Annotated in this window: 113 protein-coding genes and 1 pseudogene (2 of these 114 only partly in view); 56 read left to right on the plus strand and 58 right to left on the minus strand. The window is 65.2% G+C overall.

Features of this window, described 5'->3' with window-relative positions:
- Positions 1 to 220 carry the beginning of an NAD(P)/FAD-dependent oxidoreductase gene (locus U0S50_RS02270; RefSeq protein ID WP_322307114.1) on the minus strand. 1,385 nt of this gene lie to the left of the window's left edge, so the window shows 220 of its 1,605 coding nt (coding positions 1-220); the start codon lies at positions 218 to 220; the stop codon falls past the left edge of the window.
- Complete coding sequence (locus U0S50_RS02275; RefSeq protein ID WP_322307115.1) at positions 220 to 1,383, minus strand: aromatic ring-hydroxylating dioxygenase subunit alpha; 1,164 nt, start codon at positions 1,381 to 1,383, stop codon at positions 220 to 222. The genes U0S50_RS02270 and U0S50_RS02275 overlap by 1 nt, the downstream gene beginning before the upstream one ends.
- Before the next feature lie 33 nt (positions 1,384 to 1,416).
- Here U0S50_RS02275 and U0S50_RS02280 point away from each other — a divergent pair, with 33 nt between their 5' ends.
- A complete protein-coding gene (locus tag U0S50_RS02280; protein ID WP_322307116.1) occupies positions 1,417 to 2,013 on the plus strand; it encodes a TetR family transcriptional regulator C-terminal domain-containing protein in 597 nt (198 codons plus the stop codon).
- Positions 2,014 to 2,038: 25 nt separating this feature from the next.
- Here U0S50_RS02280 and U0S50_RS02285 read toward each other — a convergent pair whose 3' ends face one another.
- The 4 genes from U0S50_RS02285 to ffh form a co-directional block, all read right to left on the minus strand.
- Entirely contained in the window at positions 2,039 to 3,412 is a 1,374-nt protein-coding gene (locus U0S50_RS02285; RefSeq protein ID WP_322307117.1) for a M20/M25/M40 family metallo-hydrolase, read from the minus strand.
- Between the two features lie 107 nt (positions 3,413 to 3,519).
- Positions 3,520 to 4,014, minus strand: coding sequence for a ribosome maturation factor RimM (gene rimM, locus U0S50_RS02290; RefSeq protein ID WP_322307118.1), 495 nt, complete (start codon positions 4,012 to 4,014; stop codon positions 3,520 to 3,522).
- 4 nt (positions 4,015 to 4,018) lie between these two features.
- On the minus strand, positions 4,019 to 4,552 hold the full coding sequence (gene rpsP, locus U0S50_RS02295) for a 30S ribosomal protein S16 (RefSeq protein WP_322307119.1): 534 nt from the start codon (positions 4,550 to 4,552) through the stop codon (positions 4,019 to 4,021).
- A 37-nt stretch (positions 4,553 to 4,589) separates the two neighbouring features.
- Positions 4,590 to 6,044 (minus strand): signal recognition particle protein, encoded by a 1,455-nt coding sequence (gene ffh, locus U0S50_RS02300; protein WP_322307120.1) that lies wholly within the window; start codon positions 6,042 to 6,044, stop codon positions 4,590 to 4,592.
- 280 nt (positions 6,045 to 6,324) lie between these two features.
- Between ffh and U0S50_RS02305 the strand changes: the two genes are divergently transcribed.
- From U0S50_RS02305 to U0S50_RS02330, 6 genes are all read left to right on the plus strand, one after another.
- On the plus strand, positions 6,325 to 7,974 hold the full coding sequence (locus U0S50_RS02305) for a putative bifunctional diguanylate cyclase/phosphodiesterase (RefSeq protein WP_416194943.1): 1,650 nt from the start codon (positions 6,325 to 6,327) through the stop codon (positions 7,972 to 7,974).
- A 100-nt stretch (positions 7,975 to 8,074) separates the two neighbouring features.
- Positions 8,075 to 8,881, plus strand: a complete 807-nt coding sequence (gene dapF / locus U0S50_RS02310) for a diaminopimelate epimerase (RefSeq protein WP_322307122.1) — start codon at positions 8,075 to 8,077, stop codon at positions 8,879 to 8,881.
- Positions 8,878 to 10,125 carry a MiaB/RimO family radical SAM methylthiotransferase gene (locus U0S50_RS02315; protein WP_322307123.1) on the plus strand — a complete coding sequence of 416 codons (1,248 nt, stop codon included), beginning with the start codon at positions 8,878 to 8,880 and terminating at the stop codon, positions 10,123 to 10,125. Before dapF ends, U0S50_RS02315 begins: the two co-directional genes overlap by 4 nt.
- A complete protein-coding gene (gene ftsY, locus U0S50_RS02320; RefSeq protein ID WP_322307124.1) occupies positions 10,122 to 11,048 on the plus strand; it encodes a signal recognition particle-docking protein FtsY in 927 nt (308 codons plus the stop codon). The genes U0S50_RS02315 and ftsY overlap by 4 nt, the downstream gene beginning before the upstream one ends.
- Entirely contained in the window at positions 11,045 to 11,722 is a 678-nt protein-coding gene (locus U0S50_RS02325) for an inner membrane-spanning protein YciB (protein ID WP_322307125.1), read from the plus strand. The genes ftsY and U0S50_RS02325 overlap by 4 nt, the downstream gene beginning before the upstream one ends.
- 78 nt (positions 11,723 to 11,800) lie before the next feature.
- Positions 11,801 to 12,379, plus strand: coding sequence for a urate hydroxylase PuuD (locus U0S50_RS02330; protein ID WP_322307126.1), 579 nt, complete (start codon positions 11,801 to 11,803; stop codon positions 12,377 to 12,379).
- A gap of 44 nt (positions 12,380 to 12,423) precedes the next feature.
- Here the strand turns inward: U0S50_RS02330 and U0S50_RS02335 are convergent, their stop codons facing one another.
- The 5 genes from U0S50_RS02335 to U0S50_RS02355 all read right to left on the minus strand — a co-directional run bounded on the left by U0S50_RS02335 (position 12,424) and on the right by U0S50_RS02355 (position 18,409).
- The gene (locus tag U0S50_RS02335; protein WP_322307127.1) at positions 12,424 to 12,978 is read right to left on the minus strand and encodes a gamma carbonic anhydrase family protein; all 555 of its coding nucleotides are present in this window, start codon (positions 12,976 to 12,978) and stop codon (positions 12,424 to 12,426) included.
- Positions 12,975 to 15,242 (minus strand): fused MFS/spermidine synthase, encoded by a 2,268-nt coding sequence (locus U0S50_RS02340; RefSeq protein ID WP_322307128.1) that lies wholly within the window; start codon positions 15,240 to 15,242, stop codon positions 12,975 to 12,977. Before U0S50_RS02340 ends, U0S50_RS02335 begins: the two co-directional genes overlap by 4 nt.
- Positions 15,239 to 15,781: a GNAT family N-acetyltransferase gene (locus tag U0S50_RS02345; RefSeq protein ID WP_322307129.1), complete on the minus strand. Its 543-nt coding sequence runs from the start codon at positions 15,779 to 15,781 to the stop codon at positions 15,239 to 15,241. Before U0S50_RS02345 ends, U0S50_RS02340 begins: the two co-directional genes overlap by 4 nt.
- Complete coding sequence (gene hemB / locus U0S50_RS02350; protein WP_322307130.1) at positions 15,778 to 16,776, minus strand: porphobilinogen synthase; 999 nt, start codon at positions 16,774 to 16,776, stop codon at positions 15,778 to 15,780. Before hemB ends, U0S50_RS02345 begins: the two co-directional genes overlap by 4 nt.
- Before the next feature lie 88 nt (positions 16,777 to 16,864).
- Positions 16,865 to 18,409: a M23 family metallopeptidase gene (locus U0S50_RS02355; protein ID WP_322307131.1), complete on the minus strand. Its 1,545-nt coding sequence runs from the start codon at positions 18,407 to 18,409 to the stop codon at positions 16,865 to 16,867.
- A gap of 273 nt (positions 18,410 to 18,682) precedes the next feature.
- Between U0S50_RS02355 and U0S50_RS02360 the strand changes: the two genes are divergently transcribed.
- The 4 genes from U0S50_RS02360 to fdxA are packed head-to-tail and all read left to right on the plus strand — an operon-like array spanning position 18,683 to position 22,332.
- Positions 18,683 to 21,511, plus strand: a complete 2,829-nt coding sequence (locus tag U0S50_RS02360) for a helicase-related protein (RefSeq protein WP_322307289.1) — start codon at positions 18,683 to 18,685, stop codon at positions 21,509 to 21,511.
- Positions 21,508 to 21,807, plus strand: coding sequence for an RNA-binding S4 domain-containing protein (locus U0S50_RS02365; RefSeq protein ID WP_322307132.1), 300 nt, complete (start codon positions 21,508 to 21,510; stop codon positions 21,805 to 21,807). The genes U0S50_RS02360 and U0S50_RS02365 overlap by 4 nt, the downstream gene beginning before the upstream one ends.
- Before the next feature lie 54 nt (positions 21,808 to 21,861).
- Positions 21,862 to 21,987, plus strand: coding sequence for a hypothetical protein (locus U0S50_RS02370; RefSeq protein WP_322307133.1), 126 nt, complete (start codon positions 21,862 to 21,864; stop codon positions 21,985 to 21,987).
- Between the two features lie 6 nt (positions 21,988 to 21,993).
- The gene (gene fdxA / locus U0S50_RS02375) at positions 21,994 to 22,332 is read left to right on the plus strand and encodes a ferredoxin FdxA (RefSeq protein WP_322307134.1); all 339 of its coding nucleotides are present in this window, start codon (positions 21,994 to 21,996) and stop codon (positions 22,330 to 22,332) included.
- Between the two features lie 42 nt (positions 22,333 to 22,374).
- On the opposite strand, the gene U0S50_RS02380 is transcribed toward fdxA, so the two are convergent.
- On the minus strand, positions 22,375 to 23,868 hold the full coding sequence (locus U0S50_RS02380; protein ID WP_322307135.1) for a cell envelope integrity protein TolA: 1,494 nt from the start codon (positions 23,866 to 23,868) through the stop codon (positions 22,375 to 22,377).
- A 320-nt stretch (positions 23,869 to 24,188) separates the two neighbouring features.
- Here U0S50_RS02380 and U0S50_RS02385 point away from each other — a divergent pair, with 320 nt between their 5' ends.
- The 3 genes from U0S50_RS02385 (at position 24,189) to U0S50_RS02395 (ending at position 29,783) form a co-directional block, all read left to right on the plus strand.
- On the plus strand, positions 24,189 to 24,839 hold the full coding sequence (locus U0S50_RS02385; RefSeq protein ID WP_322307136.1) for an ATP-dependent Clp protease proteolytic subunit: 651 nt from the start codon (positions 24,189 to 24,191) through the stop codon (positions 24,837 to 24,839).
- Positions 24,840 to 25,032: 193 nt separating this feature from the next.
- Positions 25,033 to 26,301, plus strand: coding sequence for an ATP-dependent Clp protease ATP-binding subunit ClpX (gene clpX / locus U0S50_RS02390; protein WP_322307137.1), 1,269 nt, complete (start codon positions 25,033 to 25,035; stop codon positions 26,299 to 26,301).
- 284 nt (positions 26,302 to 26,585) lie between these two features.
- Positions 26,586 to 29,783, plus strand: a complete 3,198-nt coding sequence (locus tag U0S50_RS02395; RefSeq protein ID WP_322307138.1) for a TonB-dependent receptor — start codon at positions 26,586 to 26,588, stop codon at positions 29,781 to 29,783.
- Between the two features lie 110 nt (positions 29,784 to 29,893).
- Here the strand turns inward: U0S50_RS02395 and U0S50_RS02400 are convergent, their stop codons facing one another.
- The 10 genes from U0S50_RS02400 to U0S50_RS02445 form a co-directional block, all read right to left on the minus strand.
- Complete coding sequence (locus U0S50_RS02400; protein WP_322307139.1) at positions 29,894 to 30,304, minus strand: SufE family protein; 411 nt, start codon at positions 30,302 to 30,304, stop codon at positions 29,894 to 29,896.
- A gap of 197 nt (positions 30,305 to 30,501) precedes the next feature.
- Entirely contained in the window at positions 30,502 to 30,756 is a 255-nt protein-coding gene (locus tag U0S50_RS02405) for a hypothetical protein (RefSeq protein ID WP_322307140.1), read from the minus strand.
- A gap of 23 nt (positions 30,757 to 30,779) precedes the next feature.
- Positions 30,780 to 31,040: a hypothetical protein gene (locus U0S50_RS02410; RefSeq protein WP_322307141.1), complete on the minus strand. Its 261-nt coding sequence runs from the start codon at positions 31,038 to 31,040 to the stop codon at positions 30,780 to 30,782.
- A 24-nt stretch (positions 31,041 to 31,064) separates the two neighbouring features.
- Positions 31,065 to 31,340 (minus strand): hypothetical protein, encoded by a 276-nt coding sequence (locus tag U0S50_RS02415; protein ID WP_322307142.1) that lies wholly within the window; start codon positions 31,338 to 31,340, stop codon positions 31,065 to 31,067.
- Between the two features lie 11 nt (positions 31,341 to 31,351).
- Positions 31,352 to 31,663 (minus strand): hypothetical protein, encoded by a 312-nt coding sequence (locus tag U0S50_RS02420; RefSeq protein WP_322307290.1) that lies wholly within the window; start codon positions 31,661 to 31,663, stop codon positions 31,352 to 31,354.
- Positions 31,664 to 31,689: 26 nt separating this feature from the next.
- Positions 31,690 to 31,989 (minus strand): hypothetical protein, encoded by a 300-nt coding sequence (locus U0S50_RS02425; RefSeq protein WP_322307143.1) that lies wholly within the window; start codon positions 31,987 to 31,989, stop codon positions 31,690 to 31,692.
- 42 nt (positions 31,990 to 32,031) lie between these two features.
- On the minus strand, positions 32,032 to 32,412 hold the full coding sequence (pspC, locus tag U0S50_RS02430) for an envelope stress response membrane protein PspC (RefSeq protein WP_322307144.1): 381 nt from the start codon (positions 32,410 to 32,412) through the stop codon (positions 32,032 to 32,034).
- A 1-nt stretch (position 32,413) separates the two neighbouring features.
- Complete coding sequence (pspB, locus tag U0S50_RS02435) at positions 32,414 to 32,686, minus strand: envelope stress response membrane protein PspB (protein WP_322307145.1); 273 nt, start codon at positions 32,684 to 32,686, stop codon at positions 32,414 to 32,416.
- A gap of 12 nt (positions 32,687 to 32,698) precedes the next feature.
- Entirely contained in the window at positions 32,699 to 33,361 is a 663-nt protein-coding gene (gene pspA, locus U0S50_RS02440) for a phage shock protein PspA (RefSeq protein ID WP_322307146.1), read from the minus strand.
- Between the two features lie 98 nt (positions 33,362 to 33,459).
- A complete protein-coding gene (locus U0S50_RS02445; protein ID WP_322307147.1) occupies positions 33,460 to 33,627 on the minus strand; it encodes a hypothetical protein in 168 nt (55 codons plus the stop codon).
- A 175-nt stretch (positions 33,628 to 33,802) separates the two neighbouring features.
- Here U0S50_RS02445 and pspF point away from each other — a divergent pair, with 175 nt between their 5' ends.
- Positions 33,803 to 34,843, plus strand: a complete 1,041-nt coding sequence (gene pspF / locus U0S50_RS02450; protein WP_322307148.1) for a phage shock protein operon transcriptional activator — start codon at positions 33,803 to 33,805, stop codon at positions 34,841 to 34,843.
- Positions 34,844 to 34,873: 30 nt separating this feature from the next.
- Here the strand turns inward: pspF and U0S50_RS02455 are convergent, their stop codons facing one another.
- Positions 34,874 to 35,389, minus strand: coding sequence for a hypothetical protein (locus tag U0S50_RS02455; protein ID WP_322307149.1), 516 nt, complete (start codon positions 35,387 to 35,389; stop codon positions 34,874 to 34,876).
- Positions 35,390 to 35,716: 327 nt separating this feature from the next.
- Between U0S50_RS02455 and rplU the strand changes: the two genes are divergently transcribed.
- From rplU to U0S50_RS02470, 3 genes are all read left to right on the plus strand, one after another.
- Positions 35,717 to 36,172, plus strand: a complete 456-nt coding sequence (gene rplU / locus U0S50_RS02460) for a 50S ribosomal protein L21 (protein ID WP_322307150.1) — start codon at positions 35,717 to 35,719, stop codon at positions 36,170 to 36,172.
- Between the two features lie 49 nt (positions 36,173 to 36,221).
- On the plus strand, positions 36,222 to 36,491 hold the full coding sequence (gene rpmA / locus U0S50_RS02465) for a 50S ribosomal protein L27 (protein ID WP_322307151.1): 270 nt from the start codon (positions 36,222 to 36,224) through the stop codon (positions 36,489 to 36,491).
- Between the two features lie 239 nt (positions 36,492 to 36,730).
- Entirely contained in the window at positions 36,731 to 37,345 is a 615-nt protein-coding gene (locus tag U0S50_RS02470) for a GNAT family N-acetyltransferase (protein WP_322307291.1), read from the plus strand.
- Positions 37,346 to 37,382: 37 nt separating this feature from the next.
- On the opposite strand, the gene U0S50_RS02475 is transcribed toward U0S50_RS02470, so the two are convergent.
- On the minus strand, positions 37,383 to 37,988 hold the full coding sequence (locus U0S50_RS02475) for a DUF937 domain-containing protein (protein WP_322307152.1): 606 nt from the start codon (positions 37,986 to 37,988) through the stop codon (positions 37,383 to 37,385).
- A gap of 171 nt (positions 37,989 to 38,159) precedes the next feature.
- Here U0S50_RS02475 and U0S50_RS02480 point away from each other — a divergent pair, with 171 nt between their 5' ends.
- Both U0S50_RS02480 and U0S50_RS02485 read left to right on the plus strand, forming a co-directional pair.
- Positions 38,160 to 38,567 carry a DUF3597 domain-containing protein gene (locus U0S50_RS02480; protein WP_322307153.1) on the plus strand — a complete coding sequence of 136 codons (408 nt, stop codon included), beginning with the start codon at positions 38,160 to 38,162 and terminating at the stop codon, positions 38,565 to 38,567.
- A gap of 252 nt (positions 38,568 to 38,819) precedes the next feature.
- Positions 38,820 to 40,649, plus strand: coding sequence for a DUF885 domain-containing protein (locus U0S50_RS02485; RefSeq protein WP_322307292.1), 1,830 nt, complete (start codon positions 38,820 to 38,822; stop codon positions 40,647 to 40,649).
- Positions 40,650 to 40,726: 77 nt separating this feature from the next.
- Here U0S50_RS02485 and U0S50_RS02490 read toward each other — a convergent pair whose 3' ends face one another.
- The 3 genes from U0S50_RS02490 to U0S50_RS02500 form a co-directional block, all read right to left on the minus strand.
- Complete coding sequence (locus U0S50_RS02490) at positions 40,727 to 41,974, minus strand: hypothetical protein (RefSeq protein ID WP_322307154.1); 1,248 nt, start codon at positions 41,972 to 41,974, stop codon at positions 40,727 to 40,729.
- A gap of 82 nt (positions 41,975 to 42,056) precedes the next feature.
- Positions 42,057 to 42,524, minus strand: a complete 468-nt coding sequence (locus U0S50_RS02495; RefSeq protein WP_322307155.1) for a hypothetical protein — start codon at positions 42,522 to 42,524, stop codon at positions 42,057 to 42,059.
- Positions 42,525 to 42,571: 47 nt separating this feature from the next.
- Positions 42,572 to 44,173, minus strand: a complete 1,602-nt coding sequence (locus U0S50_RS02500) for a phosphoenolpyruvate carboxykinase (RefSeq protein WP_322307156.1) — start codon at positions 44,171 to 44,173, stop codon at positions 42,572 to 42,574.
- Positions 44,174 to 44,442: 269 nt separating this feature from the next.
- Here U0S50_RS02500 and U0S50_RS02505 point away from each other — a divergent pair, with 269 nt between their 5' ends.
- From U0S50_RS02505 to U0S50_RS02540, 8 genes are all read left to right on the plus strand, one after another.
- Entirely contained in the window at positions 44,443 to 45,153 is a 711-nt protein-coding gene (locus U0S50_RS02505) for a response regulator transcription factor (RefSeq protein WP_322307157.1), read from the plus strand.
- The gene (locus tag U0S50_RS02510; protein WP_322307158.1) at positions 45,146 to 46,768 is read left to right on the plus strand and encodes a sensor histidine kinase; all 1,623 of its coding nucleotides are present in this window, start codon (positions 45,146 to 45,148) and stop codon (positions 46,766 to 46,768) included. Before U0S50_RS02505 ends, U0S50_RS02510 begins: the two co-directional genes overlap by 8 nt.
- 73 nt (positions 46,769 to 46,841) lie before the next feature.
- Positions 46,842 to 47,291 (plus strand): serine kinase, encoded by a 450-nt coding sequence (locus U0S50_RS02515; protein WP_322307159.1) that lies wholly within the window; start codon positions 46,842 to 46,844, stop codon positions 47,289 to 47,291.
- A complete protein-coding gene (rapZ, locus tag U0S50_RS02520) occupies positions 47,288 to 48,226 on the plus strand; it encodes an RNase adapter RapZ (RefSeq protein WP_322307160.1) in 939 nt (312 codons plus the stop codon). Before U0S50_RS02515 ends, rapZ begins: the two co-directional genes overlap by 4 nt.
- A 38-nt stretch (positions 48,227 to 48,264) precedes the next feature.
- Complete coding sequence (locus U0S50_RS02525) at positions 48,265 to 48,669, plus strand: PTS sugar transporter subunit IIA (protein ID WP_322307293.1); 405 nt, start codon at positions 48,265 to 48,267, stop codon at positions 48,667 to 48,669.
- The gene (locus tag U0S50_RS02530) at positions 48,666 to 48,944 is read left to right on the plus strand and encodes an HPr family phosphocarrier protein (protein WP_322307161.1); all 279 of its coding nucleotides are present in this window, start codon (positions 48,666 to 48,668) and stop codon (positions 48,942 to 48,944) included. Before U0S50_RS02525 ends, U0S50_RS02530 begins: the two co-directional genes overlap by 4 nt.
- 89 nt (positions 48,945 to 49,033) lie before the next feature.
- On the plus strand, positions 49,034 to 49,849 hold the full coding sequence (locus tag U0S50_RS02535; protein WP_322307162.1) for an RNA methyltransferase: 816 nt from the start codon (positions 49,034 to 49,036) through the stop codon (positions 49,847 to 49,849).
- Between the two features lie 86 nt (positions 49,850 to 49,935).
- A complete protein-coding gene (locus tag U0S50_RS02540; RefSeq protein WP_322307163.1) occupies positions 49,936 to 50,664 on the plus strand; it encodes an META domain-containing protein in 729 nt (242 codons plus the stop codon).
- Between the two features lie 65 nt (positions 50,665 to 50,729).
- Here U0S50_RS02540 and U0S50_RS02545 read toward each other — a convergent pair whose 3' ends face one another.
- The 3 genes from U0S50_RS02545 to U0S50_RS02555 form a co-directional block, all read right to left on the minus strand.
- Positions 50,730 to 52,082 carry a DNA recombination protein RmuC gene (locus U0S50_RS02545; RefSeq protein ID WP_322307164.1) on the minus strand — a complete coding sequence of 451 codons (1,353 nt, stop codon included), beginning with the start codon at positions 52,080 to 52,082 and terminating at the stop codon, positions 50,730 to 50,732.
- Between the two features lie 101 nt (positions 52,083 to 52,183).
- Entirely contained in the window at positions 52,184 to 52,678 is a 495-nt protein-coding gene (locus U0S50_RS02550; protein ID WP_322307165.1) for a vgr related protein, read from the minus strand.
- Between the two features lie 6 nt (positions 52,679 to 52,684).
- Positions 52,685 to 53,200: a copper chaperone PCu(A)C gene (locus U0S50_RS02555; RefSeq protein WP_322307166.1), complete on the minus strand. Its 516-nt coding sequence runs from the start codon at positions 53,198 to 53,200 to the stop codon at positions 52,685 to 52,687.
- A 165-nt stretch (positions 53,201 to 53,365) separates the two neighbouring features.
- Between U0S50_RS02555 and dnaK the strand changes: the two genes are divergently transcribed.
- Positions 53,366 to 55,270 (plus strand): molecular chaperone DnaK, encoded by a 1,905-nt coding sequence (gene dnaK, locus U0S50_RS02560; protein WP_322307167.1) that lies wholly within the window; start codon positions 53,366 to 53,368, stop codon positions 55,268 to 55,270.
- 118 nt (positions 55,271 to 55,388) lie between these two features.
- Positions 55,389 to 56,525 carry a molecular chaperone DnaJ gene (gene dnaJ, locus U0S50_RS02565; protein WP_322307168.1) on the plus strand — a complete coding sequence of 379 codons (1,137 nt, stop codon included), beginning with the start codon at positions 55,389 to 55,391 and terminating at the stop codon, positions 56,523 to 56,525.
- 54 nt (positions 56,526 to 56,579) lie between these two features.
- Here dnaJ and U0S50_RS02570 read toward each other — a convergent pair whose 3' ends face one another.
- Positions 56,580 to 58,898: a patatin-like protein gene (locus tag U0S50_RS02570; RefSeq protein WP_322307294.1), complete on the minus strand. Its 2,319-nt coding sequence runs from the start codon at positions 58,896 to 58,898 to the stop codon at positions 56,580 to 56,582.
- Between the two features lie 128 nt (positions 58,899 to 59,026).
- Between U0S50_RS02570 and U0S50_RS02575 the strand changes: the two genes are divergently transcribed.
- The 4 genes from U0S50_RS02575 to U0S50_RS02590 all read left to right on the plus strand — a co-directional run bounded on the left by U0S50_RS02575 (position 59,027) and on the right by U0S50_RS02590 (position 66,208).
- On the plus strand, positions 59,027 to 61,231 hold the full coding sequence (locus tag U0S50_RS02575; protein WP_322307169.1) for a TonB-dependent receptor: 2,205 nt from the start codon (positions 59,027 to 59,029) through the stop codon (positions 61,229 to 61,231).
- Between the two features lie 3 nt (positions 61,232 to 61,234).
- A complete protein-coding gene (locus tag U0S50_RS02580) occupies positions 61,235 to 62,326 on the plus strand; it encodes a PepSY-associated TM helix domain-containing protein (RefSeq protein WP_322307170.1) in 1,092 nt (363 codons plus the stop codon).
- Positions 62,327 to 62,430: 104 nt separating this feature from the next.
- Positions 62,431 to 64,599, plus strand: coding sequence for a primosomal protein N' (locus U0S50_RS02585; protein WP_322307171.1), 2,169 nt, complete (start codon positions 62,431 to 62,433; stop codon positions 64,597 to 64,599).
- Positions 64,600 to 64,702: 103 nt separating this feature from the next.
- Positions 64,703 to 66,208, plus strand: a complete 1,506-nt coding sequence (locus tag U0S50_RS02590; RefSeq protein ID WP_322307172.1) for a hypothetical protein — start codon at positions 64,703 to 64,705, stop codon at positions 66,206 to 66,208.
- 10 nt (positions 66,209 to 66,218) lie between these two features.
- Here the strand turns inward: U0S50_RS02590 and U0S50_RS02595 are convergent, their stop codons facing one another.
- From U0S50_RS02595 to U0S50_RS02605, 3 genes are read right to left on the minus strand one after another with little or no spacing between them, the layout of a single operon-like run.
- Positions 66,219 to 66,977: an isocitrate lyase/phosphoenolpyruvate mutase family protein gene (locus tag U0S50_RS02595; RefSeq protein ID WP_322307173.1), complete on the minus strand. Its 759-nt coding sequence runs from the start codon at positions 66,975 to 66,977 to the stop codon at positions 66,219 to 66,221.
- Between the two features lie 33 nt (positions 66,978 to 67,010).
- A complete protein-coding gene (gene ada, locus U0S50_RS02600; RefSeq protein WP_322307174.1) occupies positions 67,011 to 68,072 on the minus strand; it encodes a bifunctional DNA-binding transcriptional regulator/O6-methylguanine-DNA methyltransferase Ada in 1,062 nt (353 codons plus the stop codon).
- On the minus strand, positions 68,069 to 68,539 hold the full coding sequence (locus U0S50_RS02605; protein WP_322307175.1) for a DUF1203 domain-containing protein: 471 nt from the start codon (positions 68,537 to 68,539) through the stop codon (positions 68,069 to 68,071). The genes ada and U0S50_RS02605 overlap by 4 nt, the downstream gene beginning before the upstream one ends.
- 395 nt (positions 68,540 to 68,934) lie before the next feature.
- Between U0S50_RS02605 and U0S50_RS02610 the strand changes: the two genes are divergently transcribed.
- Positions 68,935 to 70,467, plus strand: coding sequence for a serine protease (locus U0S50_RS02610; protein WP_322307176.1), 1,533 nt, complete (start codon positions 68,935 to 68,937; stop codon positions 70,465 to 70,467).
- Between the two features lie 42 nt (positions 70,468 to 70,509).
- Here the strand turns inward: U0S50_RS02610 and U0S50_RS02615 are convergent, their stop codons facing one another.
- The 3 genes from U0S50_RS02615 to U0S50_RS02625 all read right to left on the minus strand — a co-directional run bounded on the left by U0S50_RS02615 (position 70,510) and on the right by U0S50_RS02625 (position 72,709).
- A complete protein-coding gene (locus U0S50_RS02615) occupies positions 70,510 to 71,058 on the minus strand; it encodes a putative immunity protein (RefSeq protein WP_322307177.1) in 549 nt (182 codons plus the stop codon).
- A gap of 103 nt (positions 71,059 to 71,161) precedes the next feature.
- Positions 71,162 to 71,968 carry an alpha/beta hydrolase gene (locus tag U0S50_RS02620; RefSeq protein WP_322307178.1) on the minus strand — a complete coding sequence of 269 codons (807 nt, stop codon included), beginning with the start codon at positions 71,966 to 71,968 and terminating at the stop codon, positions 71,162 to 71,164.
- A 63-nt stretch (positions 71,969 to 72,031) separates the two neighbouring features.
- Positions 72,032 to 72,709 (minus strand): dienelactone hydrolase family protein, encoded by a 678-nt coding sequence (locus tag U0S50_RS02625; RefSeq protein ID WP_322307179.1) that lies wholly within the window; start codon positions 72,707 to 72,709, stop codon positions 72,032 to 72,034.
- Positions 72,710 to 72,912: 203 nt separating this feature from the next.
- On the opposite strand from U0S50_RS02625, the gene U0S50_RS02630 reads away from it, so the two are divergent.
- From U0S50_RS02630 to U0S50_RS02650, 5 genes are read left to right on the plus strand one after another with little or no spacing between them, the layout of a single operon-like run.
- The gene (locus U0S50_RS02630) at positions 72,913 to 73,479 is read left to right on the plus strand and encodes a F0F1 ATP synthase subunit delta (RefSeq protein WP_322307180.1); all 567 of its coding nucleotides are present in this window, start codon (positions 72,913 to 72,915) and stop codon (positions 73,477 to 73,479) included.
- Between the two features lie 3 nt (positions 73,480 to 73,482).
- Positions 73,483 to 75,012, plus strand: a complete 1,530-nt coding sequence (atpA, locus tag U0S50_RS02635) for a F0F1 ATP synthase subunit alpha (protein WP_322307181.1) — start codon at positions 73,483 to 73,485, stop codon at positions 75,010 to 75,012.
- A gap of 57 nt (positions 75,013 to 75,069) precedes the next feature.
- Positions 75,070 to 75,945, plus strand: coding sequence for a F0F1 ATP synthase subunit gamma (locus U0S50_RS02640; protein ID WP_322307182.1), 876 nt, complete (start codon positions 75,070 to 75,072; stop codon positions 75,943 to 75,945).
- Positions 75,946 to 75,969: 24 nt separating this feature from the next.
- A complete protein-coding gene (gene atpD, locus U0S50_RS02645) occupies positions 75,970 to 77,499 on the plus strand; it encodes a F0F1 ATP synthase subunit beta (protein WP_322307183.1) in 1,530 nt (509 codons plus the stop codon).
- A 47-nt stretch (positions 77,500 to 77,546) separates the two neighbouring features.
- Positions 77,547 to 77,807 (plus strand): ATP synthase F1 subunit epsilon, encoded by a 261-nt coding sequence (locus tag U0S50_RS02650; protein WP_322307184.1) that lies wholly within the window; start codon positions 77,547 to 77,549, stop codon positions 77,805 to 77,807.
- 49 nt (positions 77,808 to 77,856) lie between these two features.
- On the opposite strand, the gene U0S50_RS02655 is transcribed toward U0S50_RS02650, so the two are convergent.
- Positions 77,857 to 78,348, minus strand: coding sequence for a DUF6265 family protein (locus U0S50_RS02655; protein ID WP_322307185.1), 492 nt, complete (start codon positions 78,346 to 78,348; stop codon positions 77,857 to 77,859).
- A gap of 144 nt (positions 78,349 to 78,492) precedes the next feature.
- Here U0S50_RS02655 and U0S50_RS02660 point away from each other — a divergent pair, with 144 nt between their 5' ends.
- Entirely contained in the window at positions 78,493 to 79,998 is a 1,506-nt protein-coding gene (locus tag U0S50_RS02660) for a CpaF family protein (protein WP_322307186.1), read from the plus strand.
- Positions 79,999 to 80,056: 58 nt separating this feature from the next.
- On the opposite strand, the gene U0S50_RS02665 is transcribed toward U0S50_RS02660, so the two are convergent.
- Positions 80,057 to 80,248, minus strand: a complete 192-nt coding sequence (locus tag U0S50_RS02665; RefSeq protein ID WP_322307187.1) for a hypothetical protein — start codon at positions 80,246 to 80,248, stop codon at positions 80,057 to 80,059.
- A gap of 80 nt (positions 80,249 to 80,328) precedes the next feature.
- Between U0S50_RS02665 and U0S50_RS02670 the strand changes: the two genes are divergently transcribed.
- The gene (locus tag U0S50_RS02670) at positions 80,329 to 81,162 is read left to right on the plus strand and encodes a class I SAM-dependent methyltransferase (RefSeq protein ID WP_322307188.1); all 834 of its coding nucleotides are present in this window, start codon (positions 80,329 to 80,331) and stop codon (positions 81,160 to 81,162) included.
- Positions 81,156 to 81,926, plus strand: a complete 771-nt coding sequence (aat, locus tag U0S50_RS02675; RefSeq protein WP_322307295.1) for a leucyl/phenylalanyl-tRNA--protein transferase — start codon at positions 81,156 to 81,158, stop codon at positions 81,924 to 81,926. Before U0S50_RS02670 ends, aat begins: the two co-directional genes overlap by 7 nt.
- Positions 81,927 to 81,961: 35 nt before the next feature.
- Here the strand turns inward: aat and U0S50_RS02680 are convergent.
- The 4 genes and pseudogenes from U0S50_RS02680 to U0S50_RS02695 all read right to left on the minus strand — a co-directional run.
- Positions 81,962 to 82,336: pseudogene (locus U0S50_RS02680) on the minus strand (DUF2155 domain-containing protein); the annotation flags it as partial.
- A gap of 38 nt (positions 82,337 to 82,374) precedes the next feature.
- Entirely contained in the window at positions 82,375 to 82,761 is a 387-nt protein-coding gene (locus tag U0S50_RS02685) for an NADH:ubiquinone oxidoreductase subunit NDUFA12 (RefSeq protein ID WP_322307189.1), read from the minus strand.
- Between the two features lie 63 nt (positions 82,762 to 82,824).
- Entirely contained in the window at positions 82,825 to 83,298 is a 474-nt protein-coding gene (locus tag U0S50_RS02690; protein ID WP_322307190.1) for a DUF192 domain-containing protein, read from the minus strand.
- A 78-nt stretch (positions 83,299 to 83,376) separates the two neighbouring features.
- A complete protein-coding gene (locus tag U0S50_RS02695; protein WP_322307191.1) occupies positions 83,377 to 83,940 on the minus strand; it encodes a RecX family transcriptional regulator in 564 nt (187 codons plus the stop codon).
- A gap of 181 nt (positions 83,941 to 84,121) precedes the next feature.
- On the opposite strand from U0S50_RS02695, the gene U0S50_RS02700 reads away from it, so the two are divergent.
- From U0S50_RS02700 to U0S50_RS02710, 3 genes are all read left to right on the plus strand, one after another.
- Complete coding sequence (locus tag U0S50_RS02700) at positions 84,122 to 85,873, plus strand: fatty acyl-AMP ligase (RefSeq protein WP_322307192.1); 1,752 nt, start codon at positions 84,122 to 84,124, stop codon at positions 85,871 to 85,873.
- A 121-nt stretch (positions 85,874 to 85,994) separates the two neighbouring features.
- Positions 85,995 to 88,349: a putative bifunctional diguanylate cyclase/phosphodiesterase gene (locus U0S50_RS02705; protein ID WP_322307193.1), complete on the plus strand. Its 2,355-nt coding sequence runs from the start codon at positions 85,995 to 85,997 to the stop codon at positions 88,347 to 88,349.
- A 199-nt stretch (positions 88,350 to 88,548) separates the two neighbouring features.
- A complete protein-coding gene (locus U0S50_RS02710) occupies positions 88,549 to 89,127 on the plus strand; it encodes a CHAP domain-containing protein (protein WP_322307194.1) in 579 nt (192 codons plus the stop codon).
- A gap of 123 nt (positions 89,128 to 89,250) precedes the next feature.
- Here U0S50_RS02710 and U0S50_RS02715 read toward each other — a convergent pair whose 3' ends face one another.
- From U0S50_RS02715 to U0S50_RS02725, 3 genes are all read right to left on the minus strand, one after another.
- A complete protein-coding gene (locus U0S50_RS02715; protein ID WP_322307195.1) occupies positions 89,251 to 89,529 on the minus strand; it encodes a DUF3297 family protein in 279 nt (92 codons plus the stop codon).
- Between the two features lie 87 nt (positions 89,530 to 89,616).
- A complete protein-coding gene (locus U0S50_RS02720; protein WP_322307196.1) occupies positions 89,617 to 90,063 on the minus strand; it encodes a hemerythrin domain-containing protein in 447 nt (148 codons plus the stop codon).
- A 113-nt stretch (positions 90,064 to 90,176) separates the two neighbouring features.
- The gene (locus tag U0S50_RS02725; RefSeq protein WP_322307197.1) at positions 90,177 to 90,719 is read right to left on the minus strand and encodes a pseudouridine synthase; all 543 of its coding nucleotides are present in this window, start codon (positions 90,717 to 90,719) and stop codon (positions 90,177 to 90,179) included.
- Between the two features lie 242 nt (positions 90,720 to 90,961).
- Here U0S50_RS02725 and U0S50_RS02730 point away from each other — a divergent pair, with 242 nt between their 5' ends.
- Together U0S50_RS02730 and U0S50_RS02735 are read left to right on the plus strand one after the other, a co-directional pair.
- Positions 90,962 to 91,660, plus strand: a complete 699-nt coding sequence (locus U0S50_RS02730) for a hypothetical protein (RefSeq protein WP_322307198.1) — start codon at positions 90,962 to 90,964, stop codon at positions 91,658 to 91,660.
- 14 nt (positions 91,661 to 91,674) lie between these two features.
- Positions 91,675 to 92,382: a hypothetical protein gene (locus U0S50_RS02735; protein ID WP_322307199.1), complete on the plus strand. Its 708-nt coding sequence runs from the start codon at positions 91,675 to 91,677 to the stop codon at positions 92,380 to 92,382.
- 57 nt (positions 92,383 to 92,439) lie between these two features.
- Here U0S50_RS02735 and typA read toward each other — a convergent pair whose 3' ends face one another.
- A complete protein-coding gene (typA, locus tag U0S50_RS02740; protein WP_322307200.1) occupies positions 92,440 to 94,272 on the minus strand; it encodes a translational GTPase TypA in 1,833 nt (610 codons plus the stop codon).
- A gap of 206 nt (positions 94,273 to 94,478) precedes the next feature.
- On the opposite strand from typA, the gene U0S50_RS02745 reads away from it, so the two are divergent.
- The gene (locus U0S50_RS02745) at positions 94,479 to 95,864 is read left to right on the plus strand and encodes a cytochrome ubiquinol oxidase subunit I (RefSeq protein WP_322307201.1); all 1,386 of its coding nucleotides are present in this window, start codon (positions 94,479 to 94,481) and stop codon (positions 95,862 to 95,864) included.
- Positions 95,861 to 96,868 carry a cytochrome d ubiquinol oxidase subunit II gene (locus tag U0S50_RS02750; protein WP_322307202.1) on the plus strand — a complete coding sequence of 336 codons (1,008 nt, stop codon included), beginning with the start codon at positions 95,861 to 95,863 and terminating at the stop codon, positions 96,866 to 96,868. Before U0S50_RS02745 ends, U0S50_RS02750 begins: the two co-directional genes overlap by 4 nt.
- 27 nt (positions 96,869 to 96,895) lie before the next feature.
- Here the strand turns inward: U0S50_RS02750 and U0S50_RS02755 are convergent, their stop codons facing one another.
- Positions 96,896 to 97,552, minus strand: coding sequence for a 5'-methylthioadenosine/S-adenosylhomocysteine nucleosidase (locus U0S50_RS02755; protein WP_322307203.1), 657 nt, complete (start codon positions 97,550 to 97,552; stop codon positions 96,896 to 96,898).
- Positions 97,553 to 97,663: 111 nt separating this feature from the next.
- On the opposite strand from U0S50_RS02755, the gene U0S50_RS02760 reads away from it, so the two are divergent.
- The 5 genes from U0S50_RS02760 to U0S50_RS02780 all read left to right on the plus strand — a co-directional run bounded on the left by U0S50_RS02760 (position 97,664) and on the right by U0S50_RS02780 (position 101,878).
- Positions 97,664 to 98,095: a thioredoxin family protein gene (locus U0S50_RS02760; protein ID WP_322307204.1), complete on the plus strand. Its 432-nt coding sequence runs from the start codon at positions 97,664 to 97,666 to the stop codon at positions 98,093 to 98,095.
- 25 nt (positions 98,096 to 98,120) lie between these two features.
- The gene (locus tag U0S50_RS02765) at positions 98,121 to 98,855 is read left to right on the plus strand and encodes a cytochrome c biogenesis CcdA family protein (RefSeq protein ID WP_322307205.1); all 735 of its coding nucleotides are present in this window, start codon (positions 98,121 to 98,123) and stop codon (positions 98,853 to 98,855) included.
- Between the two features lie 55 nt (positions 98,856 to 98,910).
- The gene (locus U0S50_RS02770) at positions 98,911 to 99,870 is read left to right on the plus strand and encodes a bile acid:sodium symporter family protein (RefSeq protein WP_322307206.1); all 960 of its coding nucleotides are present in this window, start codon (positions 98,911 to 98,913) and stop codon (positions 99,868 to 99,870) included.
- A gap of 73 nt (positions 99,871 to 99,943) precedes the next feature.
- On the plus strand, positions 99,944 to 101,155 hold the full coding sequence (locus tag U0S50_RS02775) for a toxic anion resistance protein (RefSeq protein ID WP_322307207.1): 1,212 nt from the start codon (positions 99,944 to 99,946) through the stop codon (positions 101,153 to 101,155).
- 9 nt (positions 101,156 to 101,164) lie between these two features.
- Positions 101,165 to 101,878, plus strand: coding sequence for a hypothetical protein (locus U0S50_RS02780; protein WP_322307208.1), 714 nt, complete (start codon positions 101,165 to 101,167; stop codon positions 101,876 to 101,878).
- 290 nt (positions 101,879 to 102,168) lie between these two features.
- Here U0S50_RS02780 and U0S50_RS02785 read toward each other — a convergent pair whose 3' ends face one another.
- The 6 genes from U0S50_RS02785 to U0S50_RS02810 all read right to left on the minus strand — a co-directional run bounded on the left by U0S50_RS02785 (position 102,169) and on the right by U0S50_RS02810 (position 107,574).
- Positions 102,169 to 103,239 carry a type I restriction endonuclease gene (locus tag U0S50_RS02785; RefSeq protein ID WP_322307209.1) on the minus strand — a complete coding sequence of 357 codons (1,071 nt, stop codon included), beginning with the start codon at positions 103,237 to 103,239 and terminating at the stop codon, positions 102,169 to 102,171.
- 325 nt (positions 103,240 to 103,564) lie between these two features.
- Complete coding sequence (locus U0S50_RS02790; protein ID WP_322307210.1) at positions 103,565 to 105,379, minus strand: ABC transporter ATP-binding protein/permease; 1,815 nt, start codon at positions 105,377 to 105,379, stop codon at positions 103,565 to 103,567.
- Positions 105,380 to 105,465: 86 nt separating this feature from the next.
- On the minus strand, positions 105,466 to 105,618 hold the full coding sequence (locus tag U0S50_RS02795) for a hypothetical protein (protein ID WP_322307211.1): 153 nt from the start codon (positions 105,616 to 105,618) through the stop codon (positions 105,466 to 105,468).
- Between the two features lie 103 nt (positions 105,619 to 105,721).
- Positions 105,722 to 106,300, minus strand: a complete 579-nt coding sequence (locus tag U0S50_RS02800; RefSeq protein WP_416194944.1) for an LptA/OstA family protein — start codon at positions 106,298 to 106,300, stop codon at positions 105,722 to 105,724.
- Complete coding sequence (gene lptC, locus U0S50_RS02805) at positions 106,297 to 106,935, minus strand: LPS export ABC transporter periplasmic protein LptC (protein ID WP_322307212.1); 639 nt, start codon at positions 106,933 to 106,935, stop codon at positions 106,297 to 106,299. The genes U0S50_RS02800 and lptC overlap by 4 nt, the downstream gene beginning before the upstream one ends.
- Before the next feature lie 21 nt (positions 106,936 to 106,956).
- Entirely contained in the window at positions 106,957 to 107,574 is a 618-nt protein-coding gene (locus tag U0S50_RS02810; protein ID WP_322307213.1) for a ribonuclease D, read from the minus strand.
- 274 nt (positions 107,575 to 107,848) lie between these two features.
- Here U0S50_RS02810 and U0S50_RS02815 point away from each other — a divergent pair, with 274 nt between their 5' ends.
- On the plus strand, positions 107,849 to 108,622 hold the full coding sequence (locus U0S50_RS02815; protein ID WP_322307214.1) for a cold-shock protein: 774 nt from the start codon (positions 107,849 to 107,851) through the stop codon (positions 108,620 to 108,622).
- Between the two features lie 73 nt (positions 108,623 to 108,695).
- Here U0S50_RS02815 and U0S50_RS02820 read toward each other — a convergent pair whose 3' ends face one another.
- The 4 genes from U0S50_RS02820 to U0S50_RS02835 form a co-directional block, all read right to left on the minus strand.
- A complete protein-coding gene (locus U0S50_RS02820) occupies positions 108,696 to 109,157 on the minus strand; it encodes a DNA starvation/stationary phase protection protein (protein WP_322307215.1) in 462 nt (153 codons plus the stop codon).
- 109 nt (positions 109,158 to 109,266) lie between these two features.
- Entirely contained in the window at positions 109,267 to 109,839 is a 573-nt protein-coding gene (locus U0S50_RS02825) for a hypothetical protein (RefSeq protein WP_322307216.1), read from the minus strand.
- Positions 109,840 to 109,872: 33 nt separating this feature from the next.
- Complete coding sequence (locus tag U0S50_RS02830; protein WP_322307217.1) at positions 109,873 to 110,205, minus strand: hypothetical protein; 333 nt, start codon at positions 110,203 to 110,205, stop codon at positions 109,873 to 109,875.
- Between the two features lie 62 nt (positions 110,206 to 110,267).
- Positions 110,268 to 110,630, minus strand: the 3' portion of a protein-coding gene (locus U0S50_RS02835; protein WP_322307218.1) for a GGDEF domain-containing protein. It continues 282 nt past the right edge of the window; only the last 363 of its 645 coding nucleotides appear in the window; the start codon falls outside the window, past its right edge; it ends in the stop codon at positions 110,268 to 110,270.

Here is a 110,630-nt window from a genome sequence, read left to right on the forward strand (position 1 = left end):
GCCGCATGTCGGCGATGACCTTGGGCTGGAGCAGACTGACCGTGTAGCTGGCGACCGAGTTGCGGAAACCCGGCGCAAATTCCTCGGTCACGGCGGCGCCGCCGACGACATCGCGCGCCTCGACAATCCGCACCTTCAGCCCCGCACGCGCGAGATAAAAGGCGCAGACAAGCCCGTTGTGACCGGCCCCGATGATCAGCGCGTCATAGTTTTTTGTCATTATCGGCTCCATCCCGCCCCGGGGGCGTTCTCCATCCGTGCTTCGGGGATGATCGCGCGCATCCGGGCACAGAAATGCTTGAGGCAGACCTCCTTGTCGGAGAGCGGCCCCATCGAAAAGCTTTGCGACTGCATCCCCTGCTGCACCCGGTTGATCAGCGCGGTATCCTCTGCATTGACCTGGCGGTTGATGCGCCAGTTGAGATAGCGCGCCGCCCGCATCTCGCGCCGCGCATCGGGCAGGACATAGGAGATTTCACGGATCAGACAGCTGGTCGGGCCGGTCGGCAGCCACTGCATGAAATCGACCTGATCGGGATAGATGTCGAAAGCGACATTCGGCCACAGCTTGAAATAGAGCCAGTGGCGCTGGCGATCGGCGGGCAGATGCGGAACCGGTGGCAAGAGGCGCTGGTACAGGCGTTCGGACCAGTTCGCCGACGGCCGGTCGGCCAGATCGCCCCACATGCGGTCGACCCGGTCCTGCGCCTCGACGCCATAGCTTTTTCCGAACAGGCGGGTGAGCCCGGGATGGGCGACGGGAATGTGCAGGCCGTCCGAATAATTGTCGCCGACATTTTTCCAGTTCACATCGCGGGGGCGCAGCGTGACGCGGCCGAGCGCGCCGAGCTGTTCGAAACGATAGGGTTCGATCATCGCTTCATAGGGCGCCATCATCGCCGCGACCGACGGGCCGCCATCATCGTCCAGTCGCACGAACCAGAAACCGCGCCAATTTTCGGCCTCGACCGGCACAAGCCCGGCGCGCCCCTTGTCGAGGGTCGGATAGCTTGCCGAATCGGGGACGCCCGACAGCCGGCCGTCGAGTTCATAGGTCCACGCATGATAGGGGCAGACGAGCTTTTTCGCGCAGCCCGCCGCCCCATCGACCAGACGCGAACCGCGGTGGCGACAGACATTGGTGAAGGCCCGCACGGCCCCGTCGCCGCCACGCACCAGAATGACGCTTTCGCCGACATAATCGATGCTGTGCCAGTCGCCGGGGTTCGCAATGTCGCTGTCGTGGCAGACGACCTGCCAGCTGGGGCGAAAGATGCGGGCGACCTCGGCCGCGTAAAAATCGGGGTCGCTGTAGGTCCAGGCCGGGAGCGACCAGCCGTCGAGCGGATCGCGATGCGAATCGGAAAGGGCTGCGGTTGCCATATCTCGCTCCTTGTTATACGATCGTATAACAACATGACAGCCGCTCGCCAAGCCTTTACGCGCGAAAGCGCCGATGCCCGCCGCGCCGCGCTGATCGAGGCGACCGCGGCGTGCCTCGCCGCGCATGGGCTGGCGGGCACCAACGTCCGCGCGATCTGTGCGCGCGCCGGGGTGTCGCCGGGATTGCTGCGGCACTATTTCGAAGGCATCGACGATCTGATCGCGGCGACCTATCGCGCGACGAGCGACCGGATAGACGCGATATTCGCGGCAGCGGTGGAAGGGGCAGGCGCCGATCCGCGCGTCCGCCTGAATGCCTATCTGACCGCCAGTTTCCGCGCCCCCGTCACCGACCCCGAACTGCTCGGTGCCTGGACCGCCTTTTGGGCACTGGCGCGTAGCGACGCGCGCATGGCGGCGATCCACGCCGAAAGCTATGCGGGCTATCGCGCCCGGCTGGCCGACCTGTTGCATGGATGCGGGGCGGACCCCGACCGGGCCGAGCGGCTGGCGGTGATGTTGACCGCGATGGTCGACGGGCTGTGGCTTGAACTGTCGCTCGACGCGACGAGCTTTGGCGCTGCCGCCGCGGCCAGCATGGTCGAACAGGCGGTGGCCGCGCTGTTATAAGCGCGCGCCGTCCCGGCCGCAGGCTTTATTTCGAAAGGTCGCGCAGCAGGCTGTCCCAATGCGCGAGCGCACCGGGGATGGCATCGACCGGCACCCGTTCGTTGAGGCCATGGGCAAAGCTGTCGCTGGCCTTGGAAAACAGGCCCGCGACGCCATAGCTCGGCACCCCCTGGGCACGAAAATGCAGGCTGTCGGTCGCGCCCGCGCTCATCGACGGAATGATCGGCAGCCGGGGGAAGCGCGCATGAACCGCCTTTGTCACCGCAGCCATCACATCGCCCCGAAGCGGCGATGCGTCGCTGGCCGTCGGATCGTCGATTACCGTCACCTTGATCGCCGGATCGGCGATGACCCGTTCAAGCTCGGCCTTGACGGTATCGATCCCGACCCCGGGAAAGATGCGGCAATTGATGTTCGCCGTCGCGCGTTGCGGCAGCGCATTTTCGGCGTGGCCGCCCTTGACCAGCGTGGGAACGCAGGTGGTGCCGATCTGTCCGACATATTCGGGTTCGGCCCGGATCGCCGCAATGGCACCGGCGTCGGCGGGGTTGGCGGCGAAGGCGCGCAGCGCATCCCCCATCGCGCCGCCGACCTGATCGGCAACGATCGGCATCCCCACTTTCGTCAGTTCATTCTGCTGCGGCGCGAAACGATAGCGCCCCACGCGCGCGAGCGCATTCGACAGCTGGACAATCGCGTTCGTGTCGGACGGGCGCGAGCTGTGCCCGCCGGGGTTGGTGACTTCGAGAAGATAGTCGGCATAGGTTTTCTCGCCGGCCTGGAGCCCGTAATATTTGGGCTTTCCATCCTCGCCGATCAGGCCGCCGCCGCCATCGCCGTTGAGCGCGAGTTCGGCCCCGCGATACTCGGCCGCCAGCGCCTTGGTCGTCGCCATCGAGGTTTCTTCATCGCCCGACAAAAGGAGGATGATCGTCCGTTGCGGCCGGAACCCGTCCTTCTTCAGTTGCGCGAAGGTCGCGACCATCATCGCAATGTCGAACTTGTTATCTTCCGAACCACGACCGAAAATATAGCCGCCCTCTTCGACCGGGACGAACGGGTCGCGCGTCCAGTCCTTCGCATCCGCCTCGACCACATCCATATGGCCCAGCATAAGGATCGGCTTGCCCTCGCCCCGCCCCTTCAGCGTCGCGGCGAAGGTCGCGGTCTCGCCCATCGGGGTGATGCGGATATCCGCGTCGGCAAAGCCAGCAGCCTTGAGAACCCCGGCATAATAGGCCGCAAGTTCGGGCACCTTGCCGCGTCCGGCAACGGTCGGGATCGCGATGCTGTCTTTCAATATCTGCTTGGCGACGTCGGGGTCGGCGGGCTTGGCCTGGACCGGCGAGACCGCGAGCAGGGCGGCGGCAAGGGCGAGCGGGGCGTGGACGATGCGCATGCGCCGACTATGGCGTCTTCGCGGCGCTTCGCAAGACGGAACAGGAAGATGCCGGAACCGGGATCGAGCAGGCCCGGGACAGGGGAAGAAAAACGCGAACGCCGATCCTATTCGACAAAATCCGCCTTCACGGTCACGGTGTCGGCGTCCCATGCCGGAACCGCCTGTGCATTCATCGGCACCATGAAGCGCTTGCCATCCGGCTTCTCGATTTCCAGAATGTCGCCAGCGCCAAAATTCTCGACCCCGGCAACATGGCCGATCGCGGCGCCAGCCGTCGAAACGCACGGCAGGCCGATCAGGTCGTGGTGATAATATTCACCCTCCCCGAGCGGCGGCAGCGCCGAACGCGGGACGGTAAGCAGGGTGCCGCGCAGCGCCTCTGCCGCGCCGCGATCGGTGATTTCGGCAAAACTGGCCACCGCCCCCTGATTGACGGGACGCACCGATTGCAGGGTCAGCTTTCGCGCGCCCGCGTCAAAAACGGAAAAGGCGCGCAAAGCCTGCGCGCCTTCGCCGAACAATTTCAAACGCACCTCGCCCCGCACCCCATGCGCGCCGGCAATGGCGGCGAGGGTAACGGGACGATCGGCGTTCGCCAAAGGCTTAACCTTCGGCCTTTTCTTCGCCAGCGTCGGCCACCGGGCCGCCTTCGGCGATTTCCTCAGCGATCGCCGCCGCATCTGCGGCAGTCGCGTCGGCGGGAACTTCGTCGGCCACCGCTTCGGCGACGGCTTCTTCCGCGGGCGCGGCAGCAGCAGCGGCGGCAGCCTCGGCGGCTTCCTTCGCGGCTTCTTCGGCTTCAGCGATCTTCGCGGCCTTTTCCTCGGCGCGTTCCTTGGCCTTTTCGCCCGGTTCGGCCTTCTTCGGGTTGTTGCGAGCGGCACGTTCCTTGACGCCCGCGACGTCGAGGAAGCGAGCAACGCGGTCGGTCGGCTGCGCGCCCACCGAGATCCAGTGCTTCGCACGCTCGGCGTCGATCTTCACGCGCTCGGGATTGTCCTTGCCGAGCAGCGGATTGTAGCTGCCGATGCGTTCGATGAAGCGGCCGTCGCGCGGGCTGCGCGAATCGGCGACGACGATCTTGTAATAGGGGCGCTTTTTCGAACCGCCGCGCGACAGGCGAATGGAGGTAGCCATGATATTGTCCTTTTACGTCTAACTTGGTTTTCCGAAACTACTTCTTTTTATTCATCAGGTTGGCAAGGTCGGGCGGGATCGCCCCACCACCGAGGCCGGGCAGTCCGCCCAGGCCCCCGCCGCCGCCAAGACCGCCCATGCCGGGGATACCCCCGCCGCGCCCGAGCAGCGCGCCGAGCCCCTTGAGCCCGCCCATCTTGCGGATCTTCTTCATCGCGGTGGACATTTCCTGGTGCATCTTCAGCACCTTGTTCACCTGTTGCACCGTGGTTCCCGACCCGTTGGCGATGCGGATCTTGCGCTTGGCGTTGATCAGCGCGGGGTTGGCGCGTTCCTTGGGGGTCATCGACCCCATGATCGCGTCCATATGGATCAGCGTCTTGTCGTCGACGCCGCCGGTCGCCATCGCCGCCTGAGCTTTTTTGAGCCCGGGGATCATCCCGGCGAGCGCCCCGATGCCGCCCATGCGACGCATCTGGTTGAGCTGGGTGCGAAGATCGTCGAGGTCGAACTGCCCCTTCGCCATCTTCTTCGCCATCGCCTCGGCCTCTTCGGCCTGGATGGTTTCGGCGGCGCGTTCGACAAGGCTGACGACGTCGCCCATGCCGAGGATACGATTGGCAATGCGTGCCGGGTGAAAGGCCTCGAGCCCGTCGAGCTTTTCACCGGTGCCCGCGAATTTGATCGGTTTGCCCGTGACGGCGCGCATCGACAGCGCGGCACCGCCGCGCGCATCGCCGTCCATACGGGTCAGCACCACGCCGGTCAGCGGCACCTGGTCGGTGAACCGCTGCGCGACCTGAACCGCGTCCTGACCGGTCAGACTGTCGACGACGAGCAGCGTTTCGGCGGGGTTCGCCGTACGCGACACCGCCTGCATCTCGTCCATCAGCTGTTGATCGACGTGGAGGCGGCCCGCGGTGTCGAGCATCAGCACGTCAAAGCCCTGAAGCTTTGCCGCCTGCAACGCGCGCTGGGCGATTTCGACCGGCTGCTGACCCGCGATGATCGGAAGGGTCGCGACGTCGATCTGATTGCCGAGGACGGCAAGCTGTTCCTGCGCAGCCGGGCGGTTGACGTCGAGCGACGCCATCAGCACCTTTTTGCGTTCCCTGTCCTTCAGCCGCTTTGCGATCTTCGCGGTCGTCGTCGTCTTACCCGACCCCTGAAGGCCGACCATCATGATGACCGCGGGCGGCGTGACGCCGAGGTCAAGCTCCGCCGCTTCGGCGCCGAGCATTTCGGTCAGCGCATCGCTGACGATCTTGACCACCTGCTGCCCCGGCGTGACTGAACGCAGGACATTCTGGCCGATCGCCAGTTCGGTGACCTGATCGACGAAGCTGCGCACCACGGGAAGCGCGACATCGGCCTCGAGCAGTGCGATGCGAACCTCGCGCATCGCGGCGCGCACGTCGGCCTCGGTCAGCGCACCGCGACCGCGGAGCTTTCCGAAAACATCGCCCAGCCGTTGGCTCAGACTGTCGAACATGGCGCCTTCAAATCCTTTCTCGCAATCCGCAACGCAAAAGACGCCGGTGAGCGAAACCTCGCCAACCAGCGGCTATCCGTGGACAGAATTTCCGTCGCGGATGTCGATATGCCCCGCCACGCCATGCGGCCGGACGGAGCGCCCCTTACGCAAAAGTCGCGCAAATGGCAAGGGGCGTGGAAGGGGCCGGCCAGGGACCGGCAAATTCCGGCGATTCCCGACTTAACCCAAATTTCACGGCTTTCCGCCCATAACCGCTTTACTAGCGGGGGGTTAGCGAATGATATCGACCGGCGACGAGTCGAAACGATATGACCGGAGCGAAAGCGCAAGGCGGGATTTGATCACCGGCGGCGTTGTCGTCGCCGCCATCCTGCTGTTCGTCGGCAACGGCAGCAACATGATGCAGGCGATCATCCGCGCGCTGATCGGGCTGGGCGGCAGCCCCGACCGGGTGCTGACCGTCGCGCTGATCCTCAACATCGCGCTGATCCTGTTCGGCTGGCGCCGTTATGACGACCTGAACCGGGAAATCAAGGAACGCACCGAGGCCGAACAACGCGCCCGCTATCTGGCCGACACCGACCCCTTGACCGGATTTCTGAACCGCCGCGCACTGATGGCCAGGGGGCAGACGCTGATCGGCGAAGCCGCCGCGCTGGGCCGCAAGATCGCGCTGTTCCTGCTCGACCTCGACCATTTCAAGACCGTCAACGACATTCATGGTCACGCCGCGGGCGACCGCGTTCTGCAAGTTGCCGCCGAACGCATATCGAACATCCTGCCGCCCAGCGCCACGCTCGCCCGGCTTGGCGGCGACGAGTTTGTCGCCCTTCTGCCCTTTGAACCCGCCGCGCGTCCCGAAATCGAAGCGCTCGCGAACCAGCTCGTTTCCGCGCTGGAGGATTCGGTGCCGCACGACGCGCACCAGATTCGCGTCGGCGCATCGCTGGGCATCGCGCTGGCCGACGATGACAGCGCGACGATGGAAACGCTGGTCCGCCAGGCCGACATCGCCATGTATCATTGCAAGGCCGAGGGACGGAACCGCAGTTGCTGGTTCGAGGCCGGGATGGAAATGGCCGTGCAGGTCCGCAACCAGATCGAAACCGGGATTCGCAGCGGTATGCCGCGCGGCGAATTTTCCCCGCATTTCGAACCGCAGGTCGATATCGCCAGCGGCCGCATCGTCGGGTTCGAAATGCTGATGCGCTGGGAATCGCCCGAATATGGCATGATCCCGCCGGAACGCTTCATTCCCGTCGCCGAGGAAAGCGGATTGATCGGCGAATTGTCGTTGCTGGTCATCGGCCAGGCGATGGAGGTCGCCAAAAGCTGGGATCCGTCGATCATGCTGGCGGTGAACATCTCTCCGCACCAGTTGAAGGATCCGTGGTTCAGCCAGAAGCTGACCAAGCTGCTCGTCGAAACCGGCTTTCCCGCCAGCCAGCTGGAGGTCGAGATCACCGAAAGCTCGCTTTTCGAGAATCTGCCGCTGGTCCGTTCGATCGTCACCAGCCTGAAGAATCAGGGCGTGTCGCTCAGCCTCGATGATTTCGGCACCGGATATAGCTCGCTGTCGCACCTGCGCGCTTTGCCGTTCGACCGGATCAAGATCGACCGCAGCTTCGTTTCGGCTCTGCGCGACAGCGCCGACGCGCAGGCGATCGTCGTCGCGATCGTACGGCTGGGCGAAAGCCTGGCCATGCCGATCACCGCCGAAGGCGTCGAGGATGAAGCGACGGCGATCGAACTGACCCGCCTCGGCTGCGCCAAGGGGCAGGGCTGGCATTTTGGTCGCGCGGCGTCGGCGCGGGAAACCGCCCAATTGCTCGCCGAGCGCGGGCTGCTGCGCGCGGCGGAGCCCCCGCACGCCGCACCGGACGCCGCCGGGGATGCCGAGGATGCCGCCCTGCGCAAGGTCGGCTGACCCCGCGCCGCTTTTCACCGCGCGCGCATCCCACCCCGGAACAGCAAGAAACCGGCGGCTCCGCTAGACTTCGCCGCGCGGCGCTCTTACATGCGCGGCTATGGCGGATCGCTTCACCAAGATGCACGGCCTCGGCAATGATTTCGTCGTCATCGACGCGCGCGAAAGCGCGGTCGCGATGACGGCGGCGCGCGCGCACGCCATCGCCGACCGGCGCCATGGCATCGGATGCGACCAACTGATCCTGCTGGAACCTTCGACCAAGGCCGATGTGCGAATGCGCATCTTCAACGCCGACGGCAGCGAGGTCGAGGCCTGCGGCAATGCCACGCGCTGCGTCGCCACCCTGCTCGGCAAACCGGCGGTAATCGAAACGCTGGGCGGAATGCTGCGCGTCACCCCCGCCGACGGCGGCGCCGAAGTGATGCTGGGCGAACCCCGATTCGATTGGGAACATATCCCGCTCGCCATGCCGATGGACACACGCGACATGCCCGTCGCCTGGGACGAGCTGGAGCATGGGGCCGCGGTGAATGTCGGCAATCCGCACATCATCTTCCTTGTCCCCGAGGCCGACGCGGTGCCGCTCGCCGAACTCGGGCCGCGGATCGAAACCGATCCGCTGTTCCCCGAGCGCGTCAACGTCAATGTCGCCAGCCTCGACGGCCCCGACCGCCTGCAACTGCGCGTATGGGAACGCGGCGTCGGCCTGACCCAGGCGTGCGGCACGGGCGCATGCGCGACGGCGGTAGCCGCGATCCGCGCCGGACTGGTGCGGTCGCCCGTGACCATATCGCTGCCCGGCGGCGACCTTGTCATTCGCTGGGCCGATGGCGAACCCATCGTGATGAGCGGTGCGGCAACGCGGGTTTTTGATGGCGAAACCGACTGGACCCGCTTCGGATGAGCCGCGACCCGCGCGTCGAGGTCGTCAACTTCGGATGCCGGCTGAATATCGCCGAGGGCGAAGCCGTGCGCAGCGCCGCGTCGGCGGCCGGTGCCGACGGCGCCATCATCTTCAACAGCTGCGCCGTGACCGACGAAGCGGTGCGCCAGGCTCGCCAGGCCGTACGCCGCGCGCTGCGCGAACGCGGCGATGCCGACGTGATCGTGACGGGGTGCGCGGCCGAACTGGAGCCCGAACGCTTTACCGCGATGGGCGCGCGGGTGGTGCGCAACGACGAAAAAGGACTGGCGGCGAGCTATCGCGCCGATGACGCCCCCCCCGAAACGGGCGCGCCCCTTGTCCCCTCCCCCTATTCCCCGGCCCTTTCGGGCGCCGATCATGCGCGCGCCTTTCTGGGCGTCCAGACCGGCTGTTCGCACAGCTGCACCTTTTGCGCGACGGTGATGGCGCGCGGCGGTGCCCGTTCGGCCAGTATCGACGCGGTGGTCGAGGCGGCGCGCACCGCCATCGATCGCGGCCAGCGCGAGATTGTCCTGACCGGGGTGGACCTTGCAAGCTATGGCGACGACAACGGTCCGACGCTCGCAGCGCTGGTCGAGGCGCTGCTGCGCCTTTCCGGCCTGGCGCGCCTTCGCCTTTCCTCGCTCGATCCCGACCGGATCGACGATGCGCTGTTCGCGCTGATCACCGGCGAGCGGCGCATCATGCCGCACGTCCACCTGTCGCTGCAGGCGGGCCATGACATGATATTGACGCGCATGAAGCGCCGACACCGCCGCGCGGACGCCGTCCGGCTGGTCGAACGGCTGAAGACAGCGCGCGCAGAAATTGCGATCGGTGCCGACCTGATCGCGGGATTTCCCACCGAGGATGACGACATGTTTGCAGGCAGCCTGGCCCTGATCGACGATTGCGATATCGTCTTTGGCCATATCTTTCCCTATAGCCCGCGCGCCGGGACGCCCGCCGCACGCATGCCGCAGGTCGGACGCACGGTCGCCCGCGAACGCGCAGCGCGGCTGCGCGACGCGAATGCCCGCCGCCGCCACAGCTGGCTGGACGCACAGCGCGGACAGCGCACGGCAATGCTGGTCGAACGCGATGGCGTGAGCGGCCATGCCGAAAATTTCGCGGCGCTGACGCTCGGCACGCCCGCCGCGCCGGGCCAGATCATTCCGGTACGGATCGGCGCGCGCGAGGGCGATCGCCTGCATGTCGCAGTGGAACGGGAAATGGCGGCATGAGCGGGACGAGCTGGAGCGAAAGGCTGCTCGGCGGCCTTCGGCGCACGTCCGAACGGCTGGGCGAAAACCTGTCCGGGCTGACCGGAAAGGCGCGGCTCGACGATGACGACCTCGACCGGATCGAGGAAGCGCTGATCACCGCCGACCTGGGCCCGGCGATGGCAGCGCGCATCCGCGACCGGCTGGCCGAACGCCGCGACGTCGCCGCGAACGGCACCGAGGAACTGCGCAAGATCGTTGCGGAAGAAATCGCCGCGGTGCTGCGCCCGGTCGCCGAACCACTGGACATCGACGCCTTTCCCCGCCCGCAGGTCATTCTGGTGATCGGGGTCAACGGGTCGGGCAAGACGACGACCATCGCCAAGCTGGCGCACCTGTTCCAGGAACAGGATTATGGCGTGATGCTGGTCGCCGGCGACACGTTCCGGGCCGCCGCGATCGGACAGCTGAAGGTCTGGGCCGAACGGCTGGGCGTTCCCATCATGACCGGCCCGGAGGGAGGCGATGCGGCCGGCATCGTCTTCGACGCCGTCAAGCAGGCCACCGCGACGGGCATCGACGTGCTGATCGTCGACACCGCCGGGCGGCTTCAGAACAAGCGCGAGCTGATGGACGAGCTTGCCAAGATCAAGCGCGTGCTCGGCCGCCTGAACCCCGCCGCGCCGCACGATGTCGTGCTGGTCCTCGACGCGACCACCGGGCAGAATGCCCTGTCGCAGATCGACGTATTTCGCGAGGTCGCGGGCGTGACCGGCCTGGTCATGACCAAGCTCGACGGCACCGCGCGCGGCGGCGTTCTCGTCGCGGCGGCCGAACGCCACGGCCTTCCCATCCACGCGATCGGAATCGGCGAAACGATGGGCGATCTGCGTCCCTTCGACCCCGATGAAATCGCCGCCATCATTGCCGGGAATATCCGATGACTGCCCCAGACATTCCGCCGAGCGGACCCGAACCCGTCCCCGCCCCGCCCGCCGCCAAGCATGGCGGGTTGAACTTCGCGATCGATTTCGGTCCGCTGCTCATCTTTTTCCTGGTTTATAAATTCAGCTCGGGCGGCGAGGGCGCCTTTGCGGCAACCACCGCGGCGATCAAGGGCACGCTGGCCTTCATGGCCGCGATCGTCGTCGCCATGGCGGTGTCGAAATGGAAGCTCGGCAAAATCTCGCCGATGCTCTGGCTGTCGGGCATATTGGTCGTCGGTTTCGGCGCCCTGACCGTCTGGTTCCACGACGAACGCTTTATCGTGATGAAGCCGACGATCATCTATGCCGCCTTTGCCGTACTGTTGCTTGGCGGATGGGCCACGGGCCGACCGATGCTGAAATATCTGCTGCAATCGGCGCTCGACGGCATTTCCGAGCGAGGCTGGATGCTGCTTTCGCGCAATTGGGGCCTGTTTTTTGCCGCACTCGGCATTGCCAATCACATCATGTACGTCCTGATCCAGCGCGGACAGTTCAGTTTCGACACGTGGCTGACGGTCAAGGTCTGGGGCATTACCGCCCTGTCTTTCCTGTTCACCCTCACCCAATTGCCGGTGATGCTGAAAAACGGCCTCTCGCTTTCCGACGACGGCGCCGACAAGCAAGCTTGAGCCCCCGCGCCTGCGCTGGCATATCAGCGCACCGGCGCCGCGAATAACGCGCCTGCCGGACAGGGAGAGGGGAGCAACATGGGCAAGTTTTTCGAGAATCTGCATGCCGTTCTCGGCGCCGGGCTGGTGCTGACAATCGTCGTCATGCTGTGCTTCAACGGCCAGAATTTCGAGGATGGCATCGCCGCAGGCAACGCCATCATGCGTTGGCTCCACACATTTTTCGGCATTTTGTGGATCGGCCTGCTCTATTATTTCAACTTCGTCCAGATTCCGACCATGCCGAAGATTCCGGCCGAACTGAAACCCGCCGTCGGCAAGCATATCGCCCCTGCCGCGCTGTTCTGGTTCCGCTGGGCCGCCGCGGCGACCGTGCTGTTCGGGCTCGGCATCGCCTTTCACGCCAAATATGCGATCCCCGCCCTGACGCTGCAGGACCCCTACAAACTGATCGGGATCGGCATGTGGCTGGGCCTGGTCATGGCCTTCAACGTCTGGTTCGTGATCTGGCCGAACCAGAAAAAGGCGCTGGGTATCGTCGAGGCCGACGATGCCACCAAGGCGGCTTCGGCACGCACCGCGATGATCTTTTCACGGACCAACACGCTGCTGTCGATCCCGCTGCTCTATACGATGGTGAACGCCAACAACGGATAGTCCGGGTCGAGCCCCTTCCGCCCCAGCCGGGCCGGGAGGGGCCCCTATCCTTCGATCGCGGCCTTGTGCATCCGGCCGTTCATCACATAATGGGCAACGCCCATCTGCATGCCCGCCGCCTGGGCATCGTCGATCGCCCGCACCCGCCGCGCGGGAGCACCGGCCCATAGCTCGCGGTCCGGAATTTCCTTGTTCTCGGTCAGCAACGCCCCCGCCGCGAGCATTGCGTCGCTGCCGATACGGCACCCGTTCATGATCGTCGCCTTCAGCCCGACGAAAGCCCGGTCGGCGAGCGTGCAGCCATGGACCATCGCCAGATGCCCGATCAGCACATCTTCGCCGATGATCGTCGGAAAGCCTTCCGGGCGGTGCGGCATCGGCCCGTCGCAGTGCAGTACGCTGCCATCCTGGATGTTCGAACGGGCGCCGACGCGAATGTGGCTGACATCGGCGCGCAGCACGCAATTGTACCAGATGCTGACATCGGGCCCGATGACGACGTCGCCGATGATCCGGCATCCCGGCGCGATAAAGGCGCTGGGGTCGATCTGCGGCGTCTTGCCATTCACGCTGATGATGCTGACGTCCTGATAGGTCATTCGTTCTTCCCGATAATATTGTCCCACAGCAGGATCGGCAGGGTCGACGCATAATCGTCGGTCCAGCGCTCGAAACCCTTCCGTCCCGCCAGCGCTACCCAATTTCCGTCCTTCTGGCGATCTTCGCTCGACACAAGGGGGCCCGTCAATTGCGCGAGCCGTTGCGGTGTCGGGGCAAAGGCAACCCAGCTGGACGCGGTCAGATTGGCGCGGTCGCCGCCCTCGCTTCCGGGATCATGTCGGATCGCCGCGGCAAAGCCCCGCGCCTTCGCCTCGGCATCGAGCACCGGTTCGAGCCCGAAAAAGCGGTTCGAAATATGGATGAGCAGGAGGCCGTCGGGTTTCAGCGCGCGTGTATAGATGCCGATCGCCTCGCGCGTCAGAAGGTGCAGCGGGATCGCGTCGGACGAAAAGGCGTCGATCACCAATATATCGAAGCGCGCAGGCGGCCCGTTTTCGATCTGGAGCCGGGCATCGCCGATGACGATGGGGGTCGTCCCCGCGCAGCGCGACAGGAAGGTAAACTTGGACGGATCGCGCGCGATGTCGACCATCACCGGATCAATCTCAAAAATGGTCCATTGCTGCCCCGGCTTGCGATAGCAGGCGAGAGTCCCCGTACCGAGCCCCACAACGCCGATCGCCGCATTGGGACCGGCCAGCGCCTCGGCCTTGCCAAGCGCCAGGCCGACCCCGGACTGGTGCCCGTAATAGGTGGTCGGTTCCCGCTCGCGCCCAGCCTCGGTCCGTTGCAGCCCGTGCAAGGTCGTCCCATGCGCCAGGCGGCGCTGCCCCCGATAGGGATCGTCCGTCACGGTATAGATGCCGAAATAGCTGCGGACCCGCGAACCTTCGACGCTTTCGGCCATCGTGTCCCATCCGCCCATGCCCAGCATGAGCAGCCCCAGAACAGCGACATAGGCCCAGCGCCATCCGATGACCAACAACCCCACACCCGCAAGGACGGCCGCCCAGATCAGGAAGGACCCGGCAAAACCGCCGGTCCAGTCGGTGACCATGTGCCAACAGGCAAAGGCAGCGATCGCCAGCAATGCCGCCAATGTTCCGCGGACGCCGGCGGGCGACAAGGCCAGCCACTTGTCCCATGGGAACAGAACCGGCAGCGGCAGCAATGCGGCAGCGCCAAGCACGAGCAGCGGATGCTCATACACCCAGTCGAAGACCAGCGGGGCGACCAGCGCGGCGAACAACCCGCCGAGCACGCCGCCTGCCGACATAATCAGATAGAATAGCGTCAGATAGCGCGGCGAGGGCCTGAGGTGGTGGAGATAGCCGTGAAGCGATGTCGCGACCAGAAACAGCATCACCAGGCTGGTCATTGCGATCAGCATCGAACCGCCGCCCGAACTGAGCAGCGCCAGTCCGCCGACCATCAGCAGCATCGTCGGCGCGATGAAGGTGATCACCTCCGTCACGCGCGTGAAGGTCGAAAAGGCGATCGAGAAGCTCAACAGATAGAGGCCGAGCGGCAATACCCAAAGCAATGGCATCGCGACGATATCGGTCGTGAGGTGCGTCGTCGTCGACAACATCAACCCCGAAGGGACAGCGGCGATCAACAGCCAATGAACCATGCGCCGCCACGTCGGGGGCGGTCCCGCCTCGTCGAACGCCTGGGCCGCTGGTGCGGCGGCGCCAGCGCTTTGCCACCGCGCGGCCGCGCTGGCCGCGACGAGCAGCAGCAACGCGGCATAGCCCGCCGTCCAGCCCCAGCTTTGCGCGGCCAGCGGCATCGCGGGTTCGACCAGCGCCGGATAGCTGATCAGTCCGGCAAAGCTGCCAAGGTTCGATGCGGCGTACAGATAATAGGGATCGCCCGCGTCGCGGTCGGCCGCAAACCAGCGCTGGATCAGCGGTGCCTGCGCCGACACAGCCAGAAACACCGGCCCGATCGATGCGACGAGCAGCAGCGGCACCCACAAGGCCTCCTGCCCCGGGGTGGGCGGCGCCATCTGCGCGATGCCGATCGGCAGCCATAGCGCCGCGACAAGCAGCAGCCCGATATGGATCAGCGCCTGTCGCCGCAGCGCGAACCGGCCCAGCCAATGCGCATAGGCGTATCCGCCGAGCAACAGCGCCTGATAGACCAGCATCGCGCTGTTCCAAACCGCCGGCGCCCCGCCCAGCTTGGGCAGCACCATGCGCGCGACCATCGGCTGGACAAGGAACAGCAGGAAACTGCCGACGAGGATCGTCAACACGAAAAGCCAGCGCCGCGGCGATGGAGAAGTGGATAAGGTCATGCTTTTTCACTCGTCGAGCGCGTCATCGAATAGGCGACATGCGGCCGCAGCGGGTCGTCCGCCATTATTTTGGGATGATTGAAGTCGAGTTCGGGACGGTGCCGCATACCGAGCCGCTCCATCACCGCACGGCTTCGAGCATTGCCGCGCCAGGTAATTGCCCAGATATCGTCGTCGGGAAGATTGGCAAAGGCCCAGTCCCGCGCGCCACGCGCCGCTTCACTCGCATATCCCGCTCCCCAGCAGTCACGCGCTAGCCGCCAACCCAGTTCGGCTTTGCCATCGACCGGCCCGGCGCTGCCGCGGATCACACCGCACCAGCCAATAAGCTTTGCGTCTGTCCGTCGCTCTACGGCCCAGAAGCAATGGCCATGCCCGCACTCCATCTCGCGCATGCGATCGATAAGCGCTGCCGTCTGCGCCATGTCGAGTGGCGGCCCGAGCGTAGCCATGACCGCAGGATCGCTGCAGATCGCCTGAAAAGTCGCGACATCGTCGTCGCGCCACGATCGCAGCACCAGCCGCTCGGTCTCGATCATGCGCCAAGCAACCTCGCGGCGTGCAGGGCGTGATAGGTCAGCACCCCCGACGCCCCGGCGCGGCGGAAGCCGAGCAATGTTTCGAGGACCAGCGCGTCGCGGTCGCCCGCCCCGGCCGCGGCCGCGGCCTCGATCATCGCATATTCGCCAGACACCTGATAGGCATAGACGGGAACCGCAAACCGATCCTTCACCGCGCGCACGATGTCGAGATAGGGCAGCCCCGGCTTCACCATCACGCTGTCGGCGCCTTCGGCCAGATCCTGTTCGACCTCGCGCAGCGCCTCTTCGGCGTTCGCCGGGTCCATCTGATAGCTTTTCTTGTCGCCCTTGAGCAGCCCACGCGAACCCACCGCATCGCGAAACGGGCCATAGAAGGCCGAAGCATATTTGGCGGCATAGCTCATGATCTGGACATGGCCGAACCCTTCGGCCTCCAGCGCACGGCGGATCGCCCCGATGCGGCCGTCCATCATGTCCGACGGGGCGATGATATCGGCGCCCGCGCGTGCCTGGTTCAGCGCCTGTCCGACCAGCACCGCGACCGTTTCGTCGTTGAGCACATAGCCGGCATTGCTGAGCAGCCCGTCCTGTCCGTGGCTGGTATAAGGATCGAGCGCCACATCGGTCAGCACGCCGATGGCGTCACCCAGCGCATCCTTGATCGCTGCCGTCGCGCGGCACATCAGATTGTCGGGATTGAGCGACTCGCGCCCATCGTCACTGCGCCGATCCGCCTCGGTATAGGGAAAGAGGGCAAGGCACGGGATGCCGGCATCGGCCGCTTCGCGGGCGCGCTCCACCAGCAGGTCGACCGACCAGCGCGACACGTCGGGCAGACTGGCGACCGGTTCCTCCGCGTTCGATCCGGCGCAGACGAACAGCGGCCAGATCAGATTGGCGGGTGACAAATGGGTTTCGCGCACCATCGCGCGGCTCCATCCTGTTCGGCGGGTGCGGCGCAGGCGCAGGTCGGGAAAAGCGGCTCGGGTCATGCCGCGTGCATAGCCGCGCATCGCCGCCGGGCAAATGGATAATGGCGATAGGGCCGGGCCGCCGGGCCCACCCGCGAAAGACAGGCGGTCAGTTCCCGCCTTCGGCGCGCTTTGCCGCAACGTCGGCGAGCGAACCCAGCATCGGCGTTTCCACCTGCTTCGGCGCGATCGGGGCCAGCGCCGCCCCCGGCGTCACCGAAGTCATCTGACGAATGCGCGCCCGGAAGTCGGCAAGTTCCTTGCCCTCCAGTTGCGCCTTGGTGACGAATGTGACCGATGACGGGTTCACCGCATGGCCGTTGCGATAAAGCTCGTAATGAAGGTGCGGGCCGGTCGAGAGGCCGGTCGAACCGATATAGCCGATCACCTGGCCGCGCGCGACGCGCTGGCCCGACCGCACCGCGATGCGGCTCATATGCCCATAGCCGGTGCCGAGCCCATTGCCATGGTTCAGCCGCACATAATTGCCGTAGCCGCCCTGCCGGCCGGCGACCGCGACCACACCGTCGGTGACGGCATAGATAGGCGCGCCATACCCCCCGCCAAAGTCGATGCCGCTGTGCATCCGGCGATAGCCCAATATCGGATGGCGCCGCATCCCGAAGGTCGAGGTGACGCGGCCACCCGTCGGGCGGACCATGCCGCCGCGTTGTTCGCCGACGCCCGATGCCTCGAACCATTGGCTGCGACCGTTCTTTGTCCATTCGAGCATCGAAAGGCGCGACCGTCCGCCGCGGATCAACCCGGCATAAAGCAGTTTTCCGGTCTCGCTTTCGCCGGTTTCGGCGCGGCGATAATCGACGACGATATCGAATTCGTCGGTCGGGCGAATGTCGCTGCCGACCGATATCTGTTTGCCGATTACGCGCAAATAGGCCTGAATCGCCTCAGGCGGGGCACCGGCGGCACGCGCCGAACGATACAGGCTGTCGCCCACCCGCCCGCGAATGCGAAGCGGCATCGTGTCGACCGCGATCGGAATGCGCCGCATCACCAGCCGCCCGTCGATCCGTTCCATCTCGACGCGAAGGTCGAACCGGGCGCGCATCGCCAGCGCCTCGACCGGGCGCGGCATGGTGCGCGCGGCCCGGCGGCCAAGCACCAGATCGACGCGCGTTCCGGGCGCGATGTCCGCGAGCGGCACCGCTGCCGACAATTGCTGCGCCAAGGCCTGCGCCTCGCCGCCACCGACACCAGAGCGTTCGAGCAGGCGGGAAAAACTGTCGCCGCGGCCCAGTGTCGCGGTCAATTCGATCTGCGGGCGCTCGGGCGTCTGGGTAAGCGGCCGCACGGCGTCGGTCGCCGCCATATGGCGCCCCGTATCGCCGCCATAGGCCAGCGGCACGATCATCTGCGCCCGCGCCTCGTTGAAATCGGCGGCATCGAGAGCAGGGGTGCCACCGGTCTCGAGCGGCTTGATTCCGGGGAAGGTCGAGATGGCGGTTCCGCACAGCAGGGTCAGCGTCGCAAGACCCCGCCACCATTCGGCCGAACCGATATTGTCGCCAAGGTCGGGAACCAGATCGATCGCCGCCAGCCGGTCGCGCCACGTCGGCGCCGGATCACCCGACTGGACCGCCTTTTGCAAGGGAATGGCCTGCGACATCGCCAATGCGGCCGCATTGCCAGTCATCCCCGCTATGGGTTCGTGGCGCTGAAACAAACTGCAACCCCCGCTGGGCGGGCTCCCAAATGCCCGGCCATCCGTCATTATCTCACAGACACGTCTGTAAACAAAGGGCGTTAAAGTCAATTTAACGGGACAGGTTCGCCGCCGCCTTGCGACGGGCCGTTGCGCGGCCGGGACATGACGTTCCGTTACCCGGAAATCCGCGATTTCCCCGCCCCTCGTGTCGATCACCTGTTGCGCACGCGCGCCGCCCATGCCAGCGTAGCGCGAAAGACAATGCCGCTATCCTCCTCCCGTCCGGTCAAGGCTGTCCTTGGCCCCACCAACACCGGCAAGACCCATTTGGCGGTCGAGCGACTGACCGCCCATGCCAGCGGCATGATCGGTTTCCCGCTGCGACTGCTGGCGCGCGAGGTCTATGACCGGGTCGTCGCCATCAAGGGAACCGCGGACGTCGCCCTCGTTACCGGCGAAGAGCGGATCATGCCCCCGCAAGCCCGCTATCTGCTGGGAACGATGGAGGCGCTGCCGGTCATGCGCGACGTCGCCTTCGTCGGTATCGACGAGGCGCAGCTCGGCGCGGACCCCGAGCGCGGGCACGTTTTTACCGATCGCATCCTGCGGGCACGCGGGCGCGAGGAAACGATGATCCTCGGTTCGGCGAGCATGCGCGGACTGGTCCGCGACCTGGTTCCCGACGTGGACATCATCACCCGCCCGCGCTTTTCGACGCTCAGCTACGCCGGGGCGTCGAAACTGTCCCGCCTGCCGAAACGATCGGCCATCGTCGCCTTCTCGGCCGACGAAGTCTATGCGATCGCGGAAATGCTGCGCCGGTTTTCGGGCGGCGCTGCGGTGGTGATGGGGGCGCTCAGCCCCAAGACGCGCAACGCGCAGGTCGCCATGTTCGAAGCCGGCGAGGTCGATTATCTGGTCGCCACCGACGCGATCGGCATGGGGCTGAACCTCGACGTCAGCCATGTCGCCTTTGCCAGCCTTCAGAAATTCGACGGCCGGCGGCTGCGGCGGCTGACCATCGCCGAAATGGCGCAGATCGCGGGGCGTGCCGGGCGACACCAGCAGGACGGCAGCTTCGGCACCGTCGGGACGCCGCAGGGCGGGTTCACCCCGGAGGAAATCCAGGCGATCGAGGGGCATCATTTCCCGCCGCTCACCAGCCTTTTCTGGCGCAACCCAACGCCCGAATTCGCCTCTCTCGACGGACTCCTCGCCGATCTGGCGCGGGCGCCCGATCATGCCGCGCTGCGCCCCGCACCCGAGGCGGTGGACCTTGCCGTGCTCAAGCATCTGGCCGGCGACATGGAGGTGCGCGCACGGGACCGGGATTCCGACGCGGTGCAGCGGCTTTGGGACAGTTGCGGGCTGCCCGATTTCGAGCAGCTGGGCGCCGAACATCACAGCCGCACCGTGCTCAAGCTGTGGCAATGGCGCACGCAGGGCGACGGCATGATCGACGCCGACTGGTTCGCGCGGCGGCTGGCGCGGCTCGACGCCACCGATGGCGACATCGACCAGCTCGCCAGCCGCATCGCGGCGGTCCGTACCCTTTGCTTCATCGCCCAGCGCGGCGACTGGATCGCGGGCGCGGCGGGCTGGGCCGAACAGACAGAGGCGCTTGAATCGCGGCTATCGGACGCGCTGCACGCCGCGCTGGCGCAGCGCTTCGTCGACCGGCGGCTGGCATTGCTGCTGCGCGACGCCGGACAGCGCCGCGCCGCCCTGCCCGTCGCGGTCGCCGCCGATGGCACCGTCGCGGTCGACGGCGAACCGATCGGGACATTGCATGGCTTTCAGTTCAAGGTCGACCCGGTGGCGCGGGCCAGCGACCATCGCATGATGCTCGCCGCCGCCGAGCGCCACCTGAACGCCGAACTGACGCGCCGTGCCGCCGCGCTTGCCGAGGGCGATGACACGGCCCTGACGCTGATCAGCGAAGCGGGACTGCCGCCGCGCCTCGCGTGGCATGGCCACCCCGTAGCGACGCTGACCAAGGGACCGACGCTGGTACAGCCAACGATCCAGATCGACGCATCGCTGCGGCGCCTGGAACCGCCCCAGGTCCAGGCGATTTCCGAACGGCTGCACCGCTTCGTCGCTGCCCAGCTCGCCCGACATGCCGGACCGCTTGCCGCGATGGGCGAAGCGGCAGGCGACCTTTTCACGCCGCCGCGGGTGCGCGCGCTGCTCGCCGCGCTGGTCGACAACAGCGGCACGATCGGTCGCGCCGCGGTCGAGGAACAGTTGCACGCGATCAGCGCCGAGGAAAGGCCGCAACTGCGCAAGCTGGGCCTGACCATCGGCTCGCTCGACATTTTCCACCCCCAGTTGCTGAAGCCCGAGGCGGTACGCTGGCGCGCGGCGCTGCTGGCCGCGCAACAGGGGACGCCGGTATCGGCGCTGCCCCCGCACGGCGCGGTGCTGCAGAAATCGGGCGCGGAGGCCGGGCTGCGGATCGCGGGTTTCCGCCGCTGCGCCGCCGGTTGGCTGCGCATCGACATGGCCGAAAAACTGGCGCGCCAGGCCCACGCCGCGCGGATGCAGGCATCGGCCCCGCCCACCGCGCCGATCGCCGGCAGCGCCGGTCATCATGACCTGCATTCCGACGACGGCGGCGAGCGTGAGGACGAAAGCCACGGGGACGCCGCGGCCCCGCCGCCTGGCTTTTCCATCGACCCCGCGCTGGCCACCTCGCTCGGTCTCGACGAGGAAACACGGCGCGCGCTTCTTCAAAGCTTCGGTTTTCGGGCCGTCGGCGATCCCGCGCTGCAGCGCTGGCGCTGGGCCGGGCTGAAAAAGGCCGACCGGCCTCGTGGCCGTCGCGGTCAAGTCGGGCGCAAGAAAGGCGAAGCCCCCCTGCGCAGCACCGAGGTCAAACGACAGGGCAAGCGCGGGGCCGCCGATGCACCGCACGGCAAGGACGGCAAGAACCGAAAGCCCGGAAAGCCGAAAAAGCCGGAGCGCGGCGGCCAGTCGGCATCCACTCCCGCGTCGCGCCCGTCACAGCCGCCACGACGCGGCCCGTCGCCGCACAGCCCCTTTGCCGGTCTCGCGGCTCTTTTGGCCGAAGGACGCAAGGACGGATGAGCAGCCCGGGCGCAGCGGGCAGCATCCGGCTCGACAAGCTGCTCTGGTTCCTGCGCTTTGCCCGGTCGCGCAGCATCGCCCAGGCGATGGTCGAGGCGGGGCATATTCGACTCGACGGACGGCGGATCACGCGCTCGTCCAGCGCGGTCCACGCGGGCCAGGTGCTGGTTCTGCCGATCGGCGAGCGGATTGAGGTCATCCGGCTGCTGCACATCCCGCTGCGCCGCGGCCCCGCGTCCGAGGCACAGTCCTGCTATGTTCGGCTTGCCGGCGAGGACGGGCAGGCTGCGAGCTGAACTATGGACGGGGAAGAAAATACTCGCTCCATCCGCCGCGCCATGGCGCCTAGAATGGCAGCGCAGAGTGAAAGTGATTCGCAACTGCCCGAAAGCGTTGACGTGCCGCCTCCACGCGGCATAGAGGCGAGCCAATATCTGTATCTGGGCGGCGATTTCGCTGTCATCGAATGGAGCTGAAAACCCATGACCTATGTTGTCACCGACGCCTGCATCCGGTGCAAATATATGGACTGCGTCGAGGTTTGCCCCGTCGACTGTTTCTATGAGGGCGAGAATATGCTCGTCATCAACCCGAACGAGTGCATCGATTGCGGCGTATGCGAGCCCGAGTGCCCCGCCGAAGCGATCCTGCCCGACACCGAAAGCGGCCTAGAAAAGTGGCTGGAAGTGAACAGCAAGTTCAGCGCCGAATGGCCGAACATCACGGTCAAGAAGGACAGCCCCGCCGACGCCGACGAATATAAGGGCGTCGAAGGCAAGTTCGAAAAGCTCTTCTCCGCCGAACCCGGCGAGGGCGACTGACGGGTCGGCCCGGCGATCGGTCGGGCCGCGCCATCGTAACGATCATGGCTTGGGCTTTGGCCCGCACTGGCTGACGTCGCCTGCCTTGCACGCGGCGACAGCCGCCTCCCAACTTGCCTGCGCCGCCTTTGCCTTGCGCTCATTCTCGGCGATCAGCGCCTCGCGGTCGGCCACCGCCTTGCGATAAGCCGCCTCCTTCGCGGCCTGTTCGTCGGCCACCGCCTTCTTGCGCGCTTCATAATCGGCCATCTCGCGCTTCGCGGTCGCGGCCTGCTGCGCATTCAGCGAACCTGTCGCCGCCTGCTCGGTTTCGGATGACGCAGCGGGCGCGGTAGAAGCGGAGGATGGGGTCGCGGGCTTCGCGGCGACAGGCTTCGTCACGGGCGGCGCCGCGCCACCATCGCGCGTATAGAAAAGGCCGGATCCGCTTTCGGTCATCCGCCGCTTTTCGGGATCGATGGTCAGGGTGCAGGGCCGTTCACGGCGAACGACATTGCCGCTCGCCATGCGATCATAGGTGGCGCAAACGGCCTTCAGCCGGCAGCTGCGGTCACCACCGTCGCGATAGATGGCGGTGAATTTGTGCTGCCCCTTCGGCCACCAGCCTTCGGGATGATTGAACAGCAGCGCATTGCCGCCCGGACCATTTTTGAACACATGGACACCGACGATCGGGACGTTGGCACCGTCGCTCCGCCGCCAGTCGACCTCCACATCCTCGCGCCCGCATGTGGTCTCGGCCGTGATCGGTTTCGCTCGCGTCCAGACGCGGTCCGACACGAATGCCTGCGAACCGCCCTGCACCGTCAGCGTGTTCCTTGCCGTATCGACCACCAGCTTGCACGCATTGGCGGACGACAGATTCGCGCCGCACTGCGCATCAAAGGTGCAACCATCGCCATTCTGCCGGATGCGCGAGGCGATCACCGTGCCGTCGCCATAGGGCGCCGATGCGAAGCCGCGCGTGGTGCCCACCGGCGCGCTCGCGCCGCGTTCGGTGGCAAAGACGATCTGCACCTGCGGTTTTTGCTTCGATTCGCCGCTGCGCTGCCAGGCACCGAGATAGGCATCGCCCTTGCACGTCCCGGCCGCGGGGGTCGGCGGCGCCGCACCGACCTTTCGCACGACCATCGTACCGCTGCTGATCCCCACCGAGCCGTATTTCTGGCTCCTGCAGACATTGAGCGTGAAGGATTGCACCGCATAGCCCAGGTGACGGGCGAACGCGCGGCCGATACGTTCCTTGTAATCGCAGCCTTTCGACTTGTCATAAAGCGACGCGTGCCAGTTCGCGATATGGTCTGCACCCGGTGGATCGCGCTCGATCTTCAGGACGAAATTGCCCTCGGCGAAATTCACCTGATGCTCGATCGCGGGAACCAGCTTTCCATCGCGCAGCACCATCGCCTGATCGACCACCGCGAACCGCGCGTTCGGCATCTTGCCGAAATCGATTTCCTCGCTGCCCGTCCCGTGCGCCAGCACCGCCGCGGCCGCGCTGGCCAGCACCAACACGGGCAATATCCGTCCCAGCATCGCCATCCCTCCTGGCCCGAAACGTCCGCCGCAACCCCTTGCGAACCGTTCCCGCCCCTGTTTCGAAACCGGCCCCGAACCGGCGTTTCGGCGGGCGATCTTTCGCTGCCGCCGCTCCGCACGGGTCTATCGCATCGCCCGTTCGGCACAATGCCCATTTTAGACCCATTTTGGATCGCGCCGCTTTCGGAAGGCGGGACGCGGGCGGCAGGAGCCAATATCCCTCTTGAAACCGTCGCTTCGGGCGACGATGTAGCATCAGGTGGGGGCAGCCAGCCGGTTCTCGGCAGGCGTCCCGAATAATGAAGGACGAAATTCCAATGATCGACCCGCTCGCTGCCCTTGTTCCCGTCGTCGTCGAACAGACGAGCCGCGGCGAACGCAGCTTTGACATTTTCTCGCGCCTGCTGCGCGAACGGATCGTCTTCGTGACCGGCGAGGTCGAGGATAATATGGCGTCACTGATCGTCGCTCAGCTTTTGTTCCTCGAGTCGGAAAATCCGAAGAAGGACATCTATATGTACATCAATTCGCCGGGCGGGGTCGTCACGGCGGGCATGGCGATCCACGACACGATGCAATATATTCGTCCGCGCGTCGGCACCGTGTGCATCGGCCAGGCTGCCTCGATGGGCAGCTTCCTGCTCGCGGCGGGCGAGCCCGGTATGCGCGTCGCGCTGACCAATGCGCGGGTGATGGTCCACCAGCCGTCGGGCGGCGCCCGCGGCATGGCATCGGACATCGAAATCCAGGCCAAGGAAATCCTGCGCATCAAGCGGCGCATGAACGACCTGTACGTCAAATATACGGGTCGCAGCCTGAAAGAGATTGAAAAGGCGATGGATCGCGACACGTTCCTCGAAGCCGACGAGGCCAAGGCCTTTGGTATCGTCGACCATGTCTATGACCGCCGCCCCGGCGCGGCCGACGCCGACGCACCCAAGGATGTCAGCGAAGGCCCGACGCCCTGACGCACCCGGTTTGCCCGGGCATCCCCCGGGTACCCGGCAACCTTCCGGTAACTGCGTTCATTGACGCGCCATTGGCGCCGCGTCGCTAGGCCGGACTGTCCGGCATGTCACCCAATTGCCATATTGTAATTGGGCGACCGCGGGCTAGGATAAGAATGACGGCACGCTTCCCGTGGCCGTTCGAAGGAATTTTATGACCAAGCTCTCTGGCTCCGACAGCAAGAGCACCCTTTACTGCTCATTCTGCGGCAAGTCGCAGCACGAGGTTCGCAAGCTGATTGCGGGCCCGACCGTCTTCATCTGCGACGAATGCGTCGAGCTGTGCAACGACATCATCCGCGAGGAAATCAAGGGCGGGGTTGCGGCGCGCAAGGACGGCGCGGTGCCGACACCGCTCGAAATCTGCCAGCATCTCGACAATTATGTTATCGGCCAGAACACCGCCAAGCGCGTGCTGTCGGTCGCGGTGCACAACCATTACAAGCGCCTCGCCAATTCGGGGCGCGGTGAAGAGGTCGAACTCGCCAAGTCGAACATTCTGCTCGTCGGCCCGACCGGCAGCGGCAAGACCCTGCTCGCGCAGACGCTCGCCCGCTTCCTCGACGTGCCCTTCACCATGGCCGACGCAACGACGCTGACCGAGGCCGGCTATGTCGGCGAGGATGTCGAGAATATCATCCTCAAGCTGCTCCAGGCGTCGGATTACAATGTCGAAAAGGCGCAGCGCGGTATCGTCTATATCGACGAGATCGACAAGATCAGCCGCAAGGCGGAAAATCCGTCGATCACCCGCGACGTGTCGGGCGAAGGCGTGCAGCAGGCGCTCTTGAAGCTGATGGAAGGCACCACCGCGAGCGTGCCGCCGCAGGGCGGACGCAAGCATCCGCAGCAGGAATTCCTCCAGGTCGACACGACCAACATCCTGTTCATCGCGGGCGGCGCCTTTGCCGGCCTCGAAAAGATCATCGGCGACCGCCTGCAAGGCAAGTCGATCGGTTTCGGCGCCCATGTCGCCGGGCCCGACGAGCGCCGCGCGGGCGAGATATTGAAACAGATCGAGCCCGAGGATCTGTTGAAATTCGGCCTGATCCCCGAATTTGTCGGCCGCCTGCCGGTGATCGCGACGCTCGAGGATCTCGACGTCGATGCGCTGGTCAAGATTCTGGGCGAGCCCAAGAACGCGCTGGTCAAACAGTATAAGAAACTGTTCGACCTTGAAGAGGTCGCGCTGACCTTCACCGACGATGCGCTGGTCGCGGTCGCCAAAAAGGCGATCGAACGCAAGACCGGCGCACGCGGGCTGCGTTCGATCGTTGAGGCGATCCTGCTCGACACGATGTTCGACCTGCCCGACCTGACCGATGTCGTCGAAATTGTCGTCGACAAGGATGTCGTCGAGGGCCGCAAGGACCCCGTGCGCGTCTATGCCGACAAGGCAAAGGAAGCAGGCGACGCCGCCTGATCCGAGTCGCCCGGCGAGCCGATTTCGCCTCGCCGGGCTCCTCGCAATGTTGCATTGCAGCAACAGTTGCGCAGAAAAACGCAAGCGCGCTTGTGGATAATTCTGCCGCGCGAACGCAAATCCGCGCTTTTCCGTTCCCCGTTCGCCAGACCTTTGCCGTGCGGCTTGCACTGTAACAATTGCTGTCACAATCGTGCCACATGCGGGCTTCAGGGGCGCTCGCAGGTCAGGCGCGCCCCTTTGTTGCGCGCCAACCAGTTTCACCACTAAGGGGACAACCTGACATGCATTTCCGTCACTATTTGGCTGCCAGCGCCGCTGCGCTGAGCATGGGCGCCGTTCTCGCTGCGCCCGCCGCCGCGCAGGAAACCTCTTCGTCGGTTCGCGGAACCGTCGAGTCAGCTAGCGGCCCGGTCGTCGGCGCAACGGTCACTGTAACCCACATCCCGTCTGGTACGGTGTCGCGGACCACAACCGATAGCAGCGGCAATTTTGGCGCCAATGGTTTGCGCATTGGCGGCCCCTTCACCGTCGAGGTGCTGGCCGACGGGTATGAATCGACCCAGATCACCGATCTTTTTCTTCAGGCTGGCCAGCCCTATCGGCTGCCGATCATGCTCGAAGACACAGCGATCGTTGTTACCGCATCGTCGGTAGGCGGGGCACTTGAAACATCAAACGGCCCGATCACCGCGTTGAACCGCGAAGCGATCGAAGGCGCTGCCTCGATCAACCGCGACATCCGCGACCTTGCGCGCCGTGATCCTCTGGTCACGCTCGACCTCGCCAATGCCCGCACGATCGAAGTCGCGGGCAACAACGGCCGCCTCAACCGATTTTCGGTCGACGGCGTCCAGTTCAGCGACGACTTCGGTCTCAACAACGGCGGCCTGCCGACCTCGCGCGGCCCTGTTCCCTTCGATGCGATCGAGCAATTTTCGGTAAAGGTCGCTCCGTTTGACATCGCCGAAGGCGATTTCCAGGGCGGCGCCGTCAATGTCGTGCTCCGGTCTGGCACCAATAAGTTCCAAGGCGGTGCCTTCTTCACCTACACCGACGACAGCCTGACCGGCAGCCGCAGCCGCGGAAACAACGTCTCGTTGAGCTTCGATAGCAAGCAATATGGCGCGAACCTGAGCGGCCCGATCATCAAGGACAAGCTGTTCTTCATGCTTGCCTATGAAAAGACCAAGGAAAGCGACCCGTTTGACGATGGCTTCGGCCCCGGTTTCGCCAATCAGGTGCCCGGCCTGACGCAAGCCGTGATCGATCAGGTGAGCAGCGTTGCGCAGTCACGCTATGGTTATGATACGCTGGGCCTGTCACCCAACGCTGTCGAAGAAGATGAGAAGATCATCGGCAAACTCGACTGGAACATCAGCGACACCCAGCGCGCCTCGCTGACCTATATCCGCAACGTCGGCACACAGCAGTTCCAGCAGAACACGTTCCTGACCTCACCCTTCGCGCTCGGCTTTACGTCGAACGGATACGAACTCGCAGAGGAAGTGAACTCGGGCGTTTTCGAACTCAATTCGACTTGGTCAGACCGTTTTTCGACCACGCTGCGGGCCTCGTATCGGGATTATAACCGTGATCAGACCCCCTTCGGTGGCCGCGATTTCCCGCAAATGGAGGTCTGTACTGACGCAACTTCAGCTACGCCGACAGGAAACGGATCGACAAGTTGTAACGGCACGCGCCTGTTCTTTGGGCCTGATGTCAGTCGTCATTCCAATGATCTTAATACCGAGAATCTTTCGGTAGATTTTACCGCGCGCCTCGACGCCGGCAACCATGCTCTGCGCTTCATGGCGGGCTATACCGACGTGTCGGTTTTCAATCTCTTCCTCCAACGCTCACTGGGCGATTTCTATTTCGACAGCCTTGCCGATTTTGTGGCCGGAAACGCCAATCGCCTTCGCCTAGGCGGCGCGGTACCCAGCTTGGACCCCAATGATGCAGGCGCCAGCTTCGGCACACAAAATTATACCATCGGCATCCAAGATGATTGGCAAGTCACGCCGGACCTGATGCTGTCGCTTGGCTTGCGGTATGACCTGTACGGCAATGACGCCAAACCGCCGCTCAACCCGAATTTTCTGGCGCGTTATGGTTGGCACAATCGTGAAACCTTCAACGGCCGCGACGTGCTGCAACCCCGCTTTGGCTTTAACTGGCAGGCCAATGACCGCCTGATCGTACGCGGCGGTGTGGGCATTTTCTCGGGCGGCACGCCCGATGTGTTCCTGTCCAACGTCTTCTCGAACACCGGCCTGCTGACCAACTCGGTAGATATCAATCGCTCCAATTGCGCTGGCTCAAGCACGTGCGGAGCGCTTAATGGTATTACGGACGGAACCATTCCCTCCAGCGTTACCGATTTCCTGGCACGCAACGTAGGATCGTTGGCAGCGGCTCCAACCGACAATATCGACCCGAACCTCAAGATCGCGCGCAAGTGGAAAGCCTCGCTGCAGGCCGACTATGAAATTGGCGACGGCTGGTTTTTCGGTGGTCAGTTCCTCTATGACAAAAACATCTACGGCTATACTTGGACCGATCTGCGTTCGGTACCCATCGGCACGCTGCCGGACGGCCGGACTCGCTATGGCCCCTTCGGCGGCGCTACGACGACCAATCGTGACCTGCAACTGACGAACAGCGAAAAGGGCCGCGCCTATTTCGCGACCGCCCGCTTCTCGAAGGCGTGGGATTTCGGCTTGTCAATCGACGGCAGCTACACCTATTCCAACGTCAAGGATGAAGCGGCGCTGACATCGTCTACCTCGTCGTCGAACTATGGTAATAACGCCTTCGTCGATCCCAACCGTGCCGCTTATGGCCGCTCGATCTACGAATTCACCCATCAGTGGAAGTTCGGGGCCGACTTCAAGCGCGAGTTCTTTGGAGACAATGAAACGCGCATCAGCCTGTTCGGCGAATATCGTTCGGGTCGCCCCTACAGCGCGACGATGCTCGACAACAGCGGCGGTCGCGGCGCGGTCTTTGGAACTGTGGGCAACCTCGGCAATATGTTGCTCTATGTTCCGCAGCTGAACGACACTAGCAAAGTGGTGTTCGACACGGCCGCCAGCGAAACCGCGTTCAACAACCTGATCACCGAACTGGGGCTGGACAAGGCTCGGGGTGGCATTGTCAAGAAGAACAGCCTCACGTCGCCGGACTTCTTCAAGGTCGATCTTCACTTTAGCCAGGAAATTCCGGCCTTTGTGGGCAACGCAAAGTTCAAGGTGTTCGCGGACATCGAAAATGTCCTGAACCTCATCGATAGCGACTGGGGCTCGCTCCGGCAGGTGAGCTTCCCGTATAATTCGGCACTGGTCCGCGTCGCTTGCGTTGCAGACGGCACGAACAGCTGTGCAAAGTATCAGTACAGCACTGTTCGTGCTCCGAACGAGGTTCTCTCGACCCGCGTATCGCTCTACGGCGTCCGCGTCGGTGTGAAGGTGAACTTCTAAGCCATCAGGGCTTCGACCAAAAAAAATCAGGGCGCGGAAGGAGACTTCCGCGCCCTTTTTTGTGCGTGGTGAAGGAAGGGTGGTCGGCGGCGCGCGCTATCCGGCGGCGGTCAGCCTGCGGCGATACGCCGCGCGGTGTCCTGGATCAGCGCGATCATGTTGGGGACGCCCTGGGTGCGGTTCGACGACAGCTGACGCGTCAAGTCGAAGGGAGCGAGCGCGGCGGCGACGTCCATGTCGGCGACCGCGGCGGCCGGGCGGTCCTGCACAGCGGCGAGGACGAGCGCGACGATGCCCTTGGTGATCGCGGCATTGCTGTCGGCCAGGAAATGCAGCCGCCCGTCATCGTGCGGCACCGGATAGACCCAGACGCTCGCCGAACAGCCGCGCACCAGGGTCGCATCGGTCTTGAGCGCGTCGGGCATCGCTTCGAGCCCGCGGCCAAGTTCGATCAGCAGGCGATAACGATCGTCGCCGTCGAGAAAATCATATTCTTCGAAAATATCGTCGAGGCTGCGCATGCCGGGCCAGTGGCAGATTTGCGGGACGCTGTGAAGAGGGAGCCCTCCCCCCTTTCCATCTCGCTGAACCATCTCGCGGGCCATCCCGCCTTGCCCTCCCGTCGCGGCGAGCGTGGCGACGCCACCCAGGGCGGTTGCGCATGGTGCACGGCGCTGGATGGCGTTGCTACGCTCGCAATGTCGGTGACGGCCTGTATTTACAGGTCGACCCCCGCCGCAATGGCTTCGAGCTTGCGCAAGCGCTCCTTGAGATCGGCGATTTCGATCCGCGATCCGGCATGCGGAACCGTCGGGTCCTGCGCCGGGGCTATGCCGGCCGCAAGTTCGTCGCGCTTGAGCTGGATCCAATCGCGCCAGCCGCGCAGCGCGACCAGGCTGATGATCGCCAGCGCCCCAAGCGCGGCAGCGGCCATGACGAGATTGATGCTGAGATCGGATGCAATGGCGGCCATGGTTCGGCTCCTTCTTCGTTACATCAGGGGAGGGAACGATCGCGCAGCCGTTCGATTTCCTCGTCCAGGCTGGCGGCGCGATTGTTGTCGGTGGCGATGCGTTCGAGCACCTGGATGCGTTCCTTGAGCGCGCGGATCTCGGCCAGCAGCGCCTTGGTCTCGGCATCGTTGGAAACCACATAGTCATGACCATTGCGGTCGCGGCGGACGCCATATTTGGCCCGGACGATGCTGCCGATCGTGACGATCAGAACGATACCGATGACCATTTCAAAGGGGTTCATGGGGAGTATCCTCTCGTTTCTCTTCTAGTTCAGCGGCGCGTCGCGCAGTTTCTCGATCTCGTCGGCGACATCGATGCCCCTATCGGTCACGATGCGTTCCAGAACGCGGACGCGCTGTTCGAGCCTTTCGGTCTGCGCCGCATATTGAGCGGCCTTTTCAGCGGTTTCGTTGGTGATCGCCTTGAGCTGCTTTTCCTTAAACTTCAGGTGACGCTCATAGGCGGCGTAGGCGATACTTGTGAGCGTGGGGATCCCGACCACAATGAAGAAGAAACCAAGGACAAAGAGATTCTGGCTCATGGCCCTTCTCCTTAGTTCGCCGGACGCCGCAGCGCCTCGATCTCGTGGCTGAGCCGGTGGCCTTCGTCGGTGACGATGCGCTCGACCACCGCCAGGCGATCCTTCACCGACCCCAGTTCGGCGCGAAGCTGCGCATTTTCCTGGCTGATCAGCTTGACGCGCTCCATCGCTTCGTCGTTGGTCTTGGGATAGACTGCCTTGCCCCAGCTGTTTTCGAGCGGGTAGCCGTTCTTGATCCGCAACCAGGTGGTCGTGACCCAGCCCGCAACGCCGAGCGCGACAATAACCGCAAGCATCGGTGCGATTTCGGTCAGGAAGATCATCTTGTCCATTTTACTGTTCCCCGTTTTCAGCGCAGGCTGTCGATCTGGTCGGCGAGCCGAGCCGCCTGGCCATTGTTTTCGGTGGCGATGCGTTCGAGAACCGAGAGCCGATCTTCCAGCCGGACAATCTTGTCGGCGAGCTTGGCATTGTCATCGGTCAGCAGCGCAATTTTTCGATCAGCGTCGGCATCGGTTCGATGAACCGTACCGCCCCATTCATTTTCGATCGGATAGCCGTGCTTGGCACGGATCCATGTGGTGAACATCCATCCGCCGATCGACAATGCGATGATGGCGAGGACGAAAGCGGGACCACCCCAGCTCATTTTTCCAATCTCCCTGTTGCCTTGTTCCTGCCCCGCACGGGATCAACGCAGTGCGTCGATCTCGTCCGCGAGGCGGCGGTTGTGGCTCGTGTAGTAAAGCTCGATATCCGCGAGGCGGCGATCGATATCGCGAAAGCGCGACTTGATGTCGCGGGTCGAAGCGGTCGGGTTGCTGCGCACGCCCTGCCAGAATTTCGCTTCTTCCTGCGATCCGTAAAGCGCGAGCGGCTTTGGCGTCCCCATCCAGGCGACCGCCCAATAGGCGATCAGCGTCCAGGGAAAGCCCCCCATCAGCGTCAGCAGAACCGCGCCGACCCGGACCCAGAGGACATCGACACCGCTATAGTCCGCGATCCCTGCACAGACGCCGCTCCATTTGGCGTTCTGCTTGTCGAGATAAAATTTCGTGCGGCTGGCAGCCATCTCAGTTCCTCCTGTTCATTTCGATCTGCGCCAATTCGTCATCGCTGCGTACCGCAGGGCGAAAATCGGGATTGTCGGCGCTGATGATCCGTTCGACGGTATGGAGACGGTTCTCCAGCCGCCGCGCCGTATCGTAAAGTTCGTCGAGCAGCTGCTCGTCCTCTCCGGTCAATGTCTTGGCCTGCTTCCACTTCGTCACATAGTGGAGGATCAGCCAGGGCAGACCGAGGAAGATCGCGGGAACCACGACGATCGGGACGATCACATCTTCCATCGGTCCGTCTCCTTACTTCTTCGCCTGGGCCGCTTTCAGCGCCGCGAGTTCGTCGGCGACCTTGTCGGCTGCCTGCAACTCGGCGATTTCCTCATCGAGCGACTTCTTATAGCCCAGACCCAGCGCATCGGCACGGCCTTCGGCCTCGTCGACGCGGCGCTCGAGCATCTCAAAGCGCGAGAAGGCGTCCTCGACCCGGTCGCCATGGGTCATTTCCCGCAGACGATAGCGGTTTTCCGCGCTTTCGAGACGGTTGACGACGCTCGACTGGCGCGCGCGCGCTTCGGACAGTTTTTTCTGAAGCTTCTGAATGTCGGCTTCATAACCCTTCAGCGCATCATCGAGCACCGCGATTTCCGCCTTCAGCCGTTCGGCCATGTCGCCGGCCTTCTGCTTTTCGACCAGAGCGGCGGTGGCGAGGTCTTCGCGGTCCTTCGACAGCGCGAGCTCAGCCTTTTCCTTCCAGCCGTCCTGCAGGCTTTCCAGCTTGGCGATGTGGCGGCGCATTTCCTTCTGATCCGCGATGGTGCGGGCGGCAGACGCGCGTACTTCGACCAGCGTTTCGTTCATTTCGAAGATGATCTGGCGGATCATCTTTTCCGGATCTTCAGCCCGGTCGAGCAAGTCGGTGACGTTGGCGGCGATGATGTCGCGGGTGCGTGAAAAAATACCCATTGAATAAACTCCTGTCGAAATTCTTCTTGAGACCTTCGTAAAAATGGCTGGTGCCGGGGCGGGGCAAGGGGGGAGAGTTGCCCCGGCACCAGTGCCGGTCAGGCCAAGGGACTGACCGCCGGGGATGCAGCAGCGGCCACCAAAGCACCGGTGGGGGACCCGGCCATCTGGGCGGCAACCGACTGGTCGATCGTGCCAACGAGGATCGCCAGCGCGCCCGCTGCGCTGAGAGCGAAGGTGGCGGCCTGGGTGAACGTCGTTTTCATGAATCTACCTTCCTGTTTTCGCTGCTCCGGCGCCTCACACGCCGGTTCGCTCAACACTATGCAGGGGGCGTGCCAATTGCCCATAACCCCAGAAAAACGAGGGTTTTTGCTTGCGCCCGATCCTTCGATCCGATTTAGCTTGCCAATCAGCGGGAAATTTTGCCAATATTTGGGAATGGAGCGCGAAACACAGTTCATCGGCCAGTCGATGGCCTTTCAGGACGCGGTCGAACGCGCCAGCCAGGCCGCGACGCTCGACCGCCCGGTACTGGTCATCGGCGAGCGCGGCACCGGCAAGGAACTGATCGCCGAGCGCCTTCACCGCCTGTCGGCGCGCTGGGACCGCCCCTATGTCATCATGAACTGCGCCGCGATGCCCGAGACGCTGATCGAGAGCGAGCTGTTCGGACACGAGGCGGGCGCCTTCACCGGCGCGACGCGCAGCCGCGCCGGACGCTTCGAGGAAGCCGACGGCGGCACCCTGTTCCTCGACGAGCTGGCGACCATGTCGATGGGCGCACAGGAACGGCTGCTGCGCGCGGTCGAATATGGAGAGGTCACGCGCGTCGGCGCCTCGCGCCCGATCCGCGTCGATGTCCGCATCGTCGCGGCAACCAACGAACATCTGCCCGCGCTGGTGGAGGACAATCGCTTTCGCGCCGACCTGCTCGACCGCCTGTCGTTCGAGGTCATCACCCTGCCCCCCTTGCGCGCGCGCGAAGGCGACATCGAGGTGCTTGCCACCTATTTCGGACAGCGGATGGCGGCGGTTCTGGGCTGGGAGGAATGGCCAGGCTTCGGCCCGCGCGCCCTGGCGGCGATGGAGGGGCACGACTGGCCCGGCAATGTCCGCGAACTGCGCAACGTCATCGAACGCGGCATCTATCGCTGGGCCGACCCCGCCAAGCCGGTCGACGCGCTGAGCTTCGACCCCTTTGCCAGCCCCTGGCAGCCCAAGGCGCGCCCGGCCGCGCCCGCGAGCGGCAGCACGCCGCCGGCCGCGCCCGGCGATGCCGCACCGGCACAACCCGAAGCGCCCGCCGCCTCGGGTACGCCGGTCAGCGATCTGCGCGCGGCGGTCGACGCATTCGAACGCCAGATATTGTCCGATACCATGGCGCGATGCCGCTATAATCAGAAGGTGGCGGCCGAGGCGCTGGGACTGAGCTATGACCAGATTCGCCACGCGCTGAAAAAGCACGGACTGAACCCGTGATCCGACGAGCCCCTTGCGGCGCGCCCGCCGCTATTGCCCCGGCAATTGCGCGGCCAGCGCGGCGATGATCGCATCCTGCGACGCGACCATGTCGGCCAGCCGGTCGCGCAGCGCATAAATGGCGGGCATCCCGTCGACCTGTTCATCGATACTGCGCTCGACATAGAGCCGGTCGATATCGGCAAGCGCCGCCGTCGCCGGGGCCCGCGCCGCCACCATGCGCGAAATCGCCTGCTGGGCCACCACCCAGCGCTCCGACCCGACCGCCGCGCCGCCGGAGGCCGCGACGAGCGGTGACGCGGCGTTGCGCTCGGCGGCAAAGGCCTGCTGCGCCGCCGCTCCATCGGCATCCCAGCGCGCGAGACGCCCGGCAAGATCGGTCGGCAGCGGCCCCGGCGGATCGACCGCGACCACCGGCGGGGCGATGTCGAATCGCCCCTCGACCGCACGCTTGGCAAGCGAGGGCGTCTGCGGCCCCTGGGCCGCAGCACAGCCCGACAACAGCAATAGCGCCGTGAGCGGCACGAGGGAAAGCGAACGCATCATCACGCCCCTGATATGGGCCGCCGACGCCGGCAGCAAGGCCGAATCGGACGGCGGAACCACGCCGCCGCCGCCCCGGCGACCCGCCCGCCCCCGCTCCGGCGCCGAACCCACGCCATCGCCTTTCACGCAATATTCGTGCAGATTATCGCCGCCGCGCCTGATTCGCGCATGGGTGCGGGCAAGTTGCCGGAAAGCACGGGAATTGGCGGTTGACAGGCGGCAGCAGGGTCGCTAGTGGCGCTGACTTTCCCGCATGCCGGAAAAATCGCCTGCTTCGGCGGGTGACTGGCGGCGCGGGCAATTTGTTTTTTGATTGGATGGAAGACCATGTTCGCAATCGTGCGCACGGGCGGCAAGCAGTATCGCGTCGCCGCTGGAGACAAGATCGCCGTCGAGAAGATCGAGGGTGAAGCTGGCGACACCGTGTCGCTGGGCGACGTCCTGCTGGCCGGTGACGGCGGCGAGGTCAAGGATGCGAAGGGTCTGACCGTTTCGGCCGAGATCATCGCCCAGACGCGCGGCGAAAAGGTCATCGTCTTCAAGAAGCGCCGCCGGCACAATTATCGCCGTCGCAACGGCCACCGCCAGTCGCTGACGCTGCTGCGCATCCTGGCCGTCGGCGAAGCCAAGAAGGCTGCCCCGAAGAAGGAAGCGGCTCCGAAGGAAGACGCTGCCCCGGCCGCCGAAAAGAAGGCCGCCGCGCCGAAGAAGGAAGCCGCCGAACAGGCCGCTCCCGCGAAGAAGCCCGCCGCCAAGAAAGCGGCCCCCAAGAAGGAAGCCTGAGCGCGAATCCCGCAGCTCGGCCCCTGGAACGAATCAAGGAGTATAGGTCATGGCACATAAGAAAGCAGGCGGTTCCTCGCGCAACGGTCGCGATTCAGCCGGCCGTCGCCTTGGCGTGAAGAAGTTCGGCGGTCAGGAAGTGATCGGCGGCAACATCATCGTGCGCCAGCGCGGGACCAAGGTGTACCCGGGCGTCAACGTCGGCATGGGCAAGGACCACACGCTGTTCGCCACCGCGGACGGCCGCGTCCGATTCCACGACGGCAAGCTCGGCCGTAAATTCGTATCGGTCGATATTATGGCGGACGCCGCCGAATAAGGGACGGTCTGCCAGGGTCGTCCACCAAGGGATGACCCGGAACGGTCCTTTCCGCCCCAAGCGGAAACAAAGTTCGAAAAGAGGGAGACGGGTCACCCCGATCTCCCTTTTTTCTTGTCCGAAATCCGTCGCTTGGCGGATGGGCGCAAAAAAGGGTCCGATCATCTCCCTCAGCATTAGACTGTCCTCAAAGCGTCACCAAATGGCGCCAGGGCGACAGGCAAATGGGAGTGACAAAAATGTTTGCGCGTACCGAAAGATTATTGCTGCGGCCCGGCTGGCACGAAGATGCCCCCGCGCTCGCCCGGGCGATCGGCGACGAGATGATCGTCCGAAACCTTGCCAGCGCCCCCTGGCCCTATCGCGAGGACGACGCCCGCGCCTTCCTCGCCGGATGGCTGGACGGCAGTCCGAGCAAGTTCCTGATGGTCCAGCGCACGACGAGCGCGCCGCGCATCATCGGCTGCATCGGCCTCGACGCGATGGCCGACGGGTCGGTCGAACTCGGCTATTGGGTCGCTCGTCCGCACTGGGGCCTCGGCTATGCGACCGAGGCCGCCCGCCATATGATCGAACTGGCCCGCACCATGGGCATCCGCCGGATCGTCGCGTCGCATTTCGTCGACAATCCCGCGTCGGGATCGGTGCTGCGCAAGCTGGGCTTTCGCGCCACCGGCTGCCGACCGATGCGCCAGAGCCTTGGGCGCGGCGCCGCTGCACCGACGGTCGAATATGTCCGCGACATCGCGGCACCGGGCAATGACGGGGGTGACAGCGACACCCCCGTCACGATGCGCGACGCCCGACGCTGGCCCGACGCGCTGCGCGAGGAATGGCGCCTGGCGGCCGCCTGACGCCCCTTCATCGGCAAGGGGCGCCAGCGCCGCGCCGTCAGCGGCCGAGCTTGCCCGCCATGCCGATGATGTCGTCCAGCGGGTTTCCATCGCCGTCAAGGTCGAGCAGGCTGCCGAGGCCGCCGAGCCCGCCGCCCGCTGTTCCGGTGGCCGAACCGCCGCCCAGCAGGCCGCCGAGCATCCCGCCAAGCCCGCCGCCGATCAGGTCGCCGAGGCCGCCCTGCGCCAAACCGCCTGCGGCCCCACCGCCCTGTTTGGCCATATAGCCCGCGACCAGCATCGCGAGCATCGGCAGCATCTTTTTCAACAGGCCGCTGTCGATCCCGGTTTCGGTCGCCGCATGACCCGCGACCGACCGGCTGACATCCTTTGATCCGAAAATCTGGCCGAGCACGTCATTGCCCTTGTCCACCGGGGTTGGCTGTGTTCCGAGCACCGCGTCGAGCAGCCCGCCACCGCCAAGCTGGCCGATCATCCCGCCCAGCCCTTCGATGCCGCCCGATTGCGCCTGTTTCTTGAATCCGCCCAGAATGGCGGGCAGCAGCGCGTCGGCGCCCTGGCGCGCGACCGACGGCGGCACGCCCAATTCCTTCGCCATCGATTCGATGCCGCCCGCCTGGGCCAGGATATCGGTCAGGTTCATCTGGTCATTCTCCCACAAAGGCGCGGATCGAAACGCGCCGACAGGCATTGTTATAGCAGCGGGCGGGCGCAGGACGAGCCGTTCATTCCCCTGTCATCCGCGCGCGTCATAAGTCAGGCTGTCGCCCCCCATCCGTTTGCGGGGCACACCGACCAAAGTGGGAGCCATGCAATGGGTATTTTCAGCAAGATCAAGGATGCCATCTTCGGCAAGAAGGCCGAGGCCGCAGAGCCCGCCGCCGCCGCGCCGCCCAGTCCCGTGGGGACCGCGCTCGACGCCGCAACCAGCGCGATGGCCGCCGCATCCAGCCCGGCGATCAGCGAAGTCGATGTCGAGGCGATTCTGGCAGCAGAGGCGGCGAAGGCCGGGCAGCCGTTGAACTGGCGCACCTCGATCGTCGACCTGATGAAGCTGCTCGATATCGATTCCAGCCTCGATAACCGCAAGGAACTGGCCCAGGAACTTGGCTATACCGGCGAGCTCAACGGCAGCGCCGAAATGAACATCTGGCTGCACAAGGCGGTGATGCGCGAACTTGCCGCGAATGGCGGCAAGGTGCCCGCCGACCTGACCGACTGAATCCAGCCTTCGCCCTCCCTCCTCCACCGAGGGAGGGCGAGCGGCTTCACGGCGCAACCGCCGGGCGGCCTGCGCGCTCAGGCGGGTGCGGGCGCTTTGCTTTTGCCGCGGCGCTACGGCCCGCCTTTCATGCCCGGCATTGACCGCGACGCTTGCCCCCTTCAGACAGGTTTCAACTGAAACAAGTGTCGCAAGGGAGCCCCAGTGTCCGCCACCATTTCTTCGCCCGTGAACCGCCGCCAAACGCTCGCCATGCTGGGCGCGGGCACAACCGCGCTCGCCCTGTCGGGCTGCGGCGCCCGCGCGGTGGAATCGGCCGTGTCGGTCCCGCCGACGGCGCCGCAGAGCCCGGCTGCCGCCGCGACGCAGTTGCTCGATTCGATCGCCGAAAATCTGCTCGCCCATTCGCCCGAGGGCGCGACGTCGCTTGGCATCGACACCGACGCGCGCGCCGCGATGCGCGGGCGGCTGACCGATCGCTCTCCCGCCGGACAGGCGGCGATCGCCGCCACGCTGAAAACCGACCTGGCGCGCGTCCGGGCCTTTGACAAGGCGGGGCTCGACCACGGCACGCGCACCAGCCTGGCGGTCGTGGAAAGTGCCTATGGCGTCGCGCTCGACGGTTTCGCGCAGCCCTATGGCGATGTCGCGGTCGGCGGCTGGCGCAACACGCCCTATGTCGTGATCCAGAATGTCGGCGCCTATCTCGACGTGCCGCGCTTTCTCGACAGCGACCATCCGGTCAAGACCAGCGCCGATGCCGAAGCCTATCTGGCGCGCCTTGGCGCCTATCCCACCGCGCTCGACGGAGAGACTGAGCGGCTGAAGGAAGCGGGAGCGCGGGGACTGATCGCCCCCGGCTTCCTGATCGACAAGGCGGTACGGCAGATGGAGGCCAGCCTCGCCGATGCGCGCCAGGGCGGCAGCCTGGTCGAAAGCCTCGTGAAGCGGGCCCGCGAGGCCGATATCGCCGGCAATTGGGGACCCCAGGCCGAAAGCATCACGCGCGGCGCGGTCGTCCCCGCGCTCGAGCGTCAGCTTGCCGAACTGAAGGCGCAACGACCAAAAGCCACCGACGATGCGGGAATGTGGGCACGCCCCGGCGGCGACGAATTTTACGCCTGGGCGCTGCGCGCCTCGACGACCACCCGCATGACGCCCGACGAAGTGCATGAAATGGGCCGTCAGCAGCTGGCCGAGCTGCACGGCCGCATGAACCCGATCCTGAAAAGGCTGGGCTATACCCAAGGATCGGTCGGCGACCGGATGAACGCACTGGCCAAGGACCCGCGCTTTCAATTCCCCGACAATGATGCCGGCCGGGAAGAGATCAAGGCCTATATCCAGACTTGGCTCGGCAAGATTCGCGCTGAGTTGCCACGCGCGTTTCGCACGCTGATGAAGGGCAATGTCGAGGTCAAGCGATTGCCGCTGGCCGAAGAACCGGGCGCGCCCGCGGCCTATGGCGGCGCGGGGTCGATCGACGGCAGCATCCCCGGAAAATTCTGGATCAACCTGCGCACCACCGATCTCCACAGCAAATATTCGCTTCCCGACCTGACGATGCACGAAGCGATTCCGGGTCATGCGTGGCAGGGTGAATATGCCAACCAGATGCCGCTGATCCGTACGATGCTGGCCTTCAACGCCTATTCCGAAGGTTGGGCGCTCTATGCCGAACAGCTCGCCGACGAGCTTGGCCTCTATGACGACTTCGAGGTTGGGCGGCTCGGCTATCTGCAATCGATCGCCTTTCGCGCCTGTCGGCTGGTGGTCGACACCGGGCTTCATGCCAAGCGCTGGACGCGCCAGCAGGGGGTCGATTTCTTTGTGAAGGAAAATGGCTCCAACCCGCTCGAGGTCGCAAGCGAGGTCGACCGCTATTGCAGCTGGGCGGGCCAGGCCTGCGGTTACAAGGTCGGGCATAGCGAGATCGTCCGCCAGCGGGGCCACGCCGAGGCGGCGCTCGGCGCGCGCTATGACCTGCGCGACTTCAACAATGTCGTGGTCGAGGGCGGCAATGTCCCGCTCGACGTGCTCGCCCAGAATGTCGACGCCTATATTGCGGCGGCGAAGGGATAATTTCGCACGCCATGGCGTAGGGCTCCGGACCCGATCCGGAGCCCCCGGGGCTGGGCAATGCCGCCCCGCGGCCGCGACTATTTGGCCTTCACGCTCATTTCGGTCGGAACCGCTGGTGCGATCGTTTGTGTCGACACACGACCGGTCGATGCGATCATGACATCGAGGAAATCGCCGCGCGCCCTTTGGCGTTCGGCCTCGTCCTTGGCGTCACGTATCTGGGCCAGCAATCCGTCGATCCGCGACTTTTGCGCCGCATAGGCCGATTTAAAAGTCGCCAGATCCTTTTCCACCCAGCCCGTACTGCTGAGCTCCACGGCCTTCAGCAGATCGCGCAGCGCCGCCTTGTCGGCGTCGGTCAAAGCCGAATTCAGCGCGTGGTTGCCGGTTGCGCCTTGGCAAAGCTTGCGCCGAAGGTCTTCGCTTTCCAGCGCCAGACAGATAAAATTGGGCTCATCGCCGCTCGGCGTTTCCAAAAGCCATTTGATCAGTACCGCCTGACGCGGCGTGATGCCCGGCACATTCCCCGGCGGCGCGGCGCCCGACAACAGCGCCGCAATACGATCGAAAAGCCGCTCAAGATGGGGGTCGAGACCGCCCTTTACCGCCCCGTCCCTGTAAACGACCTCAATCTCGCCCGCATCGACCGCCTCGTTCACCAACCGCCGAATTTCGTGCGGCGTACAGATGCTCTGATGACGTTTGATGGCCCGGACCATCGCATCAAAATCCTTGGGAACCTGGGACGGAGCGAATGTTTCGGCGCGCAGCACCGCAAACGCATCGGCAACCAGACGCTGGACCTTGCCGACCTCGGGCGAAAAGAAAAAGACGTTGGAATAATTGTCCAGCGACGAGAGCGTCGCCCCGCTCAGCAGCCCCGCCCCGGTGACGGCATTGTCCGAAGCGCTGATCAGTCCCAGCGTTGCCGTCAGCGCGCTTGTCAGGATTTCAACCTCGCGGTGGATAAAATCCATCTTCTGTGAACCGCGCCCGATCGAGGAAAAGAAGAGCTCGCAGCGCAGTTCGACCAGCGTCATGCCAAGCTTTGTCGTCTCCAGCGCCTTGACGTCCATGTCCTGCTTGTCGCCGCTGGGCAGACCCGCGTCCCACAGGTCGCGATAGCGACGGATGAAGGCGTTGGCCAACGTGGGCGATTGCAGGCGCGGATCGGTGTCTTTGATCGCGTGATCGTAAAGTATCCTGTCCGGCGCGTGGGTATCGCTGACAATACCGGGCGGCGGCACATGATATTTGTCGATCGAGGCGCACCCCGACACGAACAGAGCCAGCCCCGCAATGCCGGCGAACTTGAAACGGCCCATAAGCGCCTCCCCCAAGCCGCGCAGGCTATGCCGGGGGAAAGGACAGGCAAGTAACGATCTGATCCGCTTTGACGCGTATCAGCTATGCCAAAGGCGAATGATTGTCCGAAAATGGCGCCAGATCGGGTTCGACAAAGCCGCGCCGCGCGGCGACCGAAAAGAGCAGATCGCGGCTGTAGAAACGCAGCGGCCAGTCGCGGCGCCCCATGTCGGACAGCAGCAGCGCGTTGACGCGGCCCACGAGCGTCGTTTCGGGCGTCGCCGCAAGGAACAGCCTGACCCCGGCAACATAGGCGCGGGTGATGCTGTCGTGATAGCCATTATGGTCGTCGTTCACGCCCCCGACGCTCTCGTTGAAGCGGCAGATGATGTCAGCAATATCGGCATCGACATCGATGTCGGGGCGCTCGGCGATCAGCCACAGGCAGGCGCCGAGATGCGCCTCGTGCGTCCACGCCGCGCGCGGCAGGGTGCAGGCAAGCAAGCCTTCGCCAATTGCCCTGATGTCGTCGTCGCGTTCGAACAGGCGCGGGGAATATTCGGTTGTCATTATCCGGTCCTTCCGGGGGATTGACCACCCGGAGGAACCGGGCAGGATTATGCTGCGATGACCGCTTTCGGTGCGGCCTGGCGGACGCCTTCATCGACATGGTCCGCGAATTGCGCGAAATTGTCGATGAATTGCCCGACCAGCGTTTGCGCGGTGCGGTCATAGGCCGCCTTGTCGGCCCAGGCCTCGCGCGGATCGAGCAGGCCCGAATCGACGCCCGGCACCGCGACGGGAACCAGGAAACCGAAATTCGGGTCCTTGCGGAATTCGGCGTCGTTGAGGCTGCCGTCGAGCGCGGCGTTGAGCAGCGCGCGGGTCGCCTTGATCGGCATCCGTTTGATGCCGTCCATCGTCGCCATCCCGCCGGTCCAGCCGGTGTTGACAAGCCAGCACTGTACCCCGCCCTTCGCGATGCGATCTTTCAGCAGATTGCCATAGACCGACGGATGGCGCGGCATGAACGGCGCACCGAAACAGGTCGAGAAGGTCGCCTCAGGCTCGGTCACGCCAATCTCTGTCCCCGCGACGCGCGCAGTATAGCCGGACAGGAAGTGGTACATCGCCTGGTCGGGGGTCAGCTTCGCGATCGGAGGCAGCACCCCATAGGCATCGGCGGTGAGCATGATAATATTCTGCGGCACCGGCCCCATGTTCTTTTCCGACGTGTTCGGAATGAAATCGATCGGATAGGAACCGCGGCTGTTTTCGGCGAGGCTATTGTCGTCGAAATCAAGTTCGCGCGTTTCGGGGTCGATCACGACATTTTCGAGCACGGTACCGAAACGCTTCGTGGTCGCGAAGATTTCGGGTTCGGCCTCCGCCGACAGGCGGATCATCTTGGCATAGCAGCCGCCTTCGAAGTTGAAGACCGCGGTGTCCGACCAGCCATGTTCGTCGTCGCCGATCAGCGTGCGCGAGGCGTCGGCCGACAGCGTCGTCTTGCCGGTGCCGGACAGGCCGAAGAAGACCGCGGTATCGCCGTTGGCGCCGATGTTCGCCGAACAGTGCATCGGCATCACGCCCTTTACCGGCAGCAGATAGTTGAGGATGCCGAACACCGACTTCTTCATCTCACCCGCATATTGCGTGCCGCCGATCAGCACGAGCTTTTCGGAGAAATTAACCGCGATAACGGTCTCGCTGCGCGATCCGTGACGGGCCGGGTCGGCGCGGAAGCTCGGCAGGTCGATGACGGTATATTCGCTTTCGAACGCCGCCAGTTCCGCGGCCGTCGGGCGGCAGAGCAGCGTGCGAATGAACTGGCTGTGCCAGGCGAATTCGGTGATGACCTGGACCCCGACGCGATGCTCGGGCTGCGACCCGCCGAACAGCTGCTGGCGATACAGGCGCTCGCGCGACGCGAGATGGGCGAAGAAATCAGCCTTCAGCGCGGCAAAATGCTCGGGGGTCATCGGCACATTGGTCTTGCCCCACCAGATGGTATCGGCGGTTTCCGCGTCCTGAACGATGAACTTGTCCTTGGCGCTGCGTCCGGTGTGCTTGCCTGTGGCGACGACGAGCGGGCCATCCTTGGCGAGCATGCCCTCGCCATGACGCAGCGCATCCTCGACAAGCTGCGCCGTGCCCCAGTTTTCGGCCACGTCCGCCTGTGTCTGGACGGTCGTATCGCCGATCACCACTTTCGTCATTGTCTTCGCCTTTCTCTCATCCGCCGGGCCATTGCATAGGTATGCGACACCTGCCGAACAGAAAGGCAGGCCCGCATTTGGATGGGTGCCGACGTGACGCCGATTCCGTAGATGGCGCCCGCGTTAGCGATCCTGCCCCGGCAGGTCAAAAGATTAAAGCGCCATTTCCGCCGCCCCGCGCCGTCATCGGCACCATGCTGCGGCGACCGGTTGTCGCATGGCGCGCAATCGGTTAATTGCAGCGCCCGGGTCCGCCCAATGGAAAGATCATGACGGCAACCATCGCGCTGGTCGACGACGACCGCAACATCCTGCAATCCCTGTCGATCGCGCTGCAGGCCGAAGGCTTTGTCACGCGCGTCTATTCCGACGGCGAGGCGGCGCTGAAACCGCTGATCGACAATCCGCCCGACCTGGCGGTTTTCGATATCAAGATGCCGCGCATGGACGGGCTGGAACTGCTGCGCCGCCTGCGCGAGAAAAGCCAGCTTCCGGTGATCTTCCTGACCAGCAAGGATGACGAGATCGACGAAGCGCTGGGCCTCGCGATGGGCGCCGACGATTATATCGCCAAACCCTTTTCACAGCGACTGGTGATCGCCCGAATCCGTGCCATATTGCGCCGCGTCGAACTGAACCGCGAGGCCGCCGACGCGATCGACGAACCCGTCGCCGAACCGATCACCCGCGGGCGGCTATCGATGGATCCCGCGCGCCACAAGGTCAGCTGGGACGGCAAGGATGTGACACTGACCGTCACCGAATTCCTGATCCTCGAAACCCTTGCCGCGCGCCCCGGCATCGTGCGCAGCCGAAACCAGTTGATGGACGCCGCCTATCAGGACGATGTCTATATCGACGACCGCACCATCGACAGCCACATCAAACGCCTGCGCCGCAAGTTCCGCGAGGTCGATCCCGATTTCGACGCGATTGCCACCCTATATGGCGCGGGTTACCGCTTTTCCGACGATGGCTGAGGCACGTCCGCCCGAAGGCAGCATCGCCGAACAGGAGGAGGCGCCGCTGGTCTGGTCGGCGCGCTGGTCGCTGACCACACGCATCCTGGCGGTCAACATCCTCGCCATCGCGCTGCTGATGGGTGGTTTCTTCTATCTCGATACCTATCGGACGCGGCTGATCGACACGCGCGTCACGGTGATGCAGGAACAGCTGGCGATGCTCGATGCGGCGCTGGAAGCGGCACGCCCCGACCAGCGCCAACATCTGATCGACGCCTTTTCCCGCGCCACCGAATCGCGGCTGCGCTTTTACGCGGGCGATGGCCGGCGCCTGTCCGACAGTTTCGAGACCGGGCCGGAAACCTATACACTGCGCGATCCCGACCTGCAGCCCTGGAAACGCGACGCCGCGCGCGCGATGGACCGCGGTATCGACTGGATCGTCGGCGCCCCTTCCTATCCCGCGTTCGAGGAACCCGCGATCGACACCGCATCGGCGTGGCCCGAAGTCGTCGAGGCGCAACGCAGCGGCGAGGGCGCCAGCCGCTTTCGCTACGCCCCCGAGCGCACGCCCTTGCTCAGCGCCGCGCGCGTCGTCGATCTGGAGACGCCCGAGGTCGTATTGATGACGCTCAACGCGCGCGACATCACGCGCACGGTGCGGGCCGAACGCTTCCGGCTATCGGTCGTCGTCGCCATGGTGCTGACCGCATCGGTGCTGCTATCGCTTTTCCTGGCCCGGACGATCGTGCGCCCTCTGCGCCGCCTGGCCCGCGCGGCAGTGCGCGTGCGCCTGGGGCGCGCCCGCGAAGTCGTCGTTCCCCGCCTGCCCAGCCGCCGCGACGAAATCGGCACGCTGGCCCGCGCGCTCAGCGACATGACGCAGGCGCTGCGCGAACGGATCGACGCGGGCGAGCATTTCGCCGCTGACGTAACGCACGAGCTGAAAAACCCCATCGCCTCGATCCGTTCAGCGATCGAAGGCCTGGGGCGGGTGACGGGGGACGATCAACGCGCGCAGCTGCTCGCCATCGTCGATGAGGATGTGCGGCGGCTCGACCGGCTGGTGAGCGACATCAGCGACGCGAGCCGCATCGACGCGCAATTGTCGCGCACCCATTTCGAGCCTGTCGATGTCGGCATGATGATCGGATCGATGCTGGCCGGACGCTGCGCCCGGGCAGAGGCCGATGCCGAAGCGAACGGCGAAACCCCGCAGCCGCGCCTCGCCTTTGCCCGCCCGCGCAAGGACACGACGCTGGTGATGGGCGACGGGCACCGGCTGGAACGCGTAATCGACAATCTGATCGACAATGCGATCAGCTTTTCACCCGCCGGCGGGCTGGTGTGCATCGCCGCGACGCGGCTGGGCGACGAGGTGCATATCCGCGTCGATGACGACGGCCCCGGTATCGACCCTGCCCAGCGCGAGGCTATCTTTCGCCGCTTTCACAGCGAAAGACCCGAAGGTGAAGCGTTCGGACGCCACAGCGGCCTGGGCCTCGCAATCGCGCGAACGATCGTCGAGGGGCATGGTGGAACCATTTCGGCACGCGACCGCGACGACGGCCAGCGCGGCGCCAGTTTCCTCGTCACGCTGCCCGCCCACGATGCGAACGAAAAGGGCAATTGATCCCCGCGCCCCGTACCGCAACGAAACGGTTTGCCGCCTTGCGGCCCTGCTTCGTCGCCGGTAAGCCTGCGCCATGTTCGCCCCCGCCCGGTCCCAGTCAGAGGTTGTCAATATCCACGCCACCTGCGTCGCCGCAGGCAATGGCGGTGTCCTGATTCTGGGCCAGTCGGGCCAGGGGAAGTCGGACCTTGCACTGCGCCTGATCGATCGCGGCGCGCGGCTCGTCGCCGACGATCGCTGCGACATATGGAGCGAGCGCGGCCGCCTTTGGTGCCGCCCGCCCGAAGCCTTGGCCGGCAAGCTGGAGATTCGCGGGATCGGCATCGTCGAAAAGCCGTGGACCGCACCCGTGCCGCTGGCGCTCGCGGTCCGGCTGACCGACCGCTATGACCGCATGCCCGCGGTGGGCCAGGTCGAAACCATCGCGGGCCACGCGCTGCCCGCGCTCCTGCTGTCGGCGTTCGAAGTATCGGCTCCGATCAAGATCATGATCGCACTCGAACGGCTGGCGCCCGCAGCATGACTCAATCCGCCGATTCGCGCCTGCTGCTCGTATCCGGCCTGTCGGGGGCCGGTAAATCGACCGCGCTCAAGGTTCTGGAGGATCTGGGGTGGGAGGTTGTCGACAATCTTCCGCTCGCATTGCTCGACGCGCTGATCGATGCCCCCGCCCAGCGCGGCGAGGCGGCGCGCCCGGTCGCGGTCGGCATCGACAGCCGCAGCCGCGGCTTTCGGCCCGCCTTGCTCGTCAAGCGTATCAAGGAACTGCGCGACACGGGCGGGCGCGACATCCAGACGCTGTTCCTCGATTGCGCGGGTGCCGAACTCGAACGCCGCTTTTCCGAGACCCGGCGGCGCCATCCGATGGCAGAAGACCGCCCGGCCGCCGACGGCATCGCACGCGAACGCGAGATGATGGAATCGCTGCGCCGCTGGGCCGAGCATGTCGTCGACACGACCAAATATACAAGCAACGATCTGCAGCAGGAAATTCGCCAGCGCTTTGCCGATATCGGCGACGACGAACCAGTGCTCAATATTTTGAGCTTTGGCTTCGCCCGCGGCCTGCCCCGCAATGCCGATCTGGTGTTCGACATGCGCTATCTGCGCAATCCGCACTGGGACGCGGCGCTGCGCCCCGGCACCGGTCTGGACCCCGACGTCGCCGCCTATGTCGCCGCCGACCCCGCCTATGAAACGACGGTCGCGCAGATCGAATCGCTGCTGCTCGCGCTGCTGCCCCGCTATCGCGCAGAGGGCAAAAGCTATGTCACCATCGCGTTCGGCTGCACCGGCGGACGGCACCGTTCGGTGCATGTCGCCGACCGGGTCACCAAAACGCTTCGCACGGCGGGACACCGCCCCACTCTCAGCCACCGCAACCTTGACTCGGCCCCGCAAGATGGGCTTGAGGGCAAGCCCCCGCCCGCATCTCCCGCGCCTGGCGGTTCATCATAAGGGTTCTGCATTTCATGCCCACCGATAAAGCAATGCCGCTGCTGGGAATGGTCCTCGTCACCCACGGCCGCCTGGCCGAAGAAATGGTGCGGGCGATGGAGCATGTCGTCGGGCCGCAGCGTGCCATCGCGACCGTGTGCATCGGCCCCAATGACAATATGGAGATGCGGCGCCGCGAGATTGCCGACGCGATCCGCGCGGTCGACGGCGGGCGCGGTGTCATCATGCTGACCGACTTGTTCGGCGGCACCCCGTCGAACCTCGCGATCAGCCTGCTCGAACAGGGACGGACGGAAGTGATCGCCGGGGTCAATCTGCCGATGTTGATTCGCCTCGAAAGCGCGCGCAAGACGATGGAATTGCGCGAAGCGGTGATCGCGGCGCGCGAGGCGGGACAGAAATATATCTCGGTCGCGTCCGAAATGCTGGGAGTGGGGCCGTGAATGAAGTCAGCGAGACGGTCGAAATCACAAACCAGCGCGGCCTGCACGCGCGCGCGAGCGCCAAGTTCGTCACCTTCGTCAGCCGCCTGCCCGAATGCGTGACGGTCGAGGTTGAAAAGGGCGGCAGCCGCGTCAACGGCACCTCGATCATGGGGCTGATGATGCTTGGCGCAGCCAAGGGCGACAGCATCACCATCCACACCAAAGGCGAAGGCGCCGACGCCGCGCTGCTGAAGCTTGTCGGGCTGGTCAAGGACAGTTTCGGCGAGGATTGATCCCTTGGTGGGCTTTTCAGGCCCGGTCGGAACGCCCCAGCGCGGGCACGGCGCCGCCAGTCGCCAATAGCGCGTAAAAAGGAAAAGCCATGACGGGCCGCCGTTCCACAATCGAAAGCCTGTCGAACCCGCTGATCAAGCGGATGCGGTTGCTGCGCGAAAAGCGCCACCGCCGCGCCGAGGGACTGTTCCTCGCCGAAGGGCTGCGCATCGCCACCGAAGCGCGCGAGGCCGGAGTGCTGCCGCAATGGCTGTTCCTGGCAGCCGAGGGCGCTGCCCATCCGCTCGCCCGCGCGCTCGCAGAGGCGACGATGGCGGCCGGGGGCGAGGTGATCGACACGACGCCAGCAATCCTGTCCAAATTGTCGGGCAAGGATAATCCGCAGACGGTCGTCGGCATTTATGCCGAGCCGGCCACCCGCCTCGCCGATCTCGACCGGATGACAGCGCCGATCTGGCTGGTCGCCGAACGTCTGCGCGACCCCGGCAATCTCGGTACGATGCTGCGCACCGGCGACGCGGTCGGCGCGGGCGGACTGATCCTGCTCGACGAGAGCACCGATCCCTATGCCGTCGAGGCGGTGCGCGCCAGCATGGGGGCGATTTTCACCCAAAGGCTGGTGCAGGCACGCTGGGACGACTTTCACACCTGGTTGCGCAGCGGACCGGGCGAACTGGTCGCGACGTGGCTGGGCGACGACAGCATCGATTATCAGGCGGCGCGCTATGCCGCGCCGACCTTCATTCTGGTCGGCAATGAATCCCAGGGATTGCCGGCCACCTATGCCGCCGCCGCCGATCAGCGGGTCAAGATGCCGATGATGGGCAAGGCCGACAGCCTCAACGCCGCGGTCGCCGCCGCGGTCATGGCCTATGAAGTGTTGAACCAGCGCCGCCGAAGCTGAACGCTGCCCGATCTTTTCGTTCAGGAACAGGCCAACCCGCGGCTATTATCGGGCCAGCCCTCCCCCCAGACAACTGAACGGAAAAAATGCACATCATGTCCAATGTCCCGACTTTCATCGCTGCGATCGCCGCCGTCAGCCTGGCCGGTTGCACCGCCGCTGCCGGTACGCCGCGGGTGCCGGGCAACAAGCCGGCGCCCGACACCTATATGGCGGTCGGCACGGAACCTGGCTGGACACTGGAAATCACGCCCGATCGCCTGAATTACCATGGCGACTATGGCGAAACGAAAATCGCCGTCCCCAACCCCGGCGCGCGCGCGTCGATGAACGGCCGCGCCTATGTCACCGACCGGCTGTCGGTGGTCGTCAAACATGCGCCGTGCAGCGACGGGATGAGCGACCGCCGCTATGCCGACACGGTGCGCATCACCGCCGACGGCAAGACGGTCAAGGGCTGCGGCGGCGCGATCCTGGCGCCCGACACGCTCGCGGGAACGAATTGGACCTTCGTGTCGATCGCCGGAAAGCCGGTGTCGCCCGACCGCCCGACCTCACTCGCCTTCGAAGGCGACCGGATGAGCGGCAGCGCTGGCTGCAATCGATTTGGTGGTGGCTATGCGGCGGACGGCAAGACGCTGACCCCCGGCCCGCTCGCGTCGACCATGATGGCGTGCCCGGGTGCCGGCATGGAGCAGGAACGTGCCTTTTTCGACCTGATGGAAGGCCCCGTCACGCTGGACTTTCCGGCCAACGGCGCACTGGTCCTGACCGGCAAGGACGGCAAGACAGCGGTGCTGCGCCGCGTGATCTGACGCGCCCGGCCACGGCCTGTCCCGCTTGATTGCAGTCGGGTGGGACAGGTGTCGACGGCGCGCGCCTATTCGCCGTCGTTGACCGCCGCCGGGCCGCTCGCCAGCTTCGCCAGCGGGCGCGCTGCCTGTTCGGCAACGGGCAATACCGGAATCTCCTTACCCCCCGTTTCGATGTCGAGCGCCTCGAAACGCTTGGCCTGGGTCAGCACCTGACTTTCGAAGCTGCCGACAAAGGCGTTGTAGGCGCCGGTCGCCTGATCCAGATTCTTGCCCACCCGTGCGATATGCGCGCCCATCACCGCCATGCGTGCATAAAGCTCCTTGCCCAGCGCGGCGATCTCGCGCGCTTGGCCGGCGAGCTTTTCCTGCCGCCACACCGCCGCGACGGTACGCGCGATGGCGATCAAATTGGTCGGGGTCGCGAGCAACACCTTGCGGTCAAAGGCATAGTCCCACAGCTCGTGATCATGATCGAGCGCAGCAGCCAGAAAATGCTCGCCGGGGACGAACATCACGACATAATCGGGCGCGTCAGGGAACTGGTTCCAATAGGCCTTGGCGCCAAGCGCGTTGACATGCGCCTTCATCGCTGCGGCGTGCGCGGCAAGATGCGCCGCCTTTTCCGCCTCGTCGACGGCGCCGAAGGCATCCTGATAGGCGTTGAGCGAAACCTTGGCATCGATGACCAGGCTCTGCCCGCCGGGCACCTTGACGACGACATCGGGGCGCAGCCGCCCGCCGTCGCCGTCCGCCATGCTCACCTCGGTCTGGAAATCGGCATGTTCGGAAAGCCCGCAGCTTTCGAGTACGTTGCGCAATTGCTGTTCGCCCCAGCGGCCGCGTGCCTTGGGCGCGTGGCGCAGCGCGTTGACGAGCTTTGCCGCCTCGCTCGACACCCGCTCGGTGCCCTCGCGCATCGCGGCGATCTGGCCGCTCAACAGGCCAAAGGCGTCGCGGCGTTCGGCCTCGACCTTGGCTACCGCCTGCTCATATTTTTCGAGCCGGTCGTGGACGGGGTGCAGCAGTGCCTTCAGATTCTGCCCGGCGCTTTCCTCGCTCTGCTTGAAGCGCGCCTCGGCGCGGTCGAGGAACGCCTTTTGCGCCTCGCCCAGCATTGCCTGCCCCACTTCGCGAAACTGGGCGGTGAGCACGCCTTGCGCTTCCTTCAATTGCGCGATCTGCGCGTCATGTGCGGCATCGCGCGCGCGCTGTTCGGCGAGAAGCGCCGACAATTGCAGGTCTGCCGCCTTGCGCGCCTCGCCCTCGGCCGCCAGATCGGTCACGGCCGCCTTGAAGCGTTCGGCAAACCCGTCCCGCTCGGCCTTCAGCCCGCCTGCCTGCCGCCCGGCGAACAGCCAGCCGATCAGGGCACCAAGAACAAGCGCGGCTAGCGCAGCGAACAGCGAGACCATATCCATGAACGGAACATAGGACGAACACCAAGCGCTTGGCTAGGGACTAATTGGCGATAGGGCCGGCGGCGCGTGTTCGGCAGGGCTCATCCGCCCGAGCACATCCGCTATAGCCGCGACCATTCGGCAGCGGCCACTCCGTCAAAGGGCAGGATCGCCCGATACGCCTCCACCCCCGGCGCGCCGGCGATCGTCACGCCCTGGGTCAACAGCCAGTAATGGCGCACGATTTCCGCCTGCTGTTCCAGCCCATAGCGCGCCAGCGGCCATCCCGGTTTCAGGCTGTAGCCATATTGCGCGAACGGATGGCGCATCAGCACCAGATACCAGCGCCCGCGCGTCTGCGCCTGCCACACATGCACCATTTCGTGGATGAACAGGCCCTTCAATGCCTGCGACGCGGCGCCGAAATCCTCGCAATATAGATCGCCGTGCGGGTGGAAATGCAGCACCCCCATCGGCGCCATCACCACCCGGCGCGGTTGAAAGAATATCCACTTCGATCGCGACACGCGCACCCGGTCATAGGCGATTGCGTCGCCGAACACGCTGCGGGCGAGCGCGATTTCACCTGTCGTCAGGGAACGCGCGTGACGCGCCACGCCGGATTATTTCTTGGCCGCCGTTTCGCCGCCATGGTCCATCGCGCCATGGCCCATCTCTTCACCGGCAGCGCCCGCCGCAGCTTCCTTGATCACCATGTCGAACAGGATGCGTTCATTATTGTTGTTGGTGAAGACGAACTGCATCGGCAGCTTGCCCGCGCGCACCGCGGCGGGGTTGATGTTCCAGATCATCAGATGCTTGCCGCCCTGCTTGAACACCAGCTCGCCCTTTGCCGGCACCTCGGCGCGCAGCAGCGGCTTCATCGTCATCACGCCGTTTTCCTTGACGCTTTCGTGCATCTCGACCCGCTGGGCGAGGTCGGCGGTGACGGCCATCAACTCGACCGTGCGGGGGCCGCCCTGGACACGAAAATAGCCGACGGCGGGGCGGTCGGGGGTGGCGCCCATCACGATATGGCCGCTCACCACATTCAGCGGCTTGGTCTCGCCCAGTTTTTCTCCGCATCCCGAGAGCGTCAGGGCAGCAGCGGCAAAGGCGGCGAGGGGCAAGGGTTTCATTTTGGGAGGACTCCGTAAAAGCGCCGAAATTTCACCCTCCAGATAAGCCGTCAAAGCCCTTGTGCCAAGGACAAGCGCACCTATATCGCCCCCAGAAACTCCCAAGGGACCAACGGACGGCGTGCCTTTTCAGGGCGCCGGAGAAGCAACAAGGACTTTATACCCATGGCAAAAGTGATCGGGATCGACCTCGGCACCACGAATAGCTGCGTCGCGGTGATGGAAGGTGGCAAGCCCAAGGTTATCGAAAATGTGGAAGGGACGCGCACGACCCCGTCGATCGTCGCCTTCGCCAAGGACGGCGAACGGCTGATCGGCCAGCCGGCCAAGCGCCAGGCGGTCACCAACCCCGAAAACACCATCTTTGCGGTGAAGCGCCTGATCGGCCGCCGCTTTGACGATCCCATGACCAAGAAGGACATGGAACTCGTCCCCTATAATATCGTCAAGGGCGCCAATGGCGACGCCTGGGTCAAGGCGGGCAGCGAGGATTATTCGCCGTCGCAGATCAGCGCCTTCATCCTTCAGAAGATGAAGGAAACCGCCGAAGCCTATCTGGGCGAAAAGGTCGAACAGGCGGTGATCACCGTCCCCGCTTATTTCAACGACGCCCAGCGTCAGGCGACCAAGGACGCCGGCAGGATCGCGGGCCTGGAAGTGCTGCGCATCATCAACGAGCCGACCGCGGCGGCGCTCGCCTATGGCCTCGACAAGTCGGAAAATAAGACGATCGCAGTCTATGACCTTGGCGGCGGCACCTTCGACATCTCGATCCTCGAGGTCGGCGACGGCGTGTTCGAGGTGAAATCGACCAACGGCGACACCTTCCTCGGCGGCGAAGATTTCGACAGCAAGATCGTCGCCTTCCTGGCCGACACGTTCAAGAAGGACGAAGGCATCGACCTGCGCGGCGACAAGCTGGCGCTGCAGCGGTTGAAGGAAGCCGCCGAAAAGGCGAAGATCGAACTGTCGTCGGCCGCGACGACCGAAGTGAACCTGCCCTTCATCACCGCCGACGCCAATGGGCCGAAGCATCTGGTGAAGACGATCACCCGTTCCGATCTTGAAAAGCTGGTCGAAGAGCTGATCAAGCGCACCCTTGAACCCTGCAAAAAGGCGATCAAGGACGCCGGCATCAACGCCAGCGAGATCGACGAAGTCGTTCTGGTCGGCGGCATGACCCGCATGCCGCGCGTTCGCGAAGTCGTGAAGGACTTCTTTGGCAAGGAACCGCACACCGGCGTCAACCCCGACGAAGTCGTCGCCATCGGTGCGGCGATCCAGGCAGGCGTGCTGCAGGGCGACGTCAAGGACGTGCTGTTGCTCGACGTGACCCCGCTCAGCCTCGGCATCGAAACGCTGGGCGGCGTGTTCACGCGCATGATCGACCGCAACACCACCATTCCTACCAAGAAGAGCCAGGTCTATTCGACCGCCGACGACAATCAGTCGGCGGTGACGATCCGCGTCTTCCAGGGCGAGCGCGAAATGGCGGCGGACAACAAGATGCTGGGCCAGTTCGATCTGGTCGGCATTCCGCCGGCGCCGCGCGGCGTGCCGCAGATCGAGGTGACGTTCGACATCGACGCCAACGGCATCGTGTCGGTCCACGCCAAGGACAAGGGCACCGGCAAGGAACAGCAGATCAAGATCCAGGCTTCGGGCGGCCTCAGCGACGCGGACATCGACCAGATGGTCAAGGACGCCGAACAGTTCGCCGAAGAGGACAAGAAGCGCCGCGAAGCGGCTGAGGCGAAGAATAACGCCGAAAGCCTGATCCACACGACCGAACGTCAGCTCGAAGAGCATGGCGACAAGGTCGATGCGGGGCTGAAGTCCGAAATCGAAGCCGCGATCGGCGAAGCCAAGGCGGCGGTCGAAGGCGGCGACAGCAGCGCGATGACCGAAAAGGCCCAGGCCCTTGCCCAGGTCGCGATGAAGCTCGGCCAGGCGATCTATGAAAAGGAACAGCAGGCAGCGGCATCGCCCGCCGCCGAAGCTGGCGAGACCAAGGCCGACGAAGATGTCGTTGATGCCGAATTCTCGGAAGTCGAAGACGACAAGAAGTAAGACATGAACCCTTCGCCCTTTCCCCAATCGGGAAAGGGGCGGGGAGAGGAGGAGGCAACCGGCCTGGCGACAGGCCCCGCATGCCCCCTCTCCCTCGAAGGGGAAAGGGCTATTATCCATGTCGCTCGACATCGATTATTATGAATTGCTGGAAGTCGAGCGGACCGCCGACGATGCCACGCTGAAATCGGCCTATCGCAAGCTGGCGATGAAATATCACCCCGACAAGAATCCGGGGTGCGGCGACAGCGAGGCGCGATTCAAGGCGATCAACGAGGCCTATGACTGCCTGAAGGATCCGCAAAAGCGCGCCGCCTATGACCGGTTCGGCAAGGCGGCGTTCCAGAACGGAGGCCCCGGCGGAGGCTTTTCGGGCGGCGGCAACGACTTTGGCGACATCGGCGACATTTTCGAATCGATCTTCGGTTCGGCATTCGGCGGCGGCGGCCGCCAGCAGCGCGGCCCGGCGCGCGGTGCGGACCTGCGCTATGACATGGAAATCCGGCTCGAGGACGCCTTTACCGGCTGCACCCGCGAGATCGATGTCGATGTCGCGGCGCGCTGCGACAGTTGTGAAGGCTCGGGCGCCAAGCCGGGAACCAGCACCCACCGCTGCCAGACCTGCGGCGGCCACGGCAAGGTCCGCGCGCAGCAAGGTTTCTTCATGGTCGAACGCACCTGCCCGACCTGTCAGGGCGCGGGCGAGGTGATCGCCGATCCGTGCGGCACCTGCATGGGCGAAGGCCGCGTCGACCGGCGCAAGACGCTGACCGTGACCATCCCGCCGGGGGTCGATGAAGGAACGCGAATCCGCCTGTCGGGCGAGGGGGAATCGGGCGCACGCGGCGCGGCGCCGGGCGACCTTTACATCTTTCTGCATCTGGCGCGGCACAAGCTGTTCGAACGCGAGGGAACGACGCTGTTCACCCGCGCACCGATCAGCTTCACGACCGCGGCGCTGGGCGGTGAAATCAGCATCCCCGGGCTCGACGGAGCCAAGCATGACATTCACATCCCCGCGGGCATCCAGTCGGGCAAGCAGCTGCGCCAGCGCGGCGCGGGGATGCCAGTGCTGAACGGACGCGGCCATGGCGACCTGGTCGTTCAGATCGATGTCGAAACCCCGACCCGGCTCACCGCACGGCAAAAGGAATTGTTGTGCGAATTCCGCGAAACCGAAACTGGCGAGGAATGCCCCGCCAGCCAGGGCTTTTTCGGACGCATCAAGGATATGTGGGACGATCTGACGGACTAAGCCGTCACCCGTCAAAGCGTCGGGACCAACGCAGCGCAGCAATGACAGCGGCGGTCAGCCGATCTCACTCCGCAATTCTGCGATCAGAGCGGCGACCTTGGGCAGCCGCTCTTCCTCTTCGTCGAGAATCGCACGAAAGGCGCGGCGCTTGATCGCCGTCAGCTGTTCGCGCGCCAGCGCGTCGGCGCCCGTCACGCTGCTCGCGACGATATCGATCAGCCGGTCAGCGCCGTGGAGTCGCCCCCACAGATAGTCGTTTTCGCGGTAGGCACGGCTGAAAAAGGCGCCGAAGCTGTTGAACTCTATCCCCTTCAGCATCGCCGCCGCACCGCCGGTTCGAATCGCGGTCGCGTCCGAGGGCGAAATGCGGTCGATCTTGATCGGGTCGAACTCGTCGAACCCCTCCCCCTGAAGCAGCGGCAGGGTCGCGATGTCGAAAAAGGGGTAGCCGAGATAGGCGAGCAGCATCACGCGCCGGTCGTCCTTGGGCAACAGCGCCAGCGCGTCGGCGATCATCGCATCGGCGACACCATCGATCCCGACCAGATCCCGACGCGCCGCGATTGCGTCGATCCACGCGCCCGGCCCGGCATCGACCGGCACATCGAGATCGGCGAGCCATCGGTCACCCTCGCGCTCCAGATAGTGGCCGAGCGCGGTAAAGATCGCCTCGCGCATCGTGTCGCAGGCCGGGTCGTGGCCATCGCGCCGCGCCTCGACCGATGCATCGAGTTCGCGCGCCAGAAAGCGCAACCGGCGGATACGGAAACCCAGATCATGAACACGGAAAAAGCCGATGGCATCGCCGCTGGCGCCCAGCCCCTTGCGCCCCGAAATCCGGTCGAGCCCGCGCGCGCGCACCTCGTCCCACAGCATCGCCCGCCGGTTCGTCCGGTGGGTATCGCCTTCCGACGGCGACAGCCGCTCGATCGTCCCGGCGAGTTCCTCGACGACCGCCGATAGTTTCAGATGGCCATAGGGCGCATAGGCAAAGCCGGCCCGCGCGGCCGCCTGCTCCTGTGCCTTGGCGCGCCATTTTTCGAGCCGCGCCGGGGTTGGCGTGTCGAGGAAAAAGGTGGTGCCGAACAGGATCGCGACCTGTTCCTCCACCTCGACCTTCATCGCATCGACGATATGCTGCATTCGCCGGATCCGGCGCGACATCCCCTCGATCGCCTCGACACTTTCGCGGATCGGCTGTTCTCGCGGAATTTCAGAGAGGGCGCCCAGGATCGTGGGCAGAAATCCGGGCAGACCCGCGCGCGCCTCTTCACCCTCGCCATTATTCGCCCCGCGCCCGAAGCTGATCGAACGATAATCGGGCTTCGGATCGATATAGACGAAACGGCGATCGATCTCGCGGCGCGCCGGCCGCTGTTTCAGCGCCGCGATAGCAGGGCGAAAGGGCGCATTGGCAAGGACCGATCCGTCGATCAGCACGCGGTCGACGGAATCGCCCTCTCCACCGAAAGGAAGTTGGGCGTGGATGAAATCGGCGCGCCCCGGCCAGTCGATGGCGCGTTCGGCCAGCACCTTGTCGAGCTCGCGGATCGTGAAGGGCGGAAAGGCGCCGGGAAAGCTCGCCGTCGCCCGCGCCGCAGCGGCAAGGGCAGGAACATCGTCCATCCTTGTTCCGGGCCGCCCATCCTGCCGGAAATGCAGGACCAGCCGATGCTCCTGCTCGCTGACCCGTGGCGGGCTGTTGAGCCGCAGCGGCATGGCATGTCCGGCAAAGTCGGTGACCGATACGAACAGGTCGACCGGCTGACCCGCCGGCACGAGTTCGGGACCGCGCGGCCCCGCTTCCATCGCGTCAAAGGCGTCGAGCAGCAAACCGGAGAAAGTCGCGCCGCCAAAGGGCGGTTCGAACCAGCGGGCGCGAACGAAGCGCGACAGCTTGGCGCGCACTTCCTCCTGCGCCGCCTCGCCCACCGTGCGATCGATCGCATTGCCCCGGCGCTTCATCATCCACCCGGCGATCGGCACCGCCCAGAATTTGGTCGCCGCCGACAGCGGCCGCGCATCGGGGTCGATCAACCGATCAACATCGGCATCGTCGAGCCACAATTCGGTGAGCGGGTCGAGCGACTGGCCGGTGGTCAGCGCGCGAGCCAGGAAAATCCCGTTGATGCCGCCGGCGCTGGCACCCGCAACGATGTCGGCCAGCACGCGCAGCCGCACACCGCTGTTCGCCAGAATAGCATCGAACAGTTCGATATAGGCCGCACCGACACCATCCTGCACCTCGCCTTCGTGAAAGGCCCGCGAAGCGGCGGCGAGTCGCCACACCTCCTTGGTGACGCCGTGCATATACACCGCCAGGCTGATGCCGCCGTAGCAAATCAGGGCGAACCGCAATTCCTTCTCGCGCATGAAAGGGTTGATAGCGCGCTTTGCCACGCCTGTCCCCCCTTGCGCGCGGACCGCGCAGCGCCGCGCTTTTCCCTTGCATATGCAAATCGCTCGCATTAGCGGCGCCGCAAGACAGGAGATAAATAAGAATGATTCGCAAGATCGTCGTCGCTGCGCTGCTTGGCACCGCGCTTTCCTCGCCGACGCTGGCGCAGGAAGCGGCGCCGGTCGATACCGACGAAGGCACGGCCGCGATCATCGTCACCGCGGCGCGCACCATATTGCCGCCCAATGCCCTGCCGCTGACGATCGACATCATCGACAAGGACGCCCTCGATCAGCAGATCGCGATCGCGGGGTCGGTGACCGATGCAGTGGCAACGCTGACCCCCAGCTTCTCTCCGACCCGCCAGAAATTGTCGGGCGCGGGCGAAACGCTGCGCGGACGCGCCCCGCTCTATGCGATCAACGGCATTCCGCAATCGACCCCGCTGCGCGACGGCAGCCGCGACGGTTTCACCATCGACGGCTTTTTCATCGACCGGGTCGAGCTCATCTATGGCTCGAACGCCCTCCAGGGGATCGGCGGAACCGGGGGCATCGTCAACCAGGTCACGGTCGGCGCCCCGACGCGCGAAGGCCTGTCCGGCCGCGCTCTCTTGCAGGCGAGCGCCGATGATGAATTTTCACGCGCCGGAATGGGCGGAAAGCTCGCCGGCCTTGTTCAGTACAAGGCGGACAGGTTCGACGCTTCGGTCGGCGCTGCCTATGAAATGCGCGGCCTGTTTCGCGACGCGGCGGGCCGTCCGATCGGGGTCAACGTGACCCAGGGCGAAACGATGGATTCCAAATCGCTCTCGCTGTTCGGGCGCTTCGGCTATGCCGTCACCGACACGATGCGGCTCGACCTCATCCTCAGCCGCTATGAACTGAAGGGCGACGGTGATTATGAAGCGGTCGCGGGCAATCGCGCCACCGGCCTGCCGACCAGCGCGAAACGCGGTACCCCGCCCGGAAAGCCCGCCACCAGCCGCACAGAAAGCGCCGCCCTGTCGCTGACCGACGACGATCTGGGCGGCGGGCATTTCATGACCCAATTCTTCTGGAACCGCACCCACGACACCTTCGGCGGCGACCCCAATCCGATCGCCAGTTTCCAGGATCCGGCGATCGCGCCGGTCGGCACATTGTTCGACCAGTCGCAGAACCGCAGCCGCAAGCTCGGCGCGAAGATCAGCTATGAACGCGCGGTCCCGGGGTTCGAGGCGCTGACCCTTGTCGCCGGGTTCGACGCGCTGTGGGACAAGACCGAACAAAGGCTGATCGCCACCGACCGCATCTGGGTGCCTCCGACCCGGTTCCGCAGCTTTGCGCCCTTTGGCCAGGCCAATCTGAAACTTGCGGACGGTCTCCTGCGCCTCGCGGGCGGCGTGCGATACGAGGATGTGAAGATCAGCATCGACGATTATCGCACCCTGTCGGCGAACACCTTCGTAGCCTGCCCGGCGCCGCCGCGCGTACCGACCGGCCCGTGCGGTCTCGCCAGCTATGGCGGCGTCGCCGTCTCGGGGGGCAGCCCCAGCTTTCACGACACGCTGCTGAACGGCGGCATCATCGTCGAACCCGCCCCCGGCATCCGCGCCTATGCGAGCTATGCCGAGGGATATACCGCCCCCGACGTCGGCCGCATCACCCGCGCGGTCAAAGTGACGGGGCTCGACATCGACCAATATCTGAACATCCGGCCGATCGTGTCGAACAATCGTGAGATCGGGGTCGAGGTGAAGCGGGGTCCGCTCGACGCCAGCGCGACCTATTTCTGGTCGACGAGCAAGGAAGGGCAGTTGCTGATCGCGCGGCCCGACGGCATTTTCGACGTCATCCGCCAGCGCGTCGAAATCCAGGGCCTCGAAATCAACCTGGCGGTCAAGCCGCCGGTCGACGGGCTGACGCTGTCGGCGGGCTATGCCCATCTCGACGGACGTTTCGACAGCAACGGCGATGGCCAGGTCGATACCGACCTCGACGGTGCGAATATCTCGCCCGACCGGCTGAACCTCGCGGCGAGCTATGCCCGCGGCCCGCTGTCTGCACGGATCCAGACGCAATTCTACCTGAAACGCCGATTCGAAGGCCCCGTCCCCGATCCGCGCAACGATTTCGATGGCTATACGCTGACCGACGCCTTCGTCCGCTATCAGACCGGTCTGGGCGGGATCAGCCTGTCGGTGCAAAATATGTTCGACAAGCAATATGTCAGCTACGCCAGCGACACCCAGCGCCCGACCGATAATTTCTTCAATTTCGCCGGGCGCGGGCGAACCTTCACGCTCGGCTGGGACTATCGTTTCTAGGTCATGCTCCAACTGCTCGACACGCTTCACCGCTGGGCTGGGGGCATCATCGGCCTCGTTCTGGCGCTGCTCGGCCTGACCGGTACGATCCTGCTCCACAAGGATGCGTGGATCGGCCTGCCGCATGTCGAGGATGTCCAGCGCACCGACCTGACCGCCATCGCCGCCGCGACCGAAAAGATCATGGCCTTGCCCGGCGCGCCGCAGGGCATCATCTATGCTCGCGACAGCTTTGGCCTGCACCAGATACGGCTGGACGCAGGCGCGGGCCTGTACACCGACCAGTCGGGCGCCATTGTCACCCGCTGGGCCAGCCAGTGGGAACGCCCCGAATTGTGGCTGTTCGATTTTCACCACCATCTTTTCACCGGCGACACCGGCGAATGGGTGATCGGTATCGCCGGGCTCGCCGGGCTGTTCTTCATCCTGTCGGGCGTCATTCTGTGGTGGCGTACGCGAAAGACCTTCCAGTTCCGGCTGTGGCCGAAACGGATGAGCCGCCCCGCGATCCTGATGCACCACCGCGACCTCGGCATCATCGCGGCGCCATTGCTGCTGCTGTCGGTGGTCACGGGCACGATGATGATCTTTCGTCCCTTTGCGATGATCGTCGTCGCCCCCTTTGGTTCGGTCGACGAAGCGGAAAAGGCGATGGAGGCACCCAAGTACAAGGGCGGCCCGCTGGCCGCGACGCCCGATTATGCCGCCATGCTAGCGGAGGCACACCGCCGTTTTCCCGACGCCGAATTTCGTATCCTCAGCCTGCCGCGCGCAGCGGGTGAACCGATCATGCTGCGTCTGCGCCAGCCCGCCGAGTGGTTGCCCAACGGCCGCACGACATTGTGGTTCGACGCCGCGACCGGGCGCGTCCTTGGGGCACGCGACGCGCTCGTCATGCCTTCTGCGGCGCAGGCGTTCAACAAGGCCTATCCGCTTCACGCGGGCAAGGTCGGCGGCCTGCCTTATCGCGTCGCCATGACGCTTTCGGGCCTCGCCCTGACCCTGCTCGGCAGCTTTGCTGTCTGGACCTTCTGGTTCCGCCGTCCAAAGCGCACGGCGCGCCCGGCTGGCAAGGCCGCGCTGGCCGCGCGCTGACCGTCTTTCCATACCCCCGTCGGCGGCATCGCGGCGGTGGGTGCGCCGCGATGCCGCGACACGCGCTTTCCTATTTTGTGCGCGCGCCTATATCCTGCCCCAACATGACCCGCGCCCGCGTCCTCCTTTTGACCGCCGCCCTCGGCCCGCTCGACTATCGCGTCCCGCAGGGCAGCGCGGCACCGCTCGGCAGCGTCGTCGTCGCGCCGCTGGGGCCGCGGCGGCTGGGCGGCGTGGTATGGGAGGATGGCAGTTTCGGTGCCCCCGACCCCGTCGGCGACAACCGACTGCGCAACCTGTATGAAATCGTGCCCGTCCCGCCGGTGCCCGCCCCGCTGCGCCGCCTCGTCGAATGGACCAGCGACTATTATTTGAGCCCGCCGGGATCGGTGCTGCGGATGGTGCTGCCCGGCGTCGCCTTTGCCGACGCGCGGCGCCCGATCATCGAATATCGCGCCACCGGCGACCTGCCACCGCGCATGACGCCGCAACGGACCGTCGCGATCGAGGCGATCGGCGACCGCCAGGGCACGGTGCGCGAACTCGCCGCGCTCGCCAACGTCAGCGAGGCGGTGATCCGCGGCCTCGTCCAGACGGGCGCGCTCGAACCGGTCAGCGTCGCCGCCGACGCCCCCTATCCCGAACCCGATCGCAGTTTCGCGCCGCCCGACCTGTCGGACGAACAGCGCGCCGCCGCCGGCCAGTTGAAGGCGGCGGTCGAAGCGCGGCGCTTCGAAACGCTGCTGCTCGACGGCGTCACCGGATCGGGCAAAACCGAAGTCTATATGGAGGCGGTCGCCGCCGCGCTCGCCGCGGGGCGCCAAGCGCTGATCCTGCTTCCCGAAATCGCGCTCACCGAACCGATGCTGACGCGCTTTGCCGCGCGTTTCGGCTGCGAACCTGTCGCCTGGCATTCGGGGCTGCGCCAGGCCGAACGCCGCCGCGCCTGGCACGCGATCGCCAGCGGCGGGGCAAGGATCATCGTCGGCGCGCGTTCGGCGCTGTTCCTGCCCTATGCCGATCTTGGCGCGATCATCGTCGACGAAGCGCATGAAACAAGCTTCAAGCAGGAGGATGGCGTCCATTATCACGCCCGCGACGTCGCGGTGATGCGGGGGCATTTCGAAGGGCTGCCGGTGATCCTCGCCAGCGCGACCCCGGCGCTCGAAAGCCTCGCGCAGGTCGAGGCGGGGCGCTATCGCCACATCGTCCTGCCCGCCCGCTATGGCGGCGCGACGCTGCCCGACCTCGCCGCGATCGACATGCGCGCCGACCCGCCCGATAGGGGCCGCTGGCTGGCGCCGCCGCTCGTCGACGCGCTCGCCGACCGATTGCACAAGGGCGAACAGAGTCTGCTCTTTCTCAACCGCCGCGGCTTTGCGCCGCTCACCCTGTGCCGTACCTGCGGCCACCGCATCCAGTGCCCGAACTGTACGGCGTGGATGGTCGAGCACCGGCTCGTCCACCGCCTCGCCTGCCACCATTGCGGCCATGTCATGCCGCCGCCGCGGCTGTGCCCCGAATGCGAGGATGAGGACAGCCTGGTCGCCTGCGGCCCCGGCGTCGAGCGCGTCGCCGACGAGGTGGGCTTGCGCTTTCCCGAGGCGCGGACGGCGATCGTCACGTCGGACACGCTGTGGTCGCCGGCCAAGGCCGCCGAATTCGTCGACAATGTCGAGGCAGGGCTGGTCGACATCATCATCGGCACCCAGCTCGTCACCAAGGGCTATCATTTCCCCAACCTCACCCTCGTCGGGGTGGTCGATGCCGATTTGGGCCTCGACGGCGGCGATCTGCGTGCGTCGGAACGCACCTTCCAACAGATTGCGCAGGTCGCGGGCCGCGCCGGGCGCGGGGTAAAGCCCGGCGAGGTGCTGATCCAGACGCGGGTTCCCGACGCCCCCGTGATGGCGGCGCTGGTCGCCAACGACCGCGACGGTTTTTATGCAGCCGAGGCGGCGTCGCGCAAATCGGCGGGTGCACCGCCCTATGGCCGTTTCGCCGCGCTGATCATCTCGTCGGAGGATCTGGAGGTTGCCCGCGGCCTTGCCCAGCGGCTGGGGCAAAAGGCGCCGGTGCTCGACGGCCTGTCGGTCTATGGCCCCGCCCCCGCGCCGCTCGCGATGCTGCGCGGCCGTCACCGGTTTCGCCTGCTGCTCCACGCCCCGCGCAGCTTTGACCTGCAGGGTGCGATCCGCGACTGGGTCGGCGCCATCGACTGGCCCGCAAAGGCGCGGTTGGCGATCGATATCGACCCCTACAGCTTCGTCTGATCTCGCGGCGCTTTACATGACCCCGGCCGGATGGCACGATGGATAGATAAGTATATCCGGGGGAAAGATGCGTAAAATTGGGATTTTTGCAGCTATTGTAGCAATGACTGCATTGCCGCAACCCGCCGACGCCAAATGGCTCCGCGCCGATACCGACAATTTCATCATCTATAGCGAAGGTTCGGAAAAATCGCTGCGTGAATTCTCTGAACTTCTCCAGCGCTTCGACGCGACCCTGCGTACGCGGTTCGGTATCGGATCGGGGCTGGAGCCCAACAGGCTGACGATTTTCCTTTTGCCCCGTTCGACCGACGTCCACAAACTGTCACCGCGCACCCTCGGCCCGTCGATCGCCGGTTTCTACAGCCCGTCGCTCGAAGGAACCTACGCCGTTTCCAACCGCGAAAGCCACACGGTAAAGGGCACATCGCAGGCGCAACAAACGCTGTTCCATGAATATACCCATCATTTCATGCGGCGTTATTTGTCCGCCGCTTTTCCGGCGTGGTTCGTCGAAGGTTTCGCCGAATATTATTCGACCACCGACTATACGAAGACCGGACAGGCCAAAATCGGGATGCCGGCCTATGCCCGCGCCTATGGACTGCTCAACCTACCCAAGGTTCCCGCCGAGACATTGCTGTTCCAGCGGCCTGGCGCCATGCGCAATTCGGGACAGATGGACGTATATTATGGGCGCGCCTGGCTGCTCACCCACATGCTCTACTACCACCCCGGACGAAGCGGCCAGCTCGCCACCTATATGGAGGCGCTGAACAAGGGGGACGACAGCAAAAAGGCGGCGGCCGACGCCTTTGGCGACCTTGCCGAACTCGACAAGGATTTGAATCGCTACATGACGAAACCCATGTCCTACCGGTTGACGGCGACACCGATCCCGATCAGCGGATCGATCACCATCCGGGCGCTGTCACCGGCCGAAGATGCTGTCCTTCCGCTTCATCTGCGGCGAAAGGCGGCACAGGACGATGAGCAACGGAGCAAGATTCGCGACGACCTTCGGAAACTCTCGGCCACCCATTCCACCGACGCCAGCATCTGGTTCGAAACAGCAGCCGTCGAGTGGGACATGGACGAGGACGTACGGGATCTCGCCGCCGTACGGACCGCGCTCGACCGCACCCTTGCGATCGAGCCCAAGCATGTCCACGCCAATGTCCTTCTCAGCCGATTGCTGATCAAGGAACTGGATGACAAGGGCGGCACCGACGCTGCGGCCTGGAACGCCGCGCGCAAACCGGTGATCCTCGCCAATCGCACCGACCCGAACAGTCCGTGGCCATTGTATATCTATTTCACCAGCTTCCTTGCCCAGGGAATCGAACCGCCGGCTATCGCCTTCGACGGATTGGCCCGTGCCTTTGACATCGCGCGCGAAAGTCCCAGTGTCCGGATTCTCCAGATCCAGGCCCTGGCCGACCAGAAAAAATTCGACCAGGCGATCGAGCTTGCCAAGGTTCTGGCTTTCGACCCCCACGACAATGGAAGCGGCGAAGCCTTGCTCGATCAGATCGAGCAAATGCGCGCGATGGCGAAGAAAACGGCCAGAGCGAAGGCCGCGGCTTCCGCCGAAGCGGAATCCGAATGATCCCGTCCCCTCAATAGTCGGGCTCGCCGCCGTCCAGCACCTTTTCCGCTTGCCCGGTCAGCCACGCCATCGCCGCCGCCCAGGGCTGATGACCGTGGCTGATCCGCGCAACACCCAATGCGGCGAGTTGCTTGTGCGTCGGCCCGTCGCGGCCACGCAAGATATTGACCGGCAGCGGCGATGCGTCACAGATCGCGCCGATACAGCGCGCATCGCGCAAGAACGGGACGAACAGCGACCCTGCCCCCGCATCGGCATAGGCGCGTGCCCGTTCGAGCGTCGCGGCGACCAGCGCATCGCCCTCTGTCGCGGCGTCGCGGCCACGGAACATGTCGCAGCGCGCATTGACGAAGATGCCGGTATCGGCAGCGGCGCGGTAGCGCGCCTGCGCCTCGGCAAGCGGCAGCAGCACATCGCCCCCCGGCATCCGGTCTTCCATATTGATCCCGGCCGCACCCGCCGCATAGGCCAGGGCGACCGAGGCCCCCACGGCGGCGGGATCGGCACCATAGCCCGACTCCATGTCGATCGAGACCGGCAAATCGGTCACGGCCAGAATCCGCGCCAGGTTGGCGAGCACATCGGAAAGCGGGAAATCCTCGCCATCGCTGCGCCCCTGCGCCTCGGCGACGCCATAGCTTCCGGTTGCGATCGCCTTGGCGCCCGCCGCCGCGACCGCCCGCGCGCTCCCCGCATCCCAGATGTTGACGAGGATCAGCGGATCGCCGGGGATATGCAGCGCCGCAAAGGCGCGAGTTTGATCCTTCATTTCATTCTCCTCTTCCATCCCGGCCGCCACCGGTCAAAATTCATCGAAACGGCGCTGGCCCGGCGCCTTTTCGCGGCGCAGCAGCTCGTCCTTGATCGGCAGGCCATAGGCATAGCCGCCGAGCGATCCGTCGCTGCGCACGACGCGGTGGCAGGGGATCAGCACCGCGACATTGTTGGCGCCATTGGCGCTGCCCGCCGCGCGCACCGCCCCCGGCTTGCCGATCGCGGCGGCGATATCGGCATAGCTGCGCGTCTCGCCCGCCGGGATTTTCCGCAGTTCGCGCCACACCGCTTCCTGAAAGGCGGTGCCCTTCACATCGATCGGGATATGGTCAAAACCGTTCACCGGTGCCTCGACCGCATCGACCACCTGTTTCAACAGCGCTTCGAAATCGGCACCGCCCTCGACCAGGTCGGCGGCCGGGAAACGGTCCTCAAGCGCCGCGCGCCCTTCGTCGAAGCTCAGGCGGCAGACCCCCTTCCCGGTCGCGGCGACGAGCATGTCGCCAAGGCTGGTCGGCACCACCGCCCAGTGGATCGTCACGCCCCTGCCACCGTTCACCCACGCCGAAGCGGTCATTCCCATGCGCCCCTCCATATTCTCGTAAAAGCGCGACGACCCCGAAAAGCCCGCGTCGTAAATGGCGTCGGTCACCCTCGCCCCCTCGCTCAGCGCCGCGCGCGCACGCTCCTCGCGCAGCGCGCGGGCATAGGCGGCGGGCGACAGGCCGGTGTGGCGGGTAAAGACGCGCTGGAAATGGGTGGCCGAATAACCGGTGCGGCGCGCCAGATCGGCGAGTGCCAGCGGCTCCTCGCTCGCCTTGATCGCCTGGATCGCCGCAATCACCGCGCCTTCGTCACGCGCGACATCGTCGGGCAGACAGCGCTTGCACGGGCGAAGCCCCGTTGCGCGCGCGCCCTCGCCGTCGGCGAAGAAGCGCACATTTTCGCGCAGCGGATGCCGCGCCGCGCAGCTCGGTCGGCAATAGATGCCGGTGGTCAGCACCCCCGTCACAAAGCGCCCGTCAAAGCCCTTGTCACGGCGGCGAACCGCAGCCCAGCATTCATCGTCGGTCATGGACAGGCTCGTCATTCTCCGGTCCTCGTCACCCGCGCCGCGAAACAGCCATGCGCGGCATTATGGGCATCGATATAGGAAATGCGGTCGTCGGCGAACAGGTCGCGGATCGCGGCATCGGCTTCGCCCGGCCCCGCCAGCCGCGCGGTCTGCAGCATTCCCTCCGTATCAAAGGCGCGCAGTGCGAACCAGCGCCCTTCGAACACCGGCGGCATTTCATCGACAAAGGTGGCGCTCTCGGCACCCGAGCGGACATAGATGGCATAGGCGCTGCGATAGGGCGTCGCGACATCGTGGCTCACATGGTGCAACAGGATCAACGCCTCGCCCGCCTTCGCGTCGCAAAGGCTGACCCGGCACGGAAAGCCGCGATCGGCGGTGGCCGTGACGCACCGGGCATGATGCGCCGCCAGCCCCGCATCGTCGAGATCGAACAGCGGTGCAAAAATGTCGGGCGACAGCCCCTGAATCACATAGGTCATAGTTCATCCTTTCCGGTCCGATGACCCATGTTTGCCATGCGGCGGCAGCTTCCGCGTCCCGATGCTTGCGTTCAAAAGCCTCTGAATCCACTGCATTGCCGTTCTACAACATTGCATCACTGAATTTCTTGCGGCACTTTCCCGGTGAAGTCGGGAAACATGCCATGGCGACGATCGACGCCTCCCCCTCGAACCGGCCCGCTCCATCCACGGCACCGCGGCGCTCGGACATGCCGCAACGCCCGGGCCAAAGCCTGGGTCGCGGCCTTGCTGGTGATCGCGGGACTTGTCATCCTCGCGGGCAGCGCCGGGGCATGGGCGGTGATGTGGAGCCCATAGCTGTAACTTCCCCGCCGCCCCTTGCCTTCACCCGCCCAGCGGCTAGGGTCGCCGCCATGATCCGTATTCTCGCCCTGCTGCTCGCCCTGCTGACCGCCACCATCACGATTCCCGCCCGCGCCGCCGACGATATCAGCGCCGTGTCGCGCAGCGTCGTGCGCGTCGTCACCGTCGCAATGATGGAGGGCGAAGTGGTCGGCTTTGGCCATGGCAGCGGCATCGCGATTTCCCCGACGCGCATCGTCACCAATGCGCATGTCGTCGAATCGGCGGTCAAATATCCGAACAATGTCGCCCTGGGCGTCGTCCCGTCGGAAGGGCAGAAAAGCTATCCGGCGCGACTGATCGCGATCGACACCGCGCGCGATCTGGCGCTGATCGAAATCGGCGAAGGCCGCCTGCCCGCCGGCGCCATCTATTCGGGGCCGCTCGACGCCGGCACCGATGTCGTGGCGCTCGGCTATCCCGGCAACGTCGATCTCGCGACCGCACGCAGCGCCGCCGATTACATCACCCCGCGCACCCCCGTCCGCAGCGAAGGCAATATGTCGAACCTGCAATCGGTCGACGGAGTTGCGATGCTGGTCCACACGGCAAAGATTTCGCGCGGCAATTCGGGCGGTCCGCTCGTCGATCAATGCGGCCGCGTCGTCGGGATCAACACCGCGATCACCCGCGCCGACGACGGCGACTCGCCCTTCGCCTTTGCCATATCGGTACGCGAACTGGCTCGTTTTCTGGCCGATGCGGGCCAGCAATATACAAGCGTCGGAACCGCGTGCCTGTCCATGGCCGAAGCCGATGCACGCGACCGCGCGACGCTCGATGCCGCCGCCCGCGCCGAAGCAAAGGCCAACGCCGCCCGCGAAGCCGCGGCAAAGCTCGAACGCGACCTCAAGCTGGCGAAAGCCTCGGAAGAAGCGCTCGCCGCACGCGAAAACCGCATCGCATTGGCCGGGGTACTGTTCGTGATCGGCGCGCTCGCCGCCGGAGCAGGCCTGCTCTTTTACGGGCAAAAGAATATACGCAACGCAAAGATGGCGGGCGGCGCGGGGGCTGTGCTGATGGTCGGCGCGGCGATCCTCTTCGTCACACGCCCCGACGCCCACGCCGACGTCCCCGACGATGCTGCGGTGCCGGGCAGCAGGGCCGATGTCGGCCCGCCGCTGGCCGAGGGCAATTTCGTCTGCACCATCCAGCCCGACCGCAGCCGCATCACCGTGTCGTCGACCACCGACGTCCCCGTCGCCATCGACGCCAGGGGCTGCGTCAACGACCGCACGCAATATGCGCAGGGTCCCGATGGCCGGTGGCAGCGTATTCTGGTGCCCAATGAAGAAGCGACCGTGACCGTCGCCTCCTTCGATGCCGCGGCAAAGGAATATCGCGTCGAACGCTATCTGCTCGACGCCGAGACCATGACCCGCGCCCGCGAAACCCGCGCCGGCACCAACATCAAGGGATGCAAGGCCGACAGCGAGGCGCTGGCAGCGCTTGGCGCGCAGCAGGACGCGATCCGCAGCACGCTGCCGACCAGCCCGAACGAGCGGCTGGTCTATCAATGCCAGAAGGTGGCCAAGGCGCCCTGACCGCCCATCCCGAAGCCCCGGCCGATGGGAGCCGGGGAGAATTCAATCCCGCTCCGTGTCGCAAAGGCCGGCCTGTATCCGCCTTATGATCTCGCCGATTCGGCCCGACGCCAAAAGGCCGGGGCCCAGAGGGCCGGAGCGATTCTCGCCGAGCGGCGGCAGCGAACGAAGCGCGGCCCGCACCGCATCGGACATATGGACCATCTGCCACGCGATTTCCTGTTCGGCCGCCTCCGGCCGGTCGGGCGCCGACAGGCTCGCGGCCTCGACGGCATAGGCCGCGGCCCCCAGGGCATGCGCCCCCATATGGCAAACCGCCGAAGCCTGCCCCGCCGCCCTGGCTGCTGCTGCGGCGGCGGGTGATCGGGCATCGCGCACGGCACTGCCACCGCCAAAGCGGCCGCGGATTTCCGATGCGGTGTCGCGTTCGCCCCGCGCGAACCCCCTTGCCCGCCCGATCGCGGCGCGGGGACGGTCATCGCCGGGGTGCTCGCCCTCGAACAGCCCCAGCACCCGTTCGGCGCAGGCCGCGCTCCATTCGGCGACCAGCCGCCGGTCGGCTTCGCTCAGCGTCTGTATCGATCTCGTCATACCGCTCTCTCCGCAACCTCAACCCCTGGCGTTTCGATACGCCCGATACGCGCCGCCACGCCCAAGCCTCCGAATCCGGATGGGATGAACACCCTCAAAACGCCTACCCGGCACTTTCGGGCGCAACCGCATCGACCCAGCGCGCCAGCACCGCCTGCCCCGCGGCGGTATAGACCAGTTCATGCCCCGCGCCCGGCACCAGCAGCGCGGTCGCATCGGGACGCGCCTGTTGCAAGCGGCGAAGGTTGGACGACGGGACGACCCGATCGGCATCGCCATGCAGCAGAAAGACCGGCGCCGCGACCTCGGCCAGCTTTGCTGCATTGTCGAAGCGATCACGGACCAGCCAGCGGGGGGCAAGACGCACATGGCTGCGCACCACGTCGGGCAGGCTGGAAAACCCCGACACCAGGATCAGCGCCGCGACGCGGTGGCGCGTCGCCACCTCGGTGGCGGGCCCGGACCCCATCGAATTTCCGACCACCACAATGTCGCGCGCCGCGATCCCTTCCGCCGCCAACCAGCGCATCGCGGCTTCGCCGTCGCGATAGAAGCCCGCTTCGCCGGGCACGCCGGGATTGCCGGCATAGCCACGATATTCGACCAGCATCACCCCATGGCCCGCCGCCGCAGGACCGCGCGTCGCCTCGATCGCGCCCAGCATATTGTCGCCATTGCCGTGAAAGAAGACCAGCGTCTTCTTTCCTTCGGCGGCCGCACGGTAAAAGGCGGACAACCGCAATCCGTCGCCCGTCCGTGTGTGGACCAGACGATAACCGGGCGGCGGCGCGGTGGGATAATCGCCGGGCGCGGGAAACAGGATGCGGCGCTGCTGGGTGTAAAGAAGCAGTGTCGCGACGAGCACCGCGACAAGCGCCCCGATCAGCACCTGAATCGCAAGGGACCGCATGCGACTATGCGCAGCCCGTCTGGTCGGCACGCGCTGCGCCGCAGAGCGAGAGCGACCGGGCGCTCACCCGCCGCACGCCCGGAACAGCATCAGCGTGCGTTCGCGTGCCAGCGCCTCGCTCGGCTCATGATAATCCTTGCGGCGGTCGCTGTTGAAGCCATGCCCCGCCTCATAGACGAAGACTTGCGCGGTCGGATGGTCGCGCGCGATCAGCGCCTCGACACCCTCCATCGGAATGCCGCCATCGAATCGGCCGAAATGGGCAATCGTCGCGCATTGCGGCGCCTCGTCCTTGAACTGTGTCGGGACCAGGCTGCCGTAATAGGATGACGCCGCCGCCAGATCGGGGCTGATCTGCGCCATCCGCCATGCGACCGACCCGCCATAGCAATAGCCGATGATGAAAACGGGGCCGCGCCCCTTGAGCGCGTCGATGCACGTCTGGGCGTCCTTCAAGCTCTGCTCGAACGGGTGAAGCTCGCGCGCGAGCGCGACCGCACGCTCGAACTGCGGCCCCGAATAATCGCTCTCGAACCCCGGATGCTCGCGGTCGAACAGGGCGGGCGCCAGCACCTCATATCCGTCGGCGGCATATTCGTCGCAAAGCTCGCGGATATGGTCGGTGACCCCGAAAATCTCCTGCACCAGCACCAACCCGCCGCGCCGTTCGCCTGTCGCCTCGGCATGATAGACGGCGATTTCGGCGCCATCGTCCATCCTCATTGGAACCATCTGGCCCATCGCGCACCCTTCCTTCGCGGTTCATTTTTGACCTGCGCCCGTCCCTACCGAACGAGGGGGCAAAAGCAATCGCACCCCCACCTTGCATTGCAACAGAATCGTTGCTAGGCGCGCCGCGACTTCGTGCGGGGGGCATTCCCAGAATATCCACCAAATCCGCGCGACCCATCCCCCACGGGATCGTTAAAGAAGGACTTTCGCGCGTGGAGAATTCCGGCGGCATTCAGGGCAACATCACGGCAGGCCTCGCGGGCCGCTATGCCAGCGCGCTGTTCGACCTGGCTCGCGAATCGAAGCAGATCGACAGCGTTCAAAAGAGCCTCGCTACATTGAAGGCGGCACTTGCCGAATCGGCCGACCTGTCGGCCCTGGTCGCAAGCCCGGTCGTGAGCCGCACCGATGCCGCCAAGGCGGTCGAGGCGGTGGCAAAGACGATGAAGCTCGATTCGCTGACCGCCAAGTTCCTGGGCGTGCTCGCCGAGAATCGTCGCCTGGCCGACCTGCCCGCGATGATCGACGCCTTTGACGCGATCGTCGCGGCGCACCGCGGCGAAGTCACCGCCAAGGTTACGAGCGCCCACCCGCTGAGCGCCGCGCAGTTGAAGGCGCTCACCGCCAATCTGAAAACCCGTGTCGGTCGCGATGTCCAGATCGCGACCACCGTCGACCCCGCCATCCTCGGCGGCCTCGTCGTCCAGCTGGGCAGCCAGCTGATCGACGGCAGCATCCGTACCCGTCTCAATAGCTTCGCACAGGCGATGAAAGGCTAAACAATGGAAATCCGCGCCGCTGAAATCAGCAAGGTCATCAAGGACCAGATCGCCAATTTCGGGACCGACGCCACGGTCAGCGAAATCGGTTCGGTGCTCTCGGTCGGCGACGGCATCGCCCGCGTCCACGGCCTCGACAATGTCCAGGCCGGTGAAATGGTCGAATTCGCCAATGGCGTGAAGGGCATGGCGCTCAACCTCGAAGCCGACAATGTCGGCATCGTGATCTTCGGCTCGGACTCGGAGATCAAGGAAGGCGACACCGTCAAGCGCACCGGCACCATCGTCGACGTTCCGGTCGGCAAGGGCCTGCTCGGCCGCGTGGTCGACGGCCTCGGCAACCCGATCGACGGCAAGGGCCCGATCAAGGCCGACAAGCGCATGCGCGTCGAAGTCAAGGCGCCGGGCATCATCCCGCGCACCTCGGTCCATGAACCCGTCCAGACCGGCCTCAAGGCGCTCGACGCCCTCGTCCCGGTCGGCCGCGGCCAGCGCGAACTGATCATCGGCGACCGCCAGACCGGCAAGACCGCCGTCGCGATCGATACCTTCATCAACCAGAAGCAGGCGAACGCCGGCGACGATGAATCGAAGAAGCTTTACTGCATCTACGTCGCCGTCGGCCAGAAGCGCTCGACCGTCGCGCAGATCGTCCGCCAGCTCGAAGAAAATGGCGCGATGGAATATTCGATCGTCGTCGCCGCGACCGCGTCGGAGCCTGCCCCGCTGCAGTTCCTCGCGCCCTACACCGGCTGCACCATGGGCGAATATTTCCGCGACAATGGCATGCACGCCGTGATCGTCTATGACGATCTGTCGAAGCAGGCCGTCGCCTATCGCCAGATGTCGCTGTTGCTGCGCCGCCCGCCGGGCCGCGAAGCCTATCCCGGCGACGTTTTCTATCTCCACAGCCGCCTGCTTGAGCGCGCCGCGAAGATGAACGAAGACAATGGCTCGGGCTCGCTCACCGCGCTGCCGATCATCGAAACCCAGGCGGGCGACGTTTCGGCGTACATCCCGACCAACGTGATTTCGATCACCGACGGCCAGATCTTCCTCGAAACCAACCTGTTCAACGCGGGTATCCGTCCGGCGATCAACGTCGGCCTGTCGGTGAGCCGCGTCGGCTCGGCCGCGCAGACCAAGGCGATGAAGAAGGTGTCGGGCTCGATCAAGCTCGAGCTCGCGCAGTATCGCGAAATGGAAGCCTTTGCGCAGTTCGGTTCGGACCTCGACGCATCGACGCAGAAGCTGCTCAACCGCGGTGCGCGCCTGACGCAGCTTTTGAAGCAGCCGCAGTTCCAGCCGATGCCGTTCGAGGAACAGACCGCGTCGATCTTCGCCGGCACCAACGGCTATCTCGACAATGTCTCGACCACCGACGTGTCGCGCTACGAAGCCGCGATGCTCGCCTATCTGCGCAGCGATCATGCCGACGTGCTGAAGGCGATCCGCGACACCAAGGACCTTGGCGACGACGCCAAGAAGGGCCTTGTCGCGGCGCTCGACGCCTTCGCCAAGATTTTCGCGTAAGCCAAGTTACCGTGAGCCCGGCCACCCGCGCCGGGCTGACGAACAAGAGGGGCCGTAATGGCATCGCTTAAGGAACTCAAAGGGCGCATCGTCTCGGTCAAATCGACCCAGAAGATCACCAAGGCCAAGAAGATGGTCGCCGCCGCCAAGCTGCGCAAGGCACAGGCCGCGGCCGAAGCCGCGCGTCCCTATGCCGAGCGTCTCGAAGGCGTCGTCGCCAGCCTGGCGTCGAAGGTCGGCGCGTCGGATTCGGCGCCGAAGCTGCTTTCGGGTACGGGCAAGAGCGATACGCACCTGCTCGTCGTGCTCAACAGCGACCGCGGCCTGGCCGGCGCGTTCAACTCGAACATCGTCAAGGCCGCGCGCGACAAGGCGCTCGAGCTGCAGGCCGAGGGCAAGAAGGTTCTCTTCTACCTCGTCGGCCGCAAGGGCCGCCCGGTGATCGCACGCCTGTTCCCGGGCCAGATCATCGAGCAGTATGAAACGACCGGCATCCGCGACATCGGCTTCGAACAGGCGAGCGAAATTTCGGCAAAGCTGATGGAGCTTTACGAAGCCGGCGCGTTCGACGTCGCGCATCTCTTCTATTCGAAGTTCCGTTCGGCGCTGCTCCAGATCGCGACCGGCCAGCAGATGATCCCGGTTCCGCCGCCCGCCGACGTTCCCGCCTCAAGCGGCGCCGCGGTCGAATATGAGCCGGGCGAAGAGGAAATCCTCGCCGACCTCCTGCCGCGCAACGTCACCATCCAGATCTTCAAGGGCCTGCTTGAGAACGCAGCGTCCGAGCAGGGCGCGTCGATGACCGCGATGGACAATGCGACGCGCAACGCAGGCGACCTGATCAACAAGCTGACCATCGTTTACAACCGTACGCGCCAGGCGGCGATCACCACCGAACTCATTGAAATCATTGCAGGCGCGGAAGCGCTCTAAGCTATCCAAGCAAGGAAGAAAGTAATGGCAACCGCTCCCGAGAAGAAGGCTCCCGCCAAAAAGGCCGCCGCGCCCAAGGCTGCTGCGCCGAAGAAGGCCGCTGCGGCCAAGGCCACCGGCACCGCGACGGGTCGCGTCGCACAGGTCATCGGCGCCGTCGTCGACGTCCAGTTCACCGGCGAGCTGCCCGCGATTTTGAACGCGCTCGAAACCGACAACAACGGCAATCGCCTCGTCCTCGAAGTCGCGCAGCACCTCGGCGAAAACACCGTCCGCACCATCGCGATGGACGCGACCGACGGCCTGACCCGCGGCCAGCCCGTGACCGACACCGGCGCGCAGATCTCGGTTCCCGTCGGCCCGCAGACGCTCGGCCGCATCCTGAACGTCATCGGCGACCCGATCGACGAACGCGGCCCGGTGAACAGCGACATGGCCGCGCCGATCCACGCCAAGGCTCCCGAATTCGTCGACCAGTCGACCGAAGCCGCGATCCTCGTCACCGGCATCAAGGTCATCGACCTGATCGCGCCTTATGCCAAGGGCGGCAAGATCGGCCTGTTCGGCGGCGCCGGCGTCGGCAAGACCGTTCTCATCCAGGAACTGATCAACAACATCGCCAAGGGCCACGGCGGCGTGTCGGTGTTCGCGGGCGTCGGTGAACGCACCCGCGAAGGCAACGATCTTTATCACGAATTCCTCGACGCCGGCGTTATCGCCAAGGACGCCGACGGCAACCCGACCCCCGACGGGTCGAAGGTGGCGCTGGTGTTCGGCCAGATGAACGAACCCCCGGGCGCGCGTGCCCGTGTGGCGCTGTCGGGCCTGACCATGGCCGAATATTTCCGCGACCAGGAAGGCCAGGACGTTCTGTTCTTCGTCGACAACATCTTCCGCTTCACCCAGGCGGGTTCGGAAGTGTCGGCGCTGCTCGGCCGCATTCCCTCGGCCGTGGGTTATCAGCCGACGCTGTCGACCGACATGGGCGCGCTGCAGGAACGCATCACCTCGACCACCAAGGGCTCGATCACCTCGGTGCAGGCCATTTACGTTCCCGCCGACGACTTGACCGACCCGGCTCCCGCAACCTCGTTCGCCCACTTGGACGCGACGACGACGCTGAGCCGCGCGATTTCGGAACTCGGCATCTACCCCGCGGTCGATCCGCTCGACTCGACCTCGCGCGTGCTGACCGCCGCGACCGTCGGCCAGGAGCATTATGAAACCGCCCGCCGCGTTCAGGAAACGCTGCAGAAGTACAAGTCGCTGCAGGACATCATCGCGATTCTCGGCATGGACGAGCTGTCGGAAGAAGATAAGCTGGTCGTCGCCCGCGCGCGCAAGATCCAGCGCTTCCTGTCGCAGCCGTTCCACGTCGCCGAAGTCTTCACCGGCATCCCCGGCAAGTTCGTCGCGATCGAAGACACGGTGAAGTCGTTCAAGGCTGTCGTCGACGGCGAATATGACCACCTCCCCGAAGCGGCCTTCTACATGGTCGGCGGCATCGAGGAAGCGGTTGCCAAGGCCGCCAAGCTGGCCGCCGACGCGGCGTAATCATGGCCCGCTTCCCTTCGGGGGAGCGGACTATAGGAACGAAGATCATGGCTCTGAAGTTCGAACTCGTCACCCCCGCCCGCCTCGAGCGGTCGAGCGACGTCTATATGGTCACCGTGCCGGGCAGCGAGGGCGATTTCTCGGTGCTCGAAGGTCACGCGCCTTTCATGGCGACGCTGCGCAACGGTCCGCTGACGGTCTATGCGACGCAGGGCGCCGAGCCCGAGACGATCGAAGTCGAAGGCGGATTTGCCGAAGTCAGCGAAGCGGGCCTGACCGTCCTTGCGGAGCATGTGACTGCGGGCTGAGCCCGGCGACATGTGGCAAATAACAAAAGGGGGCTGCGGCCCCCTTTTTTCATGGCTCAATCGCCGCCGCCATCGGCGCATAGCTCCATTCCACCGGACGGCTATCGTCCGCCATCGATATGCGAGCCTTGAGATACGGACCGTCGCGCCAGTATCGCACCCTCTGCGGGTAATCGTTCGCGATATTTGTGAACGTCACCCCGTCGCTGTCGTCCGCCGACCAGGCAAAGGTCGTCGTCCACCCGGTACCGCCCGGCGCCGCCACGAACGCCATGCGCAAGGCCGGGCCATCGCCATGGGGTTCCGCAAGCGCAATCCGCATCACTTCCCATTCGCTTAACCGGTCGTCCTCCCCGCGCCGGCCGCTGCCGATCATCATGCCGCCGCGCGGCACCGTCCAGCATTCCTCGGCCCAGCGCGCGCCGTGGCGCGTTTCCCAGCAGCCCGCCATCCACGCCGGCAGCTCCGGATCCTCGTCCTGCACGACTGCCGGAGCGCCGACCGCAAATGCCATAGCCAACAGGATCAACCGCATAGCCATCTTCCCCCATGCCGTCTGTCCGGAGATGCTGCGCGGGCATTAGGAGAATGTCAAAGTTTCCGATCTATTCACCCTGTTGATTGGGGGGTCGTCTGCTTCGGCTGCGATACGCCCATGGATATAATTCGAAAGCAGGACAGCATCATGAGCGCATTCGGACGCCGACCCGGTACCGCAGGACGCCCCGCCTTTGGCGTGGCGAAGCCGATGCAGGGCGGCCCTGGCTCGGCCGGTGGTGCGCAGTTCCCGCCGATCGACACCCCTGCGCCGCCGCCCGCGAGCGATCCCGCGCCGAACCACACGCCGATGTCACCCGAAACCGAGGCGATGGACCGGCTGAACCAGCGCTCGTCCGCCGAATCCATGGAGCCCGAGAAGCTTCAGGGCTTTGAAGCCAGCGTCCACAAGATCAAGGAACAGGTGCTGCCGCGCCTGCTCGAGCGCGTCGATCCAGAGGCGGCCGCGACGCTGAGCAAGGACGAGCTGACCGAGGAATTCCGCCCGATCATCCTCGAGGTGCTCGCCGAACTGCGCATCACCTTGAACCGCCGCGAACAATTCGCGCTCGAAAAGGTGCTGGTCGACGAACTGCTCGGCTTTGGCCCGCTCGAGGAGCTGCTCGCCGACCCCGATATTTCCGACATCATGGTCAACGGCCCGTACCAGACCTATGTCGAGCGCAAGGGCCAGTTGGTCATCGCGCCGATCCAGTTCCGCGACGAACAGCATCTGTTCCAGATCGCGCAGCGCATCTGCAACCAGGTCGGCCGCCGCGTCGACCAGACCACCCCGCTGGCCGACGCCCGCCTCAAGGACGGCAGCCGCGTCAACGTCATCGTGCCGCCGCTGTCCTTGCGCGGTACCGCGATCTCGATTCGTAAATTCTCGGCCAAGCCGATCACCCTCGACATGCTGTGTCAGTGGGGGGCGATGAGCCAGAAGATGTGCACCGCGCTGAAGATCGCGGGCGCCAGCCGCTTCAACATCGTCATCTCGGGCGGCACGGGCTCGGGTAAGACGACCATGCTCAACGCCCTCTCCAAGATGATCGATCCGGGCGAGCGCGTGCTGACGATCGAGGACGCCGCCGAACTGCGGCTGCAACAGCCGCACTGGCTGCCGCTCGAAACGCGCCCCGCGAACCTTGAGGGCAATGGCGCGATCCACATGGGCGATCTGGTGAAGAACGCGCTGCGTATGCGCCCCGACCGCATCATCATGGGCGAAGTTCGCGGCTCCGAATGTTTCGACCTGCTCGCCGCGATGAACACCGGTCACGACGGGTCGATGTGTACGCTCCACTCGAACAGCCCGCGCGAATGCCTCGGCCGTATGGAAAATATGGTGCTGATGGGCGACATCAAGATTCCGAAGGAGGCGATCTCCAAACAGATCGCCGATTCGGTCGACCTGATCGTCCAGATCAAGCGCCTGCGGGACGGTTCGCGCCGCGTCACCAACGTCACCGAAGTCATCGGGATGGAAGGCGACGTCATCGTCACCCAGGAATTGTTCAAGTTCGAATATCAGGACGAGGACAAGGACGGCAAGATTATCGGCGAATATCGCTCGATGGGTCTGCGCCCCTATACGCTGGAAAAGGCGCGCCAGTACGGTTTTGACCAGCCTTATCTCGAGGCGTGCCTCTGACCCCCTGCGCCCCTTCCACCCTTCCGCTTCGCGCGGGCGGGGAAGGACCGGCGCGCGGCTAGCCGCCCTGGTGTAACCACAGCGCAACGCTCAGCAGCGCGGCAGCCGCCGACCACAAAGCGATGCCGCGCCAAGGCATGAAGCCGACCTTGTCGACATCGCGCCGGTTGTTGCGGCGCCAGTTGGCGATCTCCGCAATCCCGAACAGCGCAGCGGCGCCGAGGCTGACGGTCAGCATGGACACTTGCATTCAGCCCCTTCCCTTCGCACTATGCGGCCTCCAGAACAGGGCCGGTACGACCCGCCCGCCCCCCAGTCGAGAGGTTTGATATGCGTCCGTTTTTCCTGGTTGCAAGTGCCGCCGCCCTGACCATCTGCTCCGCCGCCGCGCAGGCCGACCCACACGCCCACCATGGCGCCGACGCGCACAAGGCGCATCAGGCAATCGCCGCCGCCGTGGCCGCGCCGAACCGCACCGCCGCCAATGTCGCGCGCGACAAATATCGCAACCCGGCCGAAACCCTTGCCTTCTTTGGCGTCAAGCCCGGCGATACCGTCGTCGAACTGTGGCCCGGCGGGGGCTGGTACACTGAAATTCTTGCCCCGCTCGCCAAATCGGGCGGCGGCACGCTGTATGCTGCAGCGCCCTGGGAACGCGGCCTCAACCGCATCAAGGAATGGCAGGGGGCCAATGCCGACGTCTATGGCGGCATCCAGCTCGCCGAATTCCCGAACGCCGGCACCAATCCCAAGGTGGCCGACGGTAGCGCCGATGTCGTGCTGACCTTTCGCAACGTCCACAACTGGCGCTTCGGCGGCGCCGACAATACGGCGAATGCCTTCCAGCAGATTTTCGCGATGCTGAAGCCGGGCGGCGTGCTCGGCGTCGTCGAACATCGCCTGCCCGAGGGGATGGATTCGGCGATGGAGGAAAAGAGCGGCTATATGAAGCGCTCGTCGGTCGTCGCCTTTGCCGAGGCCGCGGGCTTCAAGCTCGCCGCCGAAAGCGATATCAACGCCAATCCGCGCGACACCCACGATTATGAAAAGGGCGTCTGGACGCTTCCCCCGGTTCTGCGCGAAGGCGACAAGGATCGCGAAAAATATCTCGCGATCGGGGAATCGGACCGCATGACGCTGAAATTCGTGAAGCCCGCATCCTGACGAAACACCCGGAAAGCATCGACCCCGCGCTGCTCTTGAGCGCCTATGCGCAGGGGCTTTTCCCGATGGCCGACGGGGCGGACGACCCGTCGGTCCATTGGGTCGAACCGCGGCTGCGCGCCATCCTTCCGCTCGACGGCTTTCACCTGTCGCGCAGCCTGAAAAAGACGCTGCTCGGCGATCCTTTTCGCGTCACCACCGACACCGCCTTTGCCCGCATGATGGCGCTATGCGCCGAATCGGCCCCCGACCGGCCGACGACCTGGATCAATCCGGTGATCCGGGCGAGCTATGAACGATTGTTCCGCCTTGGCCACGCGCACAGCGTCGAATGCTGGCTGGACGGCGAACTGGTGGGCGGCCTTTACGGCGTCTCGCTCGGCCGCGCCTTTTTCGGTGAATCGATGGTCAGTCGCGCGCGCGATGCGTCCAAGATCGCGCTCGCGCATCTCGTCGCGCGGCTCATCGCCGGCGGCTGGCAATTGCTCGACTGCCAGTTCATCACCCCGCATCTGGAAAGCCTGGGCGCGATCGAAATTCCCCAGGCCGATTATCTCGGCCGGCTTTACTCGGTGCTGTCCGCCGGCGCCGATGGGGCAGCCGGAGCGGGGCTCGGCGCGGCGACGGCTGGCGTGTCGCCGCCATTCGCGGCGGGTGACTGGGGCGCACTCGACGCCTTGGGCGCGGCGGCCTTGGGCGCCGAACGCTCGACGGGTTCGCCGCCCGGATATGTCATCGCACAGCTTTTGACGAACACGTCATAGATCGGGTGCTGGATCACATTGCGGTCGGGCCGTTCCTTGAACAGCCATCCCGAAAAGACGCGATACCATTTGTCGTCGCGCTGATCCTGAACGGTCAACTGGACAAAGGCCCCGGTTTCGGGCGGATCTTCCCACGGTGCTGTCGTCTCGCAGGCGCGCAGACGCACAATCGCGCGGCCGACGCGCGCCGAATCGCCGGGCTTCATCTCCAGATCGCGGACCAGCCCGTTGCGCTTGTTCAGCAGGCCGACGACCGCGACGCGGTCGGCCATCGGGGTTGCCCCCTCGATCCCGCCGACTTCATCGGGAACCCGTTCGGACTTGCCGATATCGGGCGCCTTGCGCGCGCCCTTTTCGGCTTCTCCGCCGGACCGGTCGCATGCCGCCAGCGTCGCCGCCGACAACAGCATCGCCAGCGCCGCCGGCCAGGGTCGCGACAGGCGAGCGCTCACTCGGCGCCCGGCCGCCAGGCTTCGTAATCGCCGGTCGCCGCCGCGCGGCGTCCGCCGCGTTCCAGCGCGCCGGCGGGGCGATAGGCCCCCGTGCTGCCGGTCAGGTTCGGCGTCGGTTCGGCCTGCCAGGCGCGCGGCGCGGGCAGCACGTCGGCGGGCATCTCGTCAAAGGTGCGGTGCAGCCAGCCATGCCATTCGGGCGGCACGCGGCTCGCATCGTTGGAACCATTATAGATGACCCAGCGGCGGTCGCCCTTGCGCGCCCGATAATAACGGTTGCCCAGCCCGTCCTCGCCGACGAGCTCGCCGTTTTTCCAGCTGTTCAGCAGCGTGCCGACGGTCGCGCCGTCCCACCAGGTGAAAATCTTGCCCAGGATGCTCATGGCGGTGGCGTTTACAGCCAGAGGGCCCGGCTTCGCAAGCGCCAAACCGAAACGCCGGGGCCTTTATCGCCCGCTTTGGCCATCTTTCCACGTCACCGTCGCGCTTTCATCGACATTCAGCCGCGTCACGGTGCCGCCAGCCAGTTCGAGCACCGCGGCGACCTCTCCCCCGCTCGCCACCGGTTCGAGCGATTCGGGAATGGTGTTTTCGGCAATGCGGTCGATGCTGCCGTCGGCACGGATGAAGATCATGTCGAGCGGGATCAGCGTGTTCTTCATCCAGAAACTTGCAATCCGCGGCTTTTCGAAAGGAAAGAGCATTCCTCCATCGACCGGCAGCGCGGTACGGAACATCAATCCTCGCGCCTGCTCCTCCGCGCTCCGCGCCACTTCGACCTCAAAGCGATGCACCTGTCCCGCCATCTGGATGGTGACCGGCAACATGCCAGCCTGCTCGTCCGCGCTGCCTGCCCGGTCCGAACAGGCCGCGAGCGGCGCGGCGAGCACGAACGAAAAGGCAAGGAACATGGCACGCATGGCGGTCTCCCAATATCCGGTCGATGATGCCGGTCGCCCCGGCCCCGGCGACACGCCCCGGGGCCAGGCAGCCTTGCCCTAATCTGCCGCCAGCAGATCGTCCAGCGCATCGCTGTCGCCCGGCACCACGGCAAGGATTCGGCGCGCCAGACCGGGGGCGTGGCCCGCCCGGACGAAAGCCGCCACCTGGCGCTCGCGCTGGGCCGGATCGTCGGACGCGGCCGAGGCATAGGGGCCGAAACGCCGCCGCCGGGCAAAACCCAGCGCCGCAGCGGTCGCCGATTCTTCCGCTGCCGCAATCGCCGCATCGGCGTCGGCTTCGGCGATCCCATCGACGCGCAACTGCATTTTCACGCGCCGCACGCCCAGCCCCCGGCGCGTCATCGCACCGCCGCGCATCGCGGCATATTGGCGGTCGTCGAGGAAGCCCAGCCGTTCCATCTTCAATGCCAGCGCTGTGCAGACTTCGGCAGGATCGCGATCTTCAACCCATTGCGATTCGGCAATTTTGCGGGAAAGATAGCGCGCCAGCTTGGCTTTTGATGTTGCAAAGCGCGCAACATAGGCCAACGCCAGTTCATCGAGCCGCGCTGCGCCCAATGGCTTGGGAGACCGGTCGGATCGAGGGCGACGGCTGGACATATGCCATGTTTGTGCCACAGTCGGGCCTGATTGAGAACGATCAGAAAAGCCATATCGGGTGACAACGCCCGAAAAAGGGCCAATTTGTCCAATATTTCAGGGATCGCACACGGGAACCATGACTCCGAAAGATGACATGATTGTTGCCGCGCGTCCCATTTCCCGGGATCAAGCACCGCTTATGACCGAAAATCCTGCTCTCGCGGCCGACACGCTCGTGTCGACGCCGACCGAATGCGCCCAGCCGCGCCGTTTTTCCGATTTCGCCACCGTTGGCGAGGCCCTCGACTATGCCGCCGCCGGCACCCGCGGGCTCAATTTTCATGATCCGCGCGGCAAGCTGGTGCGCGCATACAGCTATGCCGAGCTCAAACAGGATGCGCTGGCCGCCGCCTATCGCCTAGTGGCCGCCGGGATCAGGCCCGGCGACCGCATCGCCCTGGTCGCCGAAACCGGCGCCGAGTTCGCGGCGCTGTTCTTCGGCACCATCTATGCGGGCGCCTGGCCGGTCCCCTTGCCGCTTCCGACCAGCTTCGGCGGCCGCGATTCCTATGTCGGCCAGCTCGTGGTCCAGCTCAAAAGCTGCGATCCCGTCATGCTGTTCTTTCCTCCCGAAATCGCCGCGATGGCGAGCGAAGCGGCCGAATCGCAGAATGTGACCCCGATGGACTGGACCGCCTTTGCCGCGCGTCCGTCCCCCGTCGCGACGCTTCCCGAACAGAAAAGCGACGAAACCTGCTACCTGCAATACAGCAGCGGCTCGACGCGCTTTCCCCACGGCGTCGCGGTGACCCACGCCGCGCTGCTCAACAATCTCGCCGCCCATGCCCATGGCATGGAGTTGCAGGACAGCGACCGCTGCGTTTCGTGGCTTCCCTGGTATCATGACATGGGCCTTGTCGGCTGCTTCCTGTCGCCGGTCGCCAACCAGGTATCGGTGGATTATCTGAAAACCGAGGATTTCGCCCGTCGCCCGCTCGCCTGGCTCGACCTGATCAGCCGCAATCAGGGCACGACGCTCAGCTACTCGCCGACCTTCGGCTATGACATTTGCGCGCGCCGCATTTCCAGCCAGAGCCATGTCGCCGACCGCTTCGACCTGTCGCGCTGGCGCGTCGCGGGCAACGGCGCCGACATGATCCGCCCCGACGTGATGCAAAGCTTCGTCGACGCCTTTGCCGACGCCGGATTCAAGGCAAGCGCCTTCCTTCCCAGCTATGGCCTGGCAGAGGCGACGCTGGCCGTCAGCATCATGCCGCCGGGCGAAGGGATCATCGTCGAACTGGTCGAGGAAACCGAGTTGTCGGGCGCCGCAGGCGATGCGGACAGGCCGACCCGTTACCGGGCGATCGTCAATTGCGGCCGCGCGGTAAAGGACATGAAGATCGAGGTTCGTGACGAGGATGGCAATCTTCTGCCCGACCAGACGGTCGGAAAGGTCTGGTGCACCGGTCCGTCGCTGATGACCGGATATTACCGCGATCCTGCATCGACCGACGCCTGCATGAAGGACGGCTGGCTCGACACCGGCGACATGGGTTATTTGTCGGGCGGCTACATCTATATCGTCGGCCGCGCCAAGGACATGATCATCATCAACGGCAAGAATCATTGGCCGCAGGATATCGAATGGGCGGTCGAACAGCTGCCCGGCTTCAAATCGGGCGACATTGCCGCCTTTGCGATCACCACGCCGGGCGGCGAGGAAACCCCGGCGGTGCTCGTCCAGTGCCGCACCAGCGACGATGCCGAGCGCGCCGCGCTGCGCGACACGATTCGCGACCGCGTCCGTGCGATTACGGGCATGAACTGCCTGATCGAACTGATCCCGCCGCGCACCTTGCCGCGCACCAGTTCGGGCAAGCTCAGCCGGTCAAAGGCGCGCGCGCAATATCTGGCAGGCGAAATCCAGCCGCTGGCGATTGCCGCCTGACGCGGCACTCAACGGGCATTGGCACGCCCGAAAACATGACCTGTCCCAAATTGGGTTAAAAATCGATTCATCATGCCGGCGCGGTTACTTTCGAGTAACCCACCGCGCTTAAACAGGCGGGGTGAACAACCAGCCGCCCGACCCTTTGGCTTCGGACAAGATACCGGTGCGCACGTTGCTCGGCCTCGGGCCGCACGATGCGAATGCCGAAACCGTCCGCCGTTACCAGCTTGCCCCGCTGCGCGGGCGCGGGCGCCATCGGCTGTGGATCGATCTCGGCATGGCACTGATCGCCGGGCTGACGATGGCGCTCCACCTGCCCTGGACGCTGATCGGGGCGTGGCTCCTCGGCGCGCTGGTCTTTGGCCTCTGGTCGCAGCGCGCGATCACCGCGATGCGTATGCGCGCGGCGTCCCTGTCGCCGACCGAGGAATATCGCCTGTGCAACAGGCATGCCTTCTATACCGCGCTGCTGTGGGCCACGCCATTCTGGCTACCGGGTTTCAGCCCGCCGCTCGACCATGTGCTGTCGATGTGGACGATTGCCTTGCTGCTGATGCTGACGCTGGCGATGCTGGCGCACAGCCTTCCTTCGGCTTGCATCCTGTTCATCGCCCCGGTCAGCCTGTCGGGTGCCGCCGCGCTGCTGCGCGCGGGGGCGCCGCAACTCGCCGCCGTGGCCCTGATCGCGGGGCTGGTGCTGTGCAATTTCTGCATCCGCTTTGCCCTGACCCATGTGCGCATCCGGCGGGCCGAAGAAGCGGTGCAGGAAAAGAGCGAAACCGTCAGCCTGCTGCTGCGCGAATATGAGGAGACCTCCGCCGACTGGCTGTGGCAGACCGACAGCGCCCGCCGCCTGATCCATGTCTCGCCGCGGCTGGCCCATGCGCTCGGCGCGCCCACCGAGGGGCTGGAAGGAACGCCGCTGCTCCAGGCCCTGTCGGGCGATGCCTGGGAAGCAGGCAATTTCCCCAAGACGCTGCACGATCTGGCCGAGCGCATGAAAAGGCGCGAAAGCTTTTCCAACCTGACGGTGCCCGTCACCATCGGGGGCAAGCCGCGCTGGTGGGAATTGTCGGCCTCGCCGCGCCTTGACGACAAGGGCAAGTTTCTGGGCTTTCGCGGGGTCGGATCGGACGTCACCGAAAAACATGCCACCGCGCAGCAGATCGCGCATATGGCGCGCTTCGACAATCTGACCGGCCTACCCAACCGGCTTAACCTCAACGAAAATCTGGCACGCGCCCTGGCCGATGCCCAGGCGTCGAAATCGCGCTGCGCGCTGCTGATGATCGATCTCGACCGGTTCAAGGCGGTGAACGACACGCTCGGCCACCCGATGGGCGACAAGCTGCTGGCGCAGGTCGCGGCGCGGCTCAAGGGCTTGATGGATTCGGGCATGACCTGCGGCCGTCTGGGCGGCGACGAATTTGCCGTCGTGATGCCCAATGTTCCGGCCGCCGCGGTCGCCGAGGAGCTGGCCAAGCGTATCATCGCGACGATCAGCCGTCCCTATGTCGTCGACAATCACCAGCTGTTCGTCGGTGCCAGCATCGGTTTCGCAATAGGCCCCCAGGACGGGTCGACGGTGGAAACGCTGACCCGCAACGCCGACCTTGCGCTCTACAAATCCAAGGACAAGGGGGGCAACCTGGTCGCCGCCTATGTCGCGTCGCTCCATGCCCAGGCCGAAGAACGGCGGGTCATGGAACAGGAATTGCGCGGCGCGCTCGAACGCGGCGAGTTCGAACTCCACTATCAGCCCGTTGTCACCGCCGACGACGGCACGCTCAACGGCTTCGAAGCCCTGCTCCGCTGGCGCAGCCAGAAACTCGGCAACGTGTCGCCTGGCCGCTTCATTCCGCTGGCCGAAGACGCCCGGTTGATCGCCCCGATCGGCGAATGGGTTCTGCGAACCGCCTGCCACGAAGCGATGCGCTGGCCCTCGAATCTCAAGGTCGCGATCAACGTATCGGCCGAACAGCTCACCGATCCCAATTTCGCCTCGGTCGTCGTCTCGGCGCTGGCACAGAGCGGACTGCCGCCCCAGCGGCTGGAAATCGAAGTGACCGAAAGCGTCTTTCTGCGCGACGGGGGCGGCGCAGCGCAGTTGCTGGACCAGCTGATCGGGCTTGGTATCCGCCTCAGCCTCGACGATTTCGGCACCGGCTATTCCTCGCTCGGCTATCTGCGCAAGACGCAGTTTTCGACGATCAAGGTCGACCGCAGCTTCGTCGTCGGCGCGGCGCGCGGCAGCATCGAATCGATCGCGATCATCCGGGCCGTGGTCGCCCTCGCCGACAGCCTGGGCATGTCGACCACCGCCGAAGGCGCGGAAACCGAGGTTGAGGTCGATACGATCCGCGCGCTGGGGTGCAGCAATATCCAGGGCTATTATTACGGGCGCCCGATGCCTGCTGCGGACGTGCTGACGCTGTTCCGCCCGCCCGAAGCGATGGGCATCGCCGCCGCCTGATTCCCGCATCCAGCGCGGTACGCCGGGACATCGCTGCGTCCAGACGCCTTGCACCGTCGACAAATGGAGCAACTTAACAACGGGTTCCCCGGTCCACCGCAACGACGGCGCAACTCGTCGCTAGATGGCTGGTGACTTTTGCGCCGCGTGGCAAACAGCCTCCAACGCTTGAAGACAAGCCATTGGGGGTTCGCATTCCATGCTTCGCAGCCGTTTTCTGAACAGCGCCATCGCGTCCGTGCTGATGCTCGCTGGGGTCATCGCCAGCGTCCCCGCCGCTGCGCGCGACTATCTGCAGTGCGTCCCCTTCGCCCGCTCTGAATCGGGCGTCGAAATCTATGGCAATGCCAAGACCTGGTGGTCGCAGGCCGCCGGCAGCTACGAACGCGGCAACGAGCCGCGCAAGGGCGCCGTCATGGCCTTTGCCGGTACCCGCGGCATGCCGATGGGCCATGTCGCGGTGGTCAAAAAGGTTCTGAACGATCGCGAAATCCTGATCGACCACGCCAATTGGTCGCCGATCAACGGCCGTCGCGGCCAGATCGAACGCGGCGTGCGCGTCATCGACGTCAGCGACGCGGGCGACTGGAGCATGGTTCGCGTGTGGTACGCCCCGATCGGCGACCTTGGGCTGCGCGCCAACCCGGTTCAGGGCTTCATCTATGCCGATGGCGAAGCGGCGCCTGAGCGTCCGCGCTTCGATCAGCCGATCTGGACCCGCAACGACTGGAAACCCGGCAACGGCCTGACGCTGGTTGCCGCCTCGCTCGGCCAATAATCCCGCCGACCGGCACGCGCCTGCCCTTGCGGCGGCCTGCGCCTGACGACTCTTCCTTGCGCATCATGGCACCAGGCGGCCGTTCAGGCTGCCCTCTCCCGCCGGGCGAGAGGGGGATGATATTCAGTCAGCGCTACCTTCGCCGGCATCTTCATTCGCGGCCGCTGCATCTTCGAACCAGGCCTCGACCTCGCCCGACAGCTTGATCGTCATCGGCTGGCCGAAACGGTCCTTCGACTTGCCCGCCGCAACGCGGATCCAGCCTTCCGAGATCGAATATTCCTCAACGTCGGTACGCTCCTTGCCCTTGAAACGAATGCCGATGCCGCGCTGCAACACTTCCATGTCGAAATGCGGCGAACGCGGATTGGTGGACAGGTGATCGGGGGGGGTGTCGGTCATTGCATATCTCCGGAAATTCTGGCCGCTGCCGCTAGGCCAGGCGGCGGGGCAAATCAAGTCCGCGCCGCCGCGCGCGAACGGCGGCGGTCAACTCGCGGCCCGTTCCATCCGGTCGCTCAAGGCCTCGGCGGCCGGATAAAGCTCGCCATTCTCACGCGCGATACGCACCCCCAGCACGTGCAGCACCGCCTCGGTATCGGCGCAGAAGCCGGTCCAATCGGCCTCGACCGCGGCGACGGTCCATTTGGCGTCATAGGCCGCGAAATCGGATGCGATATGTCCCATCTCGTCGACAAACGCCGTCGCCAGATCGCCGAGCGCCGCATCGCCGCTTGCCTTCAGCCCCGGATACAGCACCCAGTCCTCGCATTTCAGGTGGCGGGTCAGCGTATCGCGCAGCAGACCGCGCAGCGCCAGCAGTTCGGTCGGACGCGGCGGCGCGGCGGCGCGCACCAGATCGAGCAACAGGCCGGAAAGCGAGGCCAGCGCGGCATGCTCGGCACGCAGCCGCTGTACCTCGTCGCGCAGGCGCATAGGGACCCCTTGCATCAAACGGTCCCTCAAGTCCGTCCATAACAGACCCCGGTTAAAAGGAAACCACCTGCCTGGCCCGCATTCAACGATTGCAGCACGCGAAGGCAGGACCATCACGCCTCGCGCCATTCCCCCGGCGCCAGATCGCCGACCTCCCACGCGCCGACCCGCCAGCGCACCAGCCGCAACGTCGGAAAGCCGACCGCCGCCGTCATCCGTCGGACCTGCCGGTTGCGACCTTCGGTGATGGTCAGTTCGATCCAGCTGTCGGGGACGCTCTTGCGATAACGGACCGGCGGGTCGCGGTCCCACAAGGGCGGCGGGTCGATACGGCGGACGCGCGCCGGACGGGTCGGTCCATCGTTCAGCGTCACGCCGGACCGCAACCGTTCAAGGCTCGCCGCATCGGGCTCGCCCTCGACCTGCACCAGATAGGTTTTGGGCGTCTTGTGCCGCGGCGACGCGATACGCGCCTGGAGCGCGCCATCGTCGGTGAGCAGCAACAGCCCCTCGCTGTCGCGATCGAGCCGTCCCGCCGGATAGACGCCGGGGATGCCGATATGATCGGACAGGGTGGCACGGGCGGTATCGGTGCCGCGATCGGTGAATTGCGACAGCACGCCATAGGGCTTGTTGAACAGGATCAGCCGCGTCATGCTGCGGCTCTATACCGGCGGCGCAGCGCGCGCCAGCCGCCGAATGCGGTCAAAACAATTGATCGAAATTTCCCTGCAGCCATGGTAAAAACCCGGGCCTTTGGGCGGCATCGGGGGTTGTTTGGCGAGTCGCCCGCAAGCGGGAGCGCATGATCATGTCGAAACAGGGAACCTCTTTACTCGGCGCAATAGTCGGATCATCCTTGCTGGCGAGTCCAGTTTACGCAGAAAATGCCAGTCAATTGACGACTTTAAACGGACTTAGTGCCGATGGGGCAGAAAGCGCGCTGCAATCGCGCGGTTTCAAATATATCGACAGCAACACCAATTCGATGGGCTACACCTATAGCTATTGGTGGGACAATGGCGACAAGCATTGCGTGCGCGTCGAGGCCCATCGCGGACGCATCGAATCGATTATCGACGCGAAGAACGCCGATTGCCACCAATCGGGAGGCAACACCGCCGCCGCGGTGGGCGCGGTCGCCGGGCTGGCGATACTCGGCGCGGTGCTGGCGCATAAATCGAACCATCATTCCGACGGCAGGCACAGCGACGATGCCCCGACCGAACAGCAATATGATCGCGGTTATCAGGACGGGCTCTATAACGCGCCCTACCATAATTTTGACCGTTCGGACGCCTATTCGAGCGGCTATGAAGCCGGGGTCGACCAGCGCAACGCCAATCTGCGCAGCCATCACGGCCGCGGCGGCTACACCGCCGTCGCGCAATATCAGGATCTACAGGGGGCACGCGCAGCGGGGGCGATGGACGAACTGACGCGCCGTGGCTTCGTTCAGGTCGATAATTTCACCTCCGGCAATGCGCGCTACAGCATTCAGTGGCGCGCCGCGTCGCGCCAGTGCCTTCAGGTGATCATCGCCGACGGCCACATCGACGACGTGCGCGACATCGGCCGCCACGACCGCTGCCGCTGACGGAGGAGGGTATCATGCGCAAGACGATGATTGGCACGGGCGCCGCTGCGCTAGTGCTCGCGCTCGCCGCCTGCACCGGCGAGGCCGACGGAAGCGCCACGCCGCATGAGGGGGCGGCCGCGGCGGCAAAGCCTATCGCCGAAAGCCTCGCACCCTTCGGCGACGGCTATCCTGGCGTCGGCGACCCGTGCCGCCGGCTCGGAGAGAGCGCGGCCACCTCGGCCTATCTCGACGACAGCATGATCCTCGTCGGCTGCCCCGACCAGGCGTCGGCGGCGGCGTTGGGCGGAACAGCCATCGGCATGGTCGAGGGTGCGCATCTGGTCTCGATGCCAATGGACGATGCCGACGCAGCGATGGATGAGAACGGCCCGCCTCCGCCCGCCGACCCGACCGGCGATGCACTGGTGCCCGGCACCGACTATCACGCCACGACCCAGATCAGCTGCGGCTTTGGCGGTGCTGCGCCGACCGGCCAGTGCGCGGCGGGCGTCAAGCGCAACTTCGATGGCGAAGGGACCGCTGTGGTCGAAGTCACCAAGCCCGATGGCCGCAAGCGTGCGCTGTTTTTTCAGGGGACAACGCCGATCGGCGCCGACAGCGCGCAATCCGACGGGTCGGCCGGCTGGGATTTCAAGGTCACGCGCAAGGGCGACCAGAGCAGCATCCGCTTTGGCCCCGAAGCCTATGTCATCGTCGATGCGCTGATAGAGGGAGGCTAGCGCGGGAGAGCCAAAAGGGGGCCAGGGGCCGGATCACCCGGCCCCCGCGCCCGCCCCTTATGCGGCTTCCTTTTTGCGCGACGCCTTCTTGCGTTCGTGCGGATCGAGGATCGCCTTCCTCAGGCGGATGTTCGCCGGGGTCACTTCGACCATTTCGTCGTCGTCGATATAGGCGATCGCCTGTTCCAGCGTCATCCGCTTCGGCGGCGTCAGGCGGATCGCATCGTCCTTGCCCGTCGAACGGAAGTTGGTGAGCTGCTTCGACTTCATCGGGTTGACTTCGAGGTCTTCGGGTTTGGCATTTTCGCCGATGATCATCCCTTCGTACAGCGCCTCACCGGGCGAGACGAACAGGATGCCGCGCTCTTCGAGCGGGCCCAGCGCATAGGCAACGGCTTCACCCGCACCGTTCGAGATCAGCACGCCGTTCTTGCGGCCTTCGATCGTGCCCTTGTAGGGGCCATATTTTTCGAACAGGCGGTTCATGATGCCGGTGCCGCGGGTGTCCGACAGAAACTCGCCATGATAGCCGATCAGGCCGCGCGACGGCGCCGAAAAGGTGATGCGGGTCTTGCCGCCGCCCGACGGGCGCATGTCGGTAAGCTCGGCCTTGCGGATCTGCATCTTTTCCACAACCGTGCCCGAATGTTCGTCATCGACGTCGATGACGACGCTTTCATAAGGTTCGGTGCGCTGCCCGGCCTCGTCCTCGCGGAACAGCACGCGCGGGCGGCTGATGCCGAGTTCAAAGCCTTCGCGGCGCATCGTTTCGATCAGCACGCCAAGCTGCAACTCGCCGCGGCCCGCAACCTCGAAACTGTCCTTGTCGGCGCTTTCGGTGATGCGGATCGCGACGTTGGTTTCGGCCTCGCGCATCAGGCGGTCGCGGATCATCCGGCTCGTCACCTTGCTGCCCTCGCGTCCTGCCATCGGCGAATCATTGACGGCAAAACGCATCGACAGCGTCGGCGGATCGATCGGCTGCGCCGGGATCGGCACGCTGATCGACGGATCGGCGATGGTGTTGGCGACGGTCGCCTGGGTCAGTCCGGCGATCGCCACGATGTCACCGGCCCGCGCTTCGTCGACCGGAACCCGCTCCAGCCCGCGAAAGGCAAGCAGCTTCGACGCGCGGCCGGCTTCGATCACCTTGCCGTCGCGGTCGAGCGCGTGGACCGGCTGGTTGACCTTGATCGTGCCCGACTGGACGCGGCCCGTCAGCACGCGGCCGATGAAATTGTCGCGGTCGAGCAGCGTCGCCAGAAAGCTGAACGCCCCCTCGGCGTCGAGCCCCGGCGCGGGAACATGGCCGACGATCGTTTCGAACAGCGGGGTCAGGTCGCCTTCGCGTGCTTCGGGGTCGTGCGAGGCAAAGCCGGAACGGCCCGAGGCATAAAGGATCGGGAAATCGAGCTGTTCGTCATTGGCGTCGAGCGTCAGGAACAGTTCGAACACCTCGTCGAGCACTTCGGCGGCGCGCGCGTCGCTACGGTCGATCTTGTTGACCACGACGATCGGCTTCAGGCCGAGGGCCAGCGCCTTGCCGGTGACGAATTTGGTCTGCGGCATCGGGCCTTCGGCGGCATCGACCAGCAGGATCACGCCGTCGACCATCGACAGGATGCGCTCCACCTCGGCGCCGAAGTCGGCGTGGCCCGGCGTGTCGACGATATTGATGCGCGTCGCGGCATCGCCTTCGCCCCATTCGACGCTGGTGCATTTCGCCAGAATGGTGATCCCGCGTTCCTTTTCCAGGTCGTTGGAATCCATGGCGCGTTCTTCGACGCGCTGGTTGTCGCGGAAGGTGCCCGACTGGCGGAAAAGCTGATCGACGAGGGTGGTTTTGCCATGATCGACGTGCGCGATGATGGCGATATTGCGCAAAGACATGCGGATGACCTTGATGGAGGGAGGCGGTGCACGGAGCGCCGCGATTGGCGGCGCCCCTAACAGAAGCGCTGCTGCGGCGCAACAAAATTGCCGGGGGCACGCAAAGCGGCCGGGGCAATTTGCCCAAGTTCGTGCCCGTGCAAAGCTGTGATACTGTCGCAAGACATCGGGGCGCCCGGCGCCCGCCGGCAAACGGGGACACAGCAATGGACGGCCTCGATCCGCTGATGCTCGCGCGCATCCAGTTCGCAGCGAACATCAGCTTTCACATCCTCTTCCCGACGATCACCATTGCGCTCGGCTGGGCGCTGCTGGGCTTCAAGATCGCCTATAACCGCAGCGGCGACGAGGCGTGGATGGACGCCTATCGCCTGTGGGTGAAGATTTTCGCGCTCAGTTTCGCCATGGGCGTCGTCTCGGGCATCACGATGAGCTTCCAGTTCGGCACCAACTGGCCCGGCTATATGGAACGGGTCGGCAATGTGGCGGGACCGCTGCTAGCCTATGAAGTGCTCACCGCCTTTTTCCTCGAGGCGGTCTTCCTAGGCATCATGCTTTTCGGCTTTCGCCGCGTTCCGGGATGGCTGCACACGCTCGCGACCCTTCTGGTCGCAGCCGGGACGACGCTGTCCGCTTTCTGGATCATCGCGCTCAACAGCTGGATGCAGACCCCCGCCGGCTACGAGATACGCGGCGACGTCGTGCACGCCGCCGACTGGTGGGCCATCATCTTCAACCCGTCGATGCCGTACCGGTTGGCCCATATGCTGCTGGCCTCTGCCCTGACCGTATCCTTCCTGATCGCGGGGATGAGCGCCTGGCGATGGCTGCGCGACGGCGGCGGCGAAGGCGTCCGGCGCACGCTGAAAGCGGCAATCTATGCCGCCGCGCTCCTGATCCCCGTCCAGATTTTCGTCGGCGATCAGCATGGGCTCAACACGCTCGAGCACCAGCCACAGAAAGTCGCGGCGATGGAGGCGAATTGGGAAACCCGGCCGCACGTGCCACTGGTCCTGTTTGCCATTCCCGACAGCGCGGCCCGCACGAACCATGTCGAAATCGCCATTCCGTCGGGCGCGAGCCTGATCTTGAAACATCGCGCCGATGGCGTCGTTCCGGGGCTCAATGATTATCGGGACAACCACCCGCCGGTCGGCCCGCTGTTCTGGGGTTTCCGCATCATGGTCGGGCTCGGCGTCCTGATGCTGGCGTTGTCGTGGCTGTCCGCCTGGACGATCCGGCGGCGCGGCGTCGAAGGCCTGCCGCGCTGGCTCGCCCGCACGCTCGTCGCGATGACCTTTTCGGGCTGGCTCGCAACGCTGGCGGGTTGGTACGTCACCGAAATCGGGCGCCAGCCGTGGCTTGTCAGCGGCGTGCTGCGCACCGCAGACGCGGTGGGACCGGTCGGGCCCGGCATGGTCGCCGGGTCGCTGGCACTGTACCTCACCGTCTATGCGGTGCTGCTGACCGCATATATCGCCGTGCTCTACCGCCTCGCCCGGCTGGGCAAGGCCGCGCCGCAGGGCAAGCCCATGTTCCCCATTCCCGGGGCGGCCGACGCCACGGCGGCGGCGCAGGAGAAACCGGCATGACTCCTTTTCTGGATCCCTGGTGGCTGCCCGTCATCTTTGCCGGGCTGATGGGGCTTTCGATCCTGCTCTATGTCATTCTCGACGGATATGACCTGGGGGTCGGGATGCTCACCCGCCTGGCAAAGGACGCCGACCGCGATCTGATGGTCGCCTCGATCGGCCCCTTCTGGGATGCGAACGAGACCTGGCTGGTGCTTGGCATCGGCCTGTTGCTCGTCGCCTTTCCTCTCGCCCACGGCCTGATCCTGACCCAGCTCTACCTGCCCGTCGCGCTGATGCTCGTCGCGCTGATCCTGCGCGGCGTCTCCTTCGAATTCCGTGCCAAGGCGCCGCCCGCGCACAAGCACCGCTGGGACGACGCCTTTTTCGCGGGCTCGCTGCTCGCGGCGCTGTGCCAGGGCTATATGCTGGGGGCCTATGTGCTGGGCTTCGATCAAGGCCCGGCCGCGGTGATCTTCTGCCTGCTCGCCGCACTCGGGCTGGTTGCGGGCTATCTCTTCATCGGCGCCTGCTGGCTGATCTACAAGGTCGAGGGCGAGCTCCAACGGCGCGCGGTGCACTGGGCACGGGTCGCGCTTTGGGCGACCGCCGCCGCCATGGCGGTAATTTCGATCGCGACCCCGCTCCTCTCGCCGCGCATCTTTGCGCGCTGGTTCCACTTGCCCGAGATCATCGCCCTGCTGCCGATTCCGATGGCATCGGCGACCCTGTTCGTCGGGCTCGCCATTTTCCTGCGCCGGCCGCTGCGCGAAAGCGACGCGCTGTCGTGGGTGCCGCTTGCGGTCGCGGGCATTCTCTTTGCCCTCGGTTTCATCGGCATCGCCTACAGCTTCTACCCCTATCTGATCGCCGACCGGCTCGACATCTGGCAGGCCGCCGCCTCACCCGAATCGCTGAGCATCATCCTGATCGGCGCGCTGTTCGTGCTGCCGGTGATCCTCGGCTATTCGGTTCTGGCGCACTGGATCTTCCGCGGGAAAGCCACGCATCTCAGCTATGAGTAAAACCACGCCCGGACCCGGCCCCGCCGATCACAGCATCGCGATCAGCCGCTCGACCTCCGCCGCCGCAATCCGCGCGGCGCGGGAAAGGTTGGCGTGAAAATCACCGCCGCTCGCGTCATTGGCGTCGTCGGTCACCGCCTTGATCGCGCCCCATGGCAACCCCAGCCGCGCCGCGACCTGTGCGACCGCACCGACCTCCATATCGACGAGCGTCGCGCCAAGGCTCGCCCGTAGATCGGCCGCCGCCGCGGGACAGGCGACGAAGCTGTCGCCGCTGGCGATGCGCGCATGGGGAAGGCCGAGGCCGGGGTCCGCCATCGCGGCAAAATGCGCCTCGCCCGGCTCGCCCAGCGGCCAGTCGCCGGCGCGGTAACGACGAAAAAGGCCGGGTTCGTTCGCGCCATAATCATGCTGCACCGCCTCGGCGAGCCAATAGGCACGCCCCGCCTCGGCCCCCAGCGCGCCGCACGTGCCGGTCATCAGCAGCATGTCGGCCCGGCCCGCGAGCATTCCGGCGGCGAGCGCGGCGTGGACCTTGCCGAGCCCGCACGTCGCGATGACGACATCATGCCCCGATGCCGCAACGCGCCGGACGGCAAACGGGCCGCCTTCGCGCGTGCCTTGGCCGGGGAACAGCGCATCGCCCTCTTCGGGCAGCGCGGCGAGGACGAGAAGCGCGGACATGTCAGCCTCCTAACGCCGCCGGACGGCCTTGCAACCCTTTGCCCGCTGTAACCCTTTGCCCGATCCCGGCGAACCCGTCGGCAACCCCATGCCCGAAAAAAGGATGATATCATGCGCCGCCTCTTCTCGCCCCTGCCCCTGCTCATCGCGGCGGCTGCCATCGCCATCCCGGTGACGACCGCCATGTTGGTCCGGCCGGTCGCGGCCGCCGACGCAGGCGTGAAATCCGTCCCCTTCAGGCAGGAAAGCTTCGACGCGGCCCGCGCGGCGGGCAAGCCGATACTGGTCGATGTCCACGCGCCATGGTGCCCCGTCTGCGCACGCCAGCAACCGGGCATCGCGGCGGCGCAGCGCGATCGGCGCAACGCCGGGCTGATCGTCTTTCGCCTCGACTTCGACAATCAGAAGGACGCCCAGCGGCCGCTGGGGGTGACGCGCCAGTCGACGCTGATCGCGTTCAGGGGGCGCAAGGAAACAGGGCGCCTGCTGGGCGTGACCGACAAGGCGGCGATCGCCCGCCTGATCGCCTCGACACGCGGCTGAACGCCGCCGCGACCAAAGCCCTTTCATGGACATTCTGACCCTTGGCGCCGCACTTCTCGCCGGCGTCCTCACCATTTTGTCGCCGTGCATCCTGCCGATCCTTCCGATCGTCCTGGGGTCGGCGAACAGCGCGCACCGCTGGGGCCCGGCGGCGCTCGCGCTGGGCCTTGCGACCGGTTTCGCGTTGCTCGGCCTGCTCGTTGCGACGCTGGGCGCTTCGGCCGGTCTCTCGCCCGACCTGTTCCGCTTGGTGTCCGCATGGCTGCTCATCCTGTTCGGCCTTGTCCTGCTTGTCCCGGCGGCACAGCGCGCGATGACGCGCCTGCTCGCGCCGCTGGCCACGCTTGCCGATGCGCAGGTCGATCGGCGATTCGGACCGCGACCGGCGCAAGGGCTTGGCGGACAATTTGCGCTGGGCGCGCTGCTCGGCGCAGTATGGAGCCCGTGCGTCGGCCCCACGCTCGGCGCGGCCCTTTTGCTCGCCAGCCAGGGCCAGCACCTCGGCCAGGCGGCGGCCGTGATGCTCCTTTTCGGGATTGGCATCGCCATGCCGCTGGTCGCGATCGGCATGGCGGGCGGCCGGGCGCTGCAACGCATGCGCGGCGGGCTCGGGCGATCGGCAATGCTGGGCAAGCTGCTGCTCGGCGGCGGGATGCTGGTCGCCGGGCTGCTCGTTGTCACGGGCTGGGACAAACTCATCGAAATCTGGTTCGTCGAAAACGGGCCGGAGTGGGCGAACGCGCTGTCGACCCGTTTCTGAAACCCGGCGCGCTTCGCCCTTGCCAAGCCGCCGATGGGCCGCCATCGCTCGGGCCATGCTCGCGCGCCTGTTTCCCGACCGCTTCGTCCCGATATTGTTCGCGACGATCCTGCTCGCCAGCCTGCTGCCGGTACGCGGCGACGCGGTGCCGGTCGCGCAGGGCATATCGACCGCGGCGATCGTCCTGCTCTTTTTCCTGAACGGCGTCCGCCTTCCGCGTGACGAGGTGCTGCACGGCATCCGCAACTGGAAATTGCAGGGCGGCGCGCTCGCCTTCTGCTTCGGCGTCATGACGCTGATCGGCCTCGGCGCGCAGGCGGCGCTCCAGCCGTGGCTGCCCGCGACGCTTGCGCTCGGCTTTCTGTACCTCGGCATTCTGCCCTCGACCGTCCAGTCGGCGACCGCCGCCACCTCGATGGCGGGGGGCAATGTCGCGGCGAGCGTCGTCGCGGCCGCGCTGCTGAACCTCACCGGCGTCATCGCCTCGCCGCTGCTGTTCGCGGCGCTGGCCGGAAGCGCGGGCGCCATCAGCGGCGAGGCGGCGCTGCGCATCACCCTGATCCTCCTCCTTCCCTTCATCCTTGGCCAGTTCGCGCAGCGCTGGCTGCGCCCCTGGGTGCTCGAACACCGCAGCCTCGCGACCCTCATGGATCGCACGGCAATCGCCATCGCGGTCTATGTCGCCTTTTCGGCGGCGGTCGTCGCGGGAATCTGGGACCAGCTCGACGGGCGCGAAGTCGCGGTTGTCCTTGTCGCAGTCGCGGTGCTGCTGGCGCTTTCCTTCGGCGGCGCCTGGGCGTTCGGCCGCCTGCTCGGCCTGGCGCATGGCGACCGGATCGTCCTTCTCTTTTCCGGGGCCCAGAAAAGCATCGCGGTCGGCGCGCCGCTCGCCGCGACGCTGTTTCCGCCGGCCATCGCCGGCATGGTGCTGGTGCCGATCCTCGTCTATCATATGGCGCAGTTGATCCTGTCGGCATGGATCGCGCCGGTGTTGAAGCGCTCGACACAGGTGTAGTGCTTGAACAACACAGGTCCGCGTGCCATATTGGCAAGCGACCCTGGGGCAATTGGGGTTGGAAGGAATAGGAATGAGCGAACAGACTGCAACGGCGACCGCGACGGACGAACTGAAACTGACCCCGCCCGAACCCGTCCCCGCCGTGACGCCCGAAAAGGCCGCCGGGCTCGTCCCGCTGTCGACCGACCAGAAATCCAAGCTGGAAGAGCGTGTCGACAGCTTCATCGACGATCTGGTCGCACAGGATGAAAACTCGCCCGAATTCGGCAAGCGCGTCGACCAGATCACCAACATGGGCCGCAAGGAGATGCTGGAGGCGGCGAACCATTCGAACCGTTTCCTCGACCGGCCGGTCAAGGCGATGGAGCGCGACAACGATATTGGCATGAACCTGATCGAGCTGCGGAACACCGTCGAACGGCTCGACCCGTCGGCGAACGGCAAGCTTTTGTCGAAGCGCGGTTTTCTCGACAAGATCTTCGGCAGCAAGCTGACCAATTATTTCGCGCAATATCGCAGCGCCCAGTCGCACATCGGCGGCATCCTGACCGCCCTGTCGAACGGCAAGGACGAACTGTTGATGGACAATGCCGCCATCGACGTCGAGCGCCGCAAGATGTGGGAATCGATGGGCAAGCTCGAACAGATGGTCCACATCGCCAACACGCTCGACCAACGGCTGGAGGCCAAGGCGGTCGAACTCGACGGCAGCGATCCGGCCAAGGCAAAGATCCTGCGCGAAAATGCGCTTTTCTATGCCCGCCAGCGCACCCAGGATCTGCTCACCCAGATGGCGGTGACGGTGCAGGGCTATCTCGCGCTCGATTTGGTCAAGAAGAATAATGTCGAGCTGGTAAAGGGCGTCGATCGCGCCTCGACCACCACCGTCGGCGCGCTGAAGACCGCGATCACCGTCGCACAGGCGATGACCAACCAGAAACTGGTGCTCGAACAGATCACCGCGCTCAACACCACCACCGCGAACATCATCGACGGCACGTCAAAGATGCTCAAGGACAATACGGCGCGCATCCACGAACAGGCGGCGTCGAGCACCATCCCGATGGAAACATTGAGCCGCGCCTTCCAGAATATCTATGACACGATGGACGCGATCGACACCTTCAAGCTGAAGGCGCTCGACACGATGAAGACCACCGTGACCGCGCTCGAAGGCGAGGTGGCGAAGTCCAAGGGATATATCGCGCGTGCCGAGGGCGCCGCGCAGGCGCAAGCCAGCGTCGGCGGCACCGACAGCCCGCTTGCCGCGCTCGAAGGATAAGATATGGCGATGAGCGAGGTCGATAAGATCAGCGCGCTCGGCAACGCCGCGATCGAACGGTCGCGCGGCCGGCGGCGGCCGATCGGCACCAAGAGCGTCGCGCTGCGCCGCCAGCATCTCTACCGGAAACTCGGCCGCATGCTGATCGCGGGCGGCGTCGTGCTGCTCGGCGCGGCGCTGTTCGGCGCGCTGATCCAGCCGCTCGGCTTCACCGGCCTGCTCGCGCTCGTCGTACTGCTCGTCGGGGTCGCGGTGCTGTTCGGCAAATGGCCGCCCTTTCCCGAACCGCGCCAGGCCGACCTGCCCAAGGCCGACCTCAAACAGCTCGCCGGACGCACCGAAATATGGCTCGAGGCGCAGCGCCCCGCGCTGCCTGCCCCGGCGCGCCAGCTTGTCGACGGCATCGGGGTGCAGCTCGACCTGCTCGCGCCGCAACTCCAGACGCTCGACGCCTCCAGCCCGGCGGCGACCAATATACGCAAGCTGGTGGGCGAAGACCTGCCCGAACTGGTCGCGGGCTATCAGCGCATTCCGGCGGGTTTGCGGACAGAGGCCCACGCCGGACGCACCCCCGACGAAACACTGGTCGGCGGCCTCAAGATGCTCGAACGCGAAATCGGCGACGCGGCGCGCAGCCTCGCCGCCGGCGAGCTCGACAAGCTCGCGACGCGCGAACGCTATCTCCAACTCAAATATGAAGGGCTAGAGCGCGAGGACGGCTGATCGGGCGGGGCTAGCGCCCCTTCGATTTGGCGGTCGGCGGTCATCCGTCACCCATCATCCCGTCATCCCAGCCGGAGGCGCGCATCCGGTCGATTCCTGACGGACCCAATTTGTCCGCGCCGCCTAAACCCCTCCCCTTCAGGGGAAGGGTTGGCTGAAACCTTGCGCAAGGGCGATGGCCCCCACCCCAACCCAGTGCCGAGTCGTGCAGCTCCCCCGGATTGGACTTGGACTGCCTGGGGAGTAGCCGTGAGGGAGAAGGGCCTGATTCCACCCAAACAGGGCAAGCCTTAATCCTTTGTATCCGCCGATATTTCGGCAATTCGATCGGCTATCTGTTGCTCAAACCGATAAAGGTCGATGGGGCCAGCAACCGGATGCCGCGTTTCCTCTTTGCCGACAAAGCTCCCAAAATAACGGGCCGTCGAGCTGTTGAAATGCAGCCTCGCAATCGTCCGGCGGTTATTGTCGTCGAGCAGAATGGCACAATAGGATTTCTGGTCCCGCATGACGATGCGGGCCGGATCGACGAAGCGCGCGCCGATCGCGCGGAGAATGTTGAAACCGTCGATCTCGTCCTGCGTCGTGACAATGCCGTCGTCTTCCAACGCGGCCGCGCCATTCGGCGCATCCGTGTCGAGCGGGTTCGAAACCTGAAGCGCCGAGGTCAAACGCGCGTTCACCTTGTCGCGTACAATGGAATTGATGGAATTGACGATCAGCGCCTTGAATCGCTCTTTGATCGCGGCGGTGACCTTGCCGTCGTGGACCCGGCTTGCGATCAGCTTCACAAACTCATCCGACGGATCGGCAAATTGCTTGTCAAGCTCCGCGGCAACCAAGGTTTGCATCTTGAGATTGCTTGCTTCCGCTACGATTTTTTCGATGTCGAATTCGCCTTTCACGAAATTCGACAAGGTCCGAACATCGGCCTTTTTCACCGCATCGAGCTGGAAGGTAAAAAAGGGCTTTTCGTCCATCTTGTTCGGCGTGTCGATGTCGGAAAAAAACTTGAACTCCACACCGTTGGTCAAGATCGCGATGCGCGCCTCCCTTGTCGAGAAATAGCGAAAAAGTTGCGAGGCATGATTCAAATTCAATTCGGCATTAACCGGCTTGCATTCGATCAAAATCGACACCTTGCCATCGTTGCAAATGGCATAATCGACTTTCTCCCCTTTCTTGGTTCCCACATCGCAGGTGAATTCCGGGACAACCTCTGATGGGTTGAATACATTGTAGCCGAGGGCCTGAATAAAAGGCATAACCAGCGCATTTTTTGCTGCCTCTTCTGTTAAAAGAACCTCTCTATGTTCGCGGATCACTTTCGCAAGATCGGCAAGTTTTGCCTCAAGATCCATGCCCCACCTCCCCAGTTGAATTTTCCGGGTCAATCTAACCCAACCCTTCTCGCCTGCAACATTTTCCTTTCATCTTGCACAATATTGCGCAAGTAAAAGCATTACACCTCTCATAAATACTTTCAAATCTGTGATATTTTGCGAAACAATCCGTTCGCCCCGATCTAATCGGCCGCCTAGGCGGCGTGGACGAATTCCGCGATCGCCGGAAGGGCCGTTTTGCGGGGGCGCCAGCTATATGAGGCGGCCGTCATCACCGCGTCATCCCGTCATCCCAAGGCGTGCATCCGTTCGATTCCCAACGTGCCGAATGTGTCCACGCGGCCTAAACCGTACCCTCTTCGCGCTCGGCCTGCTGGCGCGCCCACATTTCGGCGTAAAGGCCGTGCATGGCGAGGAGGTCCTCATGGGTTCCGGTTTCGGCGACCCGGCCACGGTCGAGCACGATGATCCGGTCGGCGTTCACCACCGTCGACAGGCGGTGCGCAATCACCAGCGTCGTGCGGCGTTCGGCGATACGCTCCAGCGTCGCCTGAATCGCGGCCTCGGTCCGGCTGTCGAGCGCGCTCGTCGCTTCGTCCAGGATCAGCAGCGGCGGATTTTTGAGCAGGGTGCGGGCGATCGCGACGCGCTGTTTCTCGCCGCCCGACAGCTTGAGCCCGCGCTCGCCGACCTCGGTGTCATAGCCCTGCGGCAGGCTGGCGATAAAGGCGTCGATCGCCGCGCCCTCGGCGGCCGCGGTGATCGCCTCCGCGCTCGCGCCTTCGCGGCCATAGGCGATATTATAGCCGATGCTGTCGTTGAACAGCACCGTGTCCTGCGGAACGATGCCGATGCCCGCGCGCAGGCTGGCCTGCGTCACCTGCGATATGTCCTGCCCGTCGATCAGCACCCGCCCGCCCTGCGGGTCATAAAAACGGAAGAGCAGCCGCGCGATCGTCGACTTGCCCGCCCCCGACGGCCCGACGATCGCCAACGTCTCGCCGGCGCCGACCGCAAAGCTGACCCCGTTCAGGATCGTGCGATCGGGGTCATAGCCGAAGACCACATTGTCGAACGCCACCGCCGCGCCCCGGATTGCCAGCGGCGGCGCGCCGGCTGCGTCGCGAACCTCGGGCGGGGTGTCGATCAGGCGGAACATCGCCTCCATGTCGATCAGCCCCTGGCGAATGACGCGATAGACCATGCCGAGCATGTCGAGCGGGCGGAACAGCTGCGCCAGCAACGTGTTCACCAGCACAACGTCGCCGACCTGGAAAATCCCCCGCGACCAGCCCCACACCGTATAGGCCATGGCACCCGCCATCGCGGCGTTGGTGATGAAGCTTTGCCCGACATTCAGCCAGGCCAGGCTGTTCTCGCTCTTCACCGCGGCGCGGGCATATTGGTCGGCGACATCGCGGTAACGTGCCGCCTCGCGTTCTTCGGCGCCGAAATATTTGACCGTCTCATAATTGAGCAGGCTGTCGACGCTGCGCCCGACGGTCAGCGTGTCGAGGTCGTTCATCCGCATCCGCAGCGCGTTGCGCCAGTCGGTCACGCGGCGGGTGAAGATGATATAAAGGACGACCATCAGCGCGGTCGCGCTGGCAAGGCCAAAGCTGAACTTGGTCCAGAAGATCACCAGCACCGCGATCAGTTCGATCAGCGTCGGGGCGATATTGAACAGCAGGAAATAAAGCATCGTGTCGATGCTCTTCGTTCCGCGCTCGATCACCTTCGTCACCTCGCCGGTGCGCCGCGCGAGGTGGAAACGCAGCGACAGCGCGTGAAGATGGGTAAAGGTCGTGATCGCCAGCTCGCGCGTCGCATCCTGCCCCACCCGCTCGAACACGACATTGCGCAGATTGTCGAACAGCACCCCGGCAAAGCGCGCGCCGGCATAGGCGATCACCAGCCCGATCGCGAGCGCGGCGCCCTCCTCCATGCCCGGCGCCATGCGATCGATCGCGGCGCCATAAAGGAAACCCATCGACAGCTGCACGCCCTTCGACGCCAGCACGATCAGCGCGGCCAATATGATGCGCAGCTTGTGCCCGCGATGCCCCGCAGGCCAAAGATAGGGAAGAAAGCGCTTCAGCGTATCCAAAACCGGGGGTTCGCGCGAAGCGTCGACGGAGGTGGCGGTATCAGGCGGCATCGCCGCCCCATGTAGGGGGCAGGACGCCCGGCGCCAAGAAGCGGCAACCGATCGCCAACGTTATGCGGCGGTTTGGCGCTGCGCGATCAACCTGCGCCGTGCCGGGCCTGGTGACGGATGATCCGGTCGATCAGGCGGCGCTCCTCGGTCGTGGGGCCGGCGACGGCCGGTTCGGGCGGCGGATCGCTGCGGCGGCCAAACAGGGGACGACGGGACGGAATCAACCGGGACAGCGGCATAAGGGCGCCTTTCGCAGTGCGGCTCGCCCCCCGGCTCCGCGGGTCACTGGTCCCCCGTCGCGACCATCGCCCGCCATGCTTTCGAAAATGTGAAAGTGGCTGGTTACTGCTTTCTTTCCGGTACCGTGAAGGTGCCGGTCACGCGCCCGCCGGTGCCGCCCGCGACCGGGTTGCCGTCGGGGCCGCGCGCCGCGCCGCGTCCATCGACCGTCGCGCGCCCGCTGTTGAGATCGATCACCAGCCGCCCGCCCGACAGGCGGTTGCCACGCTGGCGCAACTCGACATTGCCGACCATGGTGATCAGCCGCCGATCGAGATCATAGATGGCGACATTGCCCGACGCGCGCTCGTCGCCCTTGGTCACGACGACCCCGCCCGATGCGTCGAGCCGGTTGACGTCCGTGCCCCCGGCACGGGTGTAGGCGACCGTCATCCGCTGGGCGGTCAGGGTCAGCCCGGCCTGCGTCACGCGGACATTGCCCGCGATGACGACGCGATCGGCGCGGTCCTGCACCTCGATTACATTCGCCGCGAAATCGACCGGCGCGTTGCTGTTGTGATTGGCCAGCGCCTGGGCCTGCGCAGCGGGACCACCGATGCCGCCCGACAGCAGGGCCATGCTGGTCAGCGCAAAGCTCGCGCCCGCGAGCGCCACGCTCGTCCTGTTCCAAAGGCCCGTCATTTGAGCACTCCCTGATTGATCCGCAGCCGGGCATTGCCCGACAGGCGCACGACCCGCTCGTCGAGGTCGGCGGAAAGCTGGTTGGCCGAAAATTGGCCGATGTTCAATGTGCCGTCGACACCGCCGGTCCCCGACAGGCTGCGCTCCTTCATGTCGATTGCGACATTATGGGCGTCGATGCGATATCCGTTGGCGCTTTTCACCTGCACCAGCCCCGGCACCAGCACCTTTTCGCTGTCCATGTCATAGGCGCCGCGGGCCGCGGCGATCGTCGCCGGCCCATCGGCCAGCCGGATCGCCGCCGACAGATTTTCCATGCGCACCACGGGTTCGGCAGAGCTTTGCTGCACCGCACTGCCCGCAACCAGCGCAAAGGGCTGCCCCTTGGTGTCCTGGCCGCGATATTCGGCGCGGGTCACGCGCATGCGCTCCTTCGCCACCTCGACCTTGTCCTTGGCGAGCAGAAAGCTGATCTCGCTGCGCTGGGTAAAGGGCGAAAAGACCAGCACCGCGCCGACCACGCCGATGACAAGCGGCAGGCCATAACGCAAAATGCGCACGACGCGGTCGTGGTTCGACCCGCGGGCCGCCCACATCCGGCGCATTGTGCGATCCAGTTCGGCGCGTTCCGACATGCCGTCCTCGCTGTCCGTCGCTCAGCTGTGTGCGAAAATATCGACCTCGGGCCAACCCGCAAGGTCCAGCGCCGCGCGCGTCGGCAGAAAATCGAAACAGGCCTGCGCCAGTTCGGTGCGTCCTTCGCGCGCCAGCCGCGCGTCGAGCACCGCCTTCATCGCGTGCAGGAAGCGCACGTCGCTCGCCGCATAGTCGCGCTGCGCATCGCTCAGCTCGGCGGCACCCCAGTCGCTCGACTGCTGCTGCTTCGACACTTCCTGCCCCAGCAGTTCGCGCACCAGTTCCTTCAGCCCGTGGCGGTCGGTATAGGTGCGGACCAGCTTCGACGCGATCTTGGTGCAGTAAACCGGCGCCGTCACGACGCCCAGCGCATGCTGCAACGCGGCGATGTCGAATCGCGCGAAATGGAACAGCTTCAACCGCGCGGGATCGGTCAGAATCGCCTTCAGCACCGGCGCGTCATAGTTGCTGCCGGGACCAAAGCGCACCAGATGCTCGTCGCCCGATCCGTCGCTGATCTGGACAAGGCACAACCGGTCGCGCAGCGGGTTGAGGCCCATCGTCTCTGTATCGACCGCCACCGCACCCGGGCCCAATGCGCCTTCGGGCAGATCTTCTTCATGGAAATATACCGTCATGCCGCCCGCCTTAGGCCATGCAGCCTTGCCGCTCAATGACTGGTTTTCGTATCGCGCAAAGCCAAAATGGCGCGCCGCACGCAGCCCCCGGCAAAGCATGAATAATCACCTGCCAGCCAATTGAATTTTCTGTTCGCAGAAGCGACTGCGATAGGTTATAAGTTTCGCCGTTAGCGGCATGGGGCGAGTCTATGCCCGTGGTGAACTGCGTCCCCGTCCGGCGCAATGAGCCGGTTTAATGGGGTGTGGACGAACCGAAAGCGACTACTAGGCAATGAGTTTCAACAAGGATCGCCGCGGCCACCGGGGACGCGGCAAGCGCGATGATTTCGGCAATTTCGATAGCTTCGAGCCCGCACCCTATGGTGGTGACAGTTACGGTGGCGGACGTGGCGGCTTCGGCGGCGACCGTGGCGGCTTTGGCGGTGGCGATCGCGGCGGCTTCGGCGGCGGCGACCGTGGCGGCTTCGGCGGTGGCGATCGCGGTGGCTTCGGCGGCGGACGCGGCGGCGGCATGCCGGCGCAGGTCGTTGGCGAAGGCCAGGGCACGGTCAAATTCTTCAATGGGTCCAAGGGCTTCGGCTTCATTGCCCGCGACGATGGCGGCGAAGATGTCTTCGTCCACATCAGCGCGGTCGAACAGGCCGGGCTGCAGGGCCTGGCCTCGGGCCAGCCGCTCGGCTTCACGCTCGTCGAACGCAATGGCAAGGTGTCGGCCATCGATCTGAAGATCGAGGGCGAACCGATGCCGGTCGAGGAATTCGCACCGCGCCGCGACGATCGCGGCGGCGAACGTCCGGGCGGCGCCCGCGGCCGTCGCCAGCTCACCGGCGAACGCACCTCGGGCACGGTCAAATTCTTCAACACGACCAAGGGCTTCGGCTTTATCGCGCGCGACGATGGACAGGCCGACGCCTTTGTCCACATCAGCGCGGTGCAGCGCGCGGGCATGGCCGGCCTTGACGAAGGCGATCGCGTGGCTTTCGATATCGAAGTCGACGACCGCGGCAAATTCGCTGCCGTGAACATCCAGCCGCATCAGGACTGATCGGCCGGACACAGGCGAACAGGAAAAGGGCGGCTCTCGGGCCGCCCTTTTTCTTTTGGTGCGGCGCGGCCGTTCAGGCGCTCGCGGTGGCCTTCAGAAACCAGATGCGCTGTTCGGTTTCGTCGGCCCAGCCGTCGACAAGGCCGCTGGTGGCGATATCGCCGCCTTCTTCGGCCGCGGCTTTCACTTCGCGAATCTGGGCCAGCAGCATTTCATTGTCGGCCGCCAGGTTGCGGACCATCGCGTCGGCGTCGGCGTCGACCGCGGCGGCGTCATCGTCGCGGATCGACTGACGGCGGCCGACCTCGCCGATCGAACGCAATGTCGCGGCGCCATTCTTGCGCACCCGCTCGGCAATCAGGTCGGTGGTCGCCAATATTTGCGCCGCCTGTTCGTCGAACAGCAAGTGCAGGTCGCGAAATCGCGGCCCCTGAACATGCCAGTGATAATTTTTCGTCTTGAGATAGAGTGCGAAACTGTCGGCGAGCAAGGCGTTCAGCGCGTCGGCGACAGCGGGTTGATTCTTCTGGGACATGGGACATCCTTTCTGTTGCCCTGAATATAGGGACAAAAAGGGTCCGGCGCCCATGAAGCGTGCCGCTTTCTTTCATCGAAAAAATCGATGAAACCCTTGAAGGATGCACCTACCCCTCGATGAGGCCGAAAGCCGTCATCGCCGCGCGCGCGCCCCACAGCAACAGGATCGCCGCGCTTGCCCAGCGCAACCGGCGCGCGGCGCGCCCTTCGCCAAGGTCGGCGCCAAAGGCCAGAAAGGGCAGCATCGACAGAACCCAGCCGATCAACCCGCCCGCCGCGGCCCAATGACCCGCGCCGCTGGTCGCGGCGAGCGCCCCGATCAGGAAATGGCTGCGATCGCCAAGCTGCCCGATGCCAAGGCGCAGCGCGAGGACCGGATAGGACACAGGCGCCAGGGCCGCGGCATCGGGGGTCAGCCGTCCGCGCCACAACAGCGCGGCAGCCGCCGATACCAGCGCAAAGGCGACGAACAGCGCGACCACCCCCTGCCCGACCATTCGCGACAGCGCGGCGCCGAACAGCGCGGCGACCAGTGCGTTGGCGACAAAGGCGCCGACGGCGATCATCACCACCGGCCGCCGGTCGCTGCGCAGCGTCAGCAGCCGCGACAGAAAGGCGCCGCTGCGTCCGTCGGCATTGGCCAGCAGCACAGCCACCAGCGCGATCATGATTGCATCCATGGAACAGCTGCCTGAAAGCTTAATCGCCGCCCGTCAATGGCCGAGCCGCACCGCCACCGATGCCAGCCACGCTTCCTGCGCGGCGGCGGCAAGCGGTCCGCGCGGCGCCTGCGCGGCGTCGTTCATGGCGTCGAGATAGGCCAGGATGGCGGCGTGCTGTCCGCCCGCGGCCATCGCCGATTCCAGGCGGCTCGCCAGCGTTTCGACGGCGGCAAAGCCATGGTCGCGTGCCAGACAGCGGATATCGTCGACCCCTTTCGCCATCTGGGCGAGCGCGCAATGCGGCAACGCCGCCGCGAGTGCGCCGATCTGGCCGGCAAGGCGGCCCTGGATATCATGGCCCGGATCGTTGCAATTCAGCATCATCCACCCCCCTGTTTCCTCCAGGGAGAGGATCGCGCAATCCGGTTAACAGCAGGTTAGGCGTATCAGCGGTGTCCGGCGGGGCCGCCCAGCCCCTGTTTGCACCGATACATGTCGCGGTCGGCGGCGGCCAATATGTCCGATTCGGTGGCGCCGCTGGTCAGCATCGCAACGCCGAAACAGGCCGACAGCGCGATTTCATGCCCATCATAACGTGCCGGGGTCGCGCTCAGCGTCTGGCCGAGCCGATCGATCTGCGCCCGCGCACCATACTCGCTCGACTGGTCCAGGATCAGCCCGAATTCGTCGCCGCCGATCCGGGCCGCCACGTCGGTCGACCGGATCGATCCGGCAAGCCGCTTGGCGATTTCCATCAGCGCGAAATCGCCCCCGGCATGACCGAAATTATCGTTGATATATTTCAGCTG

This window comes from Sphingopyxis sp. (genome assembly GCF_034380315.1).
Classification (GTDB): Bacteria; Pseudomonadota; Alphaproteobacteria; order Sphingomonadales; family Sphingomonadaceae; genus Sphingopyxis.

Excerpts from the sequence above, each read along its gene's own strand:
- U0S50_RS02275 (WP_322307115.1), bottom strand. The coding sequence starts at position 1,383 with ATGGCAACCGCAGCCCTTTCCGATTCGCATCGCGATCCGCTCGACGGC.
- U0S50_RS02280 (WP_322307116.1), top strand. The coding sequence starts at position 1,417 with ATGACAGCCGCTCGCCAAGCCTTTACGCGCGAAAGCGCCGATGCCCGC.
- U0S50_RS02285 (WP_322307117.1), bottom strand. The coding sequence starts at position 3,412 with ATGCGCATCGTCCACGCCCCGCTCGCCCTTGCCGCCGCCCTGCTCGCG.
- rpsP (WP_322307119.1), bottom strand. The coding sequence starts at position 4,552 with ATGGCTACCTCCATTCGCCTGTCGCGCGGCGGTTCGAAAAAGCGCCCC.
- ffh (WP_322307120.1), bottom strand. The coding sequence starts at position 6,044 with ATGTTCGACAGTCTGAGCCAACGGCTGGGCGATGTTTTCGGAAAGCTC.
- U0S50_RS02305 (WP_416194943.1), top strand. The coding sequence starts at position 6,325 with ATGATATCGACCGGCGACGAGTCGAAACGATATGACCGGAGCGAAAGC.
- dapF (WP_322307122.1), top strand. The coding sequence starts at position 8,075 with ATGGCGGATCGCTTCACCAAGATGCACGGCCTCGGCAATGATTTCGTC.
- U0S50_RS02315 (WP_322307123.1), top strand. The coding sequence starts at position 8,878 with ATGAGCCGCGACCCGCGCGTCGAGGTCGTCAACTTCGGATGCCGGCTG.
- ftsY (WP_322307124.1), top strand. The coding sequence starts at position 10,122 with ATGAGCGGGACGAGCTGGAGCGAAAGGCTGCTCGGCGGCCTTCGGCGC.
- U0S50_RS02325 (WP_322307125.1), top strand. The coding sequence starts at position 11,045 with ATGACTGCCCCAGACATTCCGCCGAGCGGACCCGAACCCGTCCCCGCC.
- U0S50_RS02330 (WP_322307126.1), top strand. The coding sequence starts at position 11,801 with ATGGGCAAGTTTTTCGAGAATCTGCATGCCGTTCTCGGCGCCGGGCTG.
- U0S50_RS02335 (WP_322307127.1), bottom strand. The coding sequence starts at position 12,978 with ATGACCTATCAGGACGTCAGCATCATCAGCGTGAATGGCAAGACGCCG.
- U0S50_RS02340 (WP_322307128.1), bottom strand. The coding sequence starts at position 15,242 with ATGACCTTATCCACTTCTCCATCGCCGCGGCGCTGGCTTTTCGTGTTG.
- U0S50_RS02345 (WP_322307129.1), bottom strand. The coding sequence starts at position 15,781 with ATGATCGAGACCGAGCGGCTGGTGCTGCGATCGTGGCGCGACGACGAT.
- hemB (WP_322307130.1), bottom strand. The coding sequence starts at position 16,776 with ATGACCCGAGCCGCTTTTCCCGACCTGCGCCTGCGCCGCACCCGCCGA.
- U0S50_RS02355 (WP_322307131.1), bottom strand. The coding sequence starts at position 18,409 with ATGACTGGCAATGCGGCCGCATTGGCGATGTCGCAGGCCATTCCCTTG.
- U0S50_RS02360 (WP_322307289.1), top strand. The coding sequence starts at position 18,683 with ATGCCGCTATCCTCCTCCCGTCCGGTCAAGGCTGTCCTTGGCCCCACC.
- U0S50_RS02365 (WP_322307132.1), top strand. The coding sequence starts at position 21,508 with ATGAGCAGCCCGGGCGCAGCGGGCAGCATCCGGCTCGACAAGCTGCTC.
- U0S50_RS02370 (WP_322307133.1), top strand. The coding sequence starts at position 21,862 with ATGGCAGCGCAGAGTGAAAGTGATTCGCAACTGCCCGAAAGCGTTGAC.
- fdxA (WP_322307134.1), top strand. The coding sequence starts at position 21,994 with ATGACCTATGTTGTCACCGACGCCTGCATCCGGTGCAAATATATGGAC.
- U0S50_RS02380 (WP_322307135.1), bottom strand. The coding sequence starts at position 23,868 with ATGCTGGGACGGATATTGCCCGTGTTGGTGCTGGCCAGCGCGGCCGCG.
- U0S50_RS02385 (WP_322307136.1), top strand. The coding sequence starts at position 24,189 with ATGATCGACCCGCTCGCTGCCCTTGTTCCCGTCGTCGTCGAACAGACG.
- clpX (WP_322307137.1), top strand. The coding sequence starts at position 25,033 with ATGACCAAGCTCTCTGGCTCCGACAGCAAGAGCACCCTTTACTGCTCA.
- U0S50_RS02395 (WP_322307138.1), top strand. The coding sequence starts at position 26,586 with ATGCATTTCCGTCACTATTTGGCTGCCAGCGCCGCTGCGCTGAGCATG.
- U0S50_RS02400 (WP_322307139.1), bottom strand. The coding sequence starts at position 30,304 with ATGCGCAGCCTCGACGATATTTTCGAAGAATATGATTTTCTCGACGGC.
- U0S50_RS02405 (WP_322307140.1), bottom strand. The coding sequence starts at position 30,756 with ATGGCCGCCATTGCATCCGATCTCAGCATCAATCTCGTCATGGCCGCT.
- U0S50_RS02410 (WP_322307141.1), bottom strand. The coding sequence starts at position 31,040 with ATGAACCCCTTTGAAATGGTCATCGGTATCGTTCTGATCGTCACGATC.
- U0S50_RS02415 (WP_322307142.1), bottom strand. The coding sequence starts at position 31,340 with ATGAGCCAGAATCTCTTTGTCCTTGGTTTCTTCTTCATTGTGGTCGGG.
- U0S50_RS02420 (WP_322307290.1), bottom strand. The coding sequence starts at position 31,663 with ATGATCTTCCTGACCGAAATCGCACCGATGCTTGCGGTTATTGTCGCG.
- U0S50_RS02425 (WP_322307143.1), bottom strand. The coding sequence starts at position 31,989 with ATGAGCTGGGGTGGTCCCGCTTTCGTCCTCGCCATCATCGCATTGTCG.
- pspC (WP_322307144.1), bottom strand. The coding sequence starts at position 32,412 with ATGGCTGCCAGCCGCACGAAATTTTATCTCGACAAGCAGAACGCCAAA.
- pspB (WP_322307145.1), bottom strand. The coding sequence starts at position 32,686 with ATGGAAGATGTGATCGTCCCGATCGTCGTGGTTCCCGCGATCTTCCTC.
- pspA (WP_322307146.1), bottom strand. The coding sequence starts at position 33,361 with ATGGGTATTTTTTCACGCACCCGCGACATCATCGCCGCCAACGTCACC.
- U0S50_RS02445 (WP_322307147.1), bottom strand. The coding sequence starts at position 33,627 with ATGAAAACGACGTTCACCCAGGCCGCCACCTTCGCTCTCAGCGCAGCG.
- pspF (WP_322307148.1), top strand. The coding sequence starts at position 33,803 with ATGGAGCGCGAAACACAGTTCATCGGCCAGTCGATGGCCTTTCAGGAC.
- U0S50_RS02455 (WP_322307149.1), bottom strand. The coding sequence starts at position 35,389 with ATGATGCGTTCGCTTTCCCTCGTGCCGCTCACGGCGCTATTGCTGTTG.
- rplU (WP_322307150.1), top strand. The coding sequence starts at position 35,717 with ATGTTCGCAATCGTGCGCACGGGCGGCAAGCAGTATCGCGTCGCCGCT.
- rpmA (WP_322307151.1), top strand. The coding sequence starts at position 36,222 with ATGGCACATAAGAAAGCAGGCGGTTCCTCGCGCAACGGTCGCGATTCA.
- U0S50_RS02470 (WP_322307291.1), top strand. The coding sequence starts at position 36,731 with ATGTTTGCGCGTACCGAAAGATTATTGCTGCGGCCCGGCTGGCACGAA.
- U0S50_RS02475 (WP_322307152.1), bottom strand. The coding sequence starts at position 37,988 with ATGAACCTGACCGATATCCTGGCCCAGGCGGGCGGCATCGAATCGATG.
- U0S50_RS02480 (WP_322307153.1), top strand. The coding sequence starts at position 38,160 with ATGGGTATTTTCAGCAAGATCAAGGATGCCATCTTCGGCAAGAAGGCC.
- U0S50_RS02485 (WP_322307292.1), top strand. The coding sequence starts at position 38,820 with ATGCTGGGCGCGGGCACAACCGCGCTCGCCCTGTCGGGCTGCGGCGCC.
- U0S50_RS02490 (WP_322307154.1), bottom strand. The coding sequence starts at position 41,974 with ATGGGCCGTTTCAAGTTCGCCGGCATTGCGGGGCTGGCTCTGTTCGTG.
- U0S50_RS02495 (WP_322307155.1), bottom strand. The coding sequence starts at position 42,524 with ATGACAACCGAATATTCCCCGCGCCTGTTCGAACGCGACGACGACATC.
- U0S50_RS02500 (WP_322307156.1), bottom strand. The coding sequence starts at position 44,173 with ATGACGAAAGTGGTGATCGGCGATACGACCGTCCAGACACAGGCGGAC.
- U0S50_RS02505 (WP_322307157.1), top strand. The coding sequence starts at position 44,443 with ATGACGGCAACCATCGCGCTGGTCGACGACGACCGCAACATCCTGCAA.
- U0S50_RS02510 (WP_322307158.1), top strand. The coding sequence starts at position 45,146 with ATGGCTGAGGCACGTCCGCCCGAAGGCAGCATCGCCGAACAGGAGGAG.
- U0S50_RS02515 (WP_322307159.1), top strand. The coding sequence starts at position 46,842 with ATGTTCGCCCCCGCCCGGTCCCAGTCAGAGGTTGTCAATATCCACGCC.
- rapZ (WP_322307160.1), top strand. The coding sequence starts at position 47,288 with ATGACTCAATCCGCCGATTCGCGCCTGCTGCTCGTATCCGGCCTGTCG.
- U0S50_RS02535 (WP_322307162.1), top strand. The coding sequence starts at position 49,034 with ATGACGGGCCGCCGTTCCACAATCGAAAGCCTGTCGAACCCGCTGATC.
- U0S50_RS02540 (WP_322307163.1), top strand. The coding sequence starts at position 49,936 with ATGCACATCATGTCCAATGTCCCGACTTTCATCGCTGCGATCGCCGCC.
- U0S50_RS02545 (WP_322307164.1), bottom strand. The coding sequence starts at position 52,082 with ATGGATATGGTCTCGCTGTTCGCTGCGCTAGCCGCGCTTGTTCTTGGT.
- U0S50_RS02555 (WP_322307166.1), bottom strand. The coding sequence starts at position 53,200 with ATGAAACCCTTGCCCCTCGCCGCCTTTGCCGCTGCTGCCCTGACGCTC.
- dnaK (WP_322307167.1), top strand. The coding sequence starts at position 53,366 with ATGGCAAAAGTGATCGGGATCGACCTCGGCACCACGAATAGCTGCGTC.
- dnaJ (WP_322307168.1), top strand. The coding sequence starts at position 55,389 with ATGTCGCTCGACATCGATTATTATGAATTGCTGGAAGTCGAGCGGACC.
- U0S50_RS02570 (WP_322307294.1), bottom strand. The coding sequence starts at position 58,898 with ATGCGCGAGAAGGAATTGCGGTTCGCCCTGATTTGCTACGGCGGCATC.
- U0S50_RS02575 (WP_322307169.1), top strand. The coding sequence starts at position 59,027 with ATGATTCGCAAGATCGTCGTCGCTGCGCTGCTTGGCACCGCGCTTTCC.
- U0S50_RS02580 (WP_322307170.1), top strand. The coding sequence starts at position 61,235 with ATGCTCCAACTGCTCGACACGCTTCACCGCTGGGCTGGGGGCATCATC.
- U0S50_RS02585 (WP_322307171.1), top strand. The coding sequence starts at position 62,431 with ATGACCCGCGCCCGCGTCCTCCTTTTGACCGCCGCCCTCGGCCCGCTC.
- U0S50_RS02590 (WP_322307172.1), top strand. The coding sequence starts at position 64,703 with ATGACTGCATTGCCGCAACCCGCCGACGCCAAATGGCTCCGCGCCGAT.
- U0S50_RS02595 (WP_322307173.1), bottom strand. The coding sequence starts at position 66,977 with ATGAAGGATCAAACTCGCGCCTTTGCGGCGCTGCATATCCCCGGCGAT.
- ada (WP_322307174.1), bottom strand. The coding sequence starts at position 68,072 with ATGACGAGCCTGTCCATGACCGACGATGAATGCTGGGCTGCGGTTCGC.
- U0S50_RS02605 (WP_322307175.1), bottom strand. The coding sequence starts at position 68,539 with ATGACCTATGTGATTCAGGGGCTGTCGCCCGACATTTTTGCACCGCTG.
- U0S50_RS02610 (WP_322307176.1), top strand. The coding sequence starts at position 68,935 with ATGATCCGTATTCTCGCCCTGCTGCTCGCCCTGCTGACCGCCACCATC.
- U0S50_RS02615 (WP_322307177.1), bottom strand. The coding sequence starts at position 71,058 with ATGACGAGATCGATACAGACGCTGAGCGAAGCCGACCGGCGGCTGGTC.
- U0S50_RS02620 (WP_322307178.1), bottom strand. The coding sequence starts at position 71,968 with ATGCGGTCCCTTGCGATTCAGGTGCTGATCGGGGCGCTTGTCGCGGTG.
- U0S50_RS02625 (WP_322307179.1), bottom strand. The coding sequence starts at position 72,709 with ATGGGCCAGATGGTTCCAATGAGGATGGACGATGGCGCCGAAATCGCC.
- atpA (WP_322307181.1), top strand. The coding sequence starts at position 73,483 with ATGGAAATCCGCGCCGCTGAAATCAGCAAGGTCATCAAGGACCAGATC.
- U0S50_RS02640 (WP_322307182.1), top strand. The coding sequence starts at position 75,070 with ATGGCATCGCTTAAGGAACTCAAAGGGCGCATCGTCTCGGTCAAATCG.
- atpD (WP_322307183.1), top strand. The coding sequence starts at position 75,970 with ATGGCAACCGCTCCCGAGAAGAAGGCTCCCGCCAAAAAGGCCGCCGCG.
- U0S50_RS02650 (WP_322307184.1), top strand. The coding sequence starts at position 77,547 with ATGGCTCTGAAGTTCGAACTCGTCACCCCCGCCCGCCTCGAGCGGTCG.
- U0S50_RS02655 (WP_322307185.1), bottom strand. The coding sequence starts at position 78,348 with ATGGCTATGCGGTTGATCCTGTTGGCTATGGCATTTGCGGTCGGCGCT.
- U0S50_RS02660 (WP_322307186.1), top strand. The coding sequence starts at position 78,493 with ATGAGCGCATTCGGACGCCGACCCGGTACCGCAGGACGCCCCGCCTTT.
- U0S50_RS02665 (WP_322307187.1), bottom strand. The coding sequence starts at position 80,248 with ATGCAAGTGTCCATGCTGACCGTCAGCCTCGGCGCCGCTGCGCTGTTC.
- U0S50_RS02670 (WP_322307188.1), top strand. The coding sequence starts at position 80,329 with ATGCGTCCGTTTTTCCTGGTTGCAAGTGCCGCCGCCCTGACCATCTGC.
- U0S50_RS02685 (WP_322307189.1), bottom strand. The coding sequence starts at position 82,761 with ATGAGCATCCTGGGCAAGATTTTCACCTGGTGGGACGGCGCGACCGTC.
- U0S50_RS02690 (WP_322307190.1), bottom strand. The coding sequence starts at position 83,298 with ATGCGTGCCATGTTCCTTGCCTTTTCGTTCGTGCTCGCCGCGCCGCTC.
- U0S50_RS02695 (WP_322307191.1), bottom strand. The coding sequence starts at position 83,940 with ATGTCCAGCCGTCGCCCTCGATCCGACCGGTCTCCCAAGCCATTGGGC.
- U0S50_RS02700 (WP_322307192.1), top strand. The coding sequence starts at position 84,122 with ATGACCGAAAATCCTGCTCTCGCGGCCGACACGCTCGTGTCGACGCCG.
- U0S50_RS02710 (WP_322307194.1), top strand. The coding sequence starts at position 88,549 with ATGCTTCGCAGCCGTTTTCTGAACAGCGCCATCGCGTCCGTGCTGATG.
- U0S50_RS02715 (WP_322307195.1), bottom strand. The coding sequence starts at position 89,529 with ATGACCGACACCCCCCCCGATCACCTGTCCACCAATCCGCGTTCGCCG.
- U0S50_RS02720 (WP_322307196.1), bottom strand. The coding sequence starts at position 90,063 with ATGCGCCTGCGCGACGAGGTACAGCGGCTGCGTGCCGAGCATGCCGCG.
- U0S50_RS02725 (WP_322307197.1), bottom strand. The coding sequence starts at position 90,719 with ATGACGCGGCTGATCCTGTTCAACAAGCCCTATGGCGTGCTGTCGCAA.
- U0S50_RS02735 (WP_322307199.1), top strand. The coding sequence starts at position 91,675 with ATGCGCAAGACGATGATTGGCACGGGCGCCGCTGCGCTAGTGCTCGCG.
- typA (WP_322307200.1), bottom strand. The coding sequence starts at position 94,272 with ATGTCTTTGCGCAATATCGCCATCATCGCGCACGTCGATCATGGCAAA.
- U0S50_RS02745 (WP_322307201.1), top strand. The coding sequence starts at position 94,479 with ATGGACGGCCTCGATCCGCTGATGCTCGCGCGCATCCAGTTCGCAGCG.
- U0S50_RS02750 (WP_322307202.1), top strand. The coding sequence starts at position 95,861 with ATGACTCCTTTTCTGGATCCCTGGTGGCTGCCCGTCATCTTTGCCGGG.
- U0S50_RS02755 (WP_322307203.1), bottom strand. The coding sequence starts at position 97,552 with ATGTCCGCGCTTCTCGTCCTCGCCGCGCTGCCCGAAGAGGGCGATGCG.
- U0S50_RS02760 (WP_322307204.1), top strand. The coding sequence starts at position 97,664 with ATGCGCCGCCTCTTCTCGCCCCTGCCCCTGCTCATCGCGGCGGCTGCC.
- U0S50_RS02765 (WP_322307205.1), top strand. The coding sequence starts at position 98,121 with ATGGACATTCTGACCCTTGGCGCCGCACTTCTCGCCGGCGTCCTCACC.
- U0S50_RS02770 (WP_322307206.1), top strand. The coding sequence starts at position 98,911 with ATGCTCGCGCGCCTGTTTCCCGACCGCTTCGTCCCGATATTGTTCGCG.
- U0S50_RS02775 (WP_322307207.1), top strand. The coding sequence starts at position 99,944 with ATGAGCGAACAGACTGCAACGGCGACCGCGACGGACGAACTGAAACTG.
- U0S50_RS02780 (WP_322307208.1), top strand. The coding sequence starts at position 101,165 with ATGAGCGAGGTCGATAAGATCAGCGCGCTCGGCAACGCCGCGATCGAA.
- U0S50_RS02785 (WP_322307209.1), bottom strand. The coding sequence starts at position 103,239 with ATGGATCTTGAGGCAAAACTTGCCGATCTTGCGAAAGTGATCCGCGAA.
- U0S50_RS02790 (WP_322307210.1), bottom strand. The coding sequence starts at position 105,379 with ATGCCGCCTGATACCGCCACCTCCGTCGACGCTTCGCGCGAACCCCCG.
- U0S50_RS02795 (WP_322307211.1), bottom strand. The coding sequence starts at position 105,618 with ATGCCGCTGTCCCGGTTGATTCCGTCCCGTCGTCCCCTGTTTGGCCGC.
- U0S50_RS02800 (WP_416194944.1), bottom strand. The coding sequence starts at position 106,300 with ATGACGGGCCTTTGGAACAGGACGAGCGTGGCGCTCGCGGGCGCGAGC.
- lptC (WP_322307212.1), bottom strand. The coding sequence starts at position 106,935 with ATGTCGGAACGCGCCGAACTGGATCGCACAATGCGCCGGATGTGGGCG.
- U0S50_RS02810 (WP_322307213.1), bottom strand. The coding sequence starts at position 107,574 with ATGACGGTATATTTCCATGAAGAAGATCTGCCCGAAGGCGCATTGGGC.
- U0S50_RS02815 (WP_322307214.1), top strand. The coding sequence starts at position 107,849 with ATGAGTTTCAACAAGGATCGCCGCGGCCACCGGGGACGCGGCAAGCGC.
- U0S50_RS02820 (WP_322307215.1), bottom strand. The coding sequence starts at position 109,157 with ATGTCCCAGAAGAATCAACCCGCTGTCGCCGACGCGCTGAACGCCTTG.
- U0S50_RS02825 (WP_322307216.1), bottom strand. The coding sequence starts at position 109,839 with ATGGATGCAATCATGATCGCGCTGGTGGCTGTGCTGCTGGCCAATGCC.
- U0S50_RS02830 (WP_322307217.1), bottom strand. The coding sequence starts at position 110,205 with ATGATGCTGAATTGCAACGATCCGGGCCATGATATCCAGGGCCGCCTT.